This is a genomic window from Streptomyces sp. NPDC088745, assembly GCF_044751045.1.
In the GTDB taxonomy this organism is placed as follows: Bacteria; Actinomycetota; Actinomycetes; order Streptomycetales; family Streptomycetaceae; genus Streptomyces; species Streptomyces cremeus.
On record NZ_JBIVLB010000002.1, the window covers coordinates 481,919 to 566,269 of the forward strand.

Genomic DNA, 84,351 nt, shown 5'->3' on the forward strand with positions numbered 1-84,351 from the left:
GCCTTGGCGGCGCGCCGCCGCGAGTTCTGGGCGTCCGTGCGGCGCATGTCGTTGGCGATCTGGATCAGCGTGTCGGCGATGGGCGCGCCCAGTTCCTCGCCCTGCTGGAGGGCCGTCACGAACTGCGAGACCTGCTCCGATTCGTTGCGGCGGCGCAGCTCCTCGAACGCGGTGCGGCGGCTCACCCCCATGTCCATCTGGCGCAGTGTGATGCGCAGTTCGTCCGCCCAGGGGCCCTCGTACTTCTCGGCGACCCGGTCGAGTGCCTGGCGGAAGCCCAGGCCCGCGCTGACCACCACCGCGAGCACGTCGAGGAAGTCCGGCAGCGTGCGCTCGATGACCTCCTTGCGGGCGCGCGTCGCCTGCCAGATCAGCGCGTCGGCCGCGAACCAGCCGTACGCCAGGCAGAAGACGGCGAAGAGTGTGAAGCCGTTGATCAGGCAGAGGAGGCCCGTGAGGCCGCCGAAGATGCCGTAGGCGGCGCGGCGGGCCGCGTACCGGTCGACCGTGAGGCCGCCCGGGTTTCCGGCCTTGTCGATCTTGCGGCGCTTCTTGTCGACCAGCGCCGGGCCCATCGTGCGCAGCACCGCGGGGGCGAAGCGCATCCCGATGCGGTCGATCGCGGAGTCGGCGGCCGAGACGCGGGACGCGCCGACCTCCAGGGCCACGGCCAGGTCACCGGGGACCTTGGCCTCCGCGCGGTACATCCGTACACCCGCGAAGACGCCGGCCACCGCGAGGCCGAACGCCAGGGCGAGGAGCAGTCCGATCATGGTGTTCTCCGTCCCCCGCCTCAGACTTCGATCTTGCCGAGTCGGCGCATCGCCACGAAGCCGAGTGCGTACAGGCCGACGGCCACGGCGACGACGATCTGGCCGACGGGGTGGCCGGTCATCTTCGCCATGGAGTCGGGGTTCATGGAGTTGAGCATGATCATGGCGCCGAGGCCGAGCAGCGGGACCGTGTAGGCGGTCGCGTTGACCTCGGAGAGCATCGTGCGGACCTCGCGCCGGGTCTCCTTGCGCTCCTCCAGGGTCTCGGTGAGGTTGCGCAGGGAGCCGACGACGGTGCCGCCCGCCTTGTTGGAGAGGACGAGGGTGGTGACGAGGACGACGAGCTCGCGGGAGGGGAGGCGTTCGGAGAGTTCGCCGAGGGCGTCGTCGATGGTGCGGCCGACCGCCAGTTGGGAGGCGACGGTGGCCAGTTCCTCGCCCGCCGGGGCTTCGAGTTCCTCCGCCGCCATGCCCAGTGCCGTACGGAGCGCCAGGCCGGCGGCGGTGGCGTTGGCGAGGATGCGGGAGAGGTCCGGGAGCTGGTTGATGAAGGCCTCGATGCGCTTCTGGCGCTGCCAGTTGAGGAAGGTGTGCGCCGCCCACACGGCGACCAGGCCCGCGATCGGGCCGAAGAAGGGGGCCAGCACCGAGATGGCGATCAGCCAGAGCGCGACGACGCCCCCGAGCACGTACACGAAGAACTCGCCCGGAGTGACGTCCAGTCCGGTGGAGGCGATGCGCAGATGGAGTTTCTTGCCGAGCGCGGTGCGGCGCAGGCGGCGGTCGATGCCCCGGAAGTGGCGGCGGCGGCCGCTCTCGCGGCCGGTGGTGAGGGCGAGGCGGTTCTCCAGGGCGCTGCGCTGGGCCTTGCCGGAGGCGTACAGGTGCACGCCGAGGACCGCGAGCAGGCAGGTCAGCAGGGTCGCGCCCAGGGCGAGGAGCGCGTACTGGGTGAGCGTGGGCGGTAGGGCGGCCGCCGCGAGGGGGTGGGTGGCGGGGTGGGGTGTCATGGCCGGGCCTCGATGGCTTGTCGTACGTAGAGGGAGCCGTTCAGGGGGTCTTCGCTGACGCCGAAGGCGGGCGGGAGGGGTTCGTTCGCGAGGTAGAGGCGTTCGGCGATGCGGCGCGGGAGGGGGAGGTGCTCGAAGTGGCCGTGGACCAGGCGGTCCGGGCTCATCGGCTGGGCGAGGAAGCGGGACACCGGGACGACCTGGAACTTCTCGCGGCCGTGCGAGACCAGGATGACGATCTCGGTGATCTTGCGGGAGCCGTCGGCCATGCGGCTGAGCTGGACGATGACGTCGACGGCGGAGTTGATCTGGTCCTTCAGCGCCTCGAAGGGGATCTCGACCTCGGACATCGAGCCCAGGGTCTGGAGGCGCATCAGGGCGTCCTCGGCGCTGTTGGCGTGGACGGTCGCGAGGGAGCCGTCGTGACCGGTGGACATGGCCTGGAGCATGTCGAGGGTCTCGCCGCCGCGGACCTCGCCGACGATGATGCGGTCGGGGCGCATGCGCAGGGAGTTGCGGACGAGGTCGCGGATGGTGATCTGGCCCTTGCCCTCGACGTTCGGGGGCCGGGTCTCCAGGCGGATCACATGGGCCTGCTGGAGCTGGAGTTCGGCGGCGTCCTCGACGGTGATGATGCGTTCGTGGTCGGGGATGAGGCCGGAGAGGGCGTTGAGGAGGGTGGTCTTTCCGGAGCCCGTGCCGCCGGACACGATGAGGTTGAAGCGGGCGCGGACGAAGGCGGAGAGCAGCATCAGCATGTTGTGGTCGAGCGTGCCCAGGTTGATCAGCTCGTCCAGCCGGTACGCCTTCGGGAAGCGGCGGATGGTGAGGGTCGCGCCGGTCAGGGAGAGCGGCGGGATGATCACGTTGACGCGCTCGCCGGAGGGGAGGCGGGCGTCCACCATGGGGTTGGACTCGTCGACGCGGCGGTTGACCGTGGAGACGATGCGCTCGATGGTCTGCATCAGTTGCTCGTGCGAGGCGAAGCGCATGGGGAGCTGCTCGACGCGTCCGGCGCGCTCGACGAAGATCGAGTCGGGGCCGTTCACCATGATCTCGGTGATGGAGGCGTCTTCGAGGAGCGGTTCGAGTACGCCGAGGCCGAGGGCTTCGTCGACGACGCGGCGGATGAGCTGGGAGCGCTCGGAGGTGGAGAGGACCGGGCCTTCGCGGCTGATGATGTGGCCGAGGACGCGCTCCAGGCGGGCCCTTCGCTCGGCGGCGGCCAGGGAGGACATCTCGGCGAGGTCGATCTCTTCGAGCAGTTTCGCCCGGTAGGTGGCGACCAGGTGGCCGTCCTCCCGCCCCCCGCCGTGCTCCTCGGGGGCGGCGATGCGTTGCCGCAGGCTCATGGGTGGGCTCCTTGGTGCGTGCTGACGGGGTCTTACGGGGTGGTGTCGTCGGCGGGCATCGAGACTTCGCGGGTGATCGTGCCGAAGGTGAAGCCGGGGATGATCGAGGGGACGGGGACGGTGGCGACGGCCGTCACGATGTCGCCCCCGGAGCAGTCGACGTCGGCTCCGCGCGCGACGAGCCAGCCGCTCATGGCTGCGGCCCCTGCGGCACCGCACTGCCCCCGGTACGCCTCCTGGGATTCGATACGGGCCCCGGCCCGCGCCCCGGACCCCGCCTGGAGGGCCGCGTAACCCGCGATGCCGAGCTGGATGGCGGCGAGCACGACGATGAGCAGGATGGGCAGGAACCCGGTGAATTCCAGGGTGGCGACGCCCCGGTCCCCGCCGGGGGCACGGCGGGCCCGTGTCCCGTCAGGGGCGCGGGGAACTGCGCGAGCAGCCACGACGCACCCGCGCGGGAAGTGGGCAGCCACCGGGCACCCGCGCCTCCGTCGCATCCGGGAGGGAATCATTCGTCCGCTCCTTCCAGGGCAGCGCCGGCCTCGCCCTCGGAGGTCCACCCGAAGCCGTCCGCACCGGGGAAGAGCGCCGGGACCTTCAGCGTGATGGTGGCCTTGTAGAGGTTGCCCTCGACCCGGCAGTCCGGAGGACCCTCCAGTTCCCACGCCCCGGGGAGGCGGGCCTGGGCGGCGGCCTGGCACTCCGGCACTCCGCTCCCCCCGGCCCCGTACGCCGCCGTGCCCTGCCGCGCCCCCTCGTCCGCCGCGTTGCCCGCCAGGGAGAAGGTGTAGCCCCAGACCGCCGCCTGCCACATCAGGACCATCACCAGGAGGATCAGCGGGAACATCCCGGCCAGTTCGGCGGTGATCGCGCCCTTGTCGCCCCGGCGGCCCCGGCCCGAGCCCCGGCCGCCCCGGCCGCCGGCGGGCTCCTGCGTCTTGACCAGGCCCAGCTCCCCCGCCAGGGCCCAGATCGCCTGCTTGACCGTGCTGCGGGCCTCCAGGTCCTGGAGGCGGCCCGCGTCGGCGGCGGACTGGAGTTCCTTGTAGTTCGAGGGGACCGAGCTGCGCGCGACCTTCGTGCCGGTGATCTTCTCGACCAGGGGCGGCTGGATCTCGGTGTTGCGGGTGAGGCGGTTGACGACCGTGGTGGTCTCCTCCGCCTTGCGGATCTGGAGCCGGTCCCACAGGCGGACCATGCGCTTGGCGGCCCGTACCGCGATGACGTCCGGGGTGACGACCAGTACCGCCCGGTCGGCCATCTCGATCGCCGCCGCGTTCGCGCTGTTCATCTGCGTGCCGCAGTCGACGACCACGATCTCGTAGCGGTTGCGCAGGGCGCTGACGACCTGGCGGGCGACCCGGTCGGTGACCTCCTCGCCGCGCTCCCCGTCCACCGGGGCCAGGAGGAGGCCGAGTCCGGTCGCGTGGGTGTAGAGGGCGTCCTGAAGGACCCGCGGGGTGATGTCCGCGATGCCGGCCAGGTCGGCGATCGAGCGGCGGAACTGCACGTCCAGGTACGAGGCCAGGTCCCCGGACTGGAGGTCCATGTCGACGAGCGCGACCGTACGGCCGGAGGCCCTGGCCGCGAGGGCGAGCTGGACGGAGATGAGGGTGGTGCCCATGCCCCCCTTCGCGCCGGTCACCGTGACCACCGTTCCGCCGGGCCCGCTGAACACGTCCGCCCCGGCGCCCAGGTGGCGGCGTACGCCGACCGACCAGGACGCCGCGTTCTGCACGCGGCCCGCCAGCTCCTCGTAACTGAGCGGCAGTCCGATCATGCCGCGCGCACCGGAGTCCATCGCGGCGGTGAAGAGCTGGGGGCTGGTGTCGGCGGAGATCAGGACGACGCCGACCGCCGGGAAGCGGAGGGCGACCTCCCGGATGACCTCCAGGGCCGGCACGGGGCCGATCCGCTCGTGGACGAGGACCACCTCGGGCAGCTCGTCCAGCGACTCCTGCGCGAGGCGGGCGAGCGTGTCGAGCAGTGACGTCGTGTCGGGCGCGGGCGAGGCGGGTTCCGCGTCCGGGAGCTGGCTGAGCAGGGTGATGATGGCGCGGGCGGCGTCGGGGTCGCCCACGGCCGGGAGGATACGCGTCGTCATGCGGCCGTCCTCACTCTTGGTCCACACGTCACTGCTGGGGCGGGGGCTGGGGATGCGGCCGGGGCCGGGGCGCCGTGCGCCGTGGGGGCGGACGTCACGTCCGGTCCCCGGGCAGGTCGTAGATGCGGTCGCGCGGGGTGATGTTCGGGTCGCTGCCGTCGGGGATGCGGGCCAGGCGCACATGCACCGCGAAGGACTCGGCGTACGCGATGCGCTGGGCGTCGCGGGTGCTGAGCGCGAAGGTGATCGGGACGGCGTCCTTCATCTTGCGGTTGCGGTCCTTGGCGTCGGGCTCCAGCGGGGTGATCCTGCCGACGTCGATCACGCGGGCGCCGGAGACGATGACCCAGGACTCCTCCTGCTTGCTCTTGGGGGCCAGCTTCTTGTCGGACTCGAAGGTCGCGTAGACGTTGACCTTCGAACCCGGCGTGATCTTGCCCGCGACGCCCGTCTCGGCGTCGATCATGATGGCGATCTCCTGCTCCCCGGGCTGGAGTTCGGGGCGCTTCACCAGCATGTCCGTCTGGAGCAGGGAGCCCTTCCGCAGCTGGGTGACGGCGATCTTCCCGCGGATCTCGGAGATGTCGGTGACGGCGTTGTCCGAGAGCCACCGCTTGGGCATCTCCACGCGCTCGAACTGCGCCGCCGTCAGCGTCCGGTACGGCGCGACGTCCGCCTTCAGGCGGTACGCGGTGACCTCCGGGCCGACCTTCGAGTTCACGTCGCGGATCACCGACAGCACTCCGACGAACGCGCCGACCGCGCACAGGACGGAGAGGATCAGCAGGATGATGCCGCGGCGCTGCCGTGAGTTCATGGTGCGTGCTACCTCGATCGGAATACGTCGGAACCGGAACCGTGCGAGTGGTGCAGGCGATCAGAGAGCGTCGGAGGGCGGGGCGTCGCGCGCGACGCGGCGCAGCGCCTCGCGCAATGCCTTGCGCAGGGCCGCGCGCGAGGCGTCGCCCGGGACGTCACCCGGGTCGGCACCCGGGGCACGGCGCGGAGCATTACGTCGCACCGCGGCTCAGCACCGCATGCGGCTCCGCCGCCGTCGCCACCGGCGCCGAACAGAACCCGCAGCGGTCGCCTATCAGCTGTGTCCCGCACCAGTGGCACTGCTCGATGCGCACCGAGGAGACGAGCTGGTAGAGGACGGAGACGTCGGGCAGGAAGGCCGCGAACTCGACCACCTTCGGCGTCCCCCACCAGCCCGGCGACGCCGTCGGCAGCCCGACCTCCTGGGTGCCCTGCACCTGCCAGGCGGGGGCCAGCGTCTCCGTGACCCAGGACGACGACAACTGGCCCGCCGCGACGGCCAACTGGGTGGCGAACTCCGGCCCGGTCAGCTTCTCCTCGCCGCCCAGCTTGATCAGTTGCGGCTCCGGGTTGGACAGTACGGCGAACTGGCTGCCCGGCATCCACGACTTGGCGTGCGACTTCAGGCTGACCGGGATGCGGTCCAGCTTGGTGACGGAGTTCAGGAGCGCGCCGGCGTAGACGTAGTGCGAGAGCAGGCGGGCCGCGGAGGCGATGACGCCCGCGCTGAAGTCGCAGACCGAGAGCTGGCGGAGCTGCCGGGTGAGGACCGCGATGCCCAGCGGCGGGAGGTCCAGCTTGAGCAGGGCGATGCGGTCCGTCTCCAGGACCGAGCGGACCATGTGCAGCCGGTGCTCGTGGGCCGCGGGCAGGGAGGAGGGGTACAGGGCGACGAGGAAGCCGTGCCGCTCCAGCAGGACGTTCGTCTCGGCGAGCGCCGCGTCCAGGGACTGGTGGGCGGGCGGCTGGAGGACGGCGGCGGTCGGGGTCTGCCGGTCGGTCGGCGGCAGCACCAGGTCGGCGCTGGTCACGGCTATCGCTGTCGGCACGTCGATGTCCCCGCTCCCCGTTGCCCGACCGTTCGCGTCCGCGCCCGTGCTCGCGCTCCTGTGCGCGCTCGCGTTCGCGCCGCTCCCGCTGTCGCTGTTCCTGTGGCTGATCCTGTCGCTGCTCTCGCCACTGCTCTTGCCGCTGCTCGTGTCCCTGTTCTTCTCGCCGTTCCGGCCGCTGTTCCCGGTTCCGCTTCCGCGCTCGCCGCTCACGCATGGTGCAAGCACTCGTCACCACACGTGGTGCATCTGCACTTTAGCCACGTCATACGGGGGAGAGAACAGCTTCCAGAGATCCCGTACGGCACTCAACTCACCGTTTTCCACCGTGAATTGATCTTGTTCGACGAGTATTCGCACTCCGTTTCCCCTGGCGGGGTCACCGCGACCCCATGTCACTGCGGTGCTACCGCAGGTGATCATGCATTCCGCTTACGGCTGGGGGAACACGGTTTCGGGCCATTCTTCGACGCTGCGGCCAGAAGCCGCCCACAATGGGCGCAGTGATCCACTTGACATCCGAAATGGACTGAACCAATTTTGTCTGGCTTGACCCGCATATGACCGACTGGAGACAGTACGTGCACAGAGCAGCCCGCATCCGCCGCTTCACCCTCGGCACGGCCGCCGCCGTCCTCGCCACCGGGATGCTGGGAGCCTGCACGAGCGACGGACCGGCGGACGGCGGGGTGCGGGCAGCGCCCGAGAAGTCGTCCGCGGCCTCGAAGCCCACCCCGACGCCGACCCCCACGCCCAAGGCGCTGGGCGCCCCGCAGGTCCCCCGGCACGCCCTCACCGGCTACTGGCAGAACTTCCGCAACGGCGCCGCGATCGAGAGACTGCGCGACGTCTCCGACGCGTACGACATCATCGCCGTCTCCTTCGCCGACCTGGCGGGCGAACGCGGCGAGGTCGGCTTCAAGCTGGACACCGGGGGCCTGGGCGGCTACCGGGTCGAGGAATTCAAGGCCGACATCAAGGCCAAGCAGCGGGCCGGGAAGTCCGTGATCATCTCGGTCGGCGGGGAGCACGGCAAGGTGGAGGTCGACGACGCCGGGACGGCGAAGCGCTTCGCGGACTCGGTGCACGAGCTGATGACCGAGTACGGCTTCGACGGCGTCGACATCGACCTGGAGAACGGCGGCGTCAGCGCCGAGTACATGACGCGCGCCCTGAAGGACCTGCACGGCCGCGTCGGCCCGAAGCTGGTCGTCACGATGGCCCCGCAGACCAAGGACATGCAGTCCACGGACAGCGACTACTTCAGGACCGCGCTGAACATCAAGGACTTCCTGACCGTCGTCAACACCCAGTTCTACAACTCGGGCTCGATGAAGGGCTGCGACGGCAAGGTCTACCAGCAGGGCACGGTCGACTTCCTCACCGCGCTCGCCTGCATCCAGCTCGAGAACGGCCTCGACCCCTCGCAGGTGGGTCTCGGACTGCCCACCAACAGCAGCAACAAGAAGGCCGGTTACGTCGAACCGGAGGTCGTGAACAAGGCGCTGGACTGCCTGACCCGGGGCACCGGCTGCGGCACCTTCAAGCCCGCCAGGACCTACCCGGGGCTGCGCGGCGCGATGGCCTGGTCGACCAACTGGGACGCCAAGGGCGGCAACGCCTGGTCGAAGGCGGTGGGCGCACACGTGCGGTCGCTGCCGTAGACGAGCGCTCCGGTACGGGGGAGGGGGGGCCGCGGGGGGGGGGGCCGGGCCCCCCCCCCCCCCCCCCACAAAGGGTCACAGGGGGCCACCCGGGTGAACCCCAACACCCCCCACACCCCCCCCCGCCCCGGGGGGGGGGGGGGGGGCCCCCCGGGCCCCCCCCCCCCCCCCCCCCCTCCCCCGTACGCCTACTTCGTGAACAGGTCGACGACCTGCTTCACGCACAGCACCACGAACAGCAGCCCGCCCAGCGCCAGCATCACGTTGCTGAGCCAGCCGTTGCGCCACTCGGCGGGCGTACGGCCGGAGTTGAGCAGCCAGACCAGGGTCAGGGCGAGGAACGGCATGAAGAACGCGCCGAGCACCCCGTAGACGACCACGAGCCCGAACGGCTGGTCCAGGAAGAGCAGACCGATCGGCGGGAAGGTCAGCCACAGCAGGTACGCCCGGAACGGCAGCGACTTCTCGCGCTTGCCGGCCGCGACCTCCTCGACCATGCCGACGACCGGCTGCCCGGTCCTGCGCTCCCGCTGGAAGCGCTCCACGAAGTCCGCGAACATCAGGCTCACGCCGTGCCAGACCCCGATCAGCGCGCCGAAGGACGTGGCGAAGAAGCCGATCAGGAAGAGCTTCGCGGTGACCGGGCCGAACTTGTCCTCCAGCACCCCGCCCAGGTCGATGAGGCCCTTGTCGCCCTTGCCGAGCGCGACACCGGAGGAGTGCAGGAGCTCGGCGCCGATGATGAGCATGGCGACGACGAAGACGCCGGTGGTGAGGTAGGCGACGCGGTTGTCGAGGCGCATCACCTTCATCCAACTGGTGTCGGTCCAGCCCTTGGAGTTCACCCAGTACCCGTAGGCGGCCATGGTGATGGTGCCGCCGACGCCGCCGATCAGGCCGAGGGTGTAGAAGAGCGAGCCGTCCGGGAGCGTGGGCACGAGCCCCTTGACGGCGTTGCCGAGGTCGGGCGCGACGCGGATCGCGACGTACACGACCACCAGGAACTTCAGCCCGATCACCACGGTCATGAACTTCTCGAAGACCGCGTACCGGTTGAACCACACGAAGGCGAGGCCGAGCAGGCCGCACAGGACCGCCCAGAACTTCATGTCCGGCCCGTTCGGCATGAGCGCGGCGAGCGGGAGCGCGGACGAGGACATCGCGGTGGCGCCGTACACGAAGCCCCACACGACGACGTACACGCCGAAGTAGACCGTGGTCCACTGCCCCAGGCTGCGCCACCCCTCGAAGAGGGTCTTGCCGGTGGCCAGGTGCCAGCGGCCGGTGGCCTCGGCGAGGGAGATCTTCACGACGCAGCCGATGACCGCGGCCCACAGCAGGGTGTACCCGAACTGGCTGCCCGCGATGAGGGTGGCGACGAGGTCCCCGGCGCCGACCCCGGTCGCGGCGACGACGATCCCCGGCCCGACGTACTTCCAACTGGCCTTGCGCAGGGCGGGCCGGCCGAGTTCGGGGACGGCTCCCCCGTCACCCGCCCGGCCCTTGCCGCCTTCACTGCCCTTGCTGCCCTTGCTGCTTGAAACACTGTCCGACATGGGCTTTCCTGCCTCCCGTTGTCCCCCCACGGTGATCCGGATCACCGTGGGGGGCGGGGGCGGGCGGACGCAAGGGGCGGGGCGGGATCGTCTCCGTATCGCAGCCGGACGTGCTGCTCACGGCGTGTTGTTCGAGTCGGTGCGCGCCCGCCGGCCCGGTTATGGAACGACCAGGCTGAGGAGGGCGGCGACGGCGAAGCCCGCGACGGAGAGGACGGTCTCCAGGACGGTCCAGGACTTCAGGGTGTCGCGTTCGGAGATGCCGAAGTACTTGGCGACCATCCAGAAACCGCCGTCGTTGACGTGCGAGGCGAAGATCGAGCCGGCGGAGATCGCCATGATGACGAGGGCGAGGTGGGCCTGCGAGACGTCCTGGCCCTGGACCATCGGGACCACGATGCCGGCCGTGGTGACGATGGCGACCGTCGCCGAGCCCTGGGCCACGCGCAGCACGACGGAGATCAGCCAGGCGAGCACGATGACCGGCAGTCCGACGTTGTCGAAGGTCTCGGCGAGGGCGGCCGCGATGCCGCTGCCCTTGAGGACCGCGCCGAAGATGCCGCCCGCGCCGACGACGAGCAGGATGTTGCCGACCGGCTTCAGGGACGAGGTCGACACCTTCTCCAGGGACTTGCGGGACCAGCCGCGGCGGATGCCGAGGAGGTAGTACGCCAGGAGGAGGGCGATGGTCAGGGCGACGAAGGGGTTGCCGAAGAACTCGATGACCGAGCGCGGGGTGGAGGGGTCCAGCGCGATGGAGGAGAAGGTCGCGCCGAGGATGAGGACGAGCGGGGTGCCGATGATGGCGAGGACGGTGCCGAGCGGGACGGGGTCCTCGCGGGGTTCCACCCCGGCGGCCTGCTGCTCGGCGACGACGGCGGCCTTGGCCTCCTCGGCCGCCTCCACCATGTCCTGCGGTACGGGGACGAAGATGCGCCTGCCGATCCAGGCGGAGTAGGCCCAGGCGGCGATGACGGCGGGGATGCCGACGACCAGGCCCATCAGGATGACCCAGCCGAGCGAGACCTTGAACAGTCCGGCCGCGGCGACCGGCCCGGGGTGCGGGGGCAGGAAGGCGTGGGTCATGGAGAGCCCGGCCAGGAGCGGCATCGCGTACAGGAGGACGGACTTGCCGCTGCGCTTGGCGGCCGCGTACACGATCGGGGCGAGGACGAAGATGCCGACGTCGAAGAAGACCGGGATGCCGAAGATGAGGCCGGTGAGGCCCATGGCGAGGGGGGCGCGCTTCTCGCCGAAGAGGCTGAGCAGGCGCTGCGAGAGGACTTCCGCTCCGCCGGAGACCTCGAGGATCGCGCCCAGCATGGTGCCCAGGCCGATGATGATCGCGACGTGGCCGAGGATGCCGCCCATGCCGGACTCGATGACGGAGACCGCGCTGGACTTCTGGACGGTGCCGAAGAGTTCGGTGACCGAGAGGCCGGCGGAGAGGCCGACCGCGACGGAGACCGCGAGGAGGGCCACGAAGGGCTGGAGTCTGACCTTGATGATCAGGAAGAGCAGGAGGGCGATACCCAGCACGGCGACGGTGAGGAGGCCGGGGGTGCCGTCGATGAGGGCGAGGAGGCCGCCGGTGCGCGGGGGCGTTTCGGCGGGGGGTGTGGCGGCGAGCTGCATGTGCGGTCAACTCCGTACGGAGAGGGGGCTTCTTGCAGGTGCGGGGGGATTTCCGTGCCCCACGGGGGGCCCGAAGCTGTGTCACTGCGCGGGGCTGTGTCACTGTGCGGCTGCGCCGCGCGGGCACGCCCCGTCAGGGGCGCGGGGAACTGCGCGAGCAACCACGACGCATCCGCACGGGAACCGGAGGCAGCCGCGCGGCGAGCGCTTTAGGGAAAGGGGCGGGGCAGGGGCCTCTTCTGCCTGGGCAGAACGGGGCGGCGTGGGCCGGTGCCGGGGCTGGGCTCACGGCCTCGGCGAGGTCGTGAGCCCGGCACAGGCGCTCGCGTGGGGGGCCACCCGGGTGGGCCGGGAGCGGGAGGGGCCGCCCCCTTGCCCGCCCTCCCCCAAGCTCTCGGCTTCGCTCGAGCAGGGGGTACCCCCCTCGCCCCCTTGGGGCGGCCCCGTCGCCCAAGGGGACGGGGGCGCCTAAGGGGCGGGGGCGCTCAAGGGGGTGGAGGTGCTCAAGGGGGTGGGAGCGGCAGGGGACGGCTGCCCGAAGGGCACGCCATCAGGGGCGCGGGGAACTGCGCGACCAGCCACGACACACCCGCACGGGACGTGCACCCCCTCACGGCGCGCCCGCACAGGACGTACACCCCGTCACGGGCGCAGCCGCCACGCCGGCACGGCGGGAGGGGAGGAGAGGAGAGGAGAGGAGAGGCGGGACCGCACATTCCCCGTGGCGTGTTCGGGGAGGGCTCAGCCCAGGACCGCGAGCGCGTCGATCTCGATGAGGAGGCCGGCCGGCAGGCCGACATAGACCGTCGTCCGGGCCGACGGCGCCTCCTTCAGATCGGCGAAGTACTCGTTGTAGATCGCGTTCATCTCCGCGAAGTGGTCCACGTCCGTGAGGTAGACCCGCATCATGATCACGTCCTCCCAGGACGCCCCTCCCTCCTCCAGGATCGCCTTGACGTTGGCGAACGTCTGGAGGGTCTGCTCCCGCAGCGTCGGCCCGGCCGGCGTCGGCGCCTGGCCCTCCACCGCCGGGAGGAAGCCGACCTGACCCGCCACCTGGAGCAGGTTCCCCTTGCGCACCCCGTGCGAGAACCTCGCGGGCGGAGCCGTGTGCGTCGACGGGGTGATCGCGGTCTTTTCGAGCTTGTCAGCCATGGGATTGCTTCCTAACCAGACGAAGTGACGAAGGTGGGGTGGTGTGCGGGGGCGCGATGCGCCCTACGCGGGTCGTGGGGCGTCGCCCGTACCGGAGTACTCGCGACTGATCGCCTCCGCCGTCCGGCGCACCAGCGGCAGCAGCGTGAGCAGCTCCTCCCGCGTGACGACGACGTTCGGTGCGGACACCGACATCGCCGCGACGACCTTGCCGTCCGCGCCCCTGATCGGTGCGCCGACGCAGTTGATGGATTCCTCGTGTCCCCCGAGGTCGGTGGCCCAGCCCTGTTCCCGTACGAGCGCCAGCTCGCGGAGGAAGGCGAAGGCGTTGGGGGTCGAGCGGGCCGTGTACTGCGGGTACTCCAGCTTCTCGGCGATCTCCCGCCGCTCCCCCTCGGGGAGGTCGGCGAGCAGCAGCTTCGCCACCGCGGCGACCGTGATCGCCACCGGCTTCCCGATCCGCGAGTACATCCGTACCGGATAGCGGCTCTCGACCTTGTCGATGTAGAGCACCTCGCCCTCCTCGCGCACCGCGAGGTGGACGGTGTGCCCGCACTCGTCGTTGAGCTCCTTGAGGTACGGATGCGCGATGTCCCGGACGTCCAGGTTCTCGACCGCCTCCTGCGCGAGCGCGAACAGCCGCGCCCCGAGCCGGTAGCGCTGGTCCTGCTGCCGGTGGACGAGGCCGTGCTCGTGCAGGGTGCGCAGCAGCCGCAGGGCGGTGGACTTGTGCACGCCGAGCCGTTCGGCGACCTGCCCGAGGTCGGCGGGCCCCTGCGCGAGCAGCGGCAGAATGCTCAGCGCCCGGTCGACTGTCTGACTCATGCGGTACGTACCTCCACGTGCGCCCCCGCCCCGGTCCACCCGGGGCCGAGACGAAGTCTCTCCCAGGCGTCGGCGTCCAGTGCGGCCAGCGTGTCGGCCAGCTCCCGCGCGGGCACCTCGGCCACGTCGCCCGGCACGGTCAGCGCGGCGGCCGCCGTGAGGTGCCCGTGCCGCAGCCGCAGCGGTACGTCGAGCCCGCGCAGCGTCGCGGACAGGAACCCGGCGGCGAAGGCGTCCCCCGCCCCGACGGGCGCGACCACCTCGACCGTCGGAGCCGGTACGGAGTGCGCCTCGCCCCCGGCGAAGACGGTCGCCCCCGCCGCGCCCCGCTTGACGACCAGCAGGTCCGGTTCGGGCAGGGCCTCGCGCACGGCGCGCGGTCCGCCCCGTACTCCCCAGGCGGCGGCCGCCTCGTCCTCGCCGACGAAGACGATGTCCGCCCCGCGTGCCAGCTCCAGCAGCACGGGCCCGCCGTCGGCCGGTGAACTCCACAGCCCCGGGCGGTGGTTGACGTCGAAGGACAGCAGCGGACGCCCCTCCCCCGCCGCGCACAGTTCGCGCATCAGCGCCAGGCAGTCCGCCGACAGCGCGGCCGTGATGCCCGACAGGTGCAGCACCCGTCCCCCGAAGAGGGCGGAGCGCGCCACCGTGTCCGGCGACATCGCGGAGGCGGCGGAACCGGCCCGGTAGTAGGCGACCTCGTGGGTGGCGTCGTCCCGGTCGTCGGCGGTGCGGAAGTAGACGCCCGTCGGGCGCTCCGGGTCCCGCACCACATCCGTCACGTCCACCCCGTACGCCCCGATCGCCTCGATCAGATGCGTGCCGAAACCGTCCGCGCCGACCCTGCTGACCCACTTCGCGCCGTGGCCGGCGAGGGCGAGCGCGCAGGCCACATTGGACTCGGCGCCGCCGATGGTGCGTCCGAAGGACGGCACGTCGGCAAGCCGGCCGGGGCGGGAGGGGAGGAAGGTGACCATGGACTCGCCGAGGCAGACGACGTCGCAGACCCGATCGCCGGCGGTGCCGTCGGCCCGAGCGCTGACGTCGCCGACGGCGATCCTGGAACCTGAACCTGACTGTTGTGCGGACACGGCTCGGATGTTAGACATCGGTGAGCGATATACGCAATGGGCGTTGCACAACATGCAACGTCCGGAGGGAGGAGCCCCATGGGAGCCGAGGCCGATCAGATGACGCCGGAGGTACGGGAGCTCGCGAACGAGCCCGTCAGCCACCGCTTCAAGGCCCTTCCGCCGGACGCCGAGGCCGCCGGGCTGACCGTCGGCGAGCTGGCCGCCCAGCGCCGCAACGTCTTCGACGGCGGCTTCACCACTCCCCTGCTCGCCCTCTCCGCCGAGTCGCTGGCCCACAACCTCGCGCTCCTGGAGACGTACGCCGAGCGCCACGGTCTCGCCTTCGCCCCGCACGGCAAGACCTCCATGTCGCCGCAGCTCTTCCAGCGGCAGTTGGAGCGCGGCGCCTGGGGCATCACCGCCGCCGTCCCCCACCAGGCCAGGGTCTACCGCGCCTACGGCATCCGGCGGATCTTCCTGGCCAACGAACTCGTCGACGCCGCCGCCCTGTGCTGGGTCTCCGCCGAACTGGAGGCCGACCCCGCCTTCGCCTTCATCTGTTACGTCGACTCCGTGCGCGGCGTCGAGCTGATGGACGAGGCGCTGCGCGCGGCCGGCGGCTCCCGGCCGGTGGACGTGGTGGTGGAGCTGGGCGCGGGCGAGGGCGCCCGTACCGGAGCGCGCACCCCGGCGGACTGTGCGCGGGTCGCCGACGCGGTGGCCGCGACCGGCACGCTGCGGCTGGTCGGCGTCGCCGGGTACGAGGGCGAGGTGCCGAAGGCGGACGGCGAGCGGGTGCGCTCCTGGCTGCGCGAACTGGTCACGCTGGCCGTGGAGTTCGACCGGGCCGGGCGGTTCGGCGAGGGCCTCGACGGGATCGTCGTCAGCGCGGGCGGCAGCGCCTGGTTCGACGCGGTCGCCGACGTGTTCGCGGAGATCCCCGAACTCTCCCTCCCCGTACTGAAGTTGCTGCGCTCGGGCGCCTACGTCTCGCACGACGACGGACACTACAAGGAGCTGACCCCCTTCAACCGGGTGCCGGACGAGGGGCGGTTGCAGCCCGCCTTCCGGCTGTGGGCACAGGTCGTGTCCCGGCCGACGTCCGCGCAGGCCTTCGTCAACGCGGGCAAGCGGGACGCGGCGTACGACCTGCACCTGCCCGAGGCCCAGGTCGTACGGTCCGCGCGGGACGGCGTCGTCCGGCCCGCGACCGGCGTCACCGTCACCGGTCTCTCCGACCAGCACGGCTGGCTGAGCACCGACGCCGGGGCGCGGCTGGAGGTCGGGGACTGGGTGGGGCTCGGCATGTCCCACCCGTGCACGATCTTCGACAAGTGGCAGCTCATCCCGGTGGTGGAGGCCGACGGCACGGTCGTCGAGTTCGTCCGCACGTTCTTCTGAGAGGGCCGCCTTCCATGGATCTCGTCATACGCGGCGCCCGGGTGATCGACGGCTCGGGCGGCGCGTCCTACCGCGCCGACGTCGGCATCACCGCGGGCCGCATCACCGACGTCTCCCGGGACCAGCGCCTCACCGGCGCCCGGGTCCTGGACGCCGACGGGCTCGCCCTCAGTCCCGGCTTCATCGACATGCACGCCCACTCCGACCTCGCCCTCCTGCGCGACCCCGACCACAGCGCGAAGGCCGCGCAGGGCGTCACGCTGGAGGTGCTCGGGCAGGACGGGCTGTCGTACGCGCCCGTGGACGACCGCACGCTGGCCGCCGTCCGCACCGCGATCACCGGGTGGAACGGCGGCGCGCCCGGGGACACGACCGTCGACTTCGACTGGCGGTCGGTGGGCGAGTACCTCGACCGGCTGGACCGGGGCATCGCGGTCAACGCGGCGTACCTCGTCCCCCAGGGCACGGTCCGGATGCACGCCGTCGGCTGGGACGACCGGCCCGCCACGCCCCGGCAGCTCGACCGCATGCGGCAGTTGGTCGCCGAGGGCCTGGAGCAGGGCGCGGTCGGCATGTCCTCCGGGCTCACCTACACGCCCGGCATGTACGCCGACGACGCCGAGCTGACCGAACTGTGCCGGGTGGTCGCCTCGTACGACGGCTACTACTGCCCCCACCACCGCTCGTACGGCGCCGGGGCCCTCGAGGCGTACGCCGAGATGGTGGAGCTGACCCGCAACGCGGGCTGCGCCCTGCACCTGGCGCACGCCACCATGAACTTCGGCGTGAACAAGGGCCGGGCCCCCGACCTGCTGGCCCTCCTGGACGCGGCGCTCGCCGACGGGGCCGACATCAGCCTCGACACCTATCCGTACACCCCCGGCTGCACCACGCTCGTCGCGATGCTGCCGAGCTGGGCGGGCGAGGGCGGGCCGGACGCGATCCTGGCGCGGCTCAGGGACGACGCCACGGCTGAGCGGATCCGCCACCACCTGGAGGTGGTCGGCGCGGACGGCTGCCACGGGGTGCCCATCGAGTGGGACACCATCGAGGTCTCCGGCGTCTCGGACCCCGGCCTGGCGGGCTGCGTCGGCAAGACGATCGCCGCGGCGGCCGCCCAGCGCGGCGAGGCCCCCTGGACGACCGCGCGGCGGCTGCTCATCAACGACCGGCTCGGCTCGACGATCCTCCAGCACGTCGGGCACGAGGAGAACGTCCGCGCCATCATGCGCCACCGCGTGCACACCGGCGGCAGCGACGGCATCCTCCAGGGGTACAAACCGCATCCGCGCGCCTACGGCACCTTTCCGCACTACCTCGGCCACTACGCGCGGGAGCTGGGCGTCCTCTCCCTGGAGGAGACCGTCGCCCACCTCACCTCGCGCCCCGCGGCCCGGCTGCGCCTGCCCGACCGGGGCCTGGTCCGGGAGGGGTACCGGGCGGACCTGGTGCTCTTCGACCCGGCGACCGTGGCGGCGGGTTCGACCTTCGACGCGCCGCGCACCCTGCCGGTCGGCATTCCGCACGTACTGATCGACGGGCGGTTCGTGATCGAGGACGGCAAGCGGACCTCCGTGCTGGCGGGGCGGTCCGTACGGCGCACCGCCGGGCGGCGCTGAGGACGCCGGGGCGAACGTGTCGCCGCGGTGCGGCGGGCGGGGTGACGAAGGACACCCGGCCTGCGGATGCGGGGGCCGCGGGCGGGCGGGGCCCTCGTTTGGACGGGCGGCGGCGGGGGTCCGCTTTGCGATGGAAGACGCGACGAAGGGCGGGGCGGCGGGCGCGGGCACTCCTTCGGCGCGGGCGCGCGTATTCGCGCGCACGGCGGCGTACTCGCCCGTAAGCTCGCCGTCATGCAGGTGATCCAGTCAACGAAGCTCGCCAATGTCTGTTACGAGATCCGGGGTCCGGTCCTTGAGGAGGCGATGCGGCTGGAGGCGGCCGGACACCGCATTCTCAAGCTCAACACCGGCAACCCGGCGGCGTTCGGGTTCGAGTGCCCGCCGGAGATCCTGGAGGACGTCCTCCGCAATCTCGGCAGCGCGCACGGATACGGCGACGCGAAGGGCCTGCTGTCCGCGCGGCGCGCGGTGATGCAGCACTACCAGACCAAGGGCATCGACCTCGACGTCGAGGACGTCTACCTCGGCAACGGGGTCTCCGAGCTGATCCAGATGTCGATGCAGGCCCTGCTGGACGACGGCGACGAGGTGCTCGTCCCGGCCCCCGACTACCCGCTGTGGACCGCCTCGGTCTCCCTCGCGGGCGGTACGGCCGTGCACTACCGGTGCGACGAACAGGCCGACTGGATGCCCGACCTCGCGGACATCGAGCGGAAGATCACCGACCGGACGAAGGCCCTCGTCGTCATCAACCCGAACAACCCGACGGGGGCGGTGTACGACGACGAGATGCTGCGGGGCCTGACCGAGATCGCCCGGCGGCACAACCTCGTCGTCTGCTCGGACGAGATCTACGACCGGATCCTGTACGACGGCGCGACGCACACCCCGACCGCCGTGATCGCCCCCGACCTGATGGTCCTCACCTTCAACGGGCTCTCCAAGAACTACCGGGTGGCGGGATACCGCAGCGGGTGGATGGCGGTGTGCGGCCCGAAGGCGCACGCCTCCTCGTACATCGAGGGGCTGACGATCCTCGCCAACATGCGGCTGTGCGCGAACATGCCCTCGCAGCACGCGGTGGCCACCGCGCTGGGCGGCCGGCAGTCGATCGACGACCTGGTGCTGCCGGGCGGACGCATCCTGGAGCAGCGGAACACCGCGTACGAGCTGCTCACCCGGATTCCGGGCGTGACCTGCGTGAAGCCGAAGGGGGCGCTGTACCTCTTCCCGCGGCTGGACCCGAAGGTCTACAAGATCAAGGACGACCGGCAGATGGTGCTGGACCTGCTGCGGGCCGAGAAGATCATGGTGGTGCACGGGACCGGGTTCAACTGGCCGGAGCCCGACCACTTCCGGATCGTGACGCTGCCGAACACCAAGGACCTCGCGGACGCGGTGACCCGGATCGGGAACTTCCTGGACGGCTACGGCCAGCCGTGACGCCGCGGCTTTGCCGAGCCTTTCTCTACCGGGGCCAACTTTAGACTGAATCCAAGCTAGGATGGTCTCCTGACGCTCGACGCAGGAGGCCATCCGTCATGTACGAACCGATCCGCACCAAGTCGGTCCACTCCATGGCCGACGACGACGCCCGCTTCCCGCACCGCTCCCGTGAGGAGGAGCTGGACATCCAGCTCGCCGGGCACCTCTCCGCCCTCCTCGCCGTGACCGACGAACTCGGCCTCGACGCGGCCGCCGACCGGATCGCCGTCCAGGTGGCCCGGCTGCGCGGCGCCCCGCCCGCCCGGCACGCCGGGCACCGCCGGGAGAACCCGGCCGCCCTGCACCGCCGCGCGCACGCCCTCGCGGGCCGCGCGCTGGTGGTCGCCGCCTCGCGCGCGGACACCGCCGCCGCGATCCTCGCCGCCGAGCGCATGGACGCGCACACGGCGGCCACCGCTGACAGCTCCCCGGTCAGCCTCTGATCGGCCCCGGTCCACGGCCGCGGAGGCCCGTGGACCGGGTGCCACCAACTCCGTTGCGGAGGGCATGAGTTCGGCCCCCGGCGCCTGGAACGGCACCGGGGGCCTTCGCCGCGTCTCGGTCGGGGATCCCACTGGTCAGGGCGGTGTCGTGACGATCCGAGTGCGGCTTCCGCACCCGTCCCTCCGGGGTGTTCGTGCACCCCGGAGGGACGGGTGCGGAGCGGGCCGGAGCCGGGGAACAGGCCGGCTCCGACCACGTGTCGGGGGGACTAGCCCAGGCGCTCGACCAGCGCGCGGTACTCGTCCCACAGTTCCTTGGGCGCGTGGTCGCCGAAGGTGTTCAGGTGCTCGGGGACCAGGGCGGCCTCCTCGCGCCAGGCCTCCTTGTCCACCGTCAGGAGGAAGTCGAGGTCGGCCTCGGGGAGGTCCAGGCCGTCCGTGTCGAGGGCCTCCTTGGTCGGCAGGACGCCGATCGGGGTCTCGACGCCCTCGGCCTTGCCGTCGAGGCGCTCGACGATCCACTTCAGGACGCGGCTGTTCTCGCCGAAGCCGGGCCACACGAACCTGCCCGCGTCGTCCTTGCGGAACCAGTTCACGTAGTAGATCTTCGGGAGCTTGGCCTGGTCCTTGTCGGCGCCGACCTTGACCCAGTGGTTCATGTAGTCGCCCATGTTGTAGCCGCAGAACGGCAGCATGGCGAACGGGTCGCGGCGCAGCTCGCCGACCTTGCCCTCGGCGGCGGCGGTCTTCTCGGAGGCGACGTTGGCCCCGAGGAAGACGCCGTGCTGCCAGTTGAAGGACTCGGTGACCAGCGGGACGGCGGTGGCGCGGCGGCCGCCGAAGAGGATCGCCGAGATCGGCACGCCCTTGGGGTCCTCCCACTCCGGCGCGATCGTCGGGCACTGGGCGGCGGGGACGGTGAAGCGGGCGTTGGGGTGGGCGGCGGGCGTGCCGGACTCGGGGGTCCAGTCGTTGCCCTTCCAGTCCGTGAGGTGGGCCGGGGCCTCCTCGGTCATGCCCTCCCACCACACGTCGCCGTCGTCGGTGAGGGCGACGTTGGTGAAGACGGAGTTGCCCCAGAGGGTCTTCATGGCGTTGGCGTTGGTGTGCTCGCCGGTGCCCGGCGCGACGCCGAAGAAGCCGGCCTCCGGGTTGATCGCGTACAGCCGGCCGTCCTCGCCGAAGCGCATCCAGGCGATGTCGTCGCCGACGGTCTCCACGGTCCAGCCGGAGATCGTGGGCTCCAGCATGGCGAGGTTGGTCTTGCCGCAGGCGGACGGGAAGGCGGCGGCCACGTACTTGGACTCGCCCTGCGGGGGCGTGAGCTTGAGGATCAGCATGTGCTCGGCGAGCCAGCCCTCGTCGCGCGCCATGACGGACGCGATGCGCAGGGCGTAGCACTTCTTGCCGAGCAGGGCGTTGCCGCCGTAGCCCGAGCCGTAGGACCAGATCTCGCGGTCCTCGGGGAAGTGCGAGATGTACTTGGTGGTGTTGCACGGCCACGGGACGTCGGCCTCGCCCTCCTGGAGGGGGGCGCCGAGGGTGTGCACGGCCTTCACGAAGAAGCCGTCGTCGCCCAGCTCGTCCAGGACGGGCCGGCCCATGCGGGTCATCGTGCACATCGAGACGGCGACGTACGCCGAGTCGGTGATCTCGACGCCGATCGCGGACAGCGGCGAGCCGACCGGGCCCATGCAGAAGGGGACGACGTACATCGTGCGGCCGCGCATGGAGCCGCGGAAGATGCCCTCTCGGCCGTCCTTGCCCTGGAAGATCTCCCGCATCTCGGCGGGGGCCTTCCAGTGGTTCGTCGGGCCCGCGTCCTCCTCCTTCGCGGAGCAGATGAAGGTGCGGTCCTCCACCCGGGCGACGTCGGAGGGGTCGGAGGCGGCGTAGTAGGAGTTCGGGCGCTTGACCTCGTCGAGCTTCAGAAACGTGCCCTTGGCGACGAGCTCCTCGCAGAGCCGCTCGTACTCGGCCTCGGAACCGTCGCACCACACGACACGGTCGGGCTCGGTGAGGGCTGCGATCTCGTCTACCCAGGAGATCAGCTCCTGGTGGTGGGTGGGGACGGTGGTGGGAGCCGCGATGTCGCGCGCCACGATTGCTCCTTGATGAGGGGTTCTGTGGTTTGTTGCCCCGTGGGGGCTGCGACCCGGATGCTTCACACGTTCTTGGTCGAGCTCAGTCCCTCTGGCGCTCATCCGGTGCCGACCGCACTCATTTGATCATCCAGGCACTCCGCCCATCTGTCCAGGGGGCCGCACACGTGAGCATCGCCACTCCCCGCAAGTGCCACTTACGTGAACATGACCACCCGGAGCCAGAACTTACGGAACCGTAGGTAGCATTCGGGGCATGACGTCGCATGCCGTGCCCGACCAGGTCACCGAAATCGACCCGCCCCCCATAAAGCCGAGAATGCGCGGCTGGCTGCACGCCGGCATGTTCCCCGCCGTACTGGTCGCGGGCATCGCGCTGATCGCCCTCGCCGACTCCACCCGGGCCCGCGTCGCCTGCACGGTCTTCGTGCTGACGGCGTGCATGCTCTTCGGGGTCAGCGCCGTCTACCACCGGGGCACCTGGGGCCGGTGGGGCGAGGCGGTGCTGCGCCGCCTCGACCACGCGAACATCTTCCTGATCATCGCGGGCACCTACACCCCGCTCACCGTCCTGCTGCTGCCCGAGTCCACCGGCACCACCCTGCTGTGGGCCATCTGGTCGGCGGCCGCCGCGGGCATCGCCTTCCGGGTCTTCTGGGTCGGCGCCCCGCGCTGGCTCTACACCCCGTGCTACATCGCCATGGGCTGGGCCGCCGTCTTCTTCCTGCCGGACTTCCTGCACTCCGGCGGGGTGGCGGTGCTGGTGCTGGTGATCACCGGCGGGCTGCTCTACAGCGCGGGTGGCGTGATCTACGGCCTCAAGCGCCCCAACCCGTCACCTGCGTGGTTCGGCTTCCATGAGGTCTTCCACTCCCTCACCCTCGCCGCCTTCGCCGCGCACTACACGGCGATCTCGCTGGTGGCCTATTAGGCCCGGTCCCGAAGCCGCCCCCGAAGCCGGCGCCGGGGACGGGCCGGCCCCCGGCCGGTGCAGCCGCAGTGGCCGCGGTCTCGACGCCGCGGCCACCTGCCAGACCAGCACCCCGACGGACACCAGCACGACCCCGACGACCGCCACCGCTCCCAGGGCCAGAAAAGCCAGCACGCACAGCACCGCCATCACCGCGGTCAGCACGTTCACGCTTCTTCTCATGCCGCTCCCTCCCTCTATCACTCCGCACATCTGTCGTCGTTTCACGGACAGTTCGGCTACCCACGACACACGGTGACATGCGGCACTGACAATGCCCCCGGCCGTCACAGATCCGCCCCCGGGCGGAAGATGGCCGACAATGGCGCCATGGCCGCCCCACGCACCCCGTCCGTCACTCCCGACACCCGCCCCGGCCTGCGCGAACGCAAGAAGATCAGGACGCGTCGGGAGATCCGCCGGGCGACTTTCCGCCTGGTGTCCGCCCGGGGCTGGGACGCCACGACGGTCGAGCAGATCGCCGAGGAGGCGGAGGTCTCGCCGAGCACCGTGCTCCGGTACTTCCCGGTGAAGGAGGACATCGTCCTCACCGAGGAGTACGACCCGGTGCTGGAGGGCGCGCTGCGGCAGCGCCCACGGGACGAACCGCTGCTGGAGTCGGTGCGGGCCGTGGTGACCGGGGCGATGCGCCGCTCGCTGGACGAGCAGCCGGACGAGGTGCTGCTGCGCACCCGGCTGATGCTGGAGGTGCCCGCCGTACGGGCCCGGATGGTGGAGAGCGCGGGCGTCACCAGTCGCATGCTGTGCCGGGTGGTCGCGGAGCGGACCGGGCGGGACGCGGGCGAGCTGGAGGTACGGATCTTCGCCACCGGGCTGCTGGCCGCCGTGCTGGAGACGACGCTGTACTGGGCCGAGCGCGGGCAGCGGGACGATCTGGTGGAACTGGTCGACCGGATGCTGCGGACGTTCGAGGGGGGCCTCGCCCGTATCGACGGCTGAGCCCCCCTCCTGGGGCAGGAAGCGCCGGGGGCGGGATCAGCCGAGCTTGTCGACCGCCTGGTAGTAGATCCGGGCGGTGGTGTGGCAGGAGACCTTCTTCGCACCGGAGTAGGCCGCGCAGACGCGCTTGAGGTCGGCGAGGAAGGCGTCGTCCAGCCGGGCCTTGTTGCTGCGGAAGGTGCCGGCCGCCGTGTAGTTGCGGTAGCCGAAGTCGTGGCGGGCGCAGGACGCGGAGAAGGGGAAGCCGAGGGGGTTGTCCGGCGACGTCGTGCAGTAGTCGGTGGACCAGTCGAAGCGGTAGGAGCTCCAGGCCCGCTGGTTGGCGCGGGCCGCGTGGAAGGCCTGGGCGCTGCCCGCACTGGTCTGGGTCCAGGCGCTGAGGACGGCCTTCTTGTCGAGGGCGGCTGCGGGGGCGGCCGCCGCCGCGGCGGGCAGCGGCGCCGCGGACAGGGCGAGGGCGACGGCGGCCAGGGACATGGCTGCGGTGCGGGCTGCGGTACGGCGACGCATGGGGAGTCCTCCGGGGAAGCACGCTGATCGCTCGGGCGGAGTCGCGGGAGCGGGCAGAGCGTATTGCGCTGAGCTGCGGCAGACGCGCACGGCGGCCGTGTCCGCCGGGCCGGGCGCCGGATCGGGCTCGGGCGGTCCCGGGCTCCCCATGAGCGCGGGCAGGCCGGCACCGCCAGGACGCGGCGGTGGGTGCCGTCGCCCGGGGGCAGGCCGGGCTTGGTGAGGGATGCTGCGGCTGGTCGCCGGGGAGGCGCTGGTGGTCGTGGTGGTCGGCGGGGCCCTCGGACTGCCGGTCGCGGCCCTCAGCCTGCTCGGGACGCGAAGGCGCCGGGTCTGCTGTCGGTGTGGGGCACGATCACCCTCCCGTGGACGGCGACCGGTACGGCGGTCGGCCTCTGCGGTGTGCCGGCCGTCGTCTCGGCGGTGGCCCCGGCCGCGATGTCGGTGCGGCGCCGGGCGGTGGAGCCGGCCGGCGTCCGGGCATGACGGTGCGCCGGCCGCGTACGGGCGGGGGGGTCCCGCTCGTACGCGGCCGGCGCGCCTACGCCCCCTGCCCCCGCCTAGACCTCTGCGCCCACCTGCTCCGCCAGCACCGCCACGTCCGCCGTCGGGGCCGCGCACACGAACCGCCGGCACATGTACGCCCCCGCCGGGCGGTCCGCCAGCAGGGGGAACTCGTCGCTGCCGGGCGCGCCGAACGCCACCACCAGACCGGGGGCCGTCCCCAGCAGGGCCGTGCGGTGCAGTTCCCGCGCTCCGGGCGAGGCCGGTTCGCCCACCACGGCCACCTCCCGCGGCCCGTCCAGCGCCGCCTCCGCGACCGCGAGCCCCCACCCGATGTGCCGCGGGGCCCGCGAGGCCAGGGCCCTGACCACGCCGAGCGCGCCCTCCGCCGCCTCCCGGTGGGCCGGGGAACCCGTGTGCGCCGCGTACGTCAGCAGGGCGCCGGCCGCTGCCGTCCAGCCCGAAGGGGTCGCGTTGTCCGTGGGGTCCTGCGGGCGGCGGATCAGCTTCTCCGCGTCGTCGGCCGTGTCGTACAGCGCCCCGGACTCCCCCCGGAACCGCACCAGCACGTGGTCCAGCAGGAAGCCCGCGAAGTCGAGCCAGGCCCCCTCGCCCGTCACCGAGGCGAGCGCGAGGAAGCCCTCCGCGACGTCCGCGTAGTCCTCCAGGACCCCCGCGTTCGGGCCCACCCGCCCGTCCCGCGAGGTGCGGGCGAGCCTCGCGGCGTCGTCCAAGTGGACCCGTACCAGAAGGTCCGCGGCCTCGGTGGCACGCTCCACCAGGTCCGGGCGGCCGAAGTACGCGCCCGTCTCGGCCAGCGCCGCGATCGCCAGCCCGTTCCACGCGGCGACGACCTTGTCGTCCCGCCCGGGAGCGGGCCGCTCGCCGCGCGCCGCCAGCAGCCGGACCCGGATCTCGGCGATGCGCGCCGCGTCGACCAGCTCTCCCGCGTCCAGCGGCAGTTGCAGGACCGAGGCGCCCTCCTCGAAGGTGCCCTCCTCGGTCACCCCGAAGTACGTCGCCGCCAGCCGGGCGTCCGACTCCCCCAGCACCTCACGCAGTTGACCGGGCGTCCACACGTAGTACGCGCCCTCCACGTGCCGCCCGGAGCCGTCCTCGCTGTCCGCGTCCAGCGCGGAGGCGAACCCGCCCTCCGCGGTGCGCAGTTCGCGCACTAGGAAGTCGGCGGTCTCCAGCGCCACCCGGCGCGCCAGGTCCGAGCCGGTGGCCCGCCACACGTGCGCGTACACGCGGCACAGCAGCGCGTTGTCGTACAGCATCTTCTCGAAGTGCGGGACGGTCCACGAACCGTCCACCGCGTACCGCGCGAACCCGCCGCCGAGCTGGTCGTAGATCCCGCCGCGCGCCATCGCCTCGCAGGTGTCCGTGACCATCTGGAGCGCCCCCTCGGACCCGGTCCGCGCCGCGTGCCGCAGCAGGAACTCCAGCACCATCGACGGCGGGAACTTCGGCGCGCCGCCGAAGCCCCCGTTGCGGGAGTCGTACTCCCGGGTCAGGCCCAGCAGCGCCGCCGCCAGGTCCCCCTCGCCCGGCGTCCCGTTCGCCGCGAAGGCCAGCGAGCGCTCGCCCAGGTCCTTGACGATCTTCCCGGCGACCTCGTCGACCTCGCCGCGCCGCTCCGCGTACGCCGCGCGGACGCCCTCCAGCACCTGGGGGAACGACGGCATCCCGTGCCGGGGCTCCGGCGGGAAGTACGTACCGAAGTAGAAGGGCTCGGCGTCGGGGGTGAGGAAGACGGTCATCGGCCAGCCGCCCTGCCCGGTCGCCGCCTGCACGGCCTCCATGTAGACGGCGTCGACGTCCGGCCGCTCCTCGCGGTCGACCTTGACGTTCACGAAGTGCTCGTTCATGAGGGCGGCCGTCCCCTCGTCCTCGAAGGACTCGCCGGCCATGACGTGGCACCAGTGGCAACTGCTGTACCCCACGCTGAGCAGCACCGGCACCCCCCGCCGCCGCGCCTCCGCGAAGGCCTCCGGCGACCACGGCCACCAGTCCACGGGGTTGTCGGCGTGCTGGAGGAGATAGGGGGACGTCTCATGGGCCAGTCGATTCGTGGGCATTCCCCCATCCTGCCCCAGGACCTCCCCGGCACTACGGAACCTCCGCCTCCGCAATGCCCCGGGCCGCCCCCTCCCCACGGCCGGGCCGCGCCCCCCTCCCCCACGTCACCGGCAGCACACGCACCCCCTCTGCTCCCTCGCGTCCGCGCCCCTCAGGCAGGACACTTGACACCTCCGGGCGGTCCGCACAGGCGAGGCCGTGCCCGGACGTCGCAGGACCGTCGCGGAGGGGGACGCACTATGCGGGAGAGCCATCGGGTCGAGGCCGAGCAGGTGTTGGTACGGGCCGTCGAGGAGGAGGTGCGGCGGTCCGGCGGCCGGACCGACGGCCGGGCGCTGCTGGCGCGCGCCCGCGCCGCGCTGGACGAGCTGGCCGCGCCCGCCGCCGAGGAGTACGCCGCGTACGTCGCCGCGCTCGACCGCGCGGACGCCGGCCGGCAGCACCTGTCGGAACGGTTCAGCGGGGCCGTCATCAGCACTCCCGTCCTGGTCACCGCCGTCGCCGCCGCGGCCGCCTTCACCACCGACCTCGCCCTGGGGACCGGCTCGGGCACCGCCCTGGCGGCGGGGGCCGCCGTCGCCGTGGCCGGGGCGACCGCGACCGTCGCCAAGGTCACCGCGACCCACTGGCCCGCCGCGCACCGCAGGGCGGGCGCGCTCGGACAGCCCGGCGGTCACGAGCAGTTGAAGCTCCAGTGGCTGACCGCCTTCGAAGTACGGGGGGTACGCCCCTACCTCGACCGGCAGCGCGTGCTCAGCGCCGCCACCCGCACCCGCGGCCCGGGGAAGAAGCCCGCCGGCGCGTCCGTTCCGCTGCGCGGCGGCGACCGCAGCGCGGCCGCCCGGCGCAGGACCGTACTGGAGCAGTCGTTCGGCCATCTCCCGCAGCCCGAGGGCCCGTTCGCCGGGCGGCGCGGCGAGATGGCGCAGATCGCGCAGTGGGTGCACGCGGCGCGGGCCAGCACACAGACCCGGCCGACGGTCGTCGTGCTGTACGGGGAGGCGGGTTCGGGGCGCTCCACGCTGGCGCTGCGGGCCACGCACGCGCTGCGCGACCAGTTCCGCGGGGCGTGCCTGGTGGAGCTGGGCAACGGCGCGCCGGGCCGGGCCGAGTCGGCCACGTCCACGCGTGACGCCCTGCTCCAGCTCCTGAACCGCCTCGGCGCGCCCCGCGACCAGCTCCTCTTCCGCGAGCAGCGCACCGAACGCGCCACCCGGGAACAGCAGTTGAAGCGCCTGACGGAGGTCTACCACAAGCACCTGACGGGCCTGCCGGTGACCGTCGTCCTGGAGGACGCCACCGACCCCGAGCAGGTGCGCACGCTCGTCCCGGAGCGTTCGGACAGCCTGGTGCTGGTCACGGCGTCCCAGCCGCTCGCCCTCCCCGAGGACGTACCGGCCTGGGTGCACCAGCTCGCGGTGCGGCCGTTGGACGCGGCCGGTGCGGAGGAGCTGCTGCGGGCGGTCCCGCAGGACGAGGGCGCCGCGCGCGACGAACCGTACGACGGGGCGTCGGCCGACCGGATCACGGAGTTGTGCCGGGGGCTGCCGCTGGCGCTGCGGGTCGCGGGCTCCTCGCTGGGCCCGCGCAGTCCGCGCGCGCTGGCCGCCGACCTGGAGGCGTACGGACCGCTCGACCCGGTCGAGCGGGCGCTCTCGCTGCGGTACGCCGACCAGTCGGAGCAGGGGCGCAGACTGCTGCGCCGGCTCTCGCTCGCGGGCCGGGCCTCGCTGGGCGGGGCGGCGGCGGCCGCGCTGCTGGCCACGGACGAGCAGGAGGCGCGGCGGCGGCTGGCCGAGCTGGCCGCCGCCGGGCTGATCGAGCCCGTGGGCAGCGGGCGCCACCGCCTCCACGACCTCGTGCGCTCCTTCGCGTACACCCGCCTGCTGGACGAGGAGGAGCCCGCCGAGCGGACCGCCGCGCAGGAACGTCTCATCCAGAACTACGGCGAGCTGGCCGACTCCGTGATCCGGCTGGTCGACGGCAAGACCTCGACCCGCGCCGACCGCTTCGGCCCGCACGGGTTCACCTCGCTGGACGCGGCGCTGCGCTGGCTGGACGACGAGTCCTCCTTCATCACGGCCGCGCTGCGGCACGCGGAGGGCGTGGACACGCGGCTCGTCCTGAATCTGCTGGGCGCCCTGTGCGACTACTGCCTGCTGCGGGGCGACCTCTACCGCCTCGGCGAGATCAGCGAGCTGACGCAGGCCGTCGACCAGGGCCTGCTCCTGCGGTCCGTCCAGTGGCGCACCGGCATCGCGGCCCGGCAGCTCGGCGAGCTGGACAAGGCCCGCACGACCCTCTCGTCGGTGGTGGACCTGTACTTCGAGGCCCACCACGAGGCGGGCGCGGCCCGGGCGCTGGGCTCGCTCGGCATCACGCTGCACCACCAGGGCAACCTCACCGAGGCCGCCGCCAAGCTGCGGGAGGCCCTGGCCCTCCAGTCCTCCCCCGCTCTCGCGGGCGACCGGGCGTGGAACCTGCACGCGCTGGCCGCCGTGGAACGCGACCGCGCGAACCTCGCGGAGGCGGCCGAACTCCTCGGCACGTCCCTGGCCCTGCACCGCGAGAGCGAGTCGCTGCACGGGCAGGCGTGGGCCCACTTCCAGCTCGGCCAGGTGTACCTGCGCAGGGGGGAGGCGCCGCGCGCCGAAGCGGAGCTAAACGCCGCCCTCGACCTGTACGGGCGTACCCGCGACGAACGCGGCGAGGCCTGGGCGCTGACCCAGCTCGCCCGGGCCCGGCTGGTCGCCGGCGACCCGGAACCGGCGGTGGACGGCATGCGCCACGCCCTCTCCCGCCACCGCGACAACGAGGACGCGCGCGGCGAGGCCTGGACCCTCTACTACCTGGGCCAGTCCCTGGAGGAACGGGGCGACCACGACCAGGCGGTCCGCGAGCTGGAGCGGGCCCGCACGATGTTCTCCCGGATGCGGGACGTGTACGGGCTGGCCTGCGCCCGCCACCACTCGGGCCGGGTGACCCGGGACCAGCGGGCCGTGCAGACGGGCAACCTGCGCAACTCCGGTTTCGCCCGTCAGCTCCTCACCGACGCCCGGCAGGACTTCCGGCGGATCGGGGTCGCGCACGGGGAGGCGTGGACGGTGCTGGAGCTGGTCGTCGTCGACGCGGGCAACTCCCGCCCGGAGCAGGCGCTCGCCCTGTGCGACGAGGCGATCGCGCTCTTCGCCTCGTACGACGACCGCCGGGGCGGCGACTGGGCGCGCTTCCTGCGCTGCACCCTGCTGCCGTTCGCGCACCCGGGCGGACCGGAGGCGGGCACGTCGTCGGCCGCGGAGGAACTGGCGCTGCTGGCCGCGGAGCCGCACCCGGCGCGGGACGAACGCCTCGCGGACTGCCTGGACGCGTACCGGGTGGTGCTGGGGCGGGGCGCGGACCTGGGGGCGGGCTGGCAGGCGTGGCGGCTGGGCATGGTGCCGAACAGGCATGCGCGGGAGGTGATGGGGGTGCCGTTCGGGCAGGGCGAGGAGGGGGCGTGAAGCCGGGCGCTCCGGGGCCGGGGCCGGGGCCGGACAGCCGGGCGCCCCGCCCGGAGTGCGCTCCACCGGAGTCCGTACGGGTCCTGGCCGGACCCGTACGCTCCGACCCCCCCGCGGCCGGACTCCGCGCCCCCGCCGCCCGTCCGGGCGGACTACTCGCGCCGCGCGGCGGAGTCCTCGGCGAGGGGCGCCGCCGGGTCCTTCTCGGAGGTCCGGGCGGGCGCGTCCGGGTCCGGGGCCTCCTCGAAGGAGACCTTGCCCATGTGCCGGTTCATCGACTTCATCAGCGCCCACACTCCGACCGCCAGCGCCGCGAACACGAGGAAGCCGAGGATTCCCGGCGTCACCTTGTTCTTGTCGAAGGTGTCGGCGGCGAGCGGCACGAACTGAGTCATTGCCTGAGAAACGTTCACTCAGCCATTGTCGCGGATGCCCGCGAAGAGGTCGCTCTCGGGGAGGGAGGTGGGGACCAGGGCCTTCGCCAGCTCGTAGTCCTCGGTCGGCCAGACCTCCTTCTGGATCTCCATCGGAATGCGGAACCAGCCGCCGTCCGGGTCGATCTGCGTGGCGTGCGCGAGCAGCGCCTTGTCGCGGATCTCGAAGAAGTCGGAGGCGGGCACGAAGGTGGTCAGGTTGCGCTCCTCGCGCTCGGACTCGTCCCAGCGCTTCAGCCAGTCCCCGTACGGCGACTCCAGGCCGCGGGCGAGCAGCGCCTCGTGCAGGGCGACCGTGCGCGGCTTGTTGAAGCTCTGGTTGTAGTAGAGCTTCAGGGGCTGCCAGACCGGGCCGAACTCCTCCTCGGGGAAGGCCGCCGGGTCGCCCGCGCCGTCGAAGGCCACCGTCGTGATCTTGTGGGTCATGATGTGGTCGGGGTGCGGGTAGCCGCCGTTCTCGTCGTACGTCGTGATGACCTGCGGCCGGAAGGCGCGGATCGACTTCACCAGACGGCCGGCCGCCTCGGTGACGTCCTCCAGGGCGAAGCAGCCCTCCGGCAGCGGGGGCAGCGGGTCGCCCTCGGGCAGACCGGAGTCGACGAAGCCGAGCCACTCCTGCTTGACGCCGAGGATCTCGCGGGCCTCGTCCATCTCGCGGGCGCGGACCTCGTGGATGTGCTCCTCGATGTACGAGTCGCCCTGGAGCTTCGGGTTGAGGATGGAGCCCCGTTCGCCGCCCGTGCAGGTCACGACATGGACGTCCACCCCCTGGGACACGTACTTCGCCATGGTGGCCGCACCCTTGCTCGACTCGTCGTCGGGGTGGGCGTGCACGGCCATCAAGCGCAGCTGCTCAGTCAAGATCTCGATCCTCGGTGATCCGGGCGCCCTCGGTGTCCGTGGCGCCGTGTGCGGCTCTTATAGTGACCGAACCGGGGGCGGGAAATATTCCTGACCCCTGCGCAGCCGGAGGACCACAGCATGAACGCGGTACGTGACGGAGCTTCCGGCGGGACCCCCGCCGGGCCCCCTTCCGGTGCTCCCGAGGGACGCTACGGCCGCTCCGCCGACGACCGCGCGGACCGCAAGCTGAAGATCATCGGCTCGGTGCTCGGGGTGCTGCTGCTCCTGCTGATCGGCTGGATCGGGTACGGGTACATCTCCCGGCAGGTGATCAGCGCCGAGATGATCAAGTTCGACCCGAGGTCCTCGCAGACCGAGGTCAGGGTGCATCTGGAGATCCGCAAGGACGCCGACGCCACCGGCACCTGCACGGTGCGGGCCATCGCCGAGAGCGGGGCCGAGGTCGGGCGCAAGGACGTGCGCGTGGACCAGCGGGGGCAGACCCGGATCGACGAGATCTACCCGATCCGCACGACGTCCGAGGCCACCAGCGCGGAACTGGTGGGCTGCACCGCGGACGGGCAGTAGACCCGCCCCCCGCTTCCACCGACCATACGTCTCTGACCTGCGTTGACGCAGTCGTGACGGTTTTGGTTCTCCCCTCCGGGGCATCGAATTGTTAGGCTCGTGGTTTCGCCCGCCCGTGGAGGCACGTCCTCCGCGGTCAGGGCGATGCTTTGTTATCCGTAACTTCGAGGAGCACCTGTGACCCAGACCAGCGACGACGTCACCTGGCTGACCCAGGAGTCGTACAACAAGCTCGTGGAAGAGCTGGAGTACCTGTCGGGTCCCGCGCGCGCCGAGGTCACCCAGAAGATCGCGGCTGCCCGCGAGGAGGGCGACCTCCGGGAGAACGGCGGATACCACGCGGCCAAGGAGGAGCAGGGCAAGCAGGAGCTCCGCATCCGCCAGCTCAAGCAGCTCCTGGAGCGCGCCCAGGTCGGCGAGGCCACCGCGTCCAGCGGCGAGGCCGGCCCCGGCATGGTCGTGAAGATCGCCTTCGACGGTGACGAGAGCGACACGCTGACCTTCCTGCTCGCCTCCCGCGAGTACCCGTCCTCCGACATCGAGACGTTCTCGCCGCAGTCCCCGCTGGGCGCGGGCGTGACCGGCAAGAAGGTCGGCGAGGACGCCGAGTACGAGCTGCCGAACGGCAAGAAGGCCATGGTCCGGATTCTGGAGGCGACGCCCTACCAGGGCTGAGCCACCGGTCCCGTACGTCTGCGGCACTCGTACGCCGACGACGAGGGCCCCCGGCACGCGCCACTGCGCGCGCCGGGGGCCCTCGGCGTGTGCGGCGGCTAGACCGCGGCCTTGCGGTACTTGCGCACCGCGAGCGTGCGGAAGACCACGATGATCAGCAGGGCCCAGAGCAGCGAGGCCCACACGGGGTGCTGCATCGGCCAGGCGGCCGACGGGGAGACGCCCGGATTGCCGAAGAGTTCCCGGCAGGCCTGCACGATGGCGCTGAACGGGTTCCAGTCGGCGACGTGCCGCAGCCACGGCGTCATCATGCTCGTGTCGACGAAGGCGTTCGAGACGAAGGTGACCGGGAAGAGCCAGATGATGCCGCCCGAGGTGGCGGCCTCCGGGGTGCGCACGGACAGGCCGATGAGCGCGCCGATCCAGGTGAACGCGTACCCCAGGAGCAGGAGCAGGCCGAACGCGGCCAGCACCTTGCCGATGTGGGTCGGCGCGTGCGACCCGGTGCGCCAGCCGACGAGCAGGGCGACGGCCGCGAGCACGGCCAGCGTGATGCAGGTCTGCACGAGGTCGGCGACGGTGCGGCCGGTGAGGACCGCGCCGCGGGCCATGGGCAGCGACCGGAAGCGGTCGACGAGGCCCTTCTGCATGTCGTCGGCGATGCCGGCCGCCGAGCCCGCGGTGGCGAAGGTGACCGTCTGCGCGAAGATGCCCGCCATCAGGAAGTTCTTGTAGACGGCGGGGTCGGTGGAGCCGCCCACGCTCATCGAGCCGCCGAACACGTACGTGAACAGCACCACGAACATCACCGGCTGGATGATCCCGAAGAGGATCATTTCCGGTATCCGGGACATGCGGATCAGATTGCGCTTGGCGATGGTCAGCGAGTCGGTGACCGACTGCACCAGACCGCCCTTGGGAACCGGCGCGAGCGACTTGGACGCCGCCAGGGTGTCCGTGCTCATGCGGCCGCCACCTCCTCCGTCTCGTCGGCCTCCGCCGCGTGCCCGGTCAGCGAGATGAACACGTCGTCCAGCGTCGGGCGGCGCAGGCCGATGTCGTCGATCTCGACGCCGCGCGCGTCCAGTTCGCGGATGACCTCCGCGAGGAGCTTCGCGCCGCCGGTGACCGGGACGGTCAGCTTGCGGGTGTGGTGTTCGACCTTGGTGCCGCCCTTGCCGAAGCCGCGCAGGACCTCCTCGGCGACGGCGATGTGCTCGCGCTCGTGGACGACGACCTCGATGCGCTCGCCGCCCGTGCGGGCCTTGAGCTGGTCCGAGGTACCGCGTGCGATGACCTTGCCGTGGTCGATGACGCAGATGTCGTGGGCGAGGTGGTCGGCCTCCTCCAGGTACTGGGTGGTGAGCAGGAGGGTGGTGCCGCCGGAGACCAACTCCTTGATGACCTCCCAGAGTTGCTGGCGGTTGCGGGGGTCGAGGCCGGTGGTGGGCTCGTCCATGAACATCACCGGCGGGGAGACCACCAGGGCCGCCGCGAGGTCGAGCCGGCGGCGCATTCCGCCGGAGTACGTCTTGGCCGTGCGGTCGGCGGCCTCGGCGAGGTTGAAGCGCTCCAGGAGCTCGTCCGCGCGGGCCTTGGAGGCCCTCTTGGACATCTGGTAGAGGCGGCCGACCATCTGGAGGTTCTCGCGGCCGGTGAGGTACTCGTCGACGGCGGCGAACTGGCCGGACAGGCCGATCGAGCGCCGTACTTCGTTGGGGTGCTTGAGGACGTCGATCCCGGCGACGAAGGCCTTGCCGCTGTCGGGCCGGAGCAGGGTGGTCAGGACGCGGACGGCCGTGGTCTTGCCCGCCCCGTTGGGCCCGAGGAGGCCGAGGACGGTGCCTTCGGGGACGTCGAGATCGACGCCTCCCAGGGCTTTCACGTCGCCGAAGGTCTTGACCAGACCCTCGGCGTGGATGGCTCCTGGCATAAGGGGTCCCCCAGTTGTGTGGGTGGTTCCTGCGCGAAATTTTAGGTTTGCCGGGCACGCACCGCCCGGCGAGTGCCGAGGGGGCCGCCCGACGGGAGCCGTCGGGCCGCCCGGCACGGCTGGAGCGCGAGACACACCATAACGCGATACATCGCGTCCGGGGAAGGTTTTCCGGGTACCCGCCCCCGCACCGCCGCGAAGGCCCTCCCCCGGCCTACGGGACGACCGCGTACCCCGCGTCCCGGAGCGCCTCCCGCACCTCGGCGCAGTGCTTCGGGCCCTTCGTCTCCAGTTGCAACTCCACCTCCACCTCGGTGAGTCCGAGCTGCGGACCGGCCCGGGTGTGCCCCACGTCGACCACGTTGGCGTCCAGCACCGACAACGTCCCGAGAAGCTGCGCGAGCGCCCCCGGCCGGTCCGTCAGCCGCAGCCGCAGGGACAGGTACCGGCCCGCCGCGGCCATGCCGTGCCGCAGGGTGCGCTGCATGAGCAACGGGTCCACGTTACCGCCCGACAGCACGGCGACGACCGGTCCCGCGAAGGACTCCGGCCGGCTCAGCAGCGCCGCCACCGGGCTCGCCCCGGCGGGCTCCACGACCAGCTTGGCCCGCTCCAGGCACAGCAGCAGCGCGCTGGACAGCTCGTCCTCGGAGACCGTGCGCACCTCGTCCACCAGCTCGTCGACGATGGCGAACGGCACGTCGCCCGGCCGTCCGACCTTGATCCCGTCGGCCATCGTCTGGAGCGCGGCGAGGGAGACGGGACGCCCGGCGGCCAGCGACGGCGGATAGCAGGCCGCGCCCGCCGCCTGCACGCCGACGATCCGCACGTCGGGGCGCAGCGCCTTCACCGCGACCGCGATGCCCGCCGCGAGGCCGCCGCCGCCGATCCCGACCACGATCGTCCGCACCTCTGGGCACTGCTCCAGGATCTCCAGGCCCACCGTGCCCTGGCCCGCGATGACGTCGGGGTGGTCGAAGGGGTGGATGAAGACCGCGCCGGTGTCGCGCGCGTACTCCTGCGCCGCGGCGAGCGTCTCGTCCACCACCTGCCCGTGCAGCCGCACCTCCGCGCCGTACTCCCGGGTGGCCGCCACCTTCGGCAGCGGTGCGCCGACCGGCATGAAGACGGTGGACCGCACGCCGAGCAGGGAGGAGGCGAGCGCCACGCCCTGGGCGTGGTTGCCGGCGCTGGCGGCCACCACTCCGGCGGCGCGCTCCTCGGGGCGCAGGCCCGCGATGCGGATGTAGGCGCCGCGCAGCTTGAAGGAACCGGTGCGCTGGAGGTTCTCGCACTTGAGGTGGACGGGGGCGCCCACCAGGCGCGTGAGGTGCCGGCTGCCCTCCAGCGGGGTGCAGCGGGCCACCCCGGAGAGCATCTTCTGCGCACCGCGCACATCGTCGAGGATCAGGCTGCGGGCGTTTTCGGGCGTGCGGAAACTCATGGCGGCCAGTCTGGCAGCCCGGCGGGGGCGGGTGCCGGACCGTCTCAGGGGCAGCCCCGGTGACCTGCGCCGGGACCCGTTCGCAGGGTCCGTCGTCCACAGGTTTGCGCAGCGCCGGTACGCGTGTGCCCGCACCCGCGTACCCTTGCCCCACCAACCCGACCACCGCACGAAGAGAGCCCGAGCCATGCCCCCTCCCCAGGACATGACGACCGACCCCGCCGCCGGTCTCCTCGATGCCCTTCAGCACCAGGTGGCCGTCTTCGCCCGCCGTGCGGAACAGACCCGCCTCGGCGGCGTCGGCCAGGTCCGCAACTCGATGGACCGCGCGGCCTACCTGCTGCTCAACCGCCTCGACCAGGAGGGCCCGATGGGCGTCAAGGCGCTCGCCGCGGGCATGGGCATCGACTCTTCGACGGTGACCCGCCAGGTCGCCCCGCTCGTCGACACCGGCCTGGTCAAGCGCACCTCGCACCCCGAGGACGGCCGTGCGGTCGTGCTCCAGCTCTCGCCGCGCGGCCAGGCGCGCCTGGACGAGGTGCGCTCCTCGCGGCGCGAGCTGATGGCGCAGGTCACGGACGGCTGGAGCGAGGACGAGCGGGAGGCGTTCACCACGCTGCTGACCCGTTTCAACTCGGCGCTCTCGGCCCGCCAGACGGCGGCCTCGGGCGACGCTTCGGGCGACGTGCCGACGGCCTCCTGACCCGGCCCGGGAAGGGGCCCGCGCCGCCGCTCCGGCAGGGCCCCTGACGGGTCGTCACGCACTCGCCGCGCCCGCCTCTTGACCTGTCCCCCCGCCTGGCTTCATATGAGCAGGAGGAGCCGGCCGGGGAGGAACGGTGAACAAGCGCGATGCAGGTCAACAGCGGCGCCGCGCAAGGGAGTTCGAAGCCTTCGTGGCGGGCGCCGCAGGCCGGCTGCTGCATGTCTCGACGCTGCTGACGGCCGAGCCCGCCGACGCCAACCCCCGTGCCCAGCGCCTCCTCGTCGCGGCGCTGGCCAGTGCGTACGCCCGCTGGGAGTTCCTGCGCGGGGAGGACCCGTACGACCGCACCCGGCAGGAGCTGGCGGCCCGGTTCGCCCGCACCTCCTGGCACCACCGCAGGCGGCGGGGCGGTCTGCTGGCGGCGCTGACGCCGCAGGAGCGCCTGGTGCTGGTGCTGCGGATGTACGAGGGGGTGCCGGAGGAGCAGACGGCGGCGCTGCTGGGGCTGCCGGTGCAGCGGGTGCGGGCGATCTGCGCCCGCGCGGTCTCGCACGTCGACGAACTGCGCCGGGCGCCGGCACCTCCCTCGCGCGCGGCCGTGGCGTCATGAGCCGGGCGGCGCGGGGTGCGGACATGAGGCGGGCGGCGCGGGGTGCGGGCATGGATCGGGCGGCGCGGGGTGCGGACACGGGCCGGGCGGTGGCGTCGTGAGCCTGCAACGGCGCAAGGACGACGCGGCCCGTCTCGCCCTGGAGCAGGCCGCGCGTCCGGTCGTGCCGTCGGACCTGCTCCTGCGGGCCACCGAGCGCGGCACGCGCGACCTGCGGCGGCGCCGGGCGCTGCGGCGGGCGGGGTGGGCGGTCGCGACGGTCGCGGTGATCGTGTTCCTGGTGTGGGCGTCGGTGGCGCACCCGTGGCAGGCTCCACCGGCGGACGTCACGCCGCCGGTGGAGGGGCTCTGACCCGGTTCCCGCCGCGGTCCTAGCCCAGGGCCTGCTTCAGGTCCGCGAGCAGGTCGTCGCCGGACTCGATGCCGACGGACAGCCGCACCAGGTCGGCGGGCACCTCCAGCGCGGACCCGGCCACCGAGGCGTGCGTCATGCGCCCGGGGTGCTCGATCAGCGACTCGACGCCGCCGAGGGACTCGCCGAGGGTGAACAGCCGCGCCCGGTCGCAGACCCGCACCGCGGCCTCCTCGCCGCCCCGGACCCGGAAGGAGACCATGCCGCCGAACGCCTTCATCTGCTTGGCGGCGACCTCGTGCCCGGCGTGCTCGGGCAGCCCCGGGTAGAGGACCTGGGTGACCTCGGGGTGGGCGCTCAGCATGTCGGCGACGCGCGTCGCGTTCTCGCTGTGCCGGTCCATGCGGACGGCGAGGGTCTTGATGCCGCGCAGCACCAGCCAGGCGTCGAAGGGCCCGGCGACGGCGCCCATCGCGTTCTGGTGGAAGGCCAGCTCCTCGGCGATTCCGGCGTCGTTGGTGACCAGGGCCCCGCCGACGACGTCCGAGTGACCGCCCATGTACTTGGTCGTCGAGTGCACGACGACGTCCGCGCCCAGCGCGATCGGCTGCTGGAGGTAGGGGCTGGCGAAGGTGTTGTCGACGACGAGCCTGGCGCCCGCCGTGTGCGCGACGTCGGCGACGGCCGCGATGTCGGTGATCCCGAGCAGCGGGTTGGAGGGCGTCTCGACCCACACCGCCTTCGTACGGGGCGTGAGCGCGGCCCGTACCGCCGCCGGGTCGGAGGTGTCGGCGACCGACCACTCCACGCCCCAGCGCGAGACGACCTTGGCGAAGAGGCGGAAGGTGCCGCCGTACGCGTCGTTCGGGATGACGACGTGGTCGCCGGGCGACAGGAGCGTGCGCAGCAGGCAGTCCTCGGCGGCGAGCCCGGACGCGAAGGCGAGCCCGCGCCGGCCGCCCTCCAGGGCGGCGAGGTTCTCCTCCAGGGCGGTGCGGGTCGGGTTGGCGCTGCGGCTGTACTCGTAGCCGCCGCGCAGGCCGCCCACCCCGTCCTGCTTGTACGTCGACACCTGGTAGATCGGCGGGACGACGGCGCCGGTCAGCGGGTCGGCGGTGTTGCCGGCGTGGATGGCGAGGGTCTCGAAGGCGCGCGCGGTGCGGCTCTGCTCATCAGTCATGGGGCCGAGGGTAGTTCTCCCACCGGTCACTCGTGTCCGCTGTGCGCGACGGCGTCGCGGAATCGGCCGCCCGCGGAGGCCCCCGACGGCTGTCCGAAACGCCCGCGCCGGGTCCGGGGACAATGTCGGTATGGACATTCTCTGGTTCCTGATCGCGGTGCTCGTGCTCTTCGCCGCCCTCGGCCCCCTGCTGCTGCGCCGCAGGAGCGGCGGCATCCGGCTGGCCGCGCCCGGTTCGCCCGACGCGGCCGATCCGCAGGAGTACGGCTTCGTGCGGCAGGAGGCCCTGGACGTACGGCTGCCGGGCCCGGACCAGGACCTGCTGGACGTCCTCGACGTGGTGCAGCGCACGCAGGACTGGCGGGCGGCGCAGCAGTTGCTGGCCGGGACGCCGAAGGAGGGCGAGGTGCGCTGGCAGCGGGTGCAGGCCTTCGCGGGCGCCGCGTCCCTGGAACTGGCCCAGCGCCCCGGCGAGGGCGGCCGCTGGCTGCGCGACTGGCGCGCCGAGTCCCCCAAGGACGCGGGCGGCGCACAAGTTCACGCAGAATTCTTGGTGCAGCAGGCCTGGCGCTCGTCCTCGGCGGACAAGGACGACTGGCGGATCATCCTGGAGGAGTCCCGTGACCTGTGCGCGCAGGCCGCCCTCCTGTCGCCGGGCGACCCGGTCCCGTACATCGTCGAACTGTCCATCGCGCGCGGACTCGCCTATCCCCGGCCGGAGTTCGACCGTCTCTGGGCGAAAGTGATCGACCGCGCACCGACGCATCTGGGGGCGCACCTGGTCGCCCTGCACTACCTCTCGGAGAAGTGGCACGGTTCGCGCGCCGAGTCGGACTCCTTCGCCACCATGGCCGCCTCCCGCGCCCCCCAGGGCTCGCTGCTGGCCGCGCTCCCCCTCTTCTCCGTCTACGACCACCTCCCCGAGGTGATCGTGGTCAACAGCTTCTACCAGAGCGCGGTGGTGACCCGGGCCGTCGAGGGCGCCCTGTTCGCGGTGCACGCGGCCCGTCCGGACGACCCGATGCTGGCGCACGTGCGCCACCTGCTGATCCTCTTCCTGGTCCGCTCGGAGCGCTGGGCGGAGGCGGTCCGGCAGATCGCGGCGGTCGACGGCTACGTGGGGGCGCTCCCCTGGACCCACAGCCCGGACCCGGCGGCCGACTACACCCTGCACCGCAATCTGGCGGTGGCGGGCTACGAGTCCAACGGCGGCAGCCCGGCGACACTGCGCCCGTGACGCTCCCCCGGGCCCGTGGTCCCCGTCCGGGCCCGTAGCTTCCCCCGGGCCCGTAGCTTCCTCCCGGGCCCGTGGCTCCCGTCCGAGGGGCGGCCGGGAATCCGGGCCGCCCCTCCCCTGTTGTACGGATCGCCCCACCCCCGCTCCAGGAGGAACCATGCTCTTCGGCCGTACGCCGCAGCTCCCCACCCCCGAGCAGGCCCTCAAGGGCCGCACCACCCCCGAATTCGAGGTCCCCTCCCGCCACACGGTGCTCGGCAACCCGCTCCTGGGCCCCTACCCGGACGGCTTCGAGACCGCCGACTTCGGCCTGGGCTGTTTCTGGGGCGCGGAGCGGAAGTTCTGGCAGACCCCGGGCGTGTGGACGACCCTGGCCGGCTACCAGGGCGGCTCGACCCCCCACCCCGCCTACGAGGAGGTCTGCTCCGGCCTGACCGGCCACACGGAGGTCGTCCGGGTGGTCTTCGACCCCTCCGTCGTCTCCTACGCCGCCCTCCTGAAGCTCTTCTGGGAGTCCCACAACCCCACCCAGGGCTTCCGCCAGGGCAACGACGTGGGCACCCAGTACCGCTCGGCGATCTACCCGCACTCCCCCGCCCACCTCGCCGAGGCGGAGGCGTCCCGGGCCGCCTACCAGGAGGTCCTGACGGGCAACGGCTTCGGGAGGATCACCACCGAGATCCTCCCCGCCGCCGACAACCCCTTCTGGCCGGCCGAGCCGTACCACCAGCAGTACCTCGACCGCAACGTCGATGGTTACTGCGGCATCGGAGGGACGGGGGTGGCCTGCCCGATCGGCATCGCCAAGGCCCCTGGAGAGTGACCGCCCCGGTCGTCGACTCCGCCCCATGGGCGATTGGTCCGGCTGTGGCAGGACCGGCCACCTACCGGGCCGCTGCTTCCGCATGAGCAGAAGACGGCGTACGCCGACAGGCAGGTGCGCTTCCACAGCTTGCCGGAGTCGAAGCGCCACGCGAAGGAGGAGGGGGAGCAAGCGATCCTCCTCGACCGGTACGACACGGTCCTCGACGAGCTCTCCGCGAGCGGCGAGGTGTACGTGGTGACCACCGACCGGGCCGACCCGTCCGAGCCGACGGACTGGTCGGCCCACCGCGCCGCCCTCCACCCGGAGGACGCACTGTGGACCGTCCTGGACGACACCGCCGATCCGGACCCGGACTTCCACGCGCGTTAGTACTTCTACGCTGACCGCCGTCCCTGGTGGCGCGATTGCCTCGATCCGCTCCTCCGTGCCGTCGCGGACGGCACCCTCTGCGGCCCCTTCGTGACGGACGAAGGGGCACCAGCCAGACGGCGGTGCCCTTTTCCGTTTCAGCTCCCCGTCAGCCCCGCCATTTCAGGACCAGTAGGTCAGGGTTGAACGGGCGCCGACCACCGCCACCCACGGGCAGGACGATCACCGCGTGCAGTGCCTCCCTGATCAGGGCACGCTTCTGCGCCAGGTCCAGCCGGCCGGAGGTCCAGCGTTCGCGCACGTCGCCGGTTACTTCGGCTGCACGCCGCCGGTTGAGGACGTGACGGGTACGGTCCGCGCGGAGTTCCCTGACGCGCGCTTCCATCTTCTGGCTCTGAGGGAAGAACAGCTCATCCGAGATCTGGTCCTCCTGCCACGCCTGGAGCAGCTTGCGCTGCTTCTTCGTCAGGCGGGTCAGCTCTTCCTCCCCAGCCCATTCATCGTCCGCATGCTTCGTCCTGGCCGCCCGTTCCTCCAACTTCGCGAGAACTGCCTCCGTGATGAATTCGTCAATCTTGGCGCCATTGCGCCCCGTGCCACCGCAGCCGCCCATTTCCTTGCTGGGGCACTGGTAGAGATAGCCGCCGGAAAGGTCCGGACGGGCAGTGGCGCGGAGCGGCGCGTGGCAGATCTGTCCGTCCGCACCAGGCTTTCCGCATCGAAGGATTCCCGTCAGCAGGTAGGACGGAGTGCGATAGTCAGTGACCGATCCGTCGAACTTCACGTTGGGTCCGACCCGCGCCGAGAAGATGGCGTTGACAGCCATCCACTCCTTCGGCGTGATGACGGGCGCCCAGCGACCCACGACCGGCACGCCGTTGGCGTCACGCACCAGCTCGCCGTTGTGCTTCCGCCAGCCGCACAGCCGCGGGTTCCACAGCGCGAGCTTGAGCGAGCGGCTCGCCCACTCCTTGTCGTTGATCGTGCGGACGCCGGCCTCCCGCCACTCGCGGAGGATCGAGTGCATGGACTTGCCCGCGATCACCTCGCGGGCGCCCTTCGCCAGCCACGCCGCCTCCTCGGGCTCCAGCGTGAGCCTGTCGTCCTGCCAGCCAAACGGGCGCTTTCCGCCCACCGGGATGCCCAGTTCGGCGCGGGCGCGGTGCGAGCGGCGTGCACGCCGCTGCATCTTGCGCACCTCCATCTTGGAGATGACTACGCCGAAGAGCCCCATGGACTCCACGTCCTCGCTGTAGAGGTTCTTCGACCCCTTGGCGTCGGCGTAGAGCCGTCCTTCCTCGTACGTGAGCGCATCCACGAACCGCTCGTAGTCGCCCGCCCGGCGCGTGAGCCGGTCGTCCGCGACCACGATGACGCCGCATACGGGCTGCCCGTCCGGCATACGGCCCGACTTGAGCGCCTTCACCATGGCCTCGAAGTCCGGACGCACCACCGCCGCCTTTGCCGCCGACAGGTCGTTGTCGGTGTAGCGGTGCACGATCGTCCAGCCGAGACGGGCCGCCGTCTCCCCGTTCACCTTGTGCTGGTCCTCGACGCCGTGACCGTCCCTGGCCGTGTCGGCGGAGATACGCGCGTACGAGACAACCGGGATCACCGGTGCCACTTCGTTCACTTCCCACCCCTTTACGAAGAGTCACTAATTCTACGCAGAGAGAGATGCTGCTTCAGCACTATCTGGACAAGAACTCGGCGGGCTACTGCGGAATCGGCGGCACGGGCGTCTCCTGCCCGATCGGAGTGGCCCCGGCCGGAGAGCGGTGACACCGGAGGCGCTCGCCGCGCTGTGGCGGGAGCGGTGGCCCGGCTCCGCACTGCCGGGCAGCAACGGGCATTAGTGAGGGGGCTAACTTGGGCGTCATGGCGCACGACGACATGGCCGGGTCCGGGTCGCCCCTCACGGCGGACGAACTGGTCGCACGCTTGACGAAGATCCGGCTGTACTACCCGCCGAGGGCAGAGGGGACACCCCGAGCACCCTTGCTCTATCAGCCGATCACCCTGCTGTGGGCCATCGGCCGCGCCTTCCGCGGTGAACCGCGCACCCTGCCGTGGACCGAGACGGACGAGGCCCTGAGTGCCCTGCTGCTGCAGCACGCACAGCGCGGCGAGCGGCCGCGGCCCTTCTATCCCGTGCTGGCCCTGCACCACGCGGGGCTGTGGTCCCTCGAAGGCCATACGGGGCCCGTGCCGAGGGCCAGCGGCAGTCCGTCGCCGCTGCGTCGCTGGTGCGAGGAGCAGCAGCCGGTGGGCGGGCTCGTCGAGCCGGTGCACGAGCTGATGCGCACCGACGGGCGGGCCAGGATCGCGGCCGTCGACGCGCTGGTCGGGCGGTTCTACGAGGGTCTCGACGCCGATCCCCTCCTGGCGGAGGTCGGGCTGTACGAGGACACCGTCGCCGATGACGCACCCGACCGCCCGGCCCGCCCGGCCCCGGGCCACGTGCGGGAGACCTCCGCCGAGGCGCGGGCCGCGGAGTACGACAGGCTGTGCGCCCTGGCTGAGCGGCGTGCGGCGTCCGGGTGCGGCGGACGCCGGGAAGGCACGTCCGAGGACCCGATACGCAGTGCGGCAGTGCGCCGGGCCGTCCTCGACCGCAGCGAAGGGCGGTGCGAGAACCCCGGCTGCGGCGGACAGCCCGCCGACGTCACGGACGGGGGGAAGCCCCTCCTGGACGTCGACCACGTCGACGACATCGCCGGGGGCGGCCCCGACCACCCGGGCCTGATGATCGCGGTCTGCCCGAACTGCCACGCCGTCAAGACGCGTGGCAGCAGGCGGGAGGAGTACCGGGAGATCTTCCGCAGGGTGGCCCGGGAGAAGCACCTGCGGCTGCGCCCGGAGTAGGAGGGCGCACCGCTCAGCCCAGTTCGAGCGTCGAGATGCCGTAGAGGGCGGGGTGGTCGAGCCGGGGCGGGGCGGCCGTGTACATGCGGGAGGTCTCGAAGGTCGGGGTCAGGGCGAGTTGTTCGGCCAGGTGGACGGCGGCGGGGTTGGTGTCGGGGACGTCCAGGGCGATGGGGGTTTCCGTGGCCAGGTGGGTGAGGAGGCTGGCGGCGACGGCGGGGGTGTCGGCGTAGCAGGGGCCGATGCGGGAGCCCGTGACGCAGGCGCGGCGGACGGCGAGCCCGACGACGCGGCCGTCCTGGACGGCGGCGAGTGAGGCGCGGTGCGGGGCGGTGAGCCAGGCCGCGAGGAAGGTGTCGCGGGCCGTGGGGAAGAAGCGGCGGTCGTAGGCGGCGAGCAGGGCGAAGGGGAGGGCGGTGGCGTCGGTGAGGACGACGCCGGGCGGAGCGGGGACCGGGTCGGTGTTCAAGGTGCCCTCGTAGCGGGTGTTGGTCCAGGCCGAAGCGAACCCGGATTTTCGGTAGTTGGCCTGCTGGGCGACGACGCCGTCGAGGCCCACGGTGCGGCCGGCGACGCGGGCCATGCCGGCGTTCCAGACCTGGATGCCGTATCCCTGCCCGCGTACGTCGGGGCGGGCCAGGTAGAGGCCGAGGAAGGCGTGGTCGGTGCCGTAGCGGACCACCGAGATGCTGGAGACCGGGGTGGGGTCGTCGGGACGGCGGGCGATCAGGAAGCCGCGCGGGTCGGCGGCGAAGAAGGGCAGGAGATCACCGCGTCCGGGATTCCAGCCTTCGGCCTGCGCCCAGGAACGGGTGGTGTGCAGGTCCTGCACGGCGGCGACGCCGATGGTGGTCTCGGGCGGGTTCGGGGTCATGCGGCGCTCCTCGGCCGGGGGTCATGGGCAGGAGATCACTGCCCAGGAGGGGGGCGGGCGATTCGGGCTGCGGGGACGGCTGCCCGAAGGGCACGCCGTCAGGGGTGCGGGGAACCGCGCGGCCAGCCGCGCCGCACCCGTACGGGACCGGGACCGGGACCGGCCACACCCCCGTACGGGAACCACGCGGAGGCTAAGGCGCGAACCCCTCAGAGCTCCGCCCCGACCGGCGCGTCCGACGGCCGCCGGCGCAGGACCCCCCAGGAGAAGAACGCCGCCCCCAGCATCACCCCCGCCGCCCCCAGCGCCGCCAGGTTGAGCCCGTCGGTGAAGGCGGTACGGGCGGCCAGGACGAGGGGCTCCCCGGCGGAGGCCGGCAGGCGGGCCGCCGAGGCCAGCGCGCCGCCCAGGGTCTCGCGCACCGGGCCGGGGGCGAAGTCGGCCATGCCCCGCGTGTAGACCGCCGCCCCGATGCTGCCCAGGACCGCCATCCCCAGCGCGCCCCCGAACTCCGTGCCGGACTCCAGGACCGCCGCCGCCGACCCCGCCCGCTCGGGCGGAGCCGCGCCGAGGGCCATCTCGTTGGCCAGCGTCATCGCGACGACGATTCCGCCGACGTACAGCGCGCAGCCGGTCAGGACGTACCAGAGGGCGGAGTCCGCGGACACCCGGGTGAGCCAGAGGAAGCCCCCGGCGGCCAGCAGGAAACCGCCGGTCATGACGTACGCCCGGTCCATCCGTGCGGCGAGCGCCGCGCCCAGCGGGGCCAGGACGGGCACGACGGCGGACGGGACCAGGCTCCACAGGGCTGCTTCGAGGGGGCTCATGCCGCGCACCGACTGGAGGTACTGGGTGAAGAAGACCGCGAAGCCGACCGTGGCGAACATCGCGATGACGTTCGCGAGCATCGCCCCGCCGAACGTCCGCTCCCGGAGCAGCGGCAGGTCGATCATCGGGGAGGCGAGGCCGCGCTGCCTGCGCAGGAAGAGGAGGCCGAGTGCCAGGCCCGCCGCGACGGTGAGGAGGGGGAACAACTCGGGCCCGTTCTTGGCGAGTTCCTTGATGCCGTGGATCACGGGGAGCACCGCGGCCAGGGAGAGCGCCGCGCTCGCCAGGTCGAAGCGGCCCTTGGCGGGGGTCTTGAACTCGGGGAGGAGGAAGGGCCCGACGGCCAGCAGGACGAGCATGGCGGGCAGGTTGATCAGGAAGACCGAGCCCCACCAGAAGTGTTCGAGGAGCAGGCCGCTGACGACCGGGCCGAGCGAGAGACCGGCTGTCAGGACGCCCGTCCACACCGTGATCGCCCTGGCCCGCTGACGCGCGTCGCGGAAGAGGTTGCGGATGAGGGCGAGCGTGGAGGGCATCAGGGTCGCGCCGCCGATGCCGAGCAACGCCCGTACCGCGATGAGCGCTTCGGGCGTCGTGGCGTACGCGGCGGCCGCCGAGGCCGCCCCGAAGGCCGCCGCGCCGCACAGGAGCAGCCTGCGCCGCCCGATGCGGTCGCCGAGCGCGCCCATGGTGATGAGCAGGCCGGCGAGCACGAACCCGTACACGTCCAGGATCCAGAGCTGCTGCGTGGCGCTCGGGCCGAGGTCGCGGCCGATGAAGGGGATCGCGAAGTAGAGGACGGAGACGTCCATCGAGACCAGGAGCAGCGGCAGCATCAGCACGCCGAGGGCGGTCCATTCGCGGCGGCCCGCAAGGGGGGCGGGCGGGGGTGCGGTGGTGGGCATGGCGGCTCCCGAGAGGTGTGACGGAGGGTGTCTGTACGTCGTACGCGGACGGTGTGCGTACGACGTAAGCAGCCCGGAACCGCCCGGCAATCGGTGACCTAGTGCACCCCGGCCATGAGCCGGTCACGGCCCTTCGCACGGGGCGGGTGCACTAGCGCGGTGCACTAGTACGGTGAGGGCATGAGCCGTGAGTCGACGCCCTCCGCCCGCATCGCCGCCGCGATCCGCCGGCGCATCTCCTCCGGGGACCTCTCCCCCGGCGACCGGGTGCCCTCCACCCGGGAGATCACCCGCGAGTGGGGCGTCGCGATGGCCACCGCGAGCCGGGCGCTGGCGGCCCTCGCCCAGGAGGGCCTCGTCCGGGCGGTCCCCGGCGTGGGCACGGTCGTGGCCTCCCCGGCGTCCGCGGCGCGGCCCGCGCACGCCGCCGCGCCGGGTGCGCTCACCCGGGAGCGGATCGTGCGCACCGCCGTGGTCCTGGCCGACGCGGAGGGGCTCGCCATGCTCACCATGCGCCGGGTCGCCACCGAACTGGGCACCTCCACGATGGCCCTGTACCGGCACGTGCCCGGGAAGGCCGAGCTGGTGCACCTGATGTCGGAGGAGGTGTTCGCGGAGCGGCCGCTCGGCTCCCCCGGCCTGAACGGGTGGCGGCCCCGGCTCACGCACGCCGCACGGTGGTTGTGGCGGATGTACGTCCGGCACCCGTGGATGGCGCAGGCCATGGCCGCCCTCACCCGCCCGCAGGCCGCCCCGCACGCGATGCGGTACACGGAGTGGGTGCTGCACGCGCTGAGCGGGCAGGGGCTGACGCCGACCGAGATGATGCACGTCCACCTCACCCTGTTCGGGCACGTCCAGGGCCTGGCCGGGACCCTGGAGCTGGAGAACAGGGCCCGGCAGGACACCGGGATGTCGCCGGAGGAGTGGATGGCGGCGCAGGAGCCGCGCGCGGAGGAGGTGCGGGCGGCGGAGGGCTATCCGGTCCTGGGGTCGTACTTCGCCGCGGACGGGTTCGAGCTGGACCTGGAGAGCCTGTTCGCGTTCGGGGTGGAGCGGATCCTGGACGGGGTGGCGGTGCTCATCTCCCGCCGGGAGGGCGGGAACTGAGCACGCATCAGTCCTGCTGCGCCTGCGCCGAGCGCAGGTCGGCCGCGGTGCGGGAGGGGTCGTAGCCCTCCGGGACGCCGTCGACCAGGATGATGTCGCCGGGGAGGTGCTTGGTGCGCAGCGGGACGATCTCCTGGTAGGCGGGGGACGCGTACCAGTCGCGGGCCGACGGGAGGTCGGGGAAGGCGATCAGGACGGGTGCGCCGTGCCAGGAGCCCTCCAGCACCTCGTGCTCCGCGAAGTGGACGAGGAAGCGCCCGCCGAAGGGGTCGAGGGTGCCCTGCATGCGCTCGACGTAGGTGAGGACGTCGTCGTTGACCGGGCCGGGACCGATGTGGGCGATGGCGTAGGCGGTCATGTCTCGTTCCCTCCGAGGGGGTCGGCCGGGGGTGCGAACTCCGGCGTCGGTTTGGTGAGTCGCATCCTGCCGCAGGGGGGCGGGCGGGGTCGATGACGTACGGGGTAATGGCCCGGGTGCGCGAAAGGGCGGGCGCGCCCTTTCGCGAAGGGTGCACCCGCCCTCGTACGAGAGACGGAGCCGGACGGAGCCGGGGAGGATCAGACCTCCGAGCCCGCCTTCCAGGCCGCCCAGTCCAGGTTCCAGCCGTTGAGGCCGTTGTCCGGCTTGATGGTCTTGTCCGGGGAGTTCTTCACGATGACGACGTCGCCGACCATCGAGTTGTTGAAGAACCACGCGCCCGGCGTGTTCGGGTCGTCCGCGCCCTGGGTGTCGCTCAGGCCCACGCAGCCGTGGCTGGTGTTGGCGCCGCCGAAGATCGACTTGGCGCCCCAGTAGTTGCCGTGGATGAAGGTGCCCGAGGTGGACAGCCGCATGGCGTGCGGGACGTCCTTGATGTCGTACTCGCCCTTGCCGTCGTCGTCCGTGAAGCCGACCGTCGCACCGTCCATGCGGGTCTCCTTGAACTTCTCGGAGATCACCATCTTGCCGTTGTACGTGGGGTTGTCCGGCGAGCCGGCCGAGATCGGGATGGTCCTGACGACCTTGCCGTCCTGGGTGACGGTCATCTTCTTGGTCTTGACGTCGACGGTGGAGACCTGGTTGCGGCCCACGGTGAACTTCACCGTCTTGTCCTGCACGCCCAGCACGCCGTCGGCGCCCTCGACGCCGTCCAGCTTGAGCTTCATGGTGACCTCGGAGCCGCCCTTCCAGTAGTCCTGGGGACGGAAGTCGAGGCGCTGGGCGTCGAACCAGTGGCCGACGACCTCCTGGCCGCTGCTGGAGGTGACCTCGATGCCCGCCTGCACGGCCTTCTTGTTCGTGATCGCCTTGTCGAAGCGGATCGAGACCGGCATGCCCACGCCGACCTTGGAGCCGTCCTCGGGGGTGAAGTTGCCGATGAAGCTGTTCTTGGGCGAGACCGTGGTGAAGGAGCGGTTCTCGTGCGCCTTGCGGTTGTCGCCGTCGACGGCGGTGGCGCTCAGCTTGTAGACCGTGGCGCGCTCCAGGCGGGTGTCCGGCTTCCAGCTCGTGCCGTCGGCGGCGATGGTGCCCTTGACCTCCTTGCCCGCGGCGTCGGTCAGCTTGACCTCGGTGAGCTTGCCGTCGGCGACGGTGACCTTGGCGTCGTTGTTGATGCCGACGTTGGTGGCGCCCGACTTGGGGGAGATCTCTATTCGGGCCTTGGAGGTGTCCTTGGCGGCTGCCGCGTCGGACTGCTCCTGCGACTTCTTCGCCCCGTCGGCGTCGCTCTTCCCGCCGTCGCCCTTGCCGTCGTCGCTGCAGCCCGAAAGCACCAGCACGCCGCCGAGCAGCGCGGACGCGTACGCCAGCCCCCTGCGCCGCTTGCTGTTCGTGATCACACGCTTCTCCATCGTTGCTGTCTCCCCGCGGATTCCCCGCCGCCGGGGCGCGGTCACCGGACCCCGGACCCGGAACCCGCCGGGCGCACTTCCCCTGCCAATGCTGTTACAACCCACAATCCGACGCCGCCGTTCCACTTTTGGGCAAAATGTGGGCAACACCACTCGTCGGAGTCACGGGCGAGGACCCGCGCCCTGCCGACGCTACGCCGCCCCTTTTGCCCCTCATCGGGCGGGGTCATGCCTGGGATGGGAGGGTTTCGGGCCGCCTTTTCGGGACCGGAGGAGGGCCGGCGGGGGTCCGGCGCGCGGCCGGAACGAAGAATTCCGGCCTCTCACGCCTTTCCTCCGGCCCGCTGTTTTCATTAGCATCGGCGCGCACGACCAATTCGCGGGTGCCTCAAGGGGGATCGATACCGTGACCGCACTCCGACCACTGCTCACCGCCACCGCCGCCGGCGGACTGCTGGCCGCGCTGTGGTTCGTACCGTCGGCGAACGCGACGGTGGAAGTCCCGCAGGCGAAGGGCCGGGACCAGGCCCACACCCAGGACCGGAGAGAGACCCGCCCCGCCGCGCACGGGCCGAACGCCGACGTCCCGGGCAAGGCCGTCCACGTGGACGGCACGGGCGGCGGCGCCGCCCCGGACCAGAGGCTCGCCCTCGCCGACACCGGCAGCGTCGACACCACCCCGTACCTCATCGGCGGGACGGCCTTCCTCGGGATCGGCGCGGGCTTCGTGACGTACTCGGTACGCCGTCGGGGCACGTCGCCCGCCTGACCGGGCCCTACGAGGGCCGGGCGGAGCTGCGCGGGACCGGGTCCTCGTCCTCGTCCAGCGCCGCCAGGTGCTCGTTCATGGTGAGGTGCAGGTCGTTCAGGAAGGCCTCGAACTGCTGGAGCTGCTCGGCCGGATAACGGGCCAGCATCCGGCCGACGCGCTCGCCCAGCGGCCGGAAGAAGTCGTCCGTCAGCTCCTGGACGCGGGCGCTGCCGCGCAGCGTGATGATCCGCCTGTCGGTGTGCTCGCGGGTGCGGACGACATGGCCCGCCTTCTCCAGCCGGTTGAGCAGGGCGGTGGTGGCGCCGGACGAGAGCTGGATGCGCTCGCTGAGGCGGGCCGGGGACAGCGGCGCCCCCCGCTCCTCGCCGTACAGGATCTGCACCAGGGCGTGGGCGTCGGTGGTGTGCAGGCCGAGCCAGGTCGCGAACCGGCGGGCCACCTCCTGGTAGTCCGCGCCGTACAGCCGCAGCCCCTCGGTCAGGCGGTCCTGCTGGCCCTCGGCGCCCTCGGGGGCGGTGGGGCCGCGCTGTTGGAGCTTCGTGCGTCGCACGCGTCCGGCCGCGTCAGTGGGTTCGTGCTGCGTCACGTCCATCGAGGCAGTCCGCTTCTCTCTTCGGTCTTTTCGGCCAGTACGTACGCCTCCGCCCCGGCCGGGATGCCGACCGGGGTGTGCGTGCCGCCCAACCTAACCGGCGACCGGGGCCCGCTGGTCCGCCTCCTCCGCCGAGGTGGCCGCCCGTACCCCCGCCGAGGGGATCAGCGCGGTGGCGATCAGGCCGAGGACGACGAAGGCCGCGGCGACGTAGCCGCCCAGCGCGATGCCCTCGGTCATCGCCCAGCGGGCGGCGTCGGCGGCCGGCGCGGTCCGCGGGCTGTCCGCGAGGGGGCCGATCGCCGCGCCCGCGCTGTCGGTGACGGCCCGGGTGAGTTCGCCGGCCTGCCCGGCGGGCAGGCCGAGGCCGTCCAGCCGGTCGCCGAGCTTCTCGCCGAGGGTGGTGAAGAAGAGCGTGGTGAGGACCGCGATGCCGAGGGCCGAGCCCAGTTGCCGGAAGGCGCTCTGGATGCCGGAGCCCTGGCCGGCGCTGTTCTCCGGGATCTCGGCGAGGACGACGTTGGTCACCTGGGCGGTCGCGAAGCCGACGCCGATTCCGTACAGGAAGAGCACGAGGGCGACCGTCCACCAGGAGCTGTCGGCGGCGGCGATCAGGCCGAGTCCGGCCAGCCCCACGACTTCGAGGGCGAGGCCGATGCGCAGTTGGTGGAGGGCGTGCACCTTGGCGGCGAGCCCGAAGCCGACCCCGCTGGCGACGAAGCTGCCGACCGCGATGGGCACGAGCGCGAGTCCCGCCTGCACGGCGCTGTAGTCGAGCGTGAACTGCAGCCACAGCGGCAGCACCGCGACGATGCCGAACTCCCCGAGCCCGATGATCAGCGTCGCGACGTTGCCGTTGCGGAAGGAGGAGATCGAGAACAGCCGTACGTCCATGAGCGCCCGGGACGGGTCGCCGCCGCGGGTGATCGCGGACTGGCGCAGCACGAAGGCCGTCAGCGAGACGGCCGAGAGGACGAGGGCGACCAGGACGGGCGAGGGCCCGCCGGCCCAGCGCAGGCCGAAGAGGTCGAACGGGCGGGTGGTGGCGAACCAGCCGTGGTTGCGCCCCTCGACCAGGCCGAAGGCGAGGAGACCGAGGCCGAGCACGGAGAGGACCGCGCCGGCGCCGTCGACGCGGCCCTTCGTCCTCGGCGACGGCGCCAGGTACAGCACCGCGCCCACCGCGATGAGGACCGACAGCGGGACGTTGATGCCGAACGCCCAGCGCCAGGTGGCGTGTTCGGCGAGCCAGCCGCCGAGGAGGGGCCCGAGCGCGGAGGCCGCGCCGATGGTGGACCCCCAGACGGCGAAGGCCTGGCCGCGGGCCCTGCCGGTGAAGGTGGCGTTGAGCAGGGAGAGGGAGGTCGGCAGGATCATCGCCGCTCCCGCGCCCTGGAGGAAACGGGCGACGACCAGCAGCTCCCCGTTCGGGGCGAGCCCGGCCAGGACGCTGGTCGCGCCGAAGGCCACGACACCGGCGATGAAGACGCGGCGGGCCCCGACCAGGTCCGCGAACCGGCCGACGAGGAGGAGGAGCGCGGCGAAGACGATCGCGTACGACTCCTGGATCCACTGCGCCTGCCCGGAGTTGACGTCGAGGTCCTCGATGACCGAGGGGACGATCACGTTGACGATGGTGGTGTCGACGACGATCAGAGCGACGCCGAGGGCGATGGCGACGAGCCCGATCCAGCGCCGGGCCGCACGGGGGGCCGGGGCTGCGGGGGCTTCGCCGGGGGCGGGGGGATCCTGGCTCACGTTTCCTCCATGGTGAAGTAATTCCATGGTGAAGGTAACAGGTGGGCGAGCGGAGGTGCAATCCGATCCCGGAGAGGCGGGGGGGGGCTCCGCCCCGGGCGGGGGTGGCCTCGGGTCCATACCGGGGGCGCTGGTGGCCCGGCCCCTTGTGGGAGGGGACGCCCATGCCCCGACCCCGTACCCCGGGAGGCCGCCGCCGTTCCCGTCCCGTGCGGGTGCGCCACGGCCGGTCGCGCCGTTCCCCGCCCTCCTGCATCGGCCCCCGGGCACGGAGAAGGGGGGGCCCGCCCCCCCGGCGGGGGGCCCCCCACCGGGCCGCCCGCGGAAAACCCCCCCCCCCCCCCCCCCCGCCCCCCCCCCCCCCCCCCGGGGGGGGGGCGCCCCGGCCGGACGCGCCGTGCCCCGCCCACGTGCAGCGGCCCCCGGGCACGCTGCTGGGGCGCCCGGCAGCAGTGCCGGGCGCCCCTTCTCCGTGCCTCCGTCGAACTACGCCAGCGCCCCCGTCACCGGCTCCACCGCCGCCACCAGTCCCCCGCTCCGCACGAAGGCGTCCGCCGCCGCCAGGTCCGGGGCGAGGAAGCGGTCCGGGCCGGGGCCCTGCACGCCCGCCGCCCGGACGGCCTTGACGACCGCCCGCGAGGCCGGCGCCGCCGTCAGCCCGTGACGCAGTTCGATGCCCCGCGTCGCCGCGTACAGCTCGACCGCCACGATCCGTGTGAGGTTGTCGACGGCCGTCCGGAGCTTGCGCGCCGCCGACCAGCCCATCGAGACGTGGTCCTCCTGCATCGCCGAGGACGGGATCGAGTCGACCGAGGCCGGGTTCGCGAGCCGCTTCATCTCGCTGACCAGGGCGGCCTGCGTGTACTGGGCGATCATCAGGCCCGAGTCCACGCCCGCGTCGTCCGCGAGGAAGGCCGGCAGCCCGTGCGAGCGGTTCTTGTCGAGCAGCCGGTCCGTGCGCCGCTCGGCGATCGAACCCAGGTCGGCGGCGACGATCGCGAGGAAGTCGAGGACGTACGCGACCGGCGCCCCGTGGAAGTTGCCGTTGGACTCCACCCGCCCGTCGGGCAGCACGACCGGGTTGTCGACTGCCGCCGCCAGCTCGCGTTCGGCCACGGTCTGGGCGTACGCGATCGTGTCGCGCCCCGCGCCCGCCACCTGCGGCGCGCACCGCACGGAGTACGCGTCCTGCACCCGCGGCGCGTCGTCCTGGTGGTGCCCGGTGAGCCCCGAACCCTCAAGCACCCGCAGCATGTTGTCGGCGGACGCGCCCTGCCCGGGGTGCGGGCGGATCACGTGCAGCTCGGGCGCGAGCACCTTCTCGGTGCCGAGCAGCGCCTCCAGGCTGAGCGCCGCCGTGATGTCGGCCGACGTGTACAACCGCTTCAGGTCGGCGATCGCCATGATCAGCATGCCGAGCATGCCGTCGGTGCCGTTGAGGAGGGCCAGCCCCTCCTTCTCCTTGAGCTCCACGGGTACGATCCCGTGCTCGGCCAGCAGCTCGCCGGCGGGCCGCACGACCCCGTCGGGGCCCTCGGCGTCGCCCTCGCCCATCAGCGTCAGCGCACAGTGCGACAGCGGCGCGAGGTCCCCGGAGCACCCCAGCGACCCGTACTCGTGCACGACCGGCGTGATGCCCGCGTTCAGCACGTCCGCCATGGTCTGCGCGACCTCGGGACGCACGCCCGTGTGCCCGGACGCGACCGTCTTCAGCCGCAGGAACATCAGCGCGCGCACCACCTCGCGCTCCACCCGCGGCCCCATGCCCGCCGCGTGCGAGCGCACGATGTTGCGCTGGAGCTGCGCGCGCAGCTCATGGCTGATGTGCCGGGAGGCGAGCGCGCCGAACCCGGTGGACACCCCGTACACCGGCTCCGGCTTGGCGGCCAGCGCGTCCACGATCTCGCGCGAGGCGGCGAGCGCGGCCACGGCCTCGGCGGTCAGCTCGATGCGGGCGTTGCCACGGGCGACGGCGACGACGTCGTCGACGGTGGTGCCGGCGGTGCCCAGGAGGACGGTGGTCACGGCAGGAACGGCGGGTGCGGCGGTGTGCATATCCATATTCAGGAGCCTACGTATTGAATGCCGTCGTGTCACTAGCCCTGGACGGGTTGGCCCCTTACGCGGGGGCCGTCGCGCTCCAGCCCCGTATGGCCCCCTCCCGATGCCGGCCGCGCGCCCGGTGCCGCACGCCGGTGCGGGGCGGGACGGCGCGCCCCGGAGCACGACGGCGTGCGGTGCGGCTCCCGGGAATCCTCACGACGCCTGACCTCCGGCCGGGCGCCGGGCCGTTCACGGGTCACCGGGCGGCGCGCCCCCTTGCCGTGTGCCGCGCCACGGCCCGCCGCAGCACCAGCCCGCACCGTTTGGCGTACGCGCGCTGGAGCAGCCGGGTCACCGGGCCGCCCGCCCGGGCGTACCAGGCCGCCGGGCGGCTGAACGCCCGTACGGTCAGCCAGACTTCGCCGTTCGCGTCCAGCTCCACCACGAACGCCTCCTCCCCGCACTCGGGGTGACCGGGCAGCGTCCCGTACGCGAAGCCGGCGCGCGTCGGCTCGTCCAGCGCCCACACGACCCGGCACGGGGCCAGGATGCGCCGGCGGCCGACTCCGATCCCGACGACGACGTCGACGCCGGGGGCGGCGCGCTGCGCGGTGGGGGCGACGGTCACTCCCACGGCGCGGTGCATCTTCCAGCCCAGCACGGCGTCGCCCGCGACGCGGCGGGCGTCGGGTCCGCGGCCGATCCGGGTCCGCACGCGCAACGACCGGAAGCCGTCGGGGCACGCCGCTCCCTCACGCCCGGTCGCACCCACGTCGGCATACGTGAAATCCATGACGCCCCCTCACTCTCCCGAAACGCTACTTCCCCGAAGCCTTCCACTCCCGCCCCCGGGCGTCGCAGCCCCCTTACAGCCCCGCCTGGGCGCCGCCCCGAGCCCGAGCGCCCGTACCGGCCCCGCCCACTCCCGCCGGACGGTTCCCGTGCGGGTGCGTCGTGGCCGGGCGCACCGTTCCCCGCACCCCTGGGCGGGGCGCGTCCGCGCCGCGGAGCCGTCAGCGAGCGGGGCCGGCCTACCCCCTCGAACCGCGGAAGCGGCGGCGTTCGCCCCGGCGGGCGGGCGCCGACTCCGCCAGCGCCAGCACCTCCCCGTCGCGGCCCGCCACCACCGGCGTGCGCGAGCCCGCCGCCTTGGCCCGGTACTGGGCCGCGTCGGCCAGGCGGAAGAGCCGGCGGGCCGAGGCGACCGGGCCGATCGGGTCGCCCGTGGAGGCGATGCCGCAGGCGACCCCGTCCCCGTACTCCAGCTCCCTCGCCAGCAGGCAGAGCTCGGTGGCCGCCCGGATGACGTCGTCGCACGTCGGGCCCACCGAGAGGAGGCAGAACTCGTCGCCGCCCAGCCGGGCGGCCAGCGCTCCCGGCAGCATCGCGCCGCAGCGGGACAGGACGCAGCCGAAGCGCTCCAGGAGGCGGTCGCCGATCTCGTGGCCGTAGGTGTCGTTGACCTGCTTGAGGCCGTTGACGTCGCAGACGAGCAGGCTGACCACCGCGCCGGTCAGCCGGTGCTCCTCCAGCGCCTCGTCGAGGCGTATGTCGACCGCGCGGCGGTTCGCCAGGCCCGTGAGCGGGTCGGTGAAGGCGAGCGTACGGACCTCTTCGAGGCGTTCCGTCTGGACGATCCCCGCGGCGACGACCGAGGCCAGGACGGTGGCGAAGTCGGCGTCGGCGCGGTCGAAGACCGGGGCGCCGGCCGGCCTGGCCACGTACAGCTCGCCCCACGCCCGCCCGTGCAGCACGATCGGCGCGACGACGCAGCAGCCGCGGCCCCGGCGGCGCAGCGCCGCCACCCGCTGGTGGCAGTAGCCGGGGCGGGGGGCCGCCGGGGGGTCATCGGCGGCGGCCGTCTCGACCCAGGCGTCGGGCTCGCCGCCCCCCGCCCACCGCTCGTGCAGGAACTCGGTGATCTCCGGGAACTGGTGGACGGGGTACGTCTCGTCCGCCGGGAACTCCTCCTCGCCCGGCGCCCGCTCCCCCTCGTTGACCAGGACGCGCAGCCGGCCCGCCTCCCGCTCCCACACCGAGAGCGCCGCGAAGCCGCCGCCGAGCGCGTCCCGCGCGCCCCTGGCCGCCGCCCGCCAGGTCTCCCGGGGGGTGGGCGCCGCCGCCATCGCCTGCGCCAGCGCGACCACGGCACGCACTCGAACGTCCTCACCCATTCGTACAGGTTAGGCAGGTTTTGCGCGTTCTCTCCTCCGGAGCGGCGGCCGGCCGCCGTCCGGGCCGCTCCCCCGCGTCCGAGCGCGCCCTACTCCCCGGGCCACCGCGGCGTGCGCTTCTCGTTGAACGCGGCCACGCCCTCGGCCCGGTCCCCGGAGAAGGCCACCGACCGCCAGGCCGCGTCCTCGACCTCCAGCCCGGCGCGCAGGTCCAGCCCCTGGCCCAGCCGCATCGCCCGCTTGGCCGCCCGCAGGCCGACCGGCGAGTTCGCCGCGATGCGGGCGGCCAGCGCGAGGGACTCCTCGCGGGCGTCGCCCTCCCACGCCAGTACGTCGACGAGCCCCAGCCGCTCCGCGTCCTCGGCCTCCACCCGCCGCGCCGTGAAGACCAGCTCGGCGGCGCGCGCGGCCCCCACCCGGCGCGGCAGCAACTGGGTGCCGCCGCCCCCGGGGATCACGCCGACGGACACCTCGGGCAGCCCGACCACGGTGGTCGCGTCGGCCACGATCACGTCACAGGCGAGCGCGAGCTCGTACCCGCCGCCGAGGGCGAAGCCGTGCACCGCGGCGACCGCCGGCATCGGCAGGTCCAGGACGCCGGTGTACGCGGCCCGGGCGGTGGGCCGCTGGCGGACCAGTTCGGCGTCGGTGAAGGAGTTGCGCTCCTTCAGGTCGGCCCCGACGCAGAAGGCGCGGTCGTTCGAGGAGGTGAGGACGGTGGTACGGACCGTGGGGTCGGCGGCGAGGGCGGCGCAGGCCTCGCCGATGGCGGCGGCCATGGCGCTGGACACGGCGTTCATCGCCTTGGGCCGGTCGAGCACCAGTTCGGCGACGTGCCCGCCGTCGCCGTGCCGCCGTACCGCCACGAATTCCCCGTACCGCTGCTCGTCCATGCCGGCCGCCCTCCCGATGACTGCGAACGCACGAAGGTGAACGCTCGTTTACGCAGGCGATCCTAGGGCGCGGCCGGGAGGCGGGGAAGCCCCGCCCGGGAGAGTCCGGCCCGCTCAGTCCGCGTCCGGCTTCGCGCGCCGCGCCAGCATCCAGGGTTCGACTATCCCCAGCCCGCGCACCGGCCGCTGCCACATCGGCTGGAGCCCGAAGCGGTACGTCGGCGACTCCCGGCCCTCCTTCGCGGCCGTCTCCGCCTCGGCCGCCGCCTCCGCCTCGGAGACCGGGGCCTCACCGGTGCGGGACAGCTCCTCCGCCAGCGCGCCGTCGACCAGGACCGTGTCCTTGGGGGCTATCGAGGTGAGCCGGCTGGCCAGGTTCACCGTCGTGCCGAACACGTCGCCCATGCGCGTGGTGACCGTGCCGAAGGCGATGCCGACCCGCAGGGCGGGCATCGTCTGGTCGTGCGAGAGCGTCTCGATGAGGCGCAGGGCGATCTCGGCCGCCGTGCCCGCGTCGTCGGCGCAGTACAGGACCTCGTCGCCCAGGGTCTTGATGAGCCGGCCGCCGTGCGCCGCCACCAGGTCCGCGCACGTCGTCTCGAAGGCCTCGACCAGTTCGCCGAGCTCCTCCTCCTCCAGACGGCGGGTGAGCCGGGTGAAGCCGACCAGGTCCGCGAAGCCGACCGCGAGCCGCCGGTCGACCATCTCGTCGTCGTCGGCCGCCTGCACCACCCGGCCGGTGGCGGCGGCGAGCTGCCGCCGCCAGACGTACACCAGGAACTCCTCCAGCTCCGGCAGGAGCAGTTCGACCAGGGGGTACGTCACCTCGGTGCGGGTCATGCCCGGCTCCGGCGGCTCGGTCAGCCCCTCCAGGAAACTGTCGATCTGCCATTCGGCCAGCCGGGCGGTGGTCTGCCCGGTGGACCGCGCCACCTGCACCGCCATCGGCTCGCTGAGCAGCCCCGCCTCGACGAGACCGGCGAGCCGCCGCAGCGCCAGCACGTCGGCCTCGGTGAGGGCCTTGGCCTGCCCGATGTCGGGGAAGCCCATGGCCCGCCAGAACCGGGACGCCAGGTCCATGGAGACGCCCGCCGTACGGGCGGCCTGGAAGGCGGTGTAGCGGCGCTCGGCGCCCAGGATGAGCTGTTCCAGCCGGATCGCGAGGGGGTCGTCGGAGGGTTCGGCCGTGTGGTCGACCTCGTGGAAGACGGGAGATTTGGGGTCCGGGGTCGCCGGAGTAGAGGGGTGGGGGTCCGTGTCCCCGTCGGACGTGGTGTCGTCGACGGTCACCTGCCGCCTCCTGCCCGTTCCCTGCGCACTGCTCTGCTGCCGCCTCGTCGTTCCTTCGCGCGACCTGTGTGGCTGTCGCGGGTCGCCTCAACGATACGGCAGATGTGCGCTGGCTCACTCCCCGTCCCCGGCGGAGCAGCGGACTCGTGCGTTTTGCGTGCGTATGCCGCGCGTACGCGCCGACGTGCGCGCGCCTGGTGCGCGCGTCGCCGGGCGGGGTGCGGGGGACGCTCCCTCGTGCCCCGCCCGGCGCACCTCACCCCTGCGGCCGCAGGTGGACCACGTCGCCCGCGCCCATCGGCTGCTGGACGCCCTCCGCCGTCGCGATGACCAGACGGCCGTCGCCGTCGACGGCGACCGCCTCGCCGGTGAGGAAGTGGCCGCCGGGGAGTTCGGCGCGCACCACGCGGCCCAGGGTGGAGCAGCCCGCCGCGTACGCCTCCTGGAGGCGGCTCGCGGCGGGGTCGCCGCCGGACGCGCGCCAGTCCCCGTACCACTGCTCGAAGGAGCGCAGCACGGCGCGCAGCAGGGTGTCCCGGTCGAGCGTGGCCGCGCCCGCGAGCGCCAGCGAGCCCGCGCCGGGGACCGGGAGCTCGTCGGCGCGCAGGCTGACGTTGAGGCCGAAACCGATGACGACGCCGTCGCCGACCCGCTCGGCGAGGATGCCGCCCGCCTTGCGCTCCTCCCCGTCCACGGTGACCAGGAGGTCGTTCGGCCACTTCAGGGCGGTGTCGACGCCCGCCGCCCGGGACAGGCCGGTGGCCACGGCGACGCCGGTCAGCAGCGGGAGCCAGCCCCAGCGCTCGACGGGCACGGCGGCGCCCGGCTCGACGTACACGGAGACGAAGAGCCCGGAGCGGGCCGGGGCCGACCAGCGCCGGTCGAGCCGGCCGCGCGCCCGGCTCTGCTCCTCGGCGACGAGGACCGTGCCCTCCGTCAGGGCGGGTGCGGCGGCGAGGTCGCTGTTGGTGGACCCGGTGGCGGCGACGACGTCGAGGGAGGTCCACAGGCCGCCCGCCCGGACGAGCGCCCGGCGGAGCGCGGCGGCGTTCAGCGGCGGCCGGTCGAGGTCGTTCCACCGGCTTCCGGGCGCGCCGGGCGTTCCACCGGGCACGCCGTCGGGGGTTCCGGGGGTTCCACCGGGCGCGCCACCGGGGGTTCCGGGGTTTTCGCCGGGCGTTTCGGGGGAGCTGCCTGAGGCATCGGGAGGCGTCATGCAAGCCAGCCTAGGTGTGGCAAACGACGCACTGCCGAGCGGCAGTCCCGCGGCTACGCTACGGACCAGTAGCCGTCCGTACCGTCGCCGTTGACACCGTGCGTGCCGTTGACGCAGTCGAAGCAGGGAGCCGCAGCCCCGTGTCCTCCACCGCAGAATCCGCAGGATCCGCAGCATCCGCAGAGCAGTCCGCGTCCGCGGCGAACGCGGAGATCGACATCCACACCACCGCCGGGAAGCTCGCCGATCTCAGCCGCCGCATCGACGAGGCGACGCACGCGGGTTCCGAGCGCGCGGTCGAGAAGCAGCACGCCAAGGGGAAGCTGACGGCGCGCGAGCGGGTCGAACTCCTCATGGACGAGGGCTCGTTCGTGGAGCTGGACGAGTTCGCCCGGCACCGCTCGACCAACTTCGGCATCGAGAAGAACCGCCCGTACGGGGACGGCGTGGTCACCGGTTACGGAACGGTCGACGGCCGCCCGGTCTGCGTGTACTCGCAGGACTTCACCATCTTCGGCGGCTCGCTCGGCGAGGTGTACGGCGAGAAGATCGTCAAGGTCATGGACTTCGCGCTGAAGACCGGCTGTCCGGTCATCGGCATCAACGACGGCGGCGGCGCCCGCATCCAGGAGGGGGTGGCGGCCCTCGGCCTGTTCGCCGAGATCTTCCGCCGCAACGTGCACGCGTCGGGCGTCGTCCCGCAGATCTCCCTGATCGTCGGGCCGTGCGCGGGCGGGGCGGTCTACTCCCCCGCGATCACCGACTTCACGGTCATGGTCGACCAGACCTCGCACATGTTCATCACGGGCCCCGACGTCATCAAGACGGTCACCGGCGAGGACGTCGGCTTCGAGGAGCTGGGCGGCGCGCGCACCCACAACACCACCTCGGGCGTGGCGCACCACATGGCGGGCGACGAGAAGGACGCCATCGAGTACGTCAAGTCGCTCCTGTCCTACCTCCCCTCCAACAACCTCTCCGAGCCCCCGGCCTTCCCCGAGGAGGCCGACCTGGAGACGAACGACGAGGACCGCGCCCTCGACACCCTGATCCCGGACAGCGCCAACCAGCCGTACGACATGCACACGGCGATCGAACACGTCCTGGACGAGGGCGAGTTCCTGGAGACCCAGTCGCTCTTCGCGCCGAACATCATCACGGGCTTCGGCCGGGTCGAGGGCCACCCGGTGGGCGTCGTCGCCAACCAGCCGATGCAGTTCGCCGGCTGCCTGGACATCAACGCCTCCGAGAAGGCCGCCCGCTTCGTCCGCACCTGCGACGCCTTCAACGTCCCGGTCCTGACCTTCGTCGACGTCCCCGGCTTCCTCCCCGGGGTCGACCAGGAGTACGGCGGCATCATCCGCCGCGGCGCCAAGCTGATCTACGCGTACGCCGAGGCCACCGTCCCCCTCATCACGGTCATCACCCGCAAGGCCTTCGGCGGCGCGTACGACGTGATGGGCTCCAAGCACCTGGGCGCCGACCTCAACCTGGCCTGGCCGACCGCCCAGATCGCCGTGATGGGCGCGCAGGGCGCGGTCAACATCCTGCACCGGCGCACGATCGCGGCCGTCACGGACCCCGAAGAAGCGGAGGCCACCCGCGCCGAGCTGATCGCGGACTACGAGGACACCCTCCTCAACCCGTACGTCGCGGCCGAGCGCGGTTACGTCGACGCCGTGATCATGCCCTCCGAGACCCGCCGCCACATCGTCCGCGGCCTGCGCCAGCTCCGCACGAAGCGGGAATCCCTGCCCCCGAAGAAGCACGGCAACATCCCCCTCTAGAAAGGGAGCCGGTGACCACCATGACCGACATGATCAAGGTCGTACGGGGCAACCCGACCCCGGAGGAGCTGGCCGCCGCACTGGCGGTGGTCCAGGCCCGCGCCGCGACCGCGGGCACCGCGGCGCCGGGCCCCGCCGCACCGCGCCCCGCCTGGTCCGACCCGGCGCGGGTGGCCGCGACGCGCCTGCCGCGACCGGGGCCGGCGGCCTGGGCCAGGACCTACTGGCCGAATTAGTCATTCCGCACCGTGGCGCCTGAGTACGTGTACTCAGGCGCCGCGCCCGTCCCGGGCGCACCATCGACTGCATGCTGTGGTCCGACCCGAAGAACGAACCCCCCAAGGAAATGCGCGACATGCAGGTCATGCTCCGCAGAGCCGGCATCCTCCTGGCCCTGGCCATGGTGATCGCGATGTTCGTCGCCGGCGTGCGCTAGGCGCCCCGCGAGGGGCGCGGGGCCGTACCGGCCCGGTACGGGCGAAGCCCCCTCTCCGGGCTGGCTACCCTGGCCCGCATGAACGCCACCCCCGCCACCCCCGCCCGCCGCCTGGTCCTCGGCTCCGCCTCCCCCGCCCGCCTCGGCCTCCTCCGCCAGGCCGGCCTGGCCCCCGAGGTCATCGTCAGCGGCGTCGACGAGGACGCCCTCAGCGCCCCCACCCCCGCCGAACTCGCCCTCGTGCTCGCCACCGCGAAGGCGGACACCGTGGCCGCCCTGCCCGAGGCCCGGGGCGCCCTCGTCGTCGGCTGCGACTCCGTCCTGGAGCTCGACGGCCGGGCCCTCGGCAAGCCGGACGACGCCGAGGACGCCACCGCCCGCTGGAAGGCCATGCGCGGCCGCTCCGGCGTCCTGCGCACCGGCCACTGCGTCATCGACACCGCCGACGGCCGCCGCGCCGCCGCCACCGCCTCGACGACCGTCCACTTCGCCGACCCCTCCGACGAGGAGATCGCCGCCTACGTCGCCACCGGCGAACCCCTGTACGTGGCAGGCGCGTTCACCCTGGACGGCCGCTCCGCCCCGTTCGTCCGCGGCATCGAGGGCGACCCCGGCAACGTCATCGGCCTCTCCCTGCCCCTGCTGCGCACCCTGCTCGCCGACCTGGACGTCGCCATCACCGACCTCTGGGCACCGCGCTGACCCCGCCGGGGCCCCGCACCCCCGGGGCGCCGCCCCGGGCCCCGTACAGCAGCAGGCTGAGCACGATCAGCCCCACCACCAGCATCATCCAGACGAACGCCCACCAGCCCACGAGCCCGACCGCCGCCGCCCCCAGCACACCGTGCACGACGGCGCACACGACCAGCAGGATCCGCACCGGGCGGGCCAGCCCGGCCCGGTCCCGGACGGCGGCGACGAGCAGGAACGCCCCGCACACGACGAGGAAGAGCCCGGCGACGCCGCCCAGGGCCCACGCGCCCGCCGCCGTCGCGCCCGGGTCGAGACCGGCCAGCGACATGGACTGGCCCTCGACGACGCGGCCCAGGACGTAGTGGACGAAGACGAAGCCGAACGCCTCCAGGAACAGCACGAGCCCCGTCACGGCGGCTGTCGGCCTGCGCGCCACGGCGCCCACCCCCTTCCGTACGGCGTACCGGACTCCCGGCAACGGGACTGCCGCGCAGGCTACTAACCGGTAATGCCCACGACAAGGGCCCGGGAAGGGCGGGGCGGCGGCGCGGCCGGGAACGGACGGCACAGAGCAAAGAACGGCCCCCGCCTTCGTGGGGACCCCACAAAGAAACACCTCGTCCCCCTGGCCGCCCGGACAGAGACCTTGGCCACACCACAGGGCTACTGTGCGACGGGACAACCCGTCGTACCGTGGTGCGACAAGGGATTTCGCGTCCCCAGCGGGCCTCAAGTCACACTCCGTGTGGGCAAGCTCACCATTGAGGACGGGTCGTAGGGCCGTGTGGGCAGTCCCTAAACTCAGCTTGTTTCACAAGGAGGGAGCCATCGTGCGCAAGGTGCTCATCGCCAACCGAGGCGAAATCGCTGTCCGCGTTGCCCGAGCCTGTCGGGACGCCGGAATCGGGAGCGTAGCCGTCTACGCCGATCCGGACCGGGACGCTCTGCACGTCCGCGCGGCCGACGAGGCGTTCGCCCTGGGCGGTGACACCCCGGCCGCTTCGTACCTGGACATGGCCAAGGTGCTCCAGGCCGCGAAGGACTCGGGCGCGGACGCCATCCACCCGGGTTACGGATTCCTGTCGGAGAACGCGGAGTTCGCCCAGGCGGTGCTCGACGCGGGCCTGACCTGGATCGGCCCGCCGCCGCAGGCCATCCGCGACCTGGGCGACAAGGTCGCCGCCCGGCACATCGCGCAGCGCGCCGGCGCCCCGCTGGTCGCGGGCACCCCGGACCCGGTCTCCGGTTCGGACGAGGTCGTCGCGTTCGCCGAGGAGCACGGGCTCCCCATCGCGATCAAGGCCGCCTTCGGCGGCGGCGGCCGCGGCCTGAAGGTCGCCCGCACGCTCGAAGAGGTCCCGGAGCTGTACGACTCGGCCGTGCGCGAGGCGGTGGCCGCCTTCGGCCGCGGCGAGTGCTTCGTCGAGCGCTACCTCGACAAGCCGCGCCACGTCGAGACCCAGTGCCTGGCCGACCAGCACGGCAACGTGGTCGTCGTCTCCACCCGCGACTGCTCGCTCCAGCGCCGCCACCAGAAGCTGGTGGAGGAGGCCCCGGCCCCCTTCCTGACGGACGAGCAGAACGCCGAGCTGTACGCCTCCTCCAAGGCGATCCTGAAGGAGGCCGGCTACGTCGGCGCGGGCACCGTCGAGTTCCTCGTCGGCGCGGACGGCACGATCTCCTTCCTGGAGGTCAACACCCGTCTCCAGGTGGAGCACCCGGTCACCGAGGAGGTCTCCGGCATCGACCTGGTCCGCGAGATGTTCCGCATCGCCGACGGCGAGGAACTGGGCTACGACGACCCGCCGGCGCGCGGCCACAGCTTCGAGTTCCGCATCAACGGCGAGGACCCGGGCCGCAACTTCCTCCCCGCCCCGGGCACGGTCACCGCCTTCGCCCCGCCGTCGGGCCCCGGCGTGCGGCTGGACGCGGGCGTCGAGTCGGGCTCCGTCATCGGCCCGGCCTGGGACTCGCTGCTGGCCAAGCTGATCGTGACGGGCGCGACCCGTGAGCAGGCCCTCCAGCGCGCCGCCCGCGCCCTGGCGGAGTTCACCGTGGAGGGCATGGCCACCGCCATCCCCTTCCACCGCGCGGTCGTGGTCGACCCGGCCTTCACGGCCGACCCCTTCACCGTCCACACCCGGTGGATCGAGACGGAATTCGTCAACGAGATCCCCCCGTTCACCGTCCCCGGCGCCGAGGGCGACGAGGACGAGTCGGGCCGCGAGACGATCGTCGTCGAGGTCGGCGGCAAGCGCCTGGAGGTCTCCCTCCCGTCCTCCCTGGGCATGTCGCTCGCCCGCACGGGCCTCGCGGCCGGCGCCAAGCCGAAGCGCCGCGCGGCGAAGAAGGCGGGCTCGGCGGCGTCCGGCGACACCCTGGCCTCCCCGATGCAGGGCACGATCGTCAAGGTCGCGGTCGAGGAGGGCCAGCAGGTCAACGAGGGCGACCTGATCGTGGTCCTGGAGGCCATGAAGATGGAGCAGCCCCTGAACGCCCACCGTTCGGGCACGGTCAAGGGTCTGGCCGCGGAGGTCGGCGCGTCGGTCACCTCCGGCGCGCAGATCTGCGAGATCAAGGACTGACCCCGCGGTTCCCCGCGCCCCTCGTTCACGGGGCGCGGGGCCCGGCCGGCGTACGGCCCCGCCGGGTGCGCGCGAACAGCTCGTCACCTGAGTGCGGCGAGTGCGCTTCAGGTGAAGGGCGAGACGCGGGGGCCGGCAGTGACGGCACCCCGGCCCGCACCGGACGCCCGCCGTCCCCAATGGCATGCTGGGCAGCATGCCGCCCCACCCCACCCCGCCGCGCAGACCCATGCGCGCCGACGCCCGCCGCAACCACGCGAAGCTCCTCGCCGAGGCCCGCGCCGCCTTCGCCGAGCACGGCACGGACGCCTCCCTGGAGGAGGTCGCCCGCCGCGCGGGAGTGGGCATCGGCACCCTGTACCGCCACTTCCCGACCCGCCACGCCCTGCTGAGCGCGGTCTTCCAGGACGCGGTGGACGAACTCCTCACCCGGGCGCACGAGTTGGCGGAATCACCCGACGACGAGCCCTGCACGGCCCTCGCCACCTGGCTGCGCGCCATCATCACTCATGCGAGTGAGTACCGCGGCCTGGCCCGCGCCCTGCTGGCGGCCTCGGGCACCACCGGCGGCGCCACCGCGCTGAGTTCCTGCTCCACCCCCATGCGCGAGGCGGGCACCACGCTCCTCGCCCGCGCCCAGCAGGCGGGCGCCGTGCGCGGGGACGTCCCGATCGGGGACCTGATGCAGCTCACCAACGCGATCGCGCTGGCCGCCGAACAGTCGCCGGACGACCCGGAGTTGGCCGACCGGCTCCTGTCCCTGGCCGTACGGGGCCTGCGACCCCGTACGGAGAACGGCTAACGCCGGCGCATGTCGGCCACCCGCGGCCGCTCCCCCTGCTGCTCGGCGAGTCCTGCCGCGCTGCGCAACGGCGCACCGGGCGCACCCGGGTGCGCCCTGCGCTGACCGGGCAGCGGCATGTCCCGGCGCGGCTGCTGACGTCCCGGCGGAACGCCTTCGCTCCCAGGTCCCGCCGCCCCCGTGCCACCCGTCTGGGCGACGGCGATCTGCACACCCTGGTCGGCGAGCGCCTGCAACTCCGTTCCCGCGCGCTCGTCGTGGGGCGGCGGCTCGTCCGTCACCAGCCGAGTGATCACGTCCGTCGGCACAGTCTGGAACATGGTGTCGGTGCCGAGCTTGGTGTGGTCGGCGAGGACCACCACCTCCGCGGCGGCCTGCACCAGCGCCCGGTCGACGCTCGCCGAGAGCATGTTGGAGGTGGACAGGCCGCGTTCGGCGGTCAGGCCACTGCCGGACAGGAAGGCACGGGACACCCGCAGCCCCTGGAGGGACTGCTCGGCACCGCTCCCGACCAGCGCGTAGTTGGAGCCCCGCAGGGTTCCACCGGTCATGACGACTTCGACCCGGTTGGCGTGCGCCAACGCCTGGGCGACGAGCAGGGAGTTGGTGACGACGGTCAGTCCCGGCACCCGGGCCAGCCGTCTCGCCAGCTCCTGCGTGGTCGTACCGGCGCCGACGACGACGGCCTCCCCCTCCTCCACGAGTCCCGCGGCGAGGTCGGCGATGGCCGTCTTCTCCGCGGTCGCGAGGTGGGATTTCTGCGGAAAGCCGGATTCACGGGTGAACCCGCCCGGCAGTACCGCACCGCCGTGCCGGCGGTCGAGGAGTCCTTCTGCCTCCAGCGCCCGCACGTCCCGCCGTACGGTCACTTCGGAGGTCTGGACGACGCGGGCGAGCTCCCGGAGCGATACCGCCCCGTTGGCCCGCACCATTTCGAGGATCAATTGACGACGTTCTGCAGCGAACACGAAACTGACAGTAACCTGAGCGGCCGATAGTTTTCAGCAGTATGCGCCGAACAACAGAAGTTGGTCGCAAACGGTGACCGAAGGTGGTATAGGCGTTTCGGTACGGTCGCGGGTGCGGCCGGCAGCAGGCGGGCGGGGCGGCGCCGGGGCGGCCGGAACCGGTCCCGCCGCACCCCGCGCCCGTCGGGCCGGGCCCGACTCCCGCGGTGGAACGATCAGTTGTCGCCCGTCTTGCGCGTGTGGAGCTGACGCGCGACCTCCGCGAGCGAGCCCGACAGCGACGGGTACACCGTGAAGGCCTTCGCGATCTGCTCCACCGTCAGGCTGTTGTCGACGGCGATCGAGATCGGGTGGATCAGCTCGCTCGCGCGCGGCGCGACGACCACGCCGCCCACCACGATCCCCGTGCCCGGGCGGCAGAACAGCTTCACGAAGCCGTCGCGGATGCCCTGCATCTTGGCGCGGGGGTTGCGCAGCAGCGGCAGCTTGACGCCGCGCGCGTCGATGCGCCCCGCGTCCACGTCCGCCTGCGTGTACCCGACGGTCGCGATCTCGGGGTCGGTGAAGACGTTCGACGACACCGTCTTGAGGTCCAGCGGGGCCACCGCGTCACCGAGGAAGTGGTACATGGCGATGCGTCCCTGCATCGCCGCCACGGACGCCAGCGCGAACACGCCGGTCACGTCCCCGGCCGCGTACACACCGGGAGCGGAGGTGCGCGAGACCCGGTCGGTCCAGATGTGACCGCTGTCCTTGACCTTGACCCCGGCCTCCTCCAGGCCCATGCCCGCGGAGTTGGGGACGGCGCCGACGGCCATCAGGCAGTGCGAACCGGAGATGACCCGGCCGTCCGCCAGCGTGACCTCCACCCGGTCGCCGACCCGCTTGGCGGAGGCGGCCCGCGAGCGCGCCATGACGTTCATGCCGCGCCGCCGGAAGACGTCCTCCAGCACGGCGGCCGCGTCCGGGTCCTCGCCCGGCAGCACCCGGTCGCGCGACGACACGAGGGTCACCCGCGACCCCAGCGCCTGGTAGGCACCCGCGAACTCGGCGCCGGTGACGCCGGACCCGACCACGATCAGCTCCTCCGGGAGCTCGTCGAGGTCGTACACCTGCGTCCAGTTGAGGATGCGCTCGCCGTCCGGCTGCGCGTCCGGGATCTCACGGGGGTGGCCGCCGGTCGCGATCAGCACGGCGTCGGCCGTCAGCCGCTCCTCCGTGCCGTCCGCCGCGGTGACGACGACGGTCCGCGAGCCGTCCATGGCCTGCTGGCCCTCCAGCCGGCCGCGCCCCCGCACGACGCGCGCGCCCGCACGCGTCACCGAGGCGGCGATGTCGTGCGACTGCGCGAGCGCGAGCCGCTTCACCCGCCGGTTGACCTTGCCGAGGTCCACTCCGACCACCCGCGCGGTCTGTTCCTCCGGCGGGGTGTCGTCGGCCACGAGGATGCCCAGCTCCTCGTACGAGGAGTCGAAGGTCGTCATCACCTCGGCCGTGGCGATCAGGGTCTTGGACGGTACGCAGTCGGTCAGCACCGACGCCCCGCCGAGTCCGTCGCAGTCGACGACGGTCACCTCGGCGCCGAGCTGGCTGCCCACCAGGGCCGCCTCGTACCCGCCGGGTCCGCCGCCGATGATCACGATCCGGGTCACGAAAAGTCCGCCTCGCGTTCGCTTTGAGTCGTTCGCCTCCGCCCGGCCCGTCCTGCCTGCCCCGGCCGGGGTCCCGGGGGATCGGCCCCGGAGGAGTGCAGTACGTACTTCATTGTCCCGCACCCGGGCACGGGCTTCGCCCCGGGGCCCGCATTCGGGGAGCGGCCGGCGCCCCCGGCCGCCGGGGCCTCCTTCCGGGTACGAGATCGCTTGTGCCCGTACGCGACCGGCGGGCCTCCCGTACCCTCGGAGCCATGTCGCTCTACGCCGCGTACGCCGGCAACCTCGACGCGCGGCTGATGTCCCGCCGCGCCCCGCACTCGCCGCTGCGCGGCACGGGCTGGCTCAACGGCTGGCGGCTGACCTTCGGCGGCGAGCAGATGGGCTGGGAGGGCTCGCTCGCCACGGTGGTCGAGGCGCCGCGCTCCCAGGTCTTCGTCGCCCTCTACGACATCGCGCCGATGGACGAGGACTCCATGGACCGGTGGGAGGGCGTCGGCCTGGACATCTACCGCCGGATGCGGGTGCGCGTGCACACCCTGGACGGCGAGGAAGCCACCTGGATGTACGTCCTGAACGGGTACGAGGGCGGCCTGCCGTCCGCCCGCTACCTGGGCGAGATCGCGGACGCGGCGGAGTCGGCGGGGGCCCCGCACGACTACGTGATGGAGCTCCGCAAGCGCCCCTGCTGACGGCCGGCGGCCCGCCGGAGCGGCGCTTCGTCGGAAAGTCCAAGACAACAATCGGGTTGCCGTCCGCCATGACATCTACGCGCGTAGGGCTGGAGCGGCTACCCTCTTCCGCGTGAACGCATCTGTTATTTCGGACCCCCACGCCGCCGCCGACGCCGCGGCCGCGCGCCTGCGCGAACTCACCGGCGCCGAGACCCATGACGTCGCCCTCGTGATGGGCTCCGGCTGGGCCCCGGCGGTCGACGCCCTCGGCGAGCCCGAGAGCGAGTTCCCCGTCACCGAGCTGCCCGGCTTCCCGCCCGCGGCCGTCGTGGGCCACGGCGGCAAGATCCGCTCGTACGTGATCGGCGACAAGCGCGCGCTGGTCTTCCTCGGCCGCACCCACTTCTACGAGGGCCGGGGCGTGGCCGCGGTCGCGCACGGCGTCCGCACGGCCGTCGCCGCGGGCTGCAAGACGATCATCCTGACCAACGGCTGCGGCGGTCTGCGCGAGGGCATGCGCCCCGGCCAGCCGGTCCTGATCAGCGACCACCTGAACCTGACGGCCACCTCGCCGATCATCGGCGCGAACTTCGTGGACCTCACCGACCTGTACTCGCCGCGGCTGCGCGCGCTGTGCAAGGAGGTGGACGAGACCCTGGAGGAGGGCGTCTACGTCCAGTTCCCCGGCCCGCACTACGAGACGCCGGCCGAGATCAACATGGTCCGCGCGATGGGCGGCGACCTGGTCGGCATGTCCACGGTCCTGGAGGCCATCGCGGCCCGCGAGGCCGGCGCCGAGGTCCTGGGCATCTCCCTGGTCACCAACCTGGCGGCGGGCCTGTCCGGCGAGCCGCTGAACCACGAGGAGGTCCTCCAGGCGGGCCGCGACAGCGCCGCCCGCATGGGCAGCCTGCTGGCGCGCGTGCTGGACCGGATCTAGTCCTTGTACGGGTGAGGGGGTGCGGGGCGCTCCGGGCGGAGCGCCCCGGGCGGGCTGGTCCGTACGGGACGCCTCCGGCTGGGGCTGGTCCGTGCGGGTACGTCTCGGCCGGGGCCCGCTCCATGCGGGGCGCTCCCGCCGGGACCCGCTCCGTGCGAGTGCGTCTCGGCCGGGGCCCGCTCCGTGCGGGGCGCTCCGACCGGGGCTGGTCCGTGCGGGTACGTCTCGGCCGGAGCCCGCTCCGTGCGGGGCGCTCCCGCCGGGGCCCGCTCCGTGCGAGTGCGTCTCGGCCGGAGCCCGCTCCGTGCGGGGCGCTCCCGCCGGAGCCCGCTCCGTGCGAGTGCGTCTCGGCCGGTCGCGCAGTTCCCCGCGCCCCTGAAGGAGCTGCTTCGCAGCCGCCTTCTCCCTCCCCCGCAGGGAGCGTCCCCGGCGCCCCGGCACCCTTGGGCGGCGGGCCCCCGGGGGCGGGACGGGCGGGCAGGAGGGCGGTCCCTTCCGCTGCCGGCCCGCCGGGACGCCGCCCCCGCCCGAGCGCCTGCGCCGGACGCGCGCCGTGCCGGGGCCCCGAGCCCGGCCCGCGCTTCCGGTTCACCCGGATGGGCCCCGCCCGCCCGGGTACCGGTCCTCCACTGCCCCCGGCGGGCCCCACCCCGTACGACCCCCACCCCCGAAAGGCGACCCCGTGCCCCAGGACACCACCCCGGACCTCCTCGCCCGCGCCAGCGCCTGGCTCGCCGAGGACCCCGACCCCGAAACCCGCGACGAGCTCGCCAAGCTCATCGAGGCCCAGGACCTCCCCGCCCTCGCGGAGAGGTTCTCCGGCACCCTCCAGTTCGGCACCGCCGGCCTCCGCGGCGAACTCGGCGCAGGCCCCATGCGCATGAACCGCGCCGTCGTGATCCGCGCCGCCGCCGGCCTCGCCGCGTACCTCGCCAAGCAGCCCGGCCACCCCCGCTCCACCGACGACCTGGTCGTCATCGGCTACGACGCCCGCCACAAGTCCGCCGACTTCGCCCGCGACACGGCCGCCGTCATGACCGGCGCGGGCCTGCGCGCCGTGCTGCTGCCCCGCCCCCTCCCCACCCCCGTGCTCGCCTTCGCCATAAGGCACCTGGGCGCGGTGGCCGGCGTCGAGGTCACCGCCAGCCACAACCCGCCCCGCGACAACGGCTACAAGGTCTACCTCGGCGACGGCTCCCAGATCGTCCCGCCCGCCGACGTCGACATCGCCGCCGAGATCGCCGCGGTCCGCTCGCTCGCCGACGTCCCCCGCCCCGACGACGGCTGGCTGGTCCTGGACGAGGAGGTCCTGGAGGCCTACCTGGCCCGCACGGACGCCGTCCTGACCCCGAACTCCCCCCGCACCGCGACGACCGTCTACACGGCGATGCACGGCGTCGGCAAGGACGTCCTGCTGGCCGCCTTCGCCCGCGCGGGCTTCCCGCCCCCGACCCTCGTCGCCGAGCAGGCCGAGCCCGACCCGGACTTCCCCACCGTCGCCTTCCCCAACCCGGAGGAGCCGGGCGCGATGGACCTCGCCTTCGCGACGGCCCGCCGCGTCCGCCCCGACCTGGTGATCGCCAACGACCCGGACGCGGACCGCTGCGCGGTGGCCGTTCCGGCACCCGGCGGCGACTGGCGCATGCTCCGCGGCGACGAGGTCGGCGCGCTGCTCGCCGCGCACATCGTCCGTAAGGGCACCGCGGGCCCGGACGCGGTCTTCGCCGAGTCGATCGTCTCCTCCTCCCTCCTCGGCCGCATCGCCGAGAAGGCGGGCATCGCGTACGAGGAGACCCTGACCGGCTTCAAGTGGATCGCCCGCGTGGAGAACATCCGTTACGGGTACGAGGAAGCCCTCGGCTACTGCGTCGACCCGGAGGGCGTCCGCGACAAGGACGGCATCACCGCCGCCCTCGCCATCACGGAACTGGCCTCCGAGCTGAAGGAGGAGGGCCGCACCCTCCTCGACCTCCTCGACGAGCTGGCCGTCACCCACGGCCTGCACGCCACCGACCAGCTCTCGGTCCGCGTCGAGGACCTGGGCGTCATCGCGAACGCGATGGCCCGGCTGCGCGCGACTCCGCCGACCCACCTGGCGGGCCTCCCGGTGACCTCCGCCGAGGACCTGACCCGGGGCACGGCCACCCTGCCCCCCACCGACGGCCTCCGCTACCACCTCACCGGCGCGCGCGTGATCGTCCGCCCGTCCGGCACGGAGCCCAAGCTGAAGTGCTACCTGGAGGTCGTGGTCCCGGTCGCGGACGCCGCCGCCCTCCCGGCGGCCCACGCCCGGGCGGCCGAGACCCTGGCCGCCGTCAAGCGCGACCTCGCGGCGGCGGCGGGCATCTGACCCCGCCGCCCCCCGCGCGAAGGTCCCGCCCACCGGCTCACCCCGGCGGGCGGGACCTTTTCGTTCGCCGCCGCAGGGCCTCGGGCCCCGGCAGCGCCCGCTCAGCGCCGCCTGCGCCGCACCAGCAGGAGCGTCACCACGACCGGAAGCGCCACGAGCAGGAAGAGGGCGCCCAGGATGACCCATTCGACCCCTCCCACGCCCGCCAACTCGACCGACTCCAGCGGCACTTGATCCCATCGCGTCTGCGTCATGCGGCCCGGGTGCCCGCGCGCCGCCGCTTGATTCCCGGACCGGACGCGGACAGCGGAAGGCCCCGCCTCCCTCGCGGGGAAGCGGGGCCCGAGGGCAGTCGTCCGCTCAGTACGCCGAGCCCGAAGCCCCCAGCGAGCCCGTCGGGTGCCAGACCGTCTTGGTCTCCAGGAAGGCCGTCAGGCGCTCCGTGCCCTGCGGGGCCGTCCAGTCCGGGGCGGCGACGGAGGGGCGCAGGACGCGCTTCAGGTTGTCCGCCGCCGCGACCTCCAGGTCCCGGGCCAGGTCCGAGCCGTGGCCCGTGCCCGTCAGGTCCAGCGCGTTGACGTCCTGGTGGGCCGCCAGGGAGGGGGCGATCTCCGAGACCTTGCCGGTGAGGATGTTGATCACGCCGCCCGGGAGGTCGGAGGTGGCCAGCACCTCGCCCAGGGAGAGCGCCGGGAGCGGCGACTCCTCCGAGGCGACGACGACCGCCGTGTTGCCCGTGGCGATCACCGGGGCGAGCACCGACACCAGGCCCAGGAAGGAGGAGTCCTGGGGGGCGACGACCGCCACGACGCCCGTCGGCTCCGGGGTGGAGAGGTTGAAGAACGGGCCCGCGACCGGGTTCCCGCCGCCCGCGATCTGGGCGATCTTGTCCGTCCAGCCCGCGTACCAGACCCAGCGGTCGACCGCCGCGTCCACGACCGCGCCCGCCTTGGACTTCGACAGGCCCTCGGCGTCCGCGACCTCGCGGACGAACTGGTCCCGGCGGCCTTCGAGCATCTCCGCGACGCGGTACAGGATCTGGCCGCGGTTGTACGCGGTCGCGCCCGACCAGCCGCCGAAGGCCTTGCGGGCCGCGACGACCGCGTCACGGGCGTCCTTGCGGGAGGAGAGCGGGGCGTTGGCGAGCCAGGCCCCCTTGCTGTCGCTCACTTCGTACACCCGGCCGCTCTCGGAACGCGGGAACTTGCCCCCCACGTACAGCTTGTAGGTCTTGAAGACGCTCAGTCGCGCCGCAGTCGAGGTGTCAGACATCGAGGTACGCCTCCAGGCCGTGGCGGCCGCCCTCGCGGCCGTAACCCGACTCCTTGTAGCCGCCGAACGGCGAGGTGGGGTCGAACTTGTTGAATGTGTTGGCCCAGACGACGCCCGCCCGGAGCTTGTTCGCGACCGCGAGGATGCGCGAGCCCTTCTCCGTCCAGATGCCGGCGGAGAGGCCGTACTGCGTGTTGTTGGCCTTGGCGACGGCCTCGTCCGGGGTGCGGAAGCTCAGCACCGACAGCACCGGGCCGAAGATCTCGTCGCGGGCGACCGTGTGCGCTTGGGTGACGTTCGTGAAGAGCGTCGGGGCGAACCAGTACCCGGCGGAGGGGAGTTCGCAGGGAGCGGACCAGCGCTCGGCGCCCTCGGCCTCGCCCGTGTCGGCCACGGCCTTGATCCGGGCCAGCTGCTCGGCGGAGTTGATCGCGCCGATGTCGGTGTTCTTGTCCAGCGGGTCGCCCAGGCGCAGCGTCGACAGGCGGCGCTTCAGCGCGTCCAGCAGCTCGTCCTGGACGGACTCCTGCACCAGGAGGCGGCTGCCCGCGCAGCAGACCTGGCCCTGGTTGAAGAAGATGCCGGTGACGATGCCCTCGACGGCCTGGTCGATCGGGGCGTCGTCGAAGACGATGTTCGCGCCCTTGCCGCCCAGTTCGAGGGTGACCTTCTTCGCGGTGCCCGCGACCGAGCGCGCGATGGCCTTGCCGACCGCCGTCGAACCGGTGAAGGCGACCTTGTTCACGTCGGGGTGGTCGACCAGGGCCGCGCCCGTGTCCCCGTACCCGGGAAGGATATTGACGACGCCGCGCGGCAGGCCCGCCTGGCGGCAGATGTCGGCGAAGAAGAGCGCCGAGAGCGGGGTGGTCTCGGCGGGCTTCAGGACGACCGTGTTGCCGGTGGCGAGCGCCGGGGCGATCTTCCAGGCCAGCATCAGGAGCGGGAAGTTCCAGGGGATGACCTGGCCCGCGACGCCCAGCGGGCGGGGGTCGGCCCCGTAGCCCGCGTGCGAGAGCTTGTCCGCCCAGCCCGCGTAGTAGAAGAAGTGCGCGGCGACGAGGGGGAGGTCCGCGTCCCTCGTCTCCTTGATCGGCTTGCCGTTGTCCAGGGTCTCCAGGACGGCCAGCTCGCGCGAGCGCTCCTGGATGATGCGGGCGATGCGGAAGAGGTACTTCGCCCGCTCGGAGCCCGGCAGCGCGGACCACTTCTCGAAGGCCTTGCGGGCGGCCCGCACGGCCCGGTCCACGTCGTCCCGGCCCGCGAGGGCGACCTCGGAGAGGACCTCCTCGGTGGACGGGGAGACGGTCTTGAAGACCTTGCCGTCGGCGGCGTCCGTGAACTCGCCGTCGATGAACAGCCCGTACGACGGGGCGATGTCGACGACCGCGCGCGACTCCGGCGCGGGTGCGTACTCGAAAGGGGTACCAGTCATGCGGATCAGTCCACCGTCACGTAGTCGGGGCCGGAGTAGCGGCCCGTGCTGAGCTTCTGACGCTGCATCAGCAGGTCGTTGAGGAGAGAGGACGCGCCGAAGCGGAACCAGTGGTTGTCCAGCCAGTCCGCGCCCACGGTCTCGTTGACCAGCACCAGGAACTTGATCGCGTCCTTGGTGGAGCGGATGCCGCCGGCCGGCTTCACGCCGATCTGGATGCCGGTCTGCGCGCGGTAGTCCCGTACGGCTTCCAGCATGAGGAGGGTGTTGGGGGGCGTGGCGTTGACCGACACCTTGCCGGTCGAGGTCTTGATGAAGTCGGCGCCGGCCAGCATGCCGAGCCAGGAGGCGCGGCGGATGTTGTCGTACGTCGACAGCTCGCCGGTCTCGAAGATCACCTTGAGCCGGGCCCGGTCCCCGCACTCCGCCTTCACGGCGACGATCTCCTCGTAGACCTTCAGGTAGTGCCCGGCGAGGAAGGCCCCCCGGTCGATCACCATGTCGATCTCGTCCGCGCCCGCCTCGACGGCGTCACGCACGTCCGCCAGCTTGATCGGCAGGGCGGCGCGGCCCGCCGGGAAGGCGGTGGCCACGGAGGCCACCTTGATGCCGGTGCCGGCGAGGGCTTCCTTGGCGGTGGCCGCCATGTCGGGATACACGCAGATCGCGGCGACCGTGGGGGTCGTACGGTCCGTCGGGTCCGGGTGGGCGCCCTTGGCGCACAGCGCCCGGACCTTGCCCGGGGTGTCCGCGCCTTCGAGCGTGGTCAGGTCGATCATCGAAATGGCCAGGTCGATGGCGTACGCCTTGGCCGTGGTCTTGATCGAGCGCGTGCCGAGCGCGGCGGCGCGGGCCTCCAGGCCGACGGCGTCGACGCCGGGCAGCCCGTGCAGGAAGCGGCGCAGTGCGCTGTCGGACGCGGTCGCGTCGACAAATGCGGATGCGGGAGCGGATGCAGAGGTGGGCATGGTCACCACTGGAGCATATCTACGCGCGTAGCGGCCTGGCTACCCCGGCGGTCGAATCGGTCGGAATCGCGGCCCGGAGGAGACCACCGCCACACCCGCTTCGGACTCCCCCGCACGTCAGGCAGAATCGGGCGCATGACTAGCACCGGCCCCTCGTCGTCGTCCGGCTCCCCCAGCTCTCCGGGCTCCCCCGGCCCGTCCGGCGGGGCGACGGGTTACGCCGAGCGCGTCTTCCGCTCCGGCGCCGGCGTCTTCTGGGGCTGCGCCATGCTCGCCGTGCTGGCCTGGCTGGCCGTGGACGCGATGCTCAACGGTGACGCGTCGACGCGGTGGAAGGTGCTGGCCGGGCTGCTGTTCGTGGTGCCGCTGATCGTGGCCTTCGCCCTCCGGCCCGCCGTGTACGCGGGGGCCGACCGGCTCCGCGTCCGCAACCCGTTCCGTACGGTCGTCCTGCCCTGGGCCTCGGTCGAGGCAGTGCGCTCCGGTTACTCCACCGAGGTGCTGGCCGGCGGGGCGAAGTACCAGCTCTGGGCCGTCCCGGTCTCCATCCGCCAGCGCAAGAAGGCCATCCGCAACCAGGCCCGGGCCGCCGCCAGCAATGACCCGGACTCCGCCCGCACCTCCTTCGGCCGCTCCCCGAACGCGTCCAGCCGGCCGACGGTCGCCACGAGCGACCAGACCGTCCGCGACCTCCAGGAACTCGCCGAGGCCCGCGCCTCCGAGCCGACGGCCCAGGGGAAGCCGACGGCGCGCTGGGCGCTGGAACTCATCGTGCCGTGCGCGGTGGGCCTGGTGGCGCTGATCGTGCTGCTGGCCACCGTCTAGTCCCGTACGGGCCGGGGCGCGGTCGAAGACCTCCGTCGGCGTCCGTCGGCCTCAGGCCCGTCGCCCGGGGAGACCCGGAGGGGGGCCATGCCGCACACTTGTCTCCCGTGAGCTCTACACCCCTCTCCGCCCGCGTCGTCCTCCTCACGGGTCCCTCCGGTTCCGGGAAGTCGTCCCTCGCGGCCCGCGCCCAACTGCCCGTGCTGCGCCTCGACGACTTCTACAAGGAGTGCACGGACCCCACGCTGCCGCTGGTCGCGGGCAGTTCGGACATCGACTGGGACTCCCCGCTGTCGTGGGACGCGGACGTCGCGATGGCCGCCATCGAGGAGCTGTGCCGGTCGGGCCGTACGACCGTGCCCGTGTACGACATCGCCACCAGCTCGCGGGTGGGCGAGGAGGCGCTCGACATCGACCGCACGCCCCTGTTCGTCGCGGAGGGCATCTTCGCCGCCGACATCGTGGCCCGCTGCCGCGAGCTGGGGGTGCTGGCGGACGCGCTGTGCCTGCGCGGGCGGCCGTTCACGACGTTCCGCCGCCGTCTGCTGCGGGACCTGCGCGAGGGGCGGAAGTCGGTGCCCTTCCTGCTGCGGCGCGGGCTGCGCCTGATGCGGGCCGAGCGCGGCATCGTGGCCCGGCACGCGGAGCTGGGCGCGCACCCGTGCGGCAAGGACGAGGCCCTGGGCCGCCTGGCGGCCGCCGCCGCGGGCCGCTGTCCGGGCGCGGGCCGCCCGGTGCGGGACGCGGCCGAGGCCGCGTAGCCGAAGGCAGTCAGTCAGCGGGCGGGCGGCGAACGAAAACGGGACCCCGCCGGCCCCCCGGCCGACGTGGTCCCGCTCCGCTTCCCCCGTACCCCCCGTGCTCCCCCGCGGGCTCCCCCCGGACCCCACGCGGTTCCCCCGTGTTCCCCCCTGCTTCCGCCGCCTCCCCCGGAGCGACGGCCCCTACATCCTTCAGGCGACCAGTTCGCCGAAGGACTCCTCCTCGTCACGGCCGAAGCTGAGGACCTCGTCCTCACGCAGCCGGCGGAGCGACCGCCAGATGCTGGACTTCACCGTGCCGACGCTGATGTCGAGGATGTCCGCGATCTCGGGATCGGTGCGGCCCTCGTAGTAGCGCAGGACGAGCATCGTGCGCTGGAGTTCGGGCAGGCGCGCCAGGGCCTGCCACAGGACGGCGCGCAGTTCCGTGCCGCGCATGGCGTCCGTGTCGAGCGCCGTCTCCGGCAGCTCCTCCGTCGGGTACTCGTTCAGCTTGCGGCGGCGCCACTGGCTGATGTGCAGGTTGGTCATGGTGCGGCGGAGGTAGCCCCCGACCGCCGCCTTGTCGCTGATCCGGTCCCAGGCGCGGTACGTCGAGAAGAGGGCGCTCTGCAGCAGGTCCTCCGCCTCGAAGCGGTCACCGGTCAGGTGGTAGGCGGTCGCGTACAGGGAGGCGCGGCGCTCCTGGACGTAGGCGGTGAACTCCGCCTCCGCCGCAGTCGCGGGCGTCCGCTCCCCCGAGCCCTCCCCGTACGTCTCCGTCCGTGCCGCCGACGCTCCCCCGAACGCCCCCCCGACGGCTCCCCCGGTTCCCCCCGGCGCGTCGACGACCGTCATGTACCCGTGCGTGTTCGCACTGTGCGCAGACGTTCGCTGACGCCCGATGCCGCGACCGCACCCCCGCGCGGACGCCCCACCGGACTTCTCCCCGCCACGGACGTTCTCGCTCCGTACGACGTCGTGGAGACGCGTGACAACTGCGCTTGAGTTGGTGCTGTGCAGTGCGTTCATCTCGCGCCCCCCGTCGGTGGTGTCCGTGGCAGTTCGTGTGATGAAGAGCTTGCCTGCGCAGTTTCATGACAAGGTCCGGCGACTGTCACAGGCGCGTCACAGGGCACACCGTGCCACCCCCAACACCCCTGCCGGCGACGGGCCCGGGGCAGGCCACGGCGATGGGAGCGCTCCAACTGTCGAACTCGTACGCCCCCATGGGCCAGAATGGCCGGGTGCCTTTCCTGTTGCTGATCGAGGACGACGACGCCATCCGTACGGCGCTTGAGCTGTCGCTCACGCGCCAAGGGCACCGTGTTGCCACGGCAGCCACGGGCGAGGACGGTCTGAAGCTGCTGCGCGAGCAGCGGCCCGACCTGATCGTGCTGGACGTGATGCTGCCCGGCATCGACGGTTTCGAGGTGTGCCGCAGGATCAGACGCACCGACCAGCTGCCGATCATCCTGCTCACGGCCCGCAGCGACGACATCGACGTCGTGGTGGGTCTGGAGTCCGGCGCGGACGACTACGTGGTCAAGCCCGTGCAGGGGCGGGTGCTGGACGCCCGCATCCGGGCCGTGCTGCGGCGCGGCGAGCGCGAGGCCAACGACGCGGCGTCCTTCGGCTCCCTGGTCATCGACCGGTCCGCGATGACCGTGACGAAGAACGGCGAAGACCTCCAGCTCACTCCCACCGAGCTCAGGCTGCTCCTGGAGCTGAGCCGTCGCCCCGGGCAGGCCCTGTCCCGGCAGCAGCTGCTGCGGCTGGTGTGGGAGCACGACTACCTCGGTGACTCCCGGCTGGTCGACGCGTGCGTGCAGCGGCTGCGGGCGAAGGTCGAGGACGTGCCGTCCTCGCCGACGCTGATCCGTACGGTCCGCGGGGTGGGCTACCGGCTGGACACGCCTTCGTGAGTACGGTCGCGAAGCGCGCCCTGATCGCCGGGCTGCGCTGGACCAGCCTGCGGCTGCGGCTGGTGGTGGTGTTCGCGCTGGTCGCGCTGACGGCCGCGGTGTCGGTGGCGGGGATCGCGTACTGGCTCAACCGGGAAGCGGTGCTCACGCGCACGCAGGACACCGCGCTCAACGACTTCCGGCAGTCCATGCAGGACCGGGTGGCCAAGCTGCCGTCGCAGCCGACGCAGAGCGAACTGCAGCTCGCCGCCGAGCAGATGGCGGCGCTGAGCGCCAAGCCCGGTTACAGCGTGCTGCTGGTGGACACCCGGGAGGGCGGGAAGCCGGTCGTGGCGTACTCGGACCTCGACGCGTTCACGCTGAGGGACGTGCCGCAGAAGCTCCAGGAGCAGGTCAACCGCAAGCAGCCGATCACGGCGGGCAACGCCCACCCGTACCACCTGTTCTGGATGCGGACGAACCTCGACGGCGCCCCGTACCTGGTGGGCGGCGCGAAGGTGATCGGCGGCGGGCCCACCGGGTACATGCTGACCTCGCTCAGGCAGGAGCGGGACGACCTGAGCTCCCTCGCCTGGTCGCTGGGGATCGCCACCGGGCTCGCCCTGCTGGGCTCCGCGCTGCTGGCGCAGGCCGCGGCCACGACCGTGCTGAAGCCCGTGCAGCGGCTGGGGGACGCGGCCCGGCGGCTCGGCGAGGGGAAGCTCGACACGCGGCTGCGGGTGTCGGGGACCGACGAACTGGCCGATCTGTCGCGCACGTTCAACCGGACCGCCGCGCAACTGGAGAAGAAGGTCCAGGACATGAGCGCGCGGGAGGAGGCGAGCCGGCGGTTCGTCGCCGACATGTCGCACGAGCTGCGCACGCCGCTGACCGCGATCACGGCGGTCGCTGAGGTGCTGGAGGACGAGGCGGACAGTCTCGACCCGATGATCGCGCCCGCCGTGCACCTGGTGGTCAGCGAGACGCGGCGGCTCAACGACCTGGTCGAGAACCTGATGGAGGTCACCCGCTTCGACGCGGGCACCGCCCGGCTGGTGCTGGACGACGTGGACGTGGTCGACCAGGTGACGGCCTGCCTGGACGCGCGGGCGTGGCTGGACGCGGTGGAGCTGGACGGCGAGCGCGGCATGATGGTGCGGCTCGACCCGCGGCGGCTCGACGTCATCCTCGCCAATCTCGTCGGCAACGCGCTCAAGCACGGCGGTTCGCCCGTGCACGTCTCCGTGCGGGCGCTCGACGGCGAGCTGGTGATCGAGGTGCGGGACAACGGGCCCGGCATCCCGGCGGACGTCCTGCCGCACGTCTTCGACCGCTTCTACAAGGCGAGCGCCTCGCGCCCGCGCTCCGAGGGCAGCGGCCTCGGCCTCTCCATCGCCATGGAGAACGCGCACATCCACGGCGGCGACATCACCGCCGCGAACTCCCCCGACGGCGGCGCGGTGTTCACCCTGCGCCTGCCCCGGGACCTGGAGTCCGAGGGCCGGAACGACGACGCGCAGGTACGGGGGCAGAGCTGATGGTCCAGATGGGTCCCGTACGGCGCCGGGCCGCTCTCCTGGGGGCCGTGCTCGGCGTCCTCGCCGCCGGGACCGGCTGCGGCATCCGCACCACCCAGGTGCCGGTGGACGCCGGTCCCGCGCCCTCCCGGGTGTCCTGCGACGTGCCCGCCCCGAAGGGCGACGCCCCGGCGCAGGGCGCCACGGTGCGGGTGTTCCTGGTCTGCGGGGCGGGGCTCGTCCCGGTGCAGCGGGCGGTGGGCGTCCCCGAGCAGGTGCTCGCCTCGGACCGGGTCCGGGCGGCGCAGACGCTCCTGGACGAGTTGCAGAAGGACCCCTCGGCCGCCGAGGGGCAGGCCGGGTTCACCACGGACGTACGGGGGTCCCTGACCGTGGCGGGGCCCCGGCCGGGGGACGCCCGGCGGGCGCTGCGGCTCAACCGGCAGCCCGACGACCTGCCGACGCACGCGCTGGCCCAGATCGTCTGCACGTACTCCGGCAGCGCGGCCGACGGCGACGGCGGGGCGGTGGAGCTGGGCGGCCCCTCCGAGGACGCGCCCCGCGCCTACCAGTGCACGGCCGCCCTGAAGGCCCGCCCGGAGGCGGTGCCGACCCTGGGCGACGTGCGGAGTTCCGCGCCGGCGCCGGGCGCGTCGGCGTCGGGCGCGTCGGCGTCGGGCGCGTCGGCGTCGGGCGCGGAGGTGCCGGGCGCGGAGGCTTCGGGCTGAGCGGACACCCGTGCGGGAGCGGTGCTCCGCGGGGGAGGTGCGGGCCGCCTTCCGGGGGGTCCTGGGCGTACTTCGGAACCGATCCGGACGGGGGGCGCGTCTAGGGGGGCGTGCGTCCAGGTCCGAGCGTCAGCAGTGCCGTCATCCGCTTCCGCGTGGCGGGGAGTGTTCTCCTCCTCGCGCATCTTCTGTTCGTGGCGTGGGTCTGCCTGCGCCCGCTCGACGACGTGCAGTGGGTGACCGCCCCCAACCTCCAGCCGCTGGCCGGCCTGCGGGCCGATCTGGCGCTGGGGCCCGTCGAGGCGGCCCGCCGGATCGGCTCGGGGCTGCTGCTCCTGGCCCCGCTGGGCGTGCTGCTGCCGATGGCGGGCGGGCGGCTGCGGGTCTCGCCGTTCGTGTCCCTGCTGCGGACCGCGGCGGCCGGGGCGCTGCTCTCCCTGGGGATCGAGCTGTGGCAGACCGGGGTGCCCGGCCAGGTCGTGGACGTGGACGCCGTCCTGCTGAACACCGTGGGGGTGGTGCTGGCCCACCTGCTGGTCGTACCGCTCACCCGGGCACGGCTGCGGCGCAGGTGGGAGCGGACTCGTACCCGGGTAGGGGGTGCGACCCCGCCGAAGGAGGAGACGCCCCTGGGGTCGACCCCGAGGATTTCCAGGGTCGGGGTCGCCCCGTAGGGCGATGCCCGGTTCGAGGGGGAGCGCGAGTATTGAGTACATCGGGAGCACATCGGAAGCTCCCCCACCAGAGCCCGTTTGAGCTCGCGAAGGAGCCCGCCATGACCGCACTTGTCCGCCCCCGCGACGGCCGTGTGATCGGCGGAGTGTGCGCAGCGCTGGCCCGGCGCTTCGGCACCTCCGCGACCACGATGCGCGTGATCTTCCTGGCCTCGTGCCTGCTGCCGGGGCCGCAGTTCCTGATCTACCTCGGCCTGTGGATCTTCCTGCCGGGCGAGAAGACGTCCAAGACCGCCTGGTAGCCCGCGGGGCCTTCGCGGCCGCACGCCGGTCCTTTCCCGTCGGTACGACGAAGGGGCGCGGCCGCCCCCGGGGGGGCGCCCCCGGGGGGGGTGCCGGGGGGGGGCGGGCAGCGGGCCTGGTCCCGGTGCGCGCCCGGCGGGCGGGCCCCGGGGTG

At 72.8% G+C, this 84,351-nt stretch carries 78 protein-coding genes and 1 pseudogene (1 of these 79 running past the window's edge); 37 read left to right on the plus strand and 42 right to left on the minus strand.

What is annotated here, in order from left to right; all coding sequences use genetic code 11:
• The 7 genes from ACIP93_RS06775 to ACIP93_RS06805 all read right to left on the minus strand — a co-directional run.
• Positions 1–773, minus strand: partial view of a DUF5936 domain-containing protein gene (locus tag ACIP93_RS06775; RefSeq protein WP_345228697.1) — the 5' portion only. It extends 118 nt beyond the left edge of the window; the window shows 773 of its 891 coding nt (coding positions 1–773); the start codon lies at positions 771–773; the stop codon falls past the left edge of the window.
• 20 nt (positions 774–793) lie between these two features.
• The gene (locus ACIP93_RS06780) at positions 794–1,783 is read right to left on the minus strand and encodes a type II secretion system F family protein (protein ID WP_401756452.1); all 990 of its coding nucleotides are present in this window, start codon (positions 1,781–1,783) and stop codon (positions 794–796) included.
• Positions 1,780–3,135: a CpaF family protein gene (locus ACIP93_RS06785; RefSeq protein ID WP_401756454.1), complete on the minus strand. Its 1,356-nt coding sequence runs from the start codon at positions 3,133–3,135 to the stop codon at positions 1,780–1,782. Before ACIP93_RS06785 ends, ACIP93_RS06780 begins: the two co-directional genes overlap by 4 nt.
• Before the next feature lie 32 nt (positions 3,136–3,167).
• Positions 3,168–3,581 (minus strand): TadE/TadG family type IV pilus assembly protein, encoded by a 414-nt coding sequence (locus ACIP93_RS06790; protein ID WP_401756456.1) that lies wholly within the window; start codon positions 3,579–3,581, stop codon positions 3,168–3,170.
• A gap of 65 nt (positions 3,582–3,646) precedes the next feature.
• Complete coding sequence (locus ACIP93_RS06795; RefSeq protein ID WP_401756458.1) at positions 3,647–5,242, minus strand: AAA family ATPase; 1,596 nt, start codon at positions 5,240–5,242, stop codon at positions 3,647–3,649.
• A gap of 94 nt (positions 5,243–5,336) precedes the next feature.
• A complete protein-coding gene (cpaB, locus tag ACIP93_RS06800) occupies positions 5,337–6,059 on the minus strand; it encodes a Flp pilus assembly protein CpaB (protein ID WP_345228703.1) in 723 nt (240 codons plus the stop codon).
• Positions 6,060–6,252: 193 nt separating this feature from the next.
• Entirely contained in the window at positions 6,253–7,092 is an 840-nt protein-coding gene (locus ACIP93_RS06805; RefSeq protein ID WP_401757013.1) for a hypothetical protein, read from the minus strand.
• A 64-nt stretch (positions 7,093–7,156) separates the two neighbouring features.
• Here ACIP93_RS06805 and ACIP93_RS06810 point away from each other — a divergent pair, with 64 nt between their 5' ends.
• Both ACIP93_RS06810 and ACIP93_RS06815 read left to right on the plus strand, forming a co-directional pair.
• Complete coding sequence (locus tag ACIP93_RS06810; protein WP_345228704.1) at positions 7,157–7,447, plus strand: hypothetical protein; 291 nt, start codon at positions 7,157–7,159, stop codon at positions 7,445–7,447.
• Positions 7,448–7,691: 244 nt separating this feature from the next.
• Positions 7,692–8,774 carry a chitinase gene (locus tag ACIP93_RS06815; protein ID WP_401756461.1) on the plus strand — a complete coding sequence of 361 codons (1,083 nt, stop codon included), beginning with the start codon at positions 7,692–7,694 and terminating at the stop codon, positions 8,772–8,774.
• Positions 8,775–8,962: 188 nt separating this feature from the next.
• Here ACIP93_RS06815 and ACIP93_RS06820 read toward each other — a convergent pair whose 3' ends face one another.
• The 5 genes from ACIP93_RS06820 to ACIP93_RS06840 form a co-directional block, all read right to left on the minus strand.
• Positions 8,963–10,330 (minus strand): Nramp family divalent metal transporter, encoded by a 1,368-nt coding sequence (locus ACIP93_RS06820; protein WP_345228706.1) that lies wholly within the window; start codon positions 10,328–10,330, stop codon positions 8,963–8,965.
• A gap of 159 nt (positions 10,331–10,489) precedes the next feature.
• Positions 10,490–11,965 carry a GntP family permease gene (locus ACIP93_RS06825; RefSeq protein WP_401756463.1) on the minus strand — a complete coding sequence of 492 codons (1,476 nt, stop codon included), beginning with the start codon at positions 11,963–11,965 and terminating at the stop codon, positions 10,490–10,492.
• 741 nt (positions 11,966–12,706) lie between these two features.
• Positions 12,707–13,120: a RidA family protein gene (locus ACIP93_RS06830; protein WP_401756465.1), complete on the minus strand. Its 414-nt coding sequence runs from the start codon at positions 13,118–13,120 to the stop codon at positions 12,707–12,709.
• Between the two features lie 63 nt (positions 13,121–13,183).
• Positions 13,184–13,945 (minus strand): IclR family transcriptional regulator, encoded by a 762-nt coding sequence (locus tag ACIP93_RS06835; RefSeq protein WP_345228709.1) that lies wholly within the window; start codon positions 13,943–13,945, stop codon positions 13,184–13,186.
• Positions 13,942–14,922 (minus strand): sugar kinase, encoded by a 981-nt coding sequence (locus ACIP93_RS06840; protein WP_401757015.1) that lies wholly within the window; start codon positions 14,920–14,922, stop codon positions 13,942–13,944. The genes ACIP93_RS06835 and ACIP93_RS06840 overlap by 4 nt, the downstream gene beginning before the upstream one ends.
• 192 nt (positions 14,923–15,114) lie before the next feature.
• Here ACIP93_RS06840 and ACIP93_RS06845 point away from each other — a divergent pair, with 192 nt between their 5' ends.
• From ACIP93_RS06845 to ACIP93_RS06860, 4 genes are all read left to right on the plus strand, one after another.
• Positions 15,115–16,419: an amino acid deaminase gene (locus ACIP93_RS06845; RefSeq protein ID WP_401756467.1), complete on the plus strand. Its 1,305-nt coding sequence runs from the start codon at positions 15,115–15,117 to the stop codon at positions 16,417–16,419.
• Between the two features lie 14 nt (positions 16,420–16,433).
• Positions 16,434–18,038 carry an amidohydrolase family protein gene (locus ACIP93_RS06850; protein WP_401756469.1) on the plus strand — a complete coding sequence of 535 codons (1,605 nt, stop codon included), beginning with the start codon at positions 16,434–16,436 and terminating at the stop codon, positions 18,036–18,038.
• 234 nt (positions 18,039–18,272) lie between these two features.
• The gene (locus tag ACIP93_RS06855; RefSeq protein WP_401756471.1) at positions 18,273–19,484 is read left to right on the plus strand and encodes a pyridoxal phosphate-dependent aminotransferase; all 1,212 of its coding nucleotides are present in this window, start codon (positions 18,273–18,275) and stop codon (positions 19,482–19,484) included.
• 98 nt (positions 19,485–19,582) lie between these two features.
• Complete coding sequence (locus tag ACIP93_RS06860; RefSeq protein ID WP_345228714.1) at positions 19,583–19,969, plus strand: hypothetical protein; 387 nt, start codon at positions 19,583–19,585, stop codon at positions 19,967–19,969.
• A gap of 269 nt (positions 19,970–20,238) precedes the next feature.
• Here ACIP93_RS06860 and ACIP93_RS06865 read toward each other — a convergent pair whose 3' ends face one another.
• On the minus strand, positions 20,239–22,071 hold the full coding sequence (locus ACIP93_RS06865) for a phosphoenolpyruvate carboxykinase (GTP) (protein ID WP_401756473.1): 1,833 nt from the start codon (positions 22,069–22,071) through the stop codon (positions 20,239–20,241).
• Positions 22,072–22,327: 256 nt separating this feature from the next.
• Here ACIP93_RS06865 and ACIP93_RS06870 point away from each other — a divergent pair, with 256 nt between their 5' ends.
• Positions 22,328–23,002 carry a hemolysin III family protein gene (locus tag ACIP93_RS06870; RefSeq protein ID WP_401756475.1) on the plus strand — a complete coding sequence of 225 codons (675 nt, stop codon included), beginning with the start codon at positions 22,328–22,330 and terminating at the stop codon, positions 23,000–23,002.
• Positions 23,003–23,371: 369 nt separating this feature from the next.
• Entirely contained in the window at positions 23,372–24,001 is a 630-nt protein-coding gene (locus ACIP93_RS06875; protein ID WP_401756477.1) for a TetR family transcriptional regulator, read from the plus strand.
• Positions 24,002–24,037: 36 nt separating this feature from the next.
• On the opposite strand, the gene ACIP93_RS06880 is transcribed toward ACIP93_RS06875, so the two are convergent.
• The gene (locus tag ACIP93_RS06880) at positions 24,038–24,511 is read right to left on the minus strand and encodes a phospholipase (RefSeq protein WP_401756479.1); all 474 of its coding nucleotides are present in this window, start codon (positions 24,509–24,511) and stop codon (positions 24,038–24,040) included.
• A gap of 560 nt (positions 24,512–25,071) precedes the next feature.
• Positions 25,072–27,096, minus strand: coding sequence for a thioredoxin domain-containing protein (locus ACIP93_RS06885; protein WP_401756481.1), 2,025 nt, complete (start codon positions 27,094–27,096; stop codon positions 25,072–25,074).
• A 240-nt stretch (positions 27,097–27,336) separates the two neighbouring features.
• Here ACIP93_RS06885 and ACIP93_RS06890 point away from each other — a divergent pair, with 240 nt between their 5' ends.
• Complete coding sequence (locus tag ACIP93_RS06890) at positions 27,337–30,597, plus strand: tetratricopeptide repeat protein (RefSeq protein WP_401756483.1); 3,261 nt, start codon at positions 27,337–27,339, stop codon at positions 30,595–30,597.
• A 152-nt stretch (positions 30,598–30,749) separates the two neighbouring features.
• On the opposite strand, the gene ACIP93_RS06895 is transcribed toward ACIP93_RS06890, so the two are convergent.
• Together ACIP93_RS06895 and mca are read right to left on the minus strand one after the other, a co-directional pair.
• Positions 30,750–30,992, minus strand: coding sequence for a hypothetical protein (locus tag ACIP93_RS06895; protein ID WP_380837230.1), 243 nt, complete (start codon positions 30,990–30,992; stop codon positions 30,750–30,752).
• Positions 30,993–31,010: 18 nt separating this feature from the next.
• Entirely contained in the window at positions 31,011–31,892 is an 882-nt protein-coding gene (gene mca / locus ACIP93_RS06900) for a mycothiol conjugate amidase Mca (RefSeq protein ID WP_401756485.1), read from the minus strand.
• A gap of 120 nt (positions 31,893–32,012) precedes the next feature.
• Here mca and ACIP93_RS06905 point away from each other — a divergent pair, with 120 nt between their 5' ends.
• Complete coding sequence (locus ACIP93_RS06905; protein WP_401756487.1) at positions 32,013–32,462, plus strand: DUF4307 domain-containing protein; 450 nt, start codon at positions 32,013–32,015, stop codon at positions 32,460–32,462.
• A gap of 177 nt (positions 32,463–32,639) precedes the next feature.
• Positions 32,640–33,137 (plus strand): transcription elongation factor GreA, encoded by a 498-nt coding sequence (gene greA / locus ACIP93_RS06910; protein WP_345228731.1) that lies wholly within the window; start codon positions 32,640–32,642, stop codon positions 33,135–33,137.
• A 98-nt stretch (positions 33,138–33,235) separates the two neighbouring features.
• Here greA and ACIP93_RS06915 read toward each other — a convergent pair whose 3' ends face one another.
• The 3 genes from ACIP93_RS06915 to ilvA all read right to left on the minus strand — a co-directional run bounded on the left by ACIP93_RS06915 (position 33,236) and on the right by ilvA (position 36,514).
• Complete coding sequence (locus ACIP93_RS06915; protein ID WP_401756489.1) at positions 33,236–34,102, minus strand: ABC transporter permease; 867 nt, start codon at positions 34,100–34,102, stop codon at positions 33,236–33,238.
• A complete protein-coding gene (locus ACIP93_RS06920; RefSeq protein WP_401756491.1) occupies positions 34,099–35,070 on the minus strand; it encodes an ATP-binding cassette domain-containing protein in 972 nt (323 codons plus the stop codon). The genes ACIP93_RS06915 and ACIP93_RS06920 overlap by 4 nt, the downstream gene beginning before the upstream one ends.
• A 214-nt stretch (positions 35,071–35,284) precedes the next feature.
• Positions 35,285–36,514 carry a threonine ammonia-lyase gene (ilvA, locus tag ACIP93_RS06925; protein ID WP_401756493.1) on the minus strand — a complete coding sequence of 410 codons (1,230 nt, stop codon included), beginning with the start codon at positions 36,512–36,514 and terminating at the stop codon, positions 35,285–35,287.
• 187 nt (positions 36,515–36,701) lie between these two features.
• Here ilvA and ACIP93_RS06930 point away from each other — a divergent pair, with 187 nt between their 5' ends.
• The 3 genes from ACIP93_RS06930 to ACIP93_RS06940 all read left to right on the plus strand — a co-directional run bounded on the left by ACIP93_RS06930 (position 36,702) and on the right by ACIP93_RS06940 (position 38,182).
• Positions 36,702–37,217, plus strand: a complete 516-nt coding sequence (locus ACIP93_RS06930; RefSeq protein ID WP_345228737.1) for a MarR family transcriptional regulator — start codon at positions 36,702–36,704, stop codon at positions 37,215–37,217.
• Between the two features lie 136 nt (positions 37,218–37,353).
• Positions 37,354–37,830 (plus strand): sigma factor-like helix-turn-helix DNA-binding protein, encoded by a 477-nt coding sequence (locus ACIP93_RS06935; protein WP_401756496.1) that lies wholly within the window; start codon positions 37,354–37,356, stop codon positions 37,828–37,830.
• 97 nt (positions 37,831–37,927) lie between these two features.
• Complete coding sequence (locus tag ACIP93_RS06940; RefSeq protein WP_345228739.1) at positions 37,928–38,182, plus strand: hypothetical protein; 255 nt, start codon at positions 37,928–37,930, stop codon at positions 38,180–38,182.
• A gap of 19 nt (positions 38,183–38,201) precedes the next feature.
• Here ACIP93_RS06940 and ACIP93_RS06945 read toward each other — a convergent pair whose 3' ends face one another.
• Entirely contained in the window at positions 38,202–39,362 is a 1,161-nt protein-coding gene (locus ACIP93_RS06945) for a cystathionine gamma-synthase (protein ID WP_345228740.1), read from the minus strand.
• Between the two features lie 130 nt (positions 39,363–39,492).
• On the opposite strand from ACIP93_RS06945, the gene ACIP93_RS06950 reads away from it, so the two are divergent.
• From ACIP93_RS06950 to ACIP93_RS06960, 3 genes are all read left to right on the plus strand, one after another.
• Positions 39,493–40,599, plus strand: a complete 1,107-nt coding sequence (locus tag ACIP93_RS06950) for a hypothetical protein (protein ID WP_401756499.1) — start codon at positions 39,493–39,495, stop codon at positions 40,597–40,599.
• Positions 40,600–40,756: 157 nt separating this feature from the next.
• Positions 40,757–41,422, plus strand: coding sequence for a peptide-methionine (S)-S-oxide reductase MsrA (gene msrA / locus ACIP93_RS06955; protein WP_401756501.1), 666 nt, complete (start codon positions 40,757–40,759; stop codon positions 41,420–41,422).
• A gap of 129 nt (positions 41,423–41,551) precedes the next feature.
• Positions 41,552–41,794, plus strand: coding sequence for a hypothetical protein (locus tag ACIP93_RS06960; protein ID WP_401756503.1), 243 nt, complete (start codon positions 41,552–41,554; stop codon positions 41,792–41,794).
• A gap of 148 nt (positions 41,795–41,942) precedes the next feature.
• On the opposite strand, the gene ACIP93_RS06965 is transcribed toward ACIP93_RS06960, so the two are convergent.
• Complete coding sequence (locus ACIP93_RS06965; RefSeq protein WP_401756505.1) at positions 41,943–43,427, minus strand: recombinase family protein; 1,485 nt, start codon at positions 43,425–43,427, stop codon at positions 41,943–41,945.
• Positions 43,428–43,480: 53 nt separating this feature from the next.
• On the opposite strand from ACIP93_RS06965, the pseudogene ACIP93_RS06970 reads away from it, so the two are divergent.
• Positions 43,481–43,576: pseudogene (locus ACIP93_RS06970) on the plus strand (peptide-methionine (S)-S-oxide reductase); the annotation flags it as partial.
• 96 nt (positions 43,577–43,672) lie between these two features.
• Positions 43,673–44,659, plus strand: coding sequence for a hypothetical protein (locus tag ACIP93_RS06975; RefSeq protein WP_401756507.1), 987 nt, complete (start codon positions 43,673–43,675; stop codon positions 44,657–44,659).
• Between the two features lie 13 nt (positions 44,660–44,672).
• Here the strand turns inward: ACIP93_RS06975 and ACIP93_RS06980 are convergent, their stop codons facing one another.
• Together ACIP93_RS06980 and ACIP93_RS06985 are read right to left on the minus strand one after the other, a co-directional pair.
• Complete coding sequence (locus tag ACIP93_RS06980) at positions 44,673–45,533, minus strand: GNAT family N-acetyltransferase (RefSeq protein WP_401756509.1); 861 nt, start codon at positions 45,531–45,533, stop codon at positions 44,673–44,675.
• 209 nt (positions 45,534–45,742) lie between these two features.
• Positions 45,743–47,266, minus strand: a complete 1,524-nt coding sequence (locus ACIP93_RS06985) for an MFS transporter (RefSeq protein WP_401756511.1) — start codon at positions 47,264–47,266, stop codon at positions 45,743–45,745.
• Between the two features lie 180 nt (positions 47,267–47,446).
• Here ACIP93_RS06985 and ACIP93_RS06990 point away from each other — a divergent pair, with 180 nt between their 5' ends.
• Positions 47,447–48,376 (plus strand): TetR/AcrR family transcriptional regulator C-terminal domain-containing protein, encoded by a 930-nt coding sequence (locus ACIP93_RS06990; protein WP_401756512.1) that lies wholly within the window; start codon positions 47,447–47,449, stop codon positions 48,374–48,376.
• Positions 48,377–48,383: 7 nt separating this feature from the next.
• Here ACIP93_RS06990 and ACIP93_RS06995 read toward each other — a convergent pair whose 3' ends face one another.
• Both ACIP93_RS06995 and ACIP93_RS07000 read right to left on the minus strand, forming a co-directional pair.
• Positions 48,384–48,734, minus strand: a complete 351-nt coding sequence (locus ACIP93_RS06995) for a DUF1330 domain-containing protein (RefSeq protein ID WP_401756514.1) — start codon at positions 48,732–48,734, stop codon at positions 48,384–48,386.
• A gap of 200 nt (positions 48,735–48,934) precedes the next feature.
• Positions 48,935–50,209: an Ig-like domain-containing protein gene (locus ACIP93_RS07000; protein ID WP_345228748.1), complete on the minus strand. Its 1,275-nt coding sequence runs from the start codon at positions 50,207–50,209 to the stop codon at positions 48,935–48,937.
• Between the two features lie 406 nt (positions 50,210–50,615).
• On the opposite strand from ACIP93_RS07000, the gene ACIP93_RS07005 reads away from it, so the two are divergent.
• Positions 50,616–50,978 (plus strand): hypothetical protein, encoded by a 363-nt coding sequence (locus ACIP93_RS07005; protein ID WP_345228749.1) that lies wholly within the window; start codon positions 50,616–50,618, stop codon positions 50,976–50,978.
• A gap of 7 nt (positions 50,979–50,985) precedes the next feature.
• Here the strand turns inward: ACIP93_RS07005 and ACIP93_RS07010 are convergent, their stop codons facing one another.
• The 8 genes from ACIP93_RS07010 to ACIP93_RS07045 all read right to left on the minus strand — a co-directional run bounded on the left by ACIP93_RS07010 (position 50,986) and on the right by ACIP93_RS07045 (position 60,947).
• Positions 50,986–51,573 (minus strand): MarR family transcriptional regulator, encoded by a 588-nt coding sequence (locus ACIP93_RS07010; RefSeq protein WP_345228750.1) that lies wholly within the window; start codon positions 51,571–51,573, stop codon positions 50,986–50,988.
• Positions 51,574–51,666: 93 nt separating this feature from the next.
• Entirely contained in the window at positions 51,667–53,331 is a 1,665-nt protein-coding gene (locus ACIP93_RS07015; protein WP_401756517.1) for a DHA2 family efflux MFS transporter permease subunit, read from the minus strand.
• Positions 53,332–53,817: 486 nt separating this feature from the next.
• Complete coding sequence (gene hutH, locus ACIP93_RS07020; protein ID WP_380837236.1) at positions 53,818–55,392, minus strand: histidine ammonia-lyase; 1,575 nt, start codon at positions 55,390–55,392, stop codon at positions 53,818–53,820.
• Positions 55,393–55,630: 238 nt separating this feature from the next.
• The gene (locus ACIP93_RS07025; RefSeq protein WP_345228752.1) at positions 55,631–56,167 is read right to left on the minus strand and encodes a DUF1990 domain-containing protein; all 537 of its coding nucleotides are present in this window, start codon (positions 56,165–56,167) and stop codon (positions 55,631–55,633) included.
• Between the two features lie 238 nt (positions 56,168–56,405).
• On the minus strand, positions 56,406–57,548 hold the full coding sequence (locus ACIP93_RS07030) for a diguanylate cyclase domain-containing protein (protein WP_401756520.1): 1,143 nt from the start codon (positions 57,546–57,548) through the stop codon (positions 56,406–56,408).
• Between the two features lie 89 nt (positions 57,549–57,637).
• Positions 57,638–58,441, minus strand: coding sequence for an enoyl-CoA hydratase/isomerase family protein (locus ACIP93_RS07035; RefSeq protein ID WP_401756521.1), 804 nt, complete (start codon positions 58,439–58,441; stop codon positions 57,638–57,640).
• Between the two features lie 114 nt (positions 58,442–58,555).
• Positions 58,556–59,731 carry an adenylate/guanylate cyclase domain-containing protein gene (locus ACIP93_RS07040; protein ID WP_345228756.1) on the minus strand — a complete coding sequence of 392 codons (1,176 nt, stop codon included), beginning with the start codon at positions 59,729–59,731 and terminating at the stop codon, positions 58,556–58,558.
• 256 nt (positions 59,732–59,987) lie between these two features.
• On the minus strand, positions 59,988–60,947 hold the full coding sequence (locus tag ACIP93_RS07045) for a biotin--[acetyl-CoA-carboxylase] ligase (protein ID WP_401756523.1): 960 nt from the start codon (positions 60,945–60,947) through the stop codon (positions 59,988–59,990).
• Positions 60,948–61,159: 212 nt separating this feature from the next.
• Here ACIP93_RS07045 and ACIP93_RS07050 point away from each other — a divergent pair, with 212 nt between their 5' ends.
• The 4 genes from ACIP93_RS07050 (at position 61,160) to ACIP93_RS07065 (ending at position 63,872) form a co-directional block, all read left to right on the plus strand.
• Positions 61,160–62,734, plus strand: coding sequence for an acyl-CoA carboxylase subunit beta (locus tag ACIP93_RS07050; RefSeq protein ID WP_345229167.1), 1,575 nt, complete (start codon positions 61,160–61,162; stop codon positions 62,732–62,734).
• Between the two features lie 29 nt (positions 62,735–62,763).
• Positions 62,764–62,970, plus strand: a complete 207-nt coding sequence (locus ACIP93_RS07055; protein ID WP_401757017.1) for an acyl-CoA carboxylase epsilon subunit — start codon at positions 62,764–62,766, stop codon at positions 62,968–62,970.
• A gap of 71 nt (positions 62,971–63,041) precedes the next feature.
• Entirely contained in the window at positions 63,042–63,170 is a 129-nt protein-coding gene (gene mmpB, locus ACIP93_RS07060) for a morphogenic membrane protein MmpB (protein ID WP_345228758.1), read from the plus strand.
• A 78-nt stretch (positions 63,171–63,248) separates the two neighbouring features.
• Positions 63,249–63,872, plus strand: a complete 624-nt coding sequence (locus tag ACIP93_RS07065) for a Maf family protein (RefSeq protein WP_345228759.1) — start codon at positions 63,249–63,251, stop codon at positions 63,870–63,872.
• Here ACIP93_RS07065 and ACIP93_RS07070 read toward each other — a convergent pair.
• A complete protein-coding gene (locus tag ACIP93_RS07070; protein ID WP_401756526.1) occupies positions 63,847–64,299 on the minus strand; it encodes a hypothetical protein in 453 nt (150 codons plus the stop codon). The two genes, ACIP93_RS07065 and ACIP93_RS07070, sit on opposite strands and share 26 nt — an antisense overlap.
• A gap of 394 nt (positions 64,300–64,693) precedes the next feature.
• On the opposite strand from ACIP93_RS07070, the gene ACIP93_RS07075 reads away from it, so the two are divergent.
• Positions 64,694–66,448, plus strand: coding sequence for an acetyl/propionyl/methylcrotonyl-CoA carboxylase subunit alpha (locus ACIP93_RS07075; protein ID WP_401756528.1), 1,755 nt, complete (start codon positions 64,694–64,696; stop codon positions 66,446–66,448).
• Positions 66,449–66,644: 196 nt separating this feature from the next.
• Positions 66,645–67,250 (plus strand): TetR/AcrR family transcriptional regulator, encoded by a 606-nt coding sequence (locus ACIP93_RS07080; RefSeq protein WP_345228762.1) that lies wholly within the window; start codon positions 66,645–66,647, stop codon positions 67,248–67,250.
• Here the strand turns inward: ACIP93_RS07080 and ACIP93_RS07085 are convergent.
• Complete coding sequence (locus ACIP93_RS07085; RefSeq protein ID WP_401756530.1) at positions 67,247–68,218, minus strand: DeoR/GlpR family DNA-binding transcription regulator; 972 nt, start codon at positions 68,216–68,218, stop codon at positions 67,247–67,249. The genes ACIP93_RS07080 and ACIP93_RS07085 overlap by 4 nt on opposite strands.
• A 215-nt stretch (positions 68,219–68,433) precedes the next feature.
• A complete protein-coding gene (locus ACIP93_RS07090; RefSeq protein WP_345228764.1) occupies positions 68,434–69,870 on the minus strand; it encodes an NAD(P)H-quinone dehydrogenase in 1,437 nt (478 codons plus the stop codon).
• Between the two features lie 254 nt (positions 69,871–70,124).
• Between ACIP93_RS07090 and ACIP93_RS07095 the strand changes: the two genes are divergently transcribed.
• The 3 genes from ACIP93_RS07095 to ACIP93_RS07105 all read left to right on the plus strand — a co-directional run bounded on the left by ACIP93_RS07095 (position 70,125) and on the right by ACIP93_RS07105 (position 73,834).
• Positions 70,125–70,562 carry a gamma-glutamylcyclotransferase gene (locus tag ACIP93_RS07095; protein ID WP_189820906.1) on the plus strand — a complete coding sequence of 146 codons (438 nt, stop codon included), beginning with the start codon at positions 70,125–70,127 and terminating at the stop codon, positions 70,560–70,562.
• 112 nt (positions 70,563–70,674) lie between these two features.
• Positions 70,675–71,484: a purine-nucleoside phosphorylase gene (locus tag ACIP93_RS07100; protein WP_345228765.1), complete on the plus strand. Its 810-nt coding sequence runs from the start codon at positions 70,675–70,677 to the stop codon at positions 71,482–71,484.
• 682 nt (positions 71,485–72,166) lie between these two features.
• Entirely contained in the window at positions 72,167–73,834 is a 1,668-nt protein-coding gene (locus ACIP93_RS07105; RefSeq protein ID WP_401756533.1) for a phospho-sugar mutase, read from the plus strand.
• A gap of 101 nt (positions 73,835–73,935) precedes the next feature.
• Here ACIP93_RS07105 and ACIP93_RS07110 read toward each other — a convergent pair whose 3' ends face one another.
• From ACIP93_RS07110 to deoC, 4 genes are all read right to left on the minus strand, one after another.
• The gene (locus tag ACIP93_RS07110) at positions 73,936–74,088 is read right to left on the minus strand and encodes a hypothetical protein (protein ID WP_401756535.1); all 153 of its coding nucleotides are present in this window, start codon (positions 74,086–74,088) and stop codon (positions 73,936–73,938) included.
• Between the two features lie 106 nt (positions 74,089–74,194).
• A complete protein-coding gene (locus tag ACIP93_RS07115) occupies positions 74,195–75,106 on the minus strand; it encodes an aldehyde dehydrogenase family protein (protein ID WP_401756537.1) in 912 nt (303 codons plus the stop codon).
• The gene (locus ACIP93_RS07120; RefSeq protein ID WP_345228769.1) at positions 75,099–76,538 is read right to left on the minus strand and encodes an aldehyde dehydrogenase family protein; all 1,440 of its coding nucleotides are present in this window, start codon (positions 76,536–76,538) and stop codon (positions 75,099–75,101) included. The genes ACIP93_RS07115 and ACIP93_RS07120 overlap by 8 nt, the downstream gene beginning before the upstream one ends.
• 5 nt (positions 76,539–76,543) lie before the next feature.
• Positions 76,544–77,506, minus strand: coding sequence for a deoxyribose-phosphate aldolase (gene deoC / locus ACIP93_RS07125; RefSeq protein ID WP_345228770.1), 963 nt, complete (start codon positions 77,504–77,506; stop codon positions 76,544–76,546).
• Between the two features lie 135 nt (positions 77,507–77,641).
• Between deoC and ACIP93_RS07130 the strand changes: the two genes are divergently transcribed.
• The gene (locus ACIP93_RS07130; RefSeq protein ID WP_401756539.1) at positions 77,642–78,331 is read left to right on the plus strand and encodes a PH domain-containing protein; all 690 of its coding nucleotides are present in this window, start codon (positions 77,642–77,644) and stop codon (positions 78,329–78,331) included.
• 107 nt (positions 78,332–78,438) lie between these two features.
• A complete protein-coding gene (locus tag ACIP93_RS07135) occupies positions 78,439–79,092 on the plus strand; it encodes a uridine kinase (RefSeq protein ID WP_401756541.1) in 654 nt (217 codons plus the stop codon).
• Positions 79,093–79,284: 192 nt separating this feature from the next.
• On the opposite strand, the gene ACIP93_RS07140 is transcribed toward ACIP93_RS07135, so the two are convergent.
• The gene (locus ACIP93_RS07140) at positions 79,285–80,103 is read right to left on the minus strand and encodes a SigE family RNA polymerase sigma factor (RefSeq protein ID WP_401756543.1); all 819 of its coding nucleotides are present in this window, start codon (positions 80,101–80,103) and stop codon (positions 79,285–79,287) included.
• A 215-nt stretch (positions 80,104–80,318) separates the two neighbouring features.
• Here ACIP93_RS07140 and afsQ1 point away from each other — a divergent pair, with 215 nt between their 5' ends.
• From afsQ1 to ACIP93_RS07165, 5 genes are all read left to right on the plus strand, one after another.
• The gene (gene afsQ1 / locus ACIP93_RS07145; RefSeq protein WP_189820919.1) at positions 80,319–80,996 is read left to right on the plus strand and encodes a two-component system response regulator AfsQ1; all 678 of its coding nucleotides are present in this window, start codon (positions 80,319–80,321) and stop codon (positions 80,994–80,996) included.
• Positions 80,993–82,513, plus strand: a complete 1,521-nt coding sequence (locus ACIP93_RS07150; protein ID WP_401756545.1) for an ATP-binding protein — start codon at positions 80,993–80,995, stop codon at positions 82,511–82,513. Before afsQ1 ends, ACIP93_RS07150 begins: the two co-directional genes overlap by 4 nt.
• Entirely contained in the window at positions 82,513–83,220 is a 708-nt protein-coding gene (locus ACIP93_RS07155) for a hypothetical protein (protein WP_401756547.1), read from the plus strand. Before ACIP93_RS07150 ends, ACIP93_RS07155 begins: the two co-directional genes overlap by 1 nt.
• Positions 83,221–83,330: 110 nt before the next feature.
• Positions 83,331–83,894, plus strand: a complete 564-nt coding sequence (locus ACIP93_RS07160; protein ID WP_345228775.1) for a VanZ family protein — start codon at positions 83,331–83,333, stop codon at positions 83,892–83,894.
• Between the two features lie 101 nt (positions 83,895–83,995).
• On the plus strand, positions 83,996–84,196 hold the full coding sequence (locus ACIP93_RS07165) for a PspC domain-containing protein (RefSeq protein ID WP_345228776.1): 201 nt from the start codon (positions 83,996–83,998) through the stop codon (positions 84,194–84,196).
• Positions 84,197–84,351: the final 155 nt, after the last annotated feature.

Bases quoted from the DNA above. Each gene is read 5' to 3' on its own strand.
- ACIP93_RS06780 (WP_401756452.1), bottom strand. From the start codon at position 1,783: ATGACACCCCACCCCGCCACCCACCCCCTCGCGGCGGCCGCCCTACCG.
- ACIP93_RS06785 (WP_401756454.1), bottom strand. From the start codon at position 3,135: ATGAGCCTGCGGCAACGCATCGCCGCCCCCGAGGAGCACGGCGGGGGG.
- ACIP93_RS06795 (WP_401756458.1), bottom strand. From the start codon at position 5,242: ATGACGACGCGTATCCTCCCGGCCGTGGGCGACCCCGACGCCGCCCGC.
- cpaB (WP_345228703.1), bottom strand. From the start codon at position 6,059: ATGAACTCACGGCAGCGCCGCGGCATCATCCTGCTGATCCTCTCCGTC.
- ACIP93_RS06820 (WP_345228706.1), bottom strand. From the start codon at position 10,330: ATGTCGGACAGTGTTTCAAGCAGCAAGGGCAGCAAGGGCAGTGAAGGC.
- ACIP93_RS06825 (WP_401756463.1), bottom strand. From the start codon at position 11,965: ATGCAGCTCGCCGCCACACCCCCCGCCGAAACGCCCCCGCGCACCGGC.
- ACIP93_RS06830 (WP_401756465.1), bottom strand. From the start codon at position 13,120: ATGGCTGACAAGCTCGAAAAGACCGCGATCACCCCGTCGACGCACACG.
- ACIP93_RS06835 (WP_345228709.1), bottom strand. From the start codon at position 13,945: ATGAGTCAGACAGTCGACCGGGCGCTGAGCATTCTGCCGCTGCTCGCG.
- ACIP93_RS06840 (WP_401757015.1), bottom strand. From the start codon at position 14,922: ATGGTCACCTTCCTCCCCTCCCGCCCCGGCCGGCTTGCCGACGTGCCG.
- ACIP93_RS06845 (WP_401756467.1), top strand. From the start codon at position 15,115: ATGGGAGCCGAGGCCGATCAGATGACGCCGGAGGTACGGGAGCTCGCG.
- ACIP93_RS06850 (WP_401756469.1), top strand. From the start codon at position 16,434: ATGGATCTCGTCATACGCGGCGCCCGGGTGATCGACGGCTCGGGCGGC.
- ACIP93_RS06855 (WP_401756471.1), top strand. From the start codon at position 18,273: ATGCAGGTGATCCAGTCAACGAAGCTCGCCAATGTCTGTTACGAGATC.
- ACIP93_RS06860 (WP_345228714.1), top strand. From the start codon at position 19,583: ATGTACGAACCGATCCGCACCAAGTCGGTCCACTCCATGGCCGACGAC.
- ACIP93_RS06870 (WP_401756475.1), top strand. From the start codon at position 22,328: ATGACGTCGCATGCCGTGCCCGACCAGGTCACCGAAATCGACCCGCCC.
- ACIP93_RS06875 (WP_401756477.1), top strand. From the start codon at position 23,372: ATGGCCGCCCCACGCACCCCGTCCGTCACTCCCGACACCCGCCCCGGC.
- ACIP93_RS06880 (WP_401756479.1), bottom strand. From the start codon at position 24,511: ATGCGTCGCCGTACCGCAGCCCGCACCGCAGCCATGTCCCTGGCCGCC.
- ACIP93_RS06885 (WP_401756481.1), bottom strand. From the start codon at position 27,096: ATGCCCACGAATCGACTGGCCCATGAGACGTCCCCCTATCTCCTCCAG.
- ACIP93_RS06890 (WP_401756483.1), top strand. From the start codon at position 27,337: ATGCGGGAGAGCCATCGGGTCGAGGCCGAGCAGGTGTTGGTACGGGCC.
- ACIP93_RS06895 (WP_380837230.1), bottom strand. From the start codon at position 30,992: ATGACTCAGTTCGTGCCGCTCGCCGCCGACACCTTCGACAAGAACAAG.
- ACIP93_RS06905 (WP_401756487.1), top strand. From the start codon at position 32,013: ATGAACGCGGTACGTGACGGAGCTTCCGGCGGGACCCCCGCCGGGCCC.
- ACIP93_RS06915 (WP_401756489.1), bottom strand. From the start codon at position 34,102: ATGAGCACGGACACCCTGGCGGCGTCCAAGTCGCTCGCGCCGGTTCCC.
- ACIP93_RS06920 (WP_401756491.1), bottom strand. From the start codon at position 35,070: ATGCCAGGAGCCATCCACGCCGAGGGTCTGGTCAAGACCTTCGGCGAC.
- ilvA (WP_401756493.1), bottom strand. From the start codon at position 36,514: ATGAGTTTCCGCACGCCCGAAAACGCCCGCAGCCTGATCCTCGACGAT.
- ACIP93_RS06930 (WP_345228737.1), top strand. From the start codon at position 36,702: ATGCCCCCTCCCCAGGACATGACGACCGACCCCGCCGCCGGTCTCCTC.
- ACIP93_RS06945 (WP_345228740.1), bottom strand. From the start codon at position 39,362: ATGACTGATGAGCAGAGCCGCACCGCGCGCGCCTTCGAGACCCTCGCC.
- ACIP93_RS06950 (WP_401756499.1), top strand. From the start codon at position 39,493: ATGGACATTCTCTGGTTCCTGATCGCGGTGCTCGTGCTCTTCGCCGCC.
- msrA (WP_401756501.1), top strand. From the start codon at position 40,757: ATGCTCTTCGGCCGTACGCCGCAGCTCCCCACCCCCGAGCAGGCCCTC.
- ACIP93_RS06975 (WP_401756507.1), top strand. From the start codon at position 43,673: ATGGCGCACGACGACATGGCCGGGTCCGGGTCGCCCCTCACGGCGGAC.
- ACIP93_RS06980 (WP_401756509.1), bottom strand. From the start codon at position 45,533: ATGACCCCGAACCCGCCCGAGACCACCATCGGCGTCGCCGCCGTGCAG.
- ACIP93_RS06985 (WP_401756511.1), bottom strand. From the start codon at position 47,266: ATGCCCACCACCGCACCCCCGCCCGCCCCCCTTGCGGGCCGCCGCGAA.
- ACIP93_RS06990 (WP_401756512.1), top strand. From the start codon at position 47,447: ATGAGCCGTGAGTCGACGCCCTCCGCCCGCATCGCCGCCGCGATCCGC.
- ACIP93_RS06995 (WP_401756514.1), bottom strand. From the start codon at position 48,734: ATGACCGCCTACGCCATCGCCCACATCGGTCCCGGCCCGGTCAACGAC.
- ACIP93_RS07000 (WP_345228748.1), bottom strand. From the start codon at position 50,209: ATGGAGAAGCGTGTGATCACGAACAGCAAGCGGCGCAGGGGGCTGGCG.
- ACIP93_RS07010 (WP_345228750.1), bottom strand. From the start codon at position 51,573: ATGGACGTGACGCAGCACGAACCCACTGACGCGGCCGGACGCGTGCGA.
- hutH (WP_380837236.1), bottom strand. From the start codon at position 55,392: ATGGATATGCACACCGCCGCACCCGCCGTTCCTGCCGTGACCACCGTC.
- ACIP93_RS07025 (WP_345228752.1), bottom strand. From the start codon at position 56,167: ATGGATTTCACGTATGCCGACGTGGGTGCGACCGGGCGTGAGGGAGCG.
- ACIP93_RS07030 (WP_401756520.1), bottom strand. From the start codon at position 57,548: ATGGGTGAGGACGTTCGAGTGCGTGCCGTGGTCGCGCTGGCGCAGGCG.
- ACIP93_RS07035 (WP_401756521.1), bottom strand. From the start codon at position 58,441: ATGGACGAGCAGCGGTACGGGGAATTCGTGGCGGTACGGCGGCACGGC.
- ACIP93_RS07045 (WP_401756523.1), bottom strand. From the start codon at position 60,947: ATGACGCCTCCCGATGCCTCAGGCAGCTCCCCCGAAACGCCCGGCGAA.
- ACIP93_RS07055 (WP_401757017.1), top strand. From the start codon at position 62,764: ATGATCAAGGTCGTACGGGGCAACCCGACCCCGGAGGAGCTGGCCGCC.
- mmpB (WP_345228758.1), top strand. From the start codon at position 63,042: ATGCTGTGGTCCGACCCGAAGAACGAACCCCCCAAGGAAATGCGCGAC.
- ACIP93_RS07065 (WP_345228759.1), top strand. From the start codon at position 63,249: ATGAACGCCACCCCCGCCACCCCCGCCCGCCGCCTGGTCCTCGGCTCC.
- ACIP93_RS07080 (WP_345228762.1), top strand. From the start codon at position 66,645: ATGCCGCCCCACCCCACCCCGCCGCGCAGACCCATGCGCGCCGACGCC.
- ACIP93_RS07095 (WP_189820906.1), top strand. From the start codon at position 70,125: ATGTCGCTCTACGCCGCGTACGCCGGCAACCTCGACGCGCGGCTGATG.
- ACIP93_RS07110 (WP_401756535.1), bottom strand. From the start codon at position 74,088: ATGACGCAGACGCGATGGGATCAAGTGCCGCTGGAGTCGGTCGAGTTG.
- ACIP93_RS07115 (WP_401756537.1), bottom strand. From the start codon at position 75,106: ATGTCTGACACCTCGACTGCGGCGCGACTGAGCGTCTTCAAGACCTAC.
- ACIP93_RS07120 (WP_345228769.1), bottom strand. From the start codon at position 76,538: ATGACTGGTACCCCTTTCGAGTACGCACCCGCGCCGGAGTCGCGCGCG.
- deoC (WP_345228770.1), bottom strand. From the start codon at position 77,506: ATGCCCACCTCTGCATCCGCTCCCGCATCCGCATTTGTCGACGCGACC.
- ACIP93_RS07130 (WP_401756539.1), top strand. From the start codon at position 77,642: ATGACTAGCACCGGCCCCTCGTCGTCGTCCGGCTCCCCCAGCTCTCCG.
- ACIP93_RS07140 (WP_401756543.1), bottom strand. From the start codon at position 80,103: ATGAACGCACTGCACAGCACCAACTCAAGCGCAGTTGTCACGCGTCTC.
- ACIP93_RS07155 (WP_401756547.1), top strand. From the start codon at position 82,513: ATGGTCCAGATGGGTCCCGTACGGCGCCGGGCCGCTCTCCTGGGGGCC.
- ACIP93_RS07165 (WP_345228776.1), top strand. From the start codon at position 83,996: ATGACCGCACTTGTCCGCCCCCGCGACGGCCGTGTGATCGGCGGAGTG.